107 protein-coding genes and 1 other RNA gene (1 of these 108 running past the window's edge) are annotated in these 115,343 nt (G+C 50.7%); 76 read left to right on the top strand and 32 right to left on the bottom strand.

Features of this window, described 5'->3' with window-relative positions; translation table 11 throughout:
* From DX130_RS18915 to DX130_RS18885, 7 genes are all read left to right on the top strand, one after another.
* A protein-coding gene (locus DX130_RS18915; RefSeq protein ID WP_116048039.1) for a GerAB/ArcD/ProY family transporter crosses the window boundary here: on the top strand, positions 1-799 show its 3' portion. Its footprint begins 332 nt before the window's first position; only the last 799 of its 1,131 coding nucleotides appear in the window; its start codon lies off the left edge, out of view; it ends in the stop codon at positions 797-799.
* Positions 777-1,868 carry a GerAB/ArcD/ProY family transporter gene (locus tag DX130_RS18910; RefSeq protein ID WP_116048037.1) on the top strand — a complete coding sequence of 364 codons (1,092 nt, stop codon included), beginning with the start codon at positions 777-779 and terminating at the stop codon, positions 1,866-1,868. The genes DX130_RS18915 and DX130_RS18910 overlap by 23 nt, the downstream gene beginning before the upstream one ends.
* A 105-nt stretch (positions 1,869-1,973) precedes the next feature.
* A complete protein-coding gene (locus tag DX130_RS18905; protein ID WP_420818543.1) occupies positions 1,974-3,401 on the top strand; it encodes an MATE family efflux transporter in 1,428 nt (475 codons plus the stop codon).
* 255 nt (positions 3,402-3,656) lie between these two features.
* A complete protein-coding gene (locus DX130_RS18900) occupies positions 3,657-4,103 on the top strand; it encodes a MarR family winged helix-turn-helix transcriptional regulator (protein ID WP_116048036.1) in 447 nt (148 codons plus the stop codon).
* A 93-nt stretch (positions 4,104-4,196) separates the two neighbouring features.
* Complete coding sequence (locus DX130_RS18895; protein WP_116048034.1) at positions 4,197-5,147, top strand: VOC family protein; 951 nt, start codon at positions 4,197-4,199, stop codon at positions 5,145-5,147.
* Positions 5,144-5,749 carry an alpha/beta hydrolase gene (locus DX130_RS18890; RefSeq protein ID WP_116048033.1) on the top strand — a complete coding sequence of 202 codons (606 nt, stop codon included), beginning with the start codon at positions 5,144-5,146 and terminating at the stop codon, positions 5,747-5,749. Before DX130_RS18895 ends, DX130_RS18890 begins: the two co-directional genes overlap by 4 nt.
* Positions 5,750-5,761: 12 nt before the next feature.
* Complete coding sequence (locus DX130_RS18885) at positions 5,762-6,373, top strand: flavin reductase family protein (RefSeq protein WP_116048031.1); 612 nt, start codon at positions 5,762-5,764, stop codon at positions 6,371-6,373.
* A gap of 125 nt (positions 6,374-6,498) precedes the next feature.
* On the opposite strand, the gene DX130_RS18880 is transcribed toward DX130_RS18885, so the two are convergent.
* The gene (locus DX130_RS18880) at positions 6,499-7,260 is read right to left on the bottom strand and encodes a helix-turn-helix transcriptional regulator (protein ID WP_165861363.1); all 762 of its coding nucleotides are present in this window, start codon (positions 7,258-7,260) and stop codon (positions 6,499-6,501) included.
* 180 nt (positions 7,261-7,440) lie between these two features.
* Between DX130_RS18880 and DX130_RS18875 the strand changes: the two genes are divergently transcribed.
* From DX130_RS18875 to DX130_RS26550, 9 genes are all read left to right on the top strand, one after another.
* Positions 7,441-8,565 carry a BMP family ABC transporter substrate-binding protein gene (locus DX130_RS18875; protein WP_240644588.1) on the top strand — a complete coding sequence of 375 codons (1,125 nt, stop codon included), beginning with the start codon at positions 7,441-7,443 and terminating at the stop codon, positions 8,563-8,565.
* Between the two features lie 51 nt (positions 8,566-8,616).
* Positions 8,617-10,260 carry an ABC transporter ATP-binding protein gene (locus DX130_RS18870; RefSeq protein WP_240644587.1) on the top strand — a complete coding sequence of 548 codons (1,644 nt, stop codon included), beginning with the start codon at positions 8,617-8,619 and terminating at the stop codon, positions 10,258-10,260.
* The gene (locus tag DX130_RS18865) at positions 10,244-11,287 is read left to right on the top strand and encodes an ABC transporter permease (protein ID WP_116048024.1); all 1,044 of its coding nucleotides are present in this window, start codon (positions 10,244-10,246) and stop codon (positions 11,285-11,287) included. Before DX130_RS18870 ends, DX130_RS18865 begins: the two co-directional genes overlap by 17 nt.
* Positions 11,280-12,206: an ABC transporter permease gene (locus DX130_RS18860; protein ID WP_116048022.1), complete on the top strand. Its 927-nt coding sequence runs from the start codon at positions 11,280-11,282 to the stop codon at positions 12,204-12,206. Before DX130_RS18865 ends, DX130_RS18860 begins: the two co-directional genes overlap by 8 nt.
* 21 nt (positions 12,207-12,227) lie before the next feature.
* The gene (locus DX130_RS18855; RefSeq protein ID WP_116048020.1) at positions 12,228-13,145 is read left to right on the top strand and encodes a nucleoside hydrolase; all 918 of its coding nucleotides are present in this window, start codon (positions 12,228-12,230) and stop codon (positions 13,143-13,145) included.
* Entirely contained in the window at positions 13,142-14,059 is a 918-nt protein-coding gene (gene rbsK, locus DX130_RS18850) for a ribokinase (protein WP_116048018.1), read from the top strand. The genes DX130_RS18855 and rbsK overlap by 4 nt, the downstream gene beginning before the upstream one ends.
* A gap of 25 nt (positions 14,060-14,084) precedes the next feature.
* The gene (locus DX130_RS18845; protein WP_116048491.1) at positions 14,085-15,029 is read left to right on the top strand and encodes a nucleoside hydrolase; all 945 of its coding nucleotides are present in this window, start codon (positions 14,085-14,087) and stop codon (positions 15,027-15,029) included.
* A gap of 174 nt (positions 15,030-15,203) precedes the next feature.
* Complete coding sequence (locus tag DX130_RS18840; RefSeq protein WP_116048017.1) at positions 15,204-16,106, top strand: NAD(P)/FAD-dependent oxidoreductase; 903 nt, start codon at positions 15,204-15,206, stop codon at positions 16,104-16,106.
* Between the two features lie 147 nt (positions 16,107-16,253).
* Entirely contained in the window at positions 16,254-16,430 is a 177-nt protein-coding gene (locus DX130_RS26550; RefSeq protein ID WP_165861362.1) for a hypothetical protein, read from the top strand.
* Between the two features lie 34 nt (positions 16,431-16,464).
* Here the strand turns inward: DX130_RS26550 and DX130_RS18835 are convergent, their stop codons facing one another.
* The 3 genes from DX130_RS18835 to DX130_RS18825 form a co-directional block, all read right to left on the bottom strand.
* A complete protein-coding gene (locus DX130_RS18835; RefSeq protein ID WP_116048015.1) occupies positions 16,465-17,214 on the bottom strand; it encodes a uracil-DNA glycosylase family protein in 750 nt (249 codons plus the stop codon).
* Between the two features lie 231 nt (positions 17,215-17,445).
* The gene (locus DX130_RS18830; RefSeq protein ID WP_116048014.1) at positions 17,446-18,444 is read right to left on the bottom strand and encodes an N-acetylglucosamine kinase; all 999 of its coding nucleotides are present in this window, start codon (positions 18,442-18,444) and stop codon (positions 17,446-17,448) included.
* Positions 18,445-18,474: 30 nt separating this feature from the next.
* The gene (locus DX130_RS18825) at positions 18,475-19,758 is read right to left on the bottom strand and encodes a 6-phospho-beta-glucosidase (RefSeq protein WP_116048012.1); all 1,284 of its coding nucleotides are present in this window, start codon (positions 19,756-19,758) and stop codon (positions 18,475-18,477) included.
* Positions 19,759-19,966: 208 nt separating this feature from the next.
* Between DX130_RS18825 and DX130_RS18820 the strand changes: the two genes are divergently transcribed.
* The 11 genes from DX130_RS18820 (at position 19,967) to DX130_RS18775 (ending at position 30,777) form a co-directional block, all read left to right on the top strand.
* Complete coding sequence (locus DX130_RS18820; protein WP_116048010.1) at positions 19,967-20,830, top strand: MurR/RpiR family transcriptional regulator; 864 nt, start codon at positions 19,967-19,969, stop codon at positions 20,828-20,830.
* 322 nt (positions 20,831-21,152) lie between these two features.
* Positions 21,153-22,067, top strand: a complete 915-nt coding sequence (murQ, locus tag DX130_RS18815; protein WP_116048008.1) for an N-acetylmuramic acid 6-phosphate etherase — start codon at positions 21,153-21,155, stop codon at positions 22,065-22,067.
* A gap of 57 nt (positions 22,068-22,124) precedes the next feature.
* Positions 22,125-23,576, top strand: a complete 1,452-nt coding sequence (locus DX130_RS18810) for an ABC transporter substrate-binding protein (RefSeq protein WP_116048006.1) — start codon at positions 22,125-22,127, stop codon at positions 23,574-23,576.
* Positions 23,577-23,742: 166 nt separating this feature from the next.
* Positions 23,743-24,642, top strand: coding sequence for a carbohydrate ABC transporter permease (locus tag DX130_RS18805; RefSeq protein ID WP_116048005.1), 900 nt, complete (start codon positions 23,743-23,745; stop codon positions 24,640-24,642).
* 18 nt (positions 24,643-24,660) lie between these two features.
* Positions 24,661-25,521 (top strand): carbohydrate ABC transporter permease, encoded by an 861-nt coding sequence (locus tag DX130_RS18800; RefSeq protein ID WP_116048003.1) that lies wholly within the window; start codon positions 24,661-24,663, stop codon positions 25,519-25,521.
* A gap of 75 nt (positions 25,522-25,596) precedes the next feature.
* Entirely contained in the window at positions 25,597-26,571 is a 975-nt protein-coding gene (locus tag DX130_RS18795) for a GNAT family N-acetyltransferase (RefSeq protein ID WP_116048001.1), read from the top strand.
* Between the two features lie 2 nt (positions 26,572-26,573).
* Positions 26,574-27,281 carry a PIG-L deacetylase family protein gene (locus DX130_RS18790; RefSeq protein WP_116047999.1) on the top strand — a complete coding sequence of 236 codons (708 nt, stop codon included), beginning with the start codon at positions 26,574-26,576 and terminating at the stop codon, positions 27,279-27,281.
* 24 nt (positions 27,282-27,305) lie between these two features.
* A complete protein-coding gene (locus DX130_RS18785) occupies positions 27,306-28,448 on the top strand; it encodes an exo-beta-N-acetylmuramidase NamZ family protein (protein ID WP_116047997.1) in 1,143 nt (380 codons plus the stop codon).
* A 24-nt stretch (positions 28,449-28,472) separates the two neighbouring features.
* Complete coding sequence (locus tag DX130_RS18780; protein WP_116047995.1) at positions 28,473-29,402, top strand: N-acetylglucosamine kinase; 930 nt, start codon at positions 28,473-28,475, stop codon at positions 29,400-29,402.
* 6 nt (positions 29,403-29,408) lie between these two features.
* Positions 29,409-29,567, top strand: a complete 159-nt coding sequence (locus tag DX130_RS26545; protein ID WP_165861361.1) for a hypothetical protein — start codon at positions 29,409-29,411, stop codon at positions 29,565-29,567.
* 22 nt (positions 29,568-29,589) lie between these two features.
* Positions 29,590-30,777 carry an anhydro-N-acetylmuramic acid kinase gene (locus tag DX130_RS18775; protein WP_116047994.1) on the top strand — a complete coding sequence of 396 codons (1,188 nt, stop codon included), beginning with the start codon at positions 29,590-29,592 and terminating at the stop codon, positions 30,775-30,777.
* A gap of 198 nt (positions 30,778-30,975) precedes the next feature.
* On the opposite strand, the gene DX130_RS18770 is transcribed toward DX130_RS18775, so the two are convergent.
* Both DX130_RS18770 and DX130_RS18765 read right to left on the bottom strand, forming a co-directional pair.
* Positions 30,976-31,755 carry a hypothetical protein gene (locus DX130_RS18770; protein WP_116047992.1) on the bottom strand — a complete coding sequence of 260 codons (780 nt, stop codon included), beginning with the start codon at positions 31,753-31,755 and terminating at the stop codon, positions 30,976-30,978.
* A 139-nt stretch (positions 31,756-31,894) separates the two neighbouring features.
* Complete coding sequence (locus DX130_RS18765) at positions 31,895-32,461, bottom strand: beta-class carbonic anhydrase (RefSeq protein ID WP_116047990.1); 567 nt, start codon at positions 32,459-32,461, stop codon at positions 31,895-31,897.
* 265 nt (positions 32,462-32,726) lie between these two features.
* Between DX130_RS18765 and DX130_RS18760 the strand changes: the two genes are divergently transcribed.
* Entirely contained in the window at positions 32,727-33,152 is a 426-nt protein-coding gene (locus tag DX130_RS18760) for an SRPBCC family protein (protein WP_116047988.1), read from the top strand.
* A 1-nt stretch (position 33,153) separates the two neighbouring features.
* Positions 33,154-33,480: an ArsR/SmtB family transcription factor gene (locus DX130_RS18755; RefSeq protein WP_116047987.1), complete on the top strand. Its 327-nt coding sequence runs from the start codon at positions 33,154-33,156 to the stop codon at positions 33,478-33,480.
* Between the two features lie 77 nt (positions 33,481-33,557).
* Here the strand turns inward: DX130_RS18755 and DX130_RS18750 are convergent, their stop codons facing one another.
* From DX130_RS18750 to DX130_RS18730, 5 genes are all read right to left on the bottom strand, one after another.
* Positions 33,558-34,409, bottom strand: coding sequence for a 1,4-dihydroxy-6-naphtoate synthase (locus DX130_RS18750; RefSeq protein WP_116047985.1), 852 nt, complete (start codon positions 34,407-34,409; stop codon positions 33,558-33,560).
* 58 nt (positions 34,410-34,467) lie between these two features.
* Positions 34,468-35,154: a futalosine hydrolase gene (locus tag DX130_RS18745; protein ID WP_116047983.1), complete on the bottom strand. Its 687-nt coding sequence runs from the start codon at positions 35,152-35,154 to the stop codon at positions 34,468-34,470.
* A gap of 25 nt (positions 35,155-35,179) precedes the next feature.
* Entirely contained in the window at positions 35,180-37,468 is a 2,289-nt protein-coding gene (locus tag DX130_RS18740; protein ID WP_240644586.1) for an ATP-binding protein, read from the bottom strand.
* A 63-nt stretch (positions 37,469-37,531) separates the two neighbouring features.
* A complete protein-coding gene (locus DX130_RS18735) occupies positions 37,532-38,017 on the bottom strand; it encodes a hypothetical protein (protein ID WP_116047982.1) in 486 nt (161 codons plus the stop codon).
* A 50-nt stretch (positions 38,018-38,067) separates the two neighbouring features.
* Complete coding sequence (locus DX130_RS18730; protein ID WP_116047980.1) at positions 38,068-38,571, bottom strand: hypothetical protein; 504 nt, start codon at positions 38,569-38,571, stop codon at positions 38,068-38,070.
* 379 nt (positions 38,572-38,950) lie between these two features.
* Between DX130_RS18730 and DX130_RS18725 the strand changes: the two genes are divergently transcribed.
* The 3 genes from DX130_RS18725 (at position 38,951) to serS (ending at position 41,511) form a co-directional block, all read left to right on the top strand.
* Complete coding sequence (locus DX130_RS18725; RefSeq protein ID WP_116047979.1) at positions 38,951-39,184, top strand: hypothetical protein; 234 nt, start codon at positions 38,951-38,953, stop codon at positions 39,182-39,184.
* A gap of 195 nt (positions 39,185-39,379) precedes the next feature.
* The gene (locus DX130_RS18720) at positions 39,380-39,913 is read left to right on the top strand and encodes a YceI family protein (RefSeq protein ID WP_116047977.1); all 534 of its coding nucleotides are present in this window, start codon (positions 39,380-39,382) and stop codon (positions 39,911-39,913) included.
* 293 nt (positions 39,914-40,206) lie between these two features.
* Entirely contained in the window at positions 40,207-41,511 is a 1,305-nt protein-coding gene (gene serS / locus DX130_RS18715; RefSeq protein ID WP_116047975.1) for a serine--tRNA ligase, read from the top strand.
* Positions 41,512-41,583: 72 nt separating this feature from the next.
* Here the strand turns inward: serS and DX130_RS18710 are convergent, their stop codons facing one another.
* Together DX130_RS18710 and DX130_RS18705 are read right to left on the bottom strand one after the other, a co-directional pair.
* Positions 41,584-42,306 (bottom strand): amino acid ABC transporter ATP-binding protein, encoded by a 723-nt coding sequence (locus DX130_RS18710; RefSeq protein WP_116047974.1) that lies wholly within the window; start codon positions 42,304-42,306, stop codon positions 41,584-41,586.
* Positions 42,299-43,807, bottom strand: a complete 1,509-nt coding sequence (locus DX130_RS18705; protein ID WP_116047972.1) for an ABC transporter substrate-binding protein/permease — start codon at positions 43,805-43,807, stop codon at positions 42,299-42,301. The genes DX130_RS18710 and DX130_RS18705 overlap by 8 nt, the downstream gene beginning before the upstream one ends.
* Positions 43,808-43,904: 97 nt before the next feature.
* On the opposite strand from DX130_RS18705, the gene DX130_RS18700 reads away from it, so the two are divergent.
* Together DX130_RS18700 and yidC are read left to right on the top strand one after the other, a co-directional pair.
* Entirely contained in the window at positions 43,905-44,243 is a 339-nt protein-coding gene (locus DX130_RS18700) for a hypothetical protein (protein WP_116047971.1), read from the top strand.
* The gene (yidC, locus tag DX130_RS18695; RefSeq protein WP_116047969.1) at positions 44,198-45,049 is read left to right on the top strand and encodes a membrane protein insertase YidC; all 852 of its coding nucleotides are present in this window, start codon (positions 44,198-44,200) and stop codon (positions 45,047-45,049) included. The genes DX130_RS18700 and yidC overlap by 46 nt, the downstream gene beginning before the upstream one ends.
* Before the next feature lie 126 nt (positions 45,050-45,175).
* On the opposite strand, the gene DX130_RS18690 is transcribed toward yidC, so the two are convergent.
* Positions 45,176-45,307: a DUF4023 family protein gene (locus tag DX130_RS18690; RefSeq protein ID WP_116047968.1), complete on the bottom strand. Its 132-nt coding sequence runs from the start codon at positions 45,305-45,307 to the stop codon at positions 45,176-45,178.
* Positions 45,308-45,650: 343 nt separating this feature from the next.
* On the opposite strand from DX130_RS18690, the gene DX130_RS18685 reads away from it, so the two are divergent.
* From DX130_RS18685 to DX130_RS18670, 4 genes are all read left to right on the top strand, one after another.
* On the top strand, positions 45,651-45,857 hold the full coding sequence (locus tag DX130_RS18685; protein WP_116047966.1) for a cold-shock protein: 207 nt from the start codon (positions 45,651-45,653) through the stop codon (positions 45,855-45,857).
* Positions 45,858-46,028: 171 nt separating this feature from the next.
* Positions 46,029-48,362 carry an ATP-dependent DNA helicase gene (locus tag DX130_RS18680; RefSeq protein WP_116047964.1) on the top strand — a complete coding sequence of 778 codons (2,334 nt, stop codon included), beginning with the start codon at positions 46,029-46,031 and terminating at the stop codon, positions 48,360-48,362.
* A gap of 393 nt (positions 48,363-48,755) precedes the next feature.
* Positions 48,756-50,504, top strand: coding sequence for an ABC transporter ATP-binding protein (locus tag DX130_RS18675; RefSeq protein ID WP_116047962.1), 1,749 nt, complete (start codon positions 48,756-48,758; stop codon positions 50,502-50,504).
* Between the two features lie 19 nt (positions 50,505-50,523).
* Entirely contained in the window at positions 50,524-52,557 is a 2,034-nt protein-coding gene (locus DX130_RS18670) for an ABC transporter ATP-binding protein (protein WP_116047960.1), read from the top strand.
* Between the two features lie 110 nt (positions 52,558-52,667).
* Here the strand turns inward: DX130_RS18670 and DX130_RS18665 are convergent, their stop codons facing one another.
* Both DX130_RS18665 and DX130_RS18660 read right to left on the bottom strand, forming a co-directional pair.
* Positions 52,668-54,413: a methyl-accepting chemotaxis protein gene (locus DX130_RS18665; protein ID WP_116047958.1), complete on the bottom strand. Its 1,746-nt coding sequence runs from the start codon at positions 54,411-54,413 to the stop codon at positions 52,668-52,670.
* Between the two features lie 169 nt (positions 54,414-54,582).
* A complete protein-coding gene (locus tag DX130_RS18660) occupies positions 54,583-57,231 on the bottom strand; it encodes an EAL domain-containing protein (protein WP_116047957.1) in 2,649 nt (882 codons plus the stop codon).
* 237 nt (positions 57,232-57,468) lie between these two features.
* On the opposite strand from DX130_RS18660, the gene DX130_RS18655 reads away from it, so the two are divergent.
* The 5 genes from DX130_RS18655 (at position 57,469) to bcp (ending at position 63,673) form a co-directional block, all read left to right on the top strand.
* On the top strand, positions 57,469-57,915 hold the full coding sequence (locus DX130_RS18655; protein ID WP_116047955.1) for a MarR family winged helix-turn-helix transcriptional regulator: 447 nt from the start codon (positions 57,469-57,471) through the stop codon (positions 57,913-57,915).
* A 41-nt stretch (positions 57,916-57,956) separates the two neighbouring features.
* Entirely contained in the window at positions 57,957-61,154 is a 3,198-nt protein-coding gene (locus tag DX130_RS18650) for an MMPL family transporter (protein ID WP_116047953.1), read from the top strand.
* 268 nt (positions 61,155-61,422) lie between these two features.
* Entirely contained in the window at positions 61,423-62,487 is a 1,065-nt protein-coding gene (locus DX130_RS18645; RefSeq protein WP_165861360.1) for an asparaginase, read from the top strand.
* Positions 62,484-63,176, top strand: a complete 693-nt coding sequence (locus DX130_RS18640; RefSeq protein WP_116047949.1) for a ring-cleaving dioxygenase — start codon at positions 62,484-62,486, stop codon at positions 63,174-63,176. The genes DX130_RS18645 and DX130_RS18640 overlap by 4 nt, the downstream gene beginning before the upstream one ends.
* Before the next feature lie 26 nt (positions 63,177-63,202).
* Positions 63,203-63,673 carry a thioredoxin-dependent thiol peroxidase gene (gene bcp / locus DX130_RS18635; RefSeq protein WP_116047947.1) on the top strand — a complete coding sequence of 157 codons (471 nt, stop codon included), beginning with the start codon at positions 63,203-63,205 and terminating at the stop codon, positions 63,671-63,673.
* Between the two features lie 172 nt (positions 63,674-63,845).
* On the opposite strand, the gene DX130_RS18630 is transcribed toward bcp, so the two are convergent.
* On the bottom strand, positions 63,846-65,717 hold the full coding sequence (locus tag DX130_RS18630) for an LTA synthase family protein (protein WP_420818542.1): 1,872 nt from the start codon (positions 65,715-65,717) through the stop codon (positions 63,846-63,848).
* A 244-nt stretch (positions 65,718-65,961) separates the two neighbouring features.
* Between DX130_RS18630 and DX130_RS18625 the strand changes: the two genes are divergently transcribed.
* Positions 65,962-66,942, top strand: a complete 981-nt coding sequence (locus tag DX130_RS18625) for a M15 family metallopeptidase (RefSeq protein WP_240644585.1) — start codon at positions 65,962-65,964, stop codon at positions 66,940-66,942.
* Positions 66,943-67,058: 116 nt separating this feature from the next.
* Here DX130_RS18625 and DX130_RS18620 read toward each other — a convergent pair whose 3' ends face one another.
* Positions 67,059-67,214, bottom strand: coding sequence for a DUF1540 domain-containing protein (locus tag DX130_RS18620; RefSeq protein WP_116047943.1), 156 nt, complete (start codon positions 67,212-67,214; stop codon positions 67,059-67,061).
* Positions 67,215-67,307: 93 nt separating this feature from the next.
* On the opposite strand from DX130_RS18620, the gene cls reads away from it, so the two are divergent.
* The 4 genes from cls to DX130_RS18600 all read left to right on the top strand — a co-directional run bounded on the left by cls (position 67,308) and on the right by DX130_RS18600 (position 71,938).
* Entirely contained in the window at positions 67,308-68,762 is a 1,455-nt protein-coding gene (gene cls / locus DX130_RS18615) for a cardiolipin synthase (RefSeq protein ID WP_338068649.1), read from the top strand.
* 442 nt (positions 68,763-69,204) lie between these two features.
* A complete protein-coding gene (locus DX130_RS18610; protein ID WP_116047941.1) occupies positions 69,205-69,597 on the top strand; it encodes a Fur family transcriptional regulator in 393 nt (130 codons plus the stop codon).
* The gene (locus tag DX130_RS18605; protein WP_116047940.1) at positions 69,576-70,343 is read left to right on the top strand and encodes a winged helix-turn-helix transcriptional regulator; all 768 of its coding nucleotides are present in this window, start codon (positions 69,576-69,578) and stop codon (positions 70,341-70,343) included. The genes DX130_RS18610 and DX130_RS18605 overlap by 22 nt, the downstream gene beginning before the upstream one ends.
* A gap of 140 nt (positions 70,344-70,483) precedes the next feature.
* Positions 70,484-71,938 (top strand): catalase, encoded by a 1,455-nt coding sequence (locus DX130_RS18600; protein ID WP_116047938.1) that lies wholly within the window; start codon positions 70,484-70,486, stop codon positions 71,936-71,938.
* A gap of 148 nt (positions 71,939-72,086) precedes the next feature.
* Here the strand turns inward: DX130_RS18600 and DX130_RS18595 are convergent, their stop codons facing one another.
* Positions 72,087-72,437: a hypothetical protein gene (locus DX130_RS18595; RefSeq protein ID WP_116047936.1), complete on the bottom strand. Its 351-nt coding sequence runs from the start codon at positions 72,435-72,437 to the stop codon at positions 72,087-72,089.
* Positions 72,438-72,621: 184 nt separating this feature from the next.
* Between DX130_RS18595 and DX130_RS18590 the strand changes: the two genes are divergently transcribed.
* The 3 genes from DX130_RS18590 (at position 72,622) to DX130_RS18580 (ending at position 75,154) form a co-directional block, all read left to right on the top strand.
* Positions 72,622-73,104, top strand: coding sequence for a CcdC family protein (locus tag DX130_RS18590; protein WP_116047935.1), 483 nt, complete (start codon positions 72,622-72,624; stop codon positions 73,102-73,104).
* Between the two features lie 212 nt (positions 73,105-73,316).
* Positions 73,317-73,751 carry an Rrf2 family transcriptional regulator gene (locus tag DX130_RS18585; protein WP_116047933.1) on the top strand — a complete coding sequence of 145 codons (435 nt, stop codon included), beginning with the start codon at positions 73,317-73,319 and terminating at the stop codon, positions 73,749-73,751.
* A 131-nt stretch (positions 73,752-73,882) separates the two neighbouring features.
* Entirely contained in the window at positions 73,883-75,154 is a 1,272-nt protein-coding gene (locus DX130_RS18580; RefSeq protein WP_116047931.1) for an MFS transporter, read from the top strand.
* A 98-nt stretch (positions 75,155-75,252) separates the two neighbouring features.
* Here the strand turns inward: DX130_RS18580 and DX130_RS18575 are convergent, their stop codons facing one another.
* Positions 75,253-76,065 (bottom strand): hypothetical protein, encoded by an 813-nt coding sequence (locus DX130_RS18575; protein WP_116047929.1) that lies wholly within the window; start codon positions 76,063-76,065, stop codon positions 75,253-75,255.
* A gap of 49 nt (positions 76,066-76,114) precedes the next feature.
* Positions 76,115-78,130 (bottom strand): M1 family metallopeptidase, encoded by a 2,016-nt coding sequence (locus DX130_RS18570; RefSeq protein WP_116047927.1) that lies wholly within the window; start codon positions 78,128-78,130, stop codon positions 76,115-76,117.
* A gap of 103 nt (positions 78,131-78,233) precedes the next feature.
* On the opposite strand from DX130_RS18570, the gene DX130_RS18565 reads away from it, so the two are divergent.
* Complete coding sequence (locus tag DX130_RS18565) at positions 78,234-78,758, top strand: YwhD family protein (protein ID WP_116047925.1); 525 nt, start codon at positions 78,234-78,236, stop codon at positions 78,756-78,758.
* A gap of 85 nt (positions 78,759-78,843) precedes the next feature.
* Here DX130_RS18565 and DX130_RS18560 read toward each other — a convergent pair whose 3' ends face one another.
* On the bottom strand, positions 78,844-79,860 hold the full coding sequence (locus tag DX130_RS18560; RefSeq protein ID WP_116047923.1) for a S66 family peptidase: 1,017 nt from the start codon (positions 79,858-79,860) through the stop codon (positions 78,844-78,846).
* A gap of 203 nt (positions 79,861-80,063) precedes the next feature.
* Here DX130_RS18560 and DX130_RS18555 point away from each other — a divergent pair, with 203 nt between their 5' ends.
* Genes DX130_RS18555 through DX130_RS18540 form a run of 4 tightly spaced genes read left to right on the top strand, consistent with a single transcriptional unit; the run spans position 80,064 to position 83,374 of the window.
* Complete coding sequence (locus DX130_RS18555) at positions 80,064-80,684, top strand: RNA polymerase sigma factor (protein WP_240644584.1); 621 nt, start codon at positions 80,064-80,066, stop codon at positions 80,682-80,684.
* Positions 80,681-81,367: a hypothetical protein gene (locus DX130_RS18550; RefSeq protein ID WP_116047919.1), complete on the top strand. Its 687-nt coding sequence runs from the start codon at positions 80,681-80,683 to the stop codon at positions 81,365-81,367. The genes DX130_RS18555 and DX130_RS18550 overlap by 4 nt, the downstream gene beginning before the upstream one ends.
* A gap of 25 nt (positions 81,368-81,392) precedes the next feature.
* Positions 81,393-82,658 carry a hypothetical protein gene (locus DX130_RS18545; RefSeq protein WP_116047917.1) on the top strand — a complete coding sequence of 422 codons (1,266 nt, stop codon included), beginning with the start codon at positions 81,393-81,395 and terminating at the stop codon, positions 82,656-82,658.
* On the top strand, positions 82,655-83,374 hold the full coding sequence (locus tag DX130_RS18540; RefSeq protein WP_116047914.1) for a hypothetical protein: 720 nt from the start codon (positions 82,655-82,657) through the stop codon (positions 83,372-83,374). Before DX130_RS18545 ends, DX130_RS18540 begins: the two co-directional genes overlap by 4 nt.
* A gap of 63 nt (positions 83,375-83,437) precedes the next feature.
* On the opposite strand, the gene DX130_RS18535 is transcribed toward DX130_RS18540, so the two are convergent.
* The 8 genes from DX130_RS18535 to DX130_RS18500 all read right to left on the bottom strand — a co-directional run bounded on the left by DX130_RS18535 (position 83,438) and on the right by DX130_RS18500 (position 93,756).
* Positions 83,438-84,691 carry an ABC transporter substrate-binding protein gene (locus DX130_RS18535; RefSeq protein ID WP_116047912.1) on the bottom strand — a complete coding sequence of 418 codons (1,254 nt, stop codon included), beginning with the start codon at positions 84,689-84,691 and terminating at the stop codon, positions 83,438-83,440.
* Between the two features lie 310 nt (positions 84,692-85,001).
* On the bottom strand, positions 85,002-86,003 hold the full coding sequence (locus DX130_RS18530; RefSeq protein WP_165861359.1) for a GNAT family N-acetyltransferase: 1,002 nt from the start codon (positions 86,001-86,003) through the stop codon (positions 85,002-85,004).
* Positions 86,004-86,183: 180 nt separating this feature from the next.
* Positions 86,184-86,528: a cytochrome o ubiquinol oxidase subunit IV gene (cyoD, locus tag DX130_RS18525; RefSeq protein WP_116047908.1), complete on the bottom strand. Its 345-nt coding sequence runs from the start codon at positions 86,526-86,528 to the stop codon at positions 86,184-86,186.
* Between the two features lies 1 nt (position 86,529).
* Positions 86,530-87,180 (bottom strand): cytochrome o ubiquinol oxidase subunit III, encoded by a 651-nt coding sequence (gene cyoC, locus DX130_RS18520; protein WP_116047906.1) that lies wholly within the window; start codon positions 87,178-87,180, stop codon positions 86,530-86,532.
* Positions 87,180-89,168: a cbb3-type cytochrome c oxidase subunit I gene (locus tag DX130_RS18515; protein ID WP_116047905.1), complete on the bottom strand. Its 1,989-nt coding sequence runs from the start codon at positions 89,166-89,168 to the stop codon at positions 87,180-87,182. The genes cyoC and DX130_RS18515 overlap by 1 nt, the downstream gene beginning before the upstream one ends.
* A 29-nt stretch (positions 89,169-89,197) precedes the next feature.
* Complete coding sequence (gene cyoA, locus DX130_RS18510; protein ID WP_116047904.1) at positions 89,198-90,178, bottom strand: ubiquinol oxidase subunit II; 981 nt, start codon at positions 90,176-90,178, stop codon at positions 89,198-89,200.
* Between the two features lie 627 nt (positions 90,179-90,805).
* Positions 90,806-91,111, bottom strand: coding sequence for a hypothetical protein (locus tag DX130_RS18505; protein ID WP_116047902.1), 306 nt, complete (start codon positions 91,109-91,111; stop codon positions 90,806-90,808).
* A gap of 503 nt (positions 91,112-91,614) precedes the next feature.
* Positions 91,615-93,756, bottom strand: a complete 2,142-nt coding sequence (locus DX130_RS18500; RefSeq protein WP_206098855.1) for a transglycosylase domain-containing protein — start codon at positions 93,754-93,756, stop codon at positions 91,615-91,617.
* 322 nt (positions 93,757-94,078) lie between these two features.
* On the opposite strand from DX130_RS18500, the gene DX130_RS18495 reads away from it, so the two are divergent.
* Positions 94,079-95,323 (top strand): sugar efflux transporter, encoded by a 1,245-nt coding sequence (locus tag DX130_RS18495; protein ID WP_165861358.1) that lies wholly within the window; start codon positions 94,079-94,081, stop codon positions 95,321-95,323.
* 108 nt (positions 95,324-95,431) lie between these two features.
* Complete coding sequence (gene speE / locus DX130_RS18490; RefSeq protein WP_116047899.1) at positions 95,432-96,259, top strand: polyamine aminopropyltransferase; 828 nt, start codon at positions 95,432-95,434, stop codon at positions 96,257-96,259.
* A gap of 111 nt (positions 96,260-96,370) precedes the next feature.
* Here the strand turns inward: speE and DX130_RS18485 are convergent, their stop codons facing one another.
* Positions 96,371-97,297: a copper amine oxidase N-terminal domain-containing protein gene (locus DX130_RS18485; protein ID WP_165861357.1), complete on the bottom strand. Its 927-nt coding sequence runs from the start codon at positions 97,295-97,297 to the stop codon at positions 96,371-96,373.
* 364 nt (positions 97,298-97,661) lie between these two features.
* Here DX130_RS18485 and DX130_RS18480 point away from each other — a divergent pair, with 364 nt between their 5' ends.
* The 3 genes from DX130_RS18480 (at position 97,662) to argS (ending at position 100,405) form a co-directional block, all read left to right on the top strand.
* Positions 97,662-98,201, top strand: coding sequence for a DNA-deoxyinosine glycosylase (locus tag DX130_RS18480; protein WP_116047895.1), 540 nt, complete (start codon positions 97,662-97,664; stop codon positions 98,199-98,201).
* Positions 98,202-98,285: 84 nt separating this feature from the next.
* Positions 98,286-98,729, top strand: coding sequence for a YwiB family protein (locus tag DX130_RS18475; protein ID WP_116047893.1), 444 nt, complete (start codon positions 98,286-98,288; stop codon positions 98,727-98,729).
* A complete protein-coding gene (gene argS, locus DX130_RS18470) occupies positions 98,726-100,405 on the top strand; it encodes an arginine--tRNA ligase (protein ID WP_116047892.1) in 1,680 nt (559 codons plus the stop codon). Before DX130_RS18475 ends, argS begins: the two co-directional genes overlap by 4 nt.
* A gap of 33 nt (positions 100,406-100,438) precedes the next feature.
* On the opposite strand, the gene DX130_RS18465 is transcribed toward argS, so the two are convergent.
* Positions 100,439-101,536 (bottom strand): S8 family peptidase, encoded by a 1,098-nt coding sequence (locus DX130_RS18465; protein WP_116048483.1) that lies wholly within the window; start codon positions 101,534-101,536, stop codon positions 100,439-100,441.
* 398 nt (positions 101,537-101,934) lie between these two features.
* Between DX130_RS18465 and rpoE the strand changes: the two genes are divergently transcribed.
* From rpoE to DX130_RS18390, 15 genes are all read left to right on the top strand, one after another.
* Positions 101,935-102,507, top strand: a complete 573-nt coding sequence (gene rpoE / locus DX130_RS18460; protein ID WP_116047890.1) for a DNA-directed RNA polymerase subunit delta — start codon at positions 101,935-101,937, stop codon at positions 102,505-102,507.
* 286 nt (positions 102,508-102,793) lie between these two features.
* Positions 102,794-104,398, top strand: a complete 1,605-nt coding sequence (locus DX130_RS18455; protein WP_116047888.1) for a CTP synthase — start codon at positions 102,794-102,796, stop codon at positions 104,396-104,398.
* 162 nt (positions 104,399-104,560) lie between these two features.
* Positions 104,561-104,959 (top strand): response regulator, encoded by a 399-nt coding sequence (locus DX130_RS18450; RefSeq protein ID WP_116047886.1) that lies wholly within the window; start codon positions 104,561-104,563, stop codon positions 104,957-104,959.
* A 249-nt stretch (positions 104,960-105,208) separates the two neighbouring features.
* On the top strand, positions 105,209-106,063 hold the full coding sequence (gene fba, locus DX130_RS18445; RefSeq protein ID WP_116047884.1) for a class II fructose-1,6-bisphosphate aldolase: 855 nt from the start codon (positions 105,209-105,211) through the stop codon (positions 106,061-106,063).
* 114 nt (positions 106,064-106,177) lie between these two features.
* The gene (locus DX130_RS18440; protein ID WP_116047882.1) at positions 106,178-107,434 is read left to right on the top strand and encodes a UDP-N-acetylglucosamine 1-carboxyvinyltransferase; all 1,257 of its coding nucleotides are present in this window, start codon (positions 106,178-106,180) and stop codon (positions 107,432-107,434) included.
* Positions 107,435-107,531: 97 nt separating this feature from the next.
* Positions 107,532-108,872 carry a transcription termination factor Rho gene (gene rho / locus DX130_RS18435; protein ID WP_116047880.1) on the top strand — a complete coding sequence of 447 codons (1,341 nt, stop codon included), beginning with the start codon at positions 107,532-107,534 and terminating at the stop codon, positions 108,870-108,872.
* 23 nt (positions 108,873-108,895) lie between these two features.
* A complete protein-coding gene (locus DX130_RS18430; protein ID WP_116047878.1) occupies positions 108,896-110,164 on the top strand; it encodes a radical SAM family protein in 1,269 nt (422 codons plus the stop codon).
* Between the two features lie 129 nt (positions 110,165-110,293).
* Positions 110,294-110,491, top strand: coding sequence for a 50S ribosomal protein L31 (gene rpmE / locus DX130_RS18425; RefSeq protein WP_116047876.1), 198 nt, complete (start codon positions 110,294-110,296; stop codon positions 110,489-110,491).
* Between the two features lie 118 nt (positions 110,492-110,609).
* The gene (locus tag DX130_RS18420) at positions 110,610-110,981 is read left to right on the top strand and encodes a hypothetical protein (protein ID WP_116047875.1); all 372 of its coding nucleotides are present in this window, start codon (positions 110,610-110,612) and stop codon (positions 110,979-110,981) included.
* Positions 110,982-111,103: 122 nt separating this feature from the next.
* Positions 111,104-111,371, top strand: an RNA gene (gene ffs, locus DX130_RS18415) — signal recognition particle sRNA large type.
* 216 nt (positions 111,372-111,587) lie between these two features.
* Positions 111,588-113,381: a DNA polymerase III subunit gamma/tau gene (gene dnaX, locus DX130_RS18410; protein ID WP_116048481.1), complete on the top strand. Its 1,794-nt coding sequence runs from the start codon at positions 111,588-111,590 to the stop codon at positions 113,379-113,381.
* Between the two features lie 26 nt (positions 113,382-113,407).
* A complete protein-coding gene (locus DX130_RS18405; RefSeq protein ID WP_116047873.1) occupies positions 113,408-113,719 on the top strand; it encodes a YbaB/EbfC family nucleoid-associated protein in 312 nt (103 codons plus the stop codon).
* A gap of 46 nt (positions 113,720-113,765) precedes the next feature.
* Positions 113,766-114,365 carry a recombination mediator RecR gene (gene recR / locus DX130_RS18400; protein ID WP_116047871.1) on the top strand — a complete coding sequence of 200 codons (600 nt, stop codon included), beginning with the start codon at positions 113,766-113,768 and terminating at the stop codon, positions 114,363-114,365.
* A 162-nt stretch (positions 114,366-114,527) separates the two neighbouring features.
* On the top strand, positions 114,528-114,770 hold the full coding sequence (locus tag DX130_RS18395; protein ID WP_116047870.1) for a DUF2508 family protein: 243 nt from the start codon (positions 114,528-114,530) through the stop codon (positions 114,768-114,770).
* Positions 114,767-115,030, top strand: a complete 264-nt coding sequence (locus tag DX130_RS18390; protein ID WP_116047868.1) for a pro-sigmaK processing inhibitor BofA family protein — start codon at positions 114,767-114,769, stop codon at positions 115,028-115,030. Before DX130_RS18395 ends, DX130_RS18390 begins: the two co-directional genes overlap by 4 nt.
* Positions 115,031-115,343: the final 313 nt, after the last annotated feature.

Here is a 115,343-nt window from a genome sequence, read left to right as displayed (position 1 = left end):
GCAGATGATGCCGGAAACCCCTATTCAAGCGATTCATATTATGTACGCGGGCATTATGGCGATGGCGGCACGTTTGGGGTTAGAAACCATTGCGCGAACGGGGGAGTTTTTGTTCTCGTTTTTCCTTTTGTTTCTTATTGTGTTCATTTTGTTCCTGATTCCTGAGATCAAGCTGAACAACTTGCTCCCCGTATGGGACGGGGGTTTGAAGCCGATCTTGCGGGGCTCCATTACAATGACGGCCTATCCTTTCATGGAGCTGGCAGTGCTGTTTATGGTTATTCCTGGCGTGCGGAAGCCGGAAGTGATGCGCTCTAATATGGTGAAGGGAGCCTTGTTTGGGGGGATTGTGCTGCTCTCCATCATTTTATTATCCATACTGGTGCTTGGCCCTGATTATGCGTCAAGAAGCATCTATCCCAGCTACGCGCTTGCCAAAAAAATCAGTATTGGCAAATTTTTTCAACGGTTGGAAGTGATATTGGCCTTCATGTGGCTACTGTCCTCCTTTATCAAATCAGCTGTTTTCTTTAAGGTGCTCCAGACTGCTTTTGCCCAGACGACTGGAATGCGCACCGATAAGGGAATGGAGCTCCCGTTCAGTATGCTGCTTGTTTTTTTCGCCTTGCTCATTTCGTCGAATATTCTCGATTTTCATGAAGTGGATCAATACTGGCCATATATGGATATGACGTTCAGCGTCATCCTGTCGTTGGCGCTGCTTGCTGCATACGCTATGCGTCGTTCCGCTGCGGGCAGAAGGGAGGAGCTTGGACATGAGAACAAAGGAAAAGATTAGTGCTAGGCAATTCACCATTCTCGTTATTCTCTATACCATTGGTACGCCCATACTTATCATTCCTGCAGCTCTCGCCTCTATTGCCAAGCAGGATGGTTGGATTGCTTCAGCTCTTGGACTCCTGATTGGACTTGCACTGACCAAGCTGTATGTCTCGGTAGGACGTTTGCCTGGCCAAAGACCGTTGTTTGCAACCATTGAGCATGTATTGGGAAAATGGCTGGGGAAGGTAGTCATCGCAGCTCTTGTTTTCTTTTGCCTGGTGACGGCTTCTGAGGTTTTATTTTATGTTGGTAATTTCATGACCACCCAGATTATGCAATCAACACCGGTACAGGCTTTCAATATTATGTTTGCCCTTGTTGTCGTGATGGCGATTTATATGGGCATTGAGACATTGGCGCGCTCCGCAGAACTGTTGTTTCCCGTGTTCGTGTTATTAATCGTCATTTTGGCGCTATTCGTAACTCCGCAGATTCATATTGAACGTCTTCAGCCTGTTATGGAGACAAGTATGAAGAGCTTGGTCTGGGCAACCATGTATTACACCAGTGTATTTTCAATGACTTCATTTTTGCTGCTTTCCGTCTTTCCTTCAGATATTGATCAACCGCAAGCCGCAGTTAAAGGGTTTTATCAAGGCATCACGATAGCAGGGATAGCTCTGTTGCTAATTATTGTGCTGTGCATTACGGTTCTAGGTCCCGATATGACCGCCAGACAAACCTATCCCAGCTATGCGCTTGCCAAAAAAATCAACGTCGGCCACTTTCTGCAGCGAATCGAGATCGTCATGGCTATTATGTGGTTTATCACTATTTTTTACCGGTTGTGCTTTTACTTTTATGGTGCCGTATTAGGTCTGCAGCAGCTCTTTAATCTAAAGGAATATCGTCCTGTGGTGCTCCCTTTGGGCATGCTTTTCGTTGCTTTGTCACTCGTGGTACACCCTAATGTGATGCATAGCAGTGAATATGAGGAAAATGCGTGGGTGCCATTTATTGCGACGTTTTGTTTTTTCCTTCCCCTTGTTTTACTCGGAGTTCATGCTATTCGCAAGAAAAAATAGAGCAACACAAAATCACATTCTTTTTTACCAATAATCACTGATGTAACTTTTTCGTTTGTGTGCTACGATACGATACGGCAGAGCCTCTAGCAGGCATAGCGCATGATGAAGAGTGAAGGTGATGACATGGAAGGGCATGCTGGAGAGACAGCAACAGGCAAAGGCAAGGGTACGAAAGATTTAAAGCTGTTCTACCTGACATGGCCTATATTTTTAGAAATCTCGTTATTTATGATGATGGGTATTGCAGATACGTTCATGCTAAGCTCGATTTCCGACAATGCGGTATCAGGTGTCGGCGCGGCGAATCAGTTTTTGCATATTTCCATACTGCTGCTGGAGGTCATTGGCAACGGAGCATCTATCGTAGTGGCGCAATACATTGGATCGCGGAAGTTTTTTGAAGCGGCCAAAATATCGGCATTAGCCGTTACGCTCAACCTCTTGGTCGGCATTGTAATGAGCGTACTGTTCGTTGTGTTCAACGGATATTTACTCCGCTCGCTGAACTTGCAAGGAGAAGTCTATGAGTTCGCGCACAGCTATCTGGCCATCGTAGGGGGAGCGATTTTCCTGCAAGCGATCATTAACTCGCTTGCTGCCATTATTCGCGTACATGGTTTTACGAAGGAAGCGATGCTCGTATCGCTTGGCATGAACGTTATTCACATTATCGGCAACTATGCGCTTATCTTCGGCAACTTCGGCATGCCGGCGCTGGGTGTGGAGGGCGCGGCAATCTCGACAGTGGCGAGCCGTTTGCTGGCTATTGTGGTGTTCTTCTGGCTGTTGTACCGCATTATGGAGGTACGGATCCAGATCAGTTATTACTTTAATCTATCTAAGGAATATATCAGCAAGATATTGAAGATCGGTGTTCCGTCCGCACTGGAGCAGGTAATGTATCAAAGTTGCCAGATTATCTTCATTTTCTATACGACATTCCTGGGTGAGGCGGCTCTCGCAGCCAAGCAATACGCAACAAGTATCTCGATGTTCATCTATCTGTTCGCGCTTGCGATCGGGATGGGAACCTCCATTATCGTGGGTCGTCTGGTTGGTGAAGGACGTCCCAAAGACGCTTACCAGCGTGTCTGGCTGAGCGTCCGATCGGCAAGCATCGGTACATTGATTGTCGTAGCACTCGTTATGCTGTTCCGGGAACAGCTTGTCGGTATGTTCACGGAGGATGCCGATGTCCTGCGTATCGGAGCGCAAGTGCTGCTGTACAGCTTGCTGCTGGAGACTGGCCGTACCATAAATCTTGTTCTTGTCAATGCGCTGCGCGCATCCGGCGATGCCAAATATCCGCTATTCATCGGTATGTTCTCGATGGTGGGGATGAGCTTATCGCTTGGTTATTTGTTCGTTTTCCATTTCAATATGGGACTCGTCGGTATTTGGCTGGCTATTGCGGCCGATGAATGGCTCAGAGCCTTCATCTTCTATTTCCGCTGGAAGAGCCGGGCATGGGAGAAGCATGCACTTGTGCTGCCAGATAAGGAACCTGAACGACCAGCCGTACACATGTAATCGGAAGACTACAAGCGTGCTGTCTGCCTCGACTGTAATCATTGTCGCGGTAGACAGCACGTTTTTTTGTTGTAGGGCATCACACTTATTTGTGGTGCACAAGTTGGGTTAGGTGGAGAATAGAGGGACTATCTTAAGGAATGCTAGTAACAAGAGGTTGAATAGCAGGCTGCTGAGGCACAGGTTGACATAAGGCTTATGTTCTGATATCTTTAAATTAAGATAACACAAACTGAAATAAGGGAGTTAATCCATATGTCGAACAAAGATACGAATGACGCGTTGGATATGTACATCGCCTTATCTCGTGCAAGCCAGTGGATGAATGCACACGCTGATCGCGATATACGCCGACATGGACTGAACCGGACTGAATTCGGCGTACTGGAGCTGCTTTACCATAAAGGACCGCAGCCCTTGCAGCAAATCGGAGGCAAGGTGCTGATGAGCAGCGGCAACATCACGTATGTGGTGGATAAGCTTGAGAAGAAGGGGTTTGTGGTCAGACGTGCTTCCACGGAAGACCGCCGCTTGATCTATGCGGAAGTTACCGATGCAGGCTGCAAGTTTATCGATGAGATATTCCCGGCGCATACGACCGTGATAGAGCAAGCCTCCAGCGGATTGTCCAACGAAGAGAAGGGGATAGTCAGCGAGCTGTTGAAGAAACTAGGGAAATACGCACAGCAGTCCTTTCAATAGAGCTTGTCGATCCGTTATTCGATGGGCTATGAGAAGATGGACTGCTTTTGCAGGACATATATCTTAATTTAAAGATAATAAGGAGAGATGGACATGACTACAAAAACGGCAGGCATTCACCATATTACAGCATTCGTGCGCAACCCGCAGCAAACCACCGACTTTTATGCGGGAGTACTGGGACTGCGGCTGGTGAAAAAAACGATCAACTTTGACGCTCCTGAGGTGTACCATCTGTACTTCGGCGACCGGATGGGGAGTCCGGGGACCATTATTACGTTCTTCCCTTGGGCGGATTCGCGAAAAGGCCGGATCGGCGGCGGACAAGTGGGCATCACGAGCTACGTTGTACCGGCTGACGCGTATGAATTCTGGAGGGAGCGCCTGACCAGACTTGGCGTAGAGACCCAGGAGGTGGAACGTTTTGGTGAGCGTTACCTCCAATTCGCTGATCCGGACGGCTTGCGCGGCGAAATTGTAGCGCGGGAGGAAGGACTAGGCAGCGACTGGGCGTTCGGCGGCATTCCGGCTGACAAGGCGATTAAAGGATTTGGTGGCGCAGTACTGTTCAGCACAGCGCCGGAATCGACAGGCAAGCTGCTAGAAGACGTCATGGGCTTGACGAGAGTAGGCGAGGATGCCGGCTTCGTGCGCTACCGTGCGTTCGGCGATCTGGGCAATGTCATTGAAGTGAACGCTGCCCCGATGGCTCACGGCCATGGAGGCCACGGAACGGTCCATCATATCGCGATGAGAGCGGCCGATGATGCAGAGCATGCGATCTGGAGGCATCATGTGGCTGCACATGGCTATCAGCCGACGCCAATCGTAGACCGTCAATATTTCAACGCGCTCTATTTCCGTGAGGAAGGCGGTATTCTATTCGAGATTGCGACTGATCCACCGGGCTTCACACGGGATGAAGAGCCAGAGCATCTGGGTGAGCAATTGATGCTGCCGGAGTGGTATGAGAAACATCGGGACGAGATCGAGAAGCTGTTGTTGCCATTTGAAGTGAGAGAATTGGAGGAGCGTGAGTCATGAAGCATCTATTCACGAAAGGCACTGACCCGAAGGCGCCGGTATTGCTGCTGCTGCATGGGACAGGAGGAACGGAGCGTGATTTGCTGCCGCTCGCGCAGAGGCTTTCTCCTTCTTCCTCCGTCCTAAGCGTCAGAGGCAACGTATCGGAGAACGGCATGCCGCGATTTTTCCGCAGATTGGCGGAGGGCGTATTTGACATCGAAGATTTGATCTTCCGCACGCAAGAACTTTGTGAATTTTTGGGCAGCGCGGCAAAGGAATACGGTTTCGATCGCGGCAATATCGTGGCGGTAGGTTATTCCAACGGAGCGAATATCGCAGGCAGCTTACTCTTCCATTATAGGGATACGCTGAAGGGAGCTATTCTGCATCATCCGATGGTTCCTATACGAGGGATAGAACTGCCTTCCATGGTGCAACTGCCTGTCTTCATCGGAGCAGGGGAGAACGATCCGATCTGCCCGCCGGGAGAAACAAGAGATTTGGAGGCGCTGCTCATCGGTGCTGGAGCGCATGTAACGACGCATTGGGAGAGCTTCGGTCACCAGTTAACCGGAACAGAGGTAGCCGCCGCAGCGGAATGGTTCCATAGAACGTTTTGAGGAGGAAGCGGTATGATCGCCATTGATCCCGAGCTGCAGAGTGCACAGGACAATTACAAGCTGTTAATCGGCAGCATTATTCCCCGTCCCATTGCTTTGGTTACCACTTTATCGTCAGCCGGAGTTCTCAATGCAGCTCCGTTCAGCTTCTTCAATATCGTGTCCTCCAACCCGCCTATGGTGTCTCTATCCGTACAACGCAGAGATGGGATATGCAAGGACACGACGCGAAATGCGGAGGCACAAGGCGCGTTCGTTATTCATATCGTCGATGAGCATAACGTGGAGGCGGTCAATCAGACGGCAGCAGCGACGGCACCGGATGTCAGTGAGGTAGAGCTAGCAGGACTGACGCCGATAGCCAGCGATAGAATCGGGGTACCAGGCGTGCGTGAAGCGCGCATCCGCATGGAATGCGTTCTGGAGCATGCCTTGCCGCTCGGAGGAACGGATGGCTCCCCTGCGTGCGATCTTCTGATCGGCAGAGTCGTGCGCTTCCATATCGCAGACTCGTTGTACGAGAAGGGGCGAATTGATACCGATAGCTTGAACCCGGTCAGCCGGCTCGCGGGCGATGACTATGCCGCGCTCGGGGAGAAATTTACACTCATGCGTCCCTTGTAATGATCTCTCTGTACGTGGTATCTCCCAAGCAGCATCCCTAAATATGGGGGTGCTGCTTTTTTGGCTTGAGTGAGATGAGCATCATCCTCTGTTGCGAGCTGCCAGAAAAGAAGCTCATCCTGCCGTCAGTCGTTTTTCCAGGCTTTAGACAGTCTGTATTGCTTGGGAGAGATTCCGTTCTCTCGCTTGAACATGCTGCAGAATTGCGCGTCATTGACAAATCCGGCATCAAGCGCAACTTCCGAGATGAGCTTCTCTGGATGCAAAATAAGGGCGGACCTAGCGTAGTTAAGCCGCTTTACGTACAAATATTGAAGCGGGGCAACGCCATATTTTTCTTTGAACAGATGACGAAACCTTCCGTAGCTGTACCCCGCCAAGTCAGCGAGCGCTTGAATGGATATTTTTTGGCGAAAATGCTCATCCATAAAGTTAAGCACATAATGCATCCGATCCGATTGCTGCTTGGGTGCCCGGCGGGTTCCGATCACTCGCAGCAAATGAATAGATAACTCGCCAACAAGCAAATTAAGCATGTCCGAGAAATCATCCTGCTGCTGTATGAATTCTGTTTTCATGCGAAGCAATATATTTTCTATCGTGCAATCCTTATCGTCCTCGAATACGCCGTTCAAGTGAGAAAGACCCTCCCGCTCACTGTTGAAGCCGACAAACAACACATCCGCTTCATTGATATGCAGCTCGTCATGCTCGGTGTAGGGAGAGACGAGGGCGAAGGTGTTTTTGCGGAAGGTGTAGGAAGTGGTTCCGATCTTTGTATGGCCTTTGCCATAATAATAAACGAGCTCGAAGCACTCGTGAAAATGAGAAGGGATATACTTCTGCTCCTCGCGCTTGGAGAAGAACAGAAAATCCATATTGTTCATGCCCGTAGCTCCCATCGTTTGATTTAGCCAAATCCTATAAGAAATATGAGCGAATCAAGATAAAACATCAGGGCGTTGTTTGGTACAATCATATCATTGATAGAAGCATATCGTAAACTTCATAGCGGATAGAGAAGATGAGCTGTGGAGTGATAACCAAACCTACTTCTAGGGGGCATAATGATGAAAAGAAGTTTATTGGCTTTAGTGCTGGCTGCTGTTATGTTGATTGCGGCCTGTTCGGGCGGGGGCAAAAATGCCGGTCCGGCGAATGAAACACCAGGCAATTCCGGTTCCAAATCGGATAACCTGAAAGTTGTTTTGCTTGTACCGGGCACGCTTGGAGACAAATCGTTTTTCGATGCGGCGAACAGCGGACTTGAGCAAGTTGCGAACAGCTTGCAAGCAGAAACTAAAGTTATCGAGATGGGCGTCGACACGACGAAGTGGGAGCCGACATTCAATTCTGTAGCTGGACAAGACTGGGATGTAATCATCTCAGGCGGATCGCAAATTACGGAACTGCTGAACGCTACAGCTGAGAAGCACCCTGATAAAAAATTCATCAACTATGACACAGACATCCCAGAAGCAGCACCAAACGTATACGCGATTTCTTACGCAACCAATGAAGTATCCTTCCTCGCAGGCGCGACAGCAGCTTTGACAAGCGTGTCCGACATGACAAATGCGAACGAAGAGAAGAAGATCGGTTTCTTGGGCGGCATGGACATTCCTGCCATTAACGCTTTCCTGGTTGGTTACATCGAAGGCGCCAAGTATGCAGTACCAGACATCAAAGTAGCCGTATCTTACGCAGGCAACTTCGCCGATCCGGGCAAAGGCAAGGAATTGTCCTTGCTGCAATACAACTCCGGCGTTGACGTGATCTTCAACGTTGCAGGCGGAACAGGCCTAGGCGTGTTCGATGCAGCGAAAGAGAAGAGCCGCTACGCAATCGGTGTGGACTCCGATCAAGGCACGATGATCGCAGGCACGGATAAAGACAAAGCGAACCTGATCATTACCTCTTCCGTGAAAAAAATTGACCAAGCCATTGTTCATGCCGTACGCGGCATTAAAGCTGGAACGCTGGAGCTTGGCAAGCTGGATGTTGTAGGCCTTGAGCAAGACGGCGTAGGCATCGTACGCAACAGCATTTTCAACTCGGTTGTGTCCGAGGACATCAAGGCTCAATTGGTTGAAATCGAGAAGAAACTGATTGCCGGCGAGATCAAAGTCAGCAACGCGATGGGTATGGAAACATCTGAAGTTGATCAAATCCGCAATTCCGTTAAGCCATAACATACGGATTCATACGAGCTTTAGGCTAAAATAACCAAGGGAGTTCTTCGAATGCGAAGAATTCCCTTCAATTCTATCAGGCCACCATCGCTAGGCTGGCGAGGGGCTAAGGGGAGAACAGTGATGCGGCAGAATGTGCTGGAGATGCGCAATATCACCAAGGTCTATCAGAATGGCGTTACAGCCAACCGCAACGTCGACTTCTCGCTGAGGGAAGGCGAAATCCATGCTCTGGCCGGAGAGAACGGGGCCGGCAAATCGACTCTGATGAAAATTCTGTTCGGCATGGAAGCGCCAAGCGACGGAGAAATCCGGCTGCGAGGCGAGGGGATGCGCTTCCAGACGCCGCAGGATGCGATTGAGAAGGGCATCGGTATGGTTCACCAGCACTTTATGCTGGTGCCGTCCTTTACGGTTGCGGAAAATATGGTGCTTGGGATGGAGCCGAAGCGAGGTCTCGGCATTCATTACGAAGAAGCGGTGCGTATGACGCAGGAGCTGTCTGACAAGTATCAGCTGACGGTTGATCCACGGGCGAAGGTAGAGTCCCTGTCGGTCGGCATGAAGCAAAAGGTGGAAATTTTGAAAGCGCTCCTACGTGGAGCAAAGATTCTTATTCTGGATGAGCCGACAGCTGTACTGACTCCGCAGGAGACGGAAGAGCTGTTCAAGCAATTGCTTGTGCTGAAGCAGGAAGGCCATACGATCGTCTTCATCTCGCACAAATTGAAGGAAGTGAAGGCGATCTGCGACCGCATTACGATTATGCGCAGCGGCACAAGTGCTGGTGTATTCGATATGGCGGACGTCACCGAGCAGGAAATATCGCGGCTGATGGTCGGCCGGGATGTCGTGCTCAAGTATGACAAGGCCGAATCGTTCTATGGACCTCCGGTGCTGGATGTTCAAGGACTTACGTACGTGAATGCGCTGGACAAAAAAGCGCTGAACGATATTCGTCTCTCTATTCGCACAGGAGAGATTGTCGGCATAGCCGGTGTAGAGGGGAACGGACAAGCCGAGCTGGTCAAGGCGCTTACCGGCGGGCTTGGCGGCCGGGTGAAAGGATCGGCCAAGGTGAATGGGTCCGAGCTCATCAGCCTGGATATGCGTTCGATCCGGGAGCTTGGCATCTCGTATGTCCCGGAGGACCGTATGAGCCAAGGGGCGGCCAAGGAGGAGAGCATCTCCGACAATATTATTTCTACGCGTTACCGCAGCCGGGACTGGAATAAAGGGTTATTCCTGAAGGGCAAGTCGATTGTACGTCTGGCAGAGAAGCTGATTGAGGAGTTTAAGGTCAGATGCTCAGGCCCTGCACAGCCGATCGGGATGCTGTCCGGCGGCAACATGCAGAAGGTGATCGTAGCGAGAGAATGCTCCACCGATCCCATCCTGCTTATTGCCGAGCAGCCGACCCGGGGTGTCGATATTGGAGCCGCACAGCTGGTCCACAAGAAGCTGCTGGAGATGAGAGACCAGAATTGCGCGATATTGCTTATCTCGGCCGACTTGAATGAAATTATGGAGCTGAGCGATACGCTGTATGTGATGTACGGCGGTGAGTTGGTCGCTGCATTCGATAAACCGTCCGAAGTGACGGAAGAAGAGCTGGGACTGTATATGCTCGGATTGAAAAAACAGCAGGGTGAACACACAGGGAGGGGCGTAACGTCAGATGCTCAAGTACTTTGATGCCATAAGAACACTGATATCGGTTGCGATCGCGCTAGTTATCGCCTTCCTCATCATTGCTATGATCAGCGAACAGCCGCTGGAGACGATTTCGATTTTCTTGCTTGGACCGATCTCGACTACGGCACAGATCGGCAATGTGGTCGAGATGTCGATTCCGCTTATGTTCACAGGCCTGTCGGTCGTCCTGCTATTCCGCAGCGGATTGTTCAACTTGGGTGCGGAAGGATTGTTTTATATATCGGGTGTGATTGCCGCTATTATTGCGATCTACGCCAGCATGAACAGCTTTATCCATCCCGTTGTAGCGATACTTGGAGGCTCGACGGTTGGTGCTCTTCTATCGGCGATTCCCGGCATTATGAAAGCGAAGTGGAACGCGGAAGTGCTCGTTACATCTCTGATGTTCAACAGCATACTGTCCGGTATCGGCCTTTATATCTTGAATTATCATCTACGGGATGCAGCGGCCTTCGCCAATGTGTCCTACAAGTTCCAGGAGACGGCAAGGCTTGCGAATTTGATTCCGGGCACGCGAATCCATACGGGACTGATTCTGGTGCTCTGCTGCATTGTGGCTACGCATTACTTCATGTATCACACAAGATGGGGTTATGAGCTGCGCATGACGGGCTCCAACCGCGCTTTCGCCGAGTTTTCGGGCATTAAGACGGCACGGGTCATCATTACGGTGCATCTGATCGCCGGGTTCCTTGCGGGAATGGGCGGAGCGGTGGAAGTGCTGGGGATGTATTCCCGATTCCAATGGTCCAGTCTTCCTGGCTATGGCCTGGACGGCGCGTTGGTCGCTTTGCTGGCGAAAAACAACCCGCTGTCGGTCGTTGGTGCAGCGCTCTTCCTGGCCTATATTCGGATCGGTGCTGACCAGATGTCTATCATGTCGGATGTTCCGGCAGAGCTTATCTCGATCATTCAGGCGATTATTATATTGCTCATCTCAGCGGAGCAATTCCTGAAGATGTGGAAGAATAGACAGCTGCTGAAGGAGGCGGAGAAACTTGGATAGCTTCTGGAGCGTACTTTTTTCGACTGATTTTGCTTTCTCCGTCCTTCGGGTTACAACACCGATCTTGCTTGCTGCGTTAGGCGCGCTGATCTCCAACAAAGCCGGTATCGTCAATATCGGGATGGAGGGCACGATGCTCGTTGGCGCCTTGACGGGCGTTATCGTGAGCGCCTACACGGGCAGTGCCTGGATCGGACTGCTTGGAGCGGTCATGTCCGGTATTACGTTGTCGGCCATTCTGGCCTATTTCACACTGAAGATCAAGACGCATATTATTTTGGGCGGTATTGCGATTAATATGTTCGCCTCGGGCGGAACGGTCTTTATTCTTTATTTGGTAAGCGGGGACAAGGGTACATCGACTTCTCTGCAAAGCAAAGTGCTGCCGAACCTTCATATTCCGCTGCTGCAGGATATTCCGTTAATCGGACCGATTCTCTCCGGTCATAACGTATTGACGTATGTCTCATTGCTGGCTGTGGCGGGCGTGTACTATATGCTGAAGAGAACACCGCTGGGTCTGCAAATTCGTTCGGTCGGCGAAAATCCTCAAGCGGCTCAATCGGTCGGCATCAGCGTGGCCAAAATTCAATTTATCGCGCTATTGCTAAGCGGATTTTTTGCTTCCCTCGGCGGCGCGTTCATGTCTATGGGCTATCTGTCCCTCTTCTCAAGAGACATGACGGCCGGTCGGGGCTGGATCGCTATTGCGGCTGAAGCACTGGGCGGAGGCAGCACGATTGGAACGTTTGTTGCTTCGTTAATATTCGGGGCGACAAATGCCATGGCGAATGCGCTGCAAATTTTGAATATACCATCAGAGCTTATCTCGACGTTCCCGTATGTGGCGACGGTAGTGGGATTGCTCGTTTACGCAATGATTGAGAGCAAGCGAAAGAAACGGAAAAAGGGAATTTAAAGGCTAAGGAGACTGACAATTATGGCACGAATTATACTAGATACCGATATTGGGAGCGACGTGGATGACGCAATGGCGTTAGCCTTGGCGATGCATTCGGAAGAAATACAAATCGAAGGCGTGACAACGGTCTATGGAAACGTAGAGCTGCGTGCGCGCATGGCGAAAAAAATGCTGCAATACGGCGGACATCCGGAGGTTCGCGTCTATGCCGGCCTTAACCAGACCTTGCTGGGCAACCGCGAGATCTGGATGGCTGGCCATGAGGGTGACGGTCTTCTGGCTGAGGATGACAACCTGGCGTATGAGGATCGGCATGCAGTCGACTTCATGATTGATACGGTTATGAGCAATCCTGGCGAAATTACGCTTGTAGCGATCGGCCCGCTGACGAACATTGCGGCTTGTTTGATCCGCGAGCCTCGCGTGGCCCAGAATGTGAAGGAGATCGTCATTATGGGCGGCGTAACCCGTCTCGGTGACAACGGCATGCATATGCGAATTGTCGAGCACAACATCGTCTGCGATCCGGAAGCGGCTTCGCTCGTATTCCGCAGCGGCGCTCCTATTCTGATGGCTGGGCTGGATGTAACGCTTAAAGTTATTATTACGGAGGCGGAGCGAGCGAAGCTTCATGCTACAGGCGATCCGCTGAATATGGCGCTGGCTCGTATGATCAGCAAATGGTTTGATTTTGCGAAGGAAGAGAAGTCGTTCATGCACGATCCGCTCACAATCGCGTTATTGATTGATCGTACGCTTGTCCGGACGGAGCGCATGAACATCCGTGTAGATTATGACCATCGCCCGCAGACTGGTCAGACGATTGGCACACTAGACGAGAAGGGCAACGTCGAGGTTTGTCTGGATGTTGATCATACCCGTGCGGTAGCGCTGTTGATGGAGCGGTTGGTCGACAGGAAGGTTAACGGAGTATGAAGCAGCCCAATATCGTCGTCGTAGGCAGTATGAATATGGATATTGTCGTAAAGACTTCCCGATTCCCGGGGGGCGGAGAGACGATTCTGGGCGACGAGCTTCACTTCATATCCGGTGGCAAAGGCGCCAATCAGGCGGTTGCCCTGGCTCGCCTGGGCGCACAGGTAACTATGGTCGGCGCGGTGGGTCTCGATTCGTTCGGTCGTACACTTATGACGGCGATGGCCGATAATGGCGTGAACTGCGACTATATTAAAATTACAGAGCAAGCTTCTACTGGCACTGCCTCGATTACGCTGACACCGGACGAGAATAATATCGTTGTGGTGCCTGGGGCGAACACCAAGCTGGAGGCACGTGACGTCAAGCAGGTTGAAACGCTCATTCAAGCGGCGGATGCGGTATTGCTGCAGCTGGAGGTTCCGCTTGCAACGGTGGAATATGCTGCGGCGCTGGCAGAGAAGCACGGCAAATTCGTCATTCTGAATCCGGCGCCGGCGCGTCCGCTGCCGGAGAGTCTGCTGAGACGGGTTCATGTCATGACGCCGAATCGTACAGAGCTTGAAGCTCTGACCGGGATTGATCTCGATGAGCGCCCGCTGGAAGAGGCGGTCGACAAGCTGCTGGATAGCGGGGTTCACTGCGTCGTAACGACGTTAGGTTCGGAAGGGTCGCTGTGGAAGCGCAGAGACGGCTCGCTGCAGCGCCAGTCTGCTTATCGCATGGAAGTTGTCGATACAACCGGAGCAGGGGATGCATTTAACGCGGGATTGGCTTATGATATAAGCGCGGACCGTGGAATTGGAGACGCAGTTGCTTTTGCCGCCAAGGTGTCCGGACTCGCCGTTACGAAGTTCGGGGCGCAGGACGGAATGCCGACGATGGCGGATGTAGAGACATATTTTCATGAATGAATAGCGAGGGCTGCATGTGAGACAGATGAAAAAAATGATCATCGATGCGGATACAGGCATCGATGACGCGCTTGCCATTCTATACGCATTGAAATCGCCTTCCATTAAGGTTGAAGGCATAACGACGGTATTCGGCAATATTAACGTGGAGAAGGCAACAGACAATACGCTAAGAATGATTCAATTGGCTGCTCCATCTTACGAGGTGCCCGTAGCACAGGGAGCGGGTAAGCCGCTGAAGCGGGGCAACCCCCAATTCGGAACGCACGTTCACGGAGCGAACGGCATCGGCAATGTGGAGATTCCGGCTTCTGCACAGCAGGTACTGGACGAAGCGGCGGCAGACTTTATATTGCGTAAGTCGCATGAGCTGGAAGGCGAGTTGATTCTAGTGACGCTAGGTCGGATGACGAATCTGGCGCACGCGATAGAGAAGGATCCTGACGTATGCCAGCGCATCAAGCATGTGTACGTGATGGGTGGGGCTGTAGCCGTTCCCGGCAACGTTACACCGGTATCGGAGGCTAACATTTGGGGAGATCCCGAAGCGGCTGAGCTTGTATTTGATTCCGGCGTTCCGCTCACGATGGTCGGTCTCGACGTGACGATGAAGACGCTGCTGACGGGCGAGCATCTGGACAGGCTGCAGCAAGCATGCGGGGAAGAAAATGATGAGATGGTGAATTTCATTCGGGAATCGCACCGATTCTATTTTGATTTCTATCGTTCCAGCAATTACTTTATCGATGCAGCTCCGATTCATGATCCACTTACCATACTGATAGCGGAAGATCCATCGATCGTGACCACGCAACAGATGAATGTGAAGGTCGTATGCGATAGCGAACTGTGCTCGGGCATGACGGTAGCCGATTTGCGCCGCAAATCGCTGATTGGCTCACCGATTAACGTATGTACGAATGTGGATGCTGCGCTTGCGGTCGATCGCTTATTGCACGCTTTTATATAAGATTGTAGGTAGAGCTATTGTATATTCCTTGTTTTATGCCCGTGCTGATGCACGGGTTATTTTTTTGCTCTCAATTGCTGTTCATGAAAGCATGACGCGCCCCGGCCTTCGATATACATAATCAGATGGGAACTTTCGAAGAGTCAGGGCAAGGACATGAAGGGTGGTTGGAGCATGGCAGTGGATTGCGTCATTATCGGCGGCGGACCGGCGGGATTAAACGCGGCGCTGGTGCTCGGGAGAGCTAGAAGAAGCGTTATTGTATTGGACGATAATCAGCCGCGTCATGCAGTGACTCAGCATACACATGGCTTCCTGACCAGGGATGGCGTAACGCCTGGCAAGCTAAGAGGGCTGGCACAGAGGGAGCTTGCCGCCTATCCGACAGTTGCAATGGAGCATAGACGGGTGACGGAAATATGGCGCGCGGGTGCCGGATTCCATATAGGGACGGGGGATGGGAGCTGGTATGCTGCTCGGAAAGTGCTGCTGGCGACGGGACTTCGGGAGACACTGCCACAGGTGCCGGATATCGACAGCTTTTATGGCCGGAGCTTGTTCAATTGTCCGTATTGCGATGGCTGGGAGCTGCGCGACCGCCCATTAATCGTGATCGCTGACGGCATGAACGCATTCACGCTGACCAGGCTTGCGTATCAATGGAGCAAGGATTTGCTCCTATGTACGAACGGTGCAGAAGGCACGTTAAATGAAGAAGAGCTGAACCAGTTGAAGAGTCATGGTATTCGGATCACGAAACGGCGAGTCGCAGGGTTGGAGGGAAAGGATGGGGAGCTTCATTCTATTCGGCTTGAGGGCGGTGCGCAGGTGCGGCGCTCCGGCGGCTTTGTATCGCCAGTCTGGCGGCAGGCTGCTCCGTTCGGGGATTGGCTGGGTTGTGCAGCCAATGAGCAAGGCGGCATTCAGACTGACCGCCTTGGACGTACAAGTGTATACGGCGTTTACGCAGCCGGTGATTCCTCCGTCATCGCGCCTGCCCAAGCGGTCATTGCGGCGGGAGAAGGCAGCAAGGCCGCGATCGGGATTAACGCGGATTTAATCCAGGAGGATTTTTGAGAAGGATAGGTGGTTCGTATGATTTCAAAAACCCGGGATATTTAAGGATAGGCAGATATGGAAGAGTTGAATATAAAAGTTCTCAATGAGAGTCCCATCCGTCAGCTGTTTCAAGTAGGGTGAGCCATTTTCGGGGGGCGTGTTTTGGTGATTTATTTGGTATTTATTATCCCGATTTTAGGCATGATGCTGTATATCAATACCGTGAAGCTGCTGAAAAATATGAAAGAAGGAAAGAATACAGCAAACCAAACAGGCTGGGGATCGTTATTGACAGGGTTAATTCTATTGTTTACCTTGTTGCTGATCTTAAGTATGAACTGAACCGGCCATTATCCAGACTTTCTCAATACCTAAGTCATGAATTGTTCAGCTTGTGCCGTAAAATCTCACGGTGTTGGTCCTTCAGTAATTCAAATTGCTTCTTGCGATGACCATTCGCGCCGGAAGGATGGGGGAAGTCGAACAAGCAGCGTTTATGAAGCCGTTCCCCTGGGAGCGGCTGTTCGTCGTCAATGTAACGCAGCACATCCGAGACGGATTTTCCGAGCGGAATAATGACGGAGTCCTGCACGGCTGCAAGCTCGCTGGCAAAGTCGTTTAGAGCATACTTGCGAATCAGGCCGGATGACAACATCCGAGGCTGATGGCCTGTATAGTTGTCCCCTTTGCGGAATAGAGGGTAACGGATGACAGAGGTCGTATGAATGAACTCTCGGTGTGTATCGAACAATTCGCTGCTATCTGTGACATTCAGCAGCTCTGGCAAGCCAAGCTCATTCAGCATGTCCACCAGATGGCGGCGCATCGTTCCGGCGAAGCTGGCTACATATTTCGCTCGCCGATCGATGTCCGCAAGGCTTATGCCAGAAGCCAAGTCATCCTTTGCTTGGCGAAGCGACAGCGACATTTGCGTAAACCCTGGTGTAATGCCGACGATAGTGACCCTGGCGGAAGGATTCACGTAATCGTATGGCGCGTAGTAGAGGGATAGATCATTTTCTTGCTCCAGTAAAAGGTCATCGATTAGAAGGTCTTCGCGTTGCCAAGCTCGTTCTGGCAGGTGGGCAATTGGTTGCGCAAACGTTGAAATTCGAGAAGGAGACATTCATGTGCCAACTTTCTATCACTAGATTTTCATTGAAATAGATTGGGAGTAACAGGAGTCCAAACCGTACAACTCTTGCCGATTAGTTTGTGTCTATTATAAAGAAAAAATGAGCGATAGCTGTACAGAATGACGGGGATTAACTGGAAATCCCCTGGAAACAACGGAGTTCATTGGATGAACCTTTGTCGCTAGGGGATTTTCTCATGCTGCTCATAGGAGGTGTTTTAACTATTGAAGCGCATCTATAATCTTTTTACGCAGCTCCGCACTTAGCGGACCGCCGCCGTGCGCGAGTTCCAGTGCCCAGATGACTGCGCCTGCGGCTGGCGGCTCCTGGAGGAGAATGAAATGGCATGCGCGTTCGGTCAGTTCCAACACGAATTGCTTGTAGCGGTCGCGCATGATGGGAGATGCTGCTTTCACCCATACCGAGCCGGCCATGACGATATCGACAGGCTGCTCGTCAAAGTCCAGATGACTGATGCAGCCAACGGTGGAGTAAGCGAGCTGGCGCGCGGAATGCTCCACGATCACCGATGCGACAGGATCGCCGTTCTCCGCTGATTCGAATAGCAATGTAACGAGATCCGTGAAAGGAAGCTTGCGGGTCACCAACTGCTCCAGCGCATGATCCATGAAGTTTTCTTTGCCGCTAGCACCAATCAGCTTCATGGCGGGTTCTGTCATGCTTGTCTCGGGAGCGAGACGGTAGAAGCTATCATAGATCGCGCGAATAACGCGGCGAGTCAGATAGAAGCCGCCGCCTTCGTCGCCAGATAGCTCGCTGCCTACGCCGCCGACTTGCAGGCGCTGCCCAGTCGGTGAGATGCCGCCTGTGCAAACGCCGGAGCCGTTAATGGAGCAGATGCCGTAGCCCTTCTCGCTGCCGACTTTGATGCCAAGGAAGGAGTCATTGTCCAGTGCATAGGAGGTGAAGCCGATTCGCTCCACCACTTCATTCAGGTTGCGCTTCTGGACAGGGATGTCCGCACCGGCGAGGCCAAATGCTCCCGTTGCTACATCTTCCATCGATAGTCCGTTTCTTGATAGCAGCAGTGTAATTTGTTCATTCATCACGCGATAGGCCTCGGCATAGCTGTCCTTGAACTGCTCATGACTGCATGTGCCCGAGCGGATATGATCGACGAACGTGCCGTCTAGATGGAATAAGAAGTAGTCCGTCTTGCTGTTGCCGCCGTCAACGCCAATTACATAATTACCTTTCATAGCAGGTCATGCTCCTTATTCGTGCTGCATTTATTTGAATTGAGGCAAATAGTCCTTATGCGCTTCCTTCAGTTCATGGAAGCAATCATGCGCCGTCTGATAGTCGCCCACCAGCGGGTTCATCATCAAAGCGCGCATCGCCGCCGCTTCACTTCCTTCTACAGCCGCCGCGACCGTCTCGCGCTCGTAAGCTTTTACCATACGCATATAGTCGATGATATGCTTGTTGTCGAAGTCAGGCACGGCAATCGGCTTCGCGCCGTCCTTGCCGATTACAGCCGTTACTTCAATAGCATCGTTGTCTTCCATGAACGGAAGTGCGCCATGGTTCAGCAGGTTTACGACATGCTTTTCTTGCTTGTCATTGAAGATGGCGTCCACCAAGCTGATTGCGACTTCGGAATAGTTGGCGCCGCCACGGGAAGAGAGCAGCTCCGGCTTGGAATGCAGATTGGCGTTGGAGTAGATGTCCAGCAGTTCTTCTTCGATCTGCATGCACTTCTCGCCGCGAGACAGCTCCGCGTCCTTCAACAATTTCAGCTTCTTATCCTTGTAGTAATAATATTCAAGATAGGAGGAAGGAATGGCACCGACTAACTGAACAAGCTCTTTGCTGAAGCCAGTGGAAGGAATGTTCTTCATCGTCTCGCTGTTCAGACCCCTATCCAGCGCCGTCTTCAAATAGTCCTTGCCGTCTTGCTCAATCGCCGTGATCCAGCTCAGGTGATTCAGACCGACATACGTAAGCTCTGCATTCGGAAGCTCCATGCTTTCACGAATACTTTTGTTCATATTATACGGAACGTTGCACAAGCCCAGCATTTTCACCTTCGTATGATTCAGAATCGCTTCGGTAATGATACCCGCTGGATTAGAGAAGTTGATAAGCCAAGCGTCAGGACATAGCTCTTCCATTCTTTTTGCGATATCCAGCATAACCGGGATCGTACGCATCGCTTTGAAGAAGCCGCCAATGCCGCATGTTTCTTGTCCGATCAAGCCGTATTGGAGGGGAATCTGTTCGTCAAGGACGCGCGCAGGCAGCTTGCCAACACGGATCTGTCCGAGTACAAAGTCTGCGCCGCGCAGTGCTTCATCGAGATCCTGCGTCTGGATGACCCCGCAGTTCATGCCCGCTGCGGCGGTCATCCGCTCGCACAGTCCTCCGACAATTGATAGTTTTCTATCGTCGATATCCATCAGGGCAAGTTCGTGAAGAGGAAGAGCGCTTTTCCTCTTGATGATGCCTTCCATAAGTTCAGGCGTATACGTGCTGCCAGCGCCGATAATCGCGATTTTAAGCTTTCTCTCCATGTCACTCATCCTTTGCTGCATTAGTATGGCCAGTATAACACGAGGCACTATTTCCGACAATAAATATCAATATGATTGAAAAGTTTTGAAATAAAATTTTAAAAAATAGAGATGAGTGCAAACGTTTGAGCCGAAAAGTGCTTGTAATTTGTGTCTATTACGTATAGTATTTAGTTGCGAAAACATGACACGGAATAGGGAGCGGCACATGGCGATTAATGATAACGTCTTGATTAAAATCCGCGAACGCAAGGACAGTCTGACGCCTGTTGAACGGTTAGTCGCGGAGTATATATTAGCCAATAAAGAAGAGATCCCGCATCTGTCGATCAAAAGCCTGGCGCAAGCGAGCAAGACGAGCGATGCATCTGTCCTGCGCTTCTGCAAGACGATGGGATACAATGGCTACCGGAGCTTTATCGTGAGCATCTCGGCTTCTCTCGGTTCGATGGATGAAGATTCGGGCGATCAGTATACGGATATTCAGCCTGGCGATGAGCTTACAACGATCATCTCCAACATCAGTCGCAATAATATGCGTTCTATCGAGGATACACTGAGCGTGCTCGATCGGTCGGCCGTGGAGCGGGCTGTTCATGCGCTGCGTACGAGTAAGCGGATCATCTTCTTTGGGATCGGCGCTTCGGGACTTGTAGCGCAGGATGCAGAGCAGAAGTTCACGCGCATCAATATGATGTGCCATGCTTTTCTAGACGGGCATAGTCAGCTTACGGCGGCTGCGCTGCTGTCCAAAGAAGATGTAGCGATCTTTATCTCCAATTCGGGCGATACGATCGAAATTTTGGATGCGCTTGAAATTGCGAAGAAGAATGGCGCGCACATCGTGGCGATTACCAAATACGGCAAGAGCGAGCTGTCCAGCCGTGCGGATACACTGCTAAGCATCTCAACGCCGGAGATATCCATCCGAAGCGGAGCTATGGGTTCGCGCATCGCCATGCTGACGATTATTGATATGTTATTCGCCGGGGTGGCGAGCGCAGACTATCAGCAAGTGAAGAAGTATCTATCGAAGAGCCGGAGCATCATTGCGAACAAGCGGAGAAGATAAAGCGGCTGACAACCTGGTCATGAATGTTAACCACTGTCCTTTTGGATGGTGGTTTTTTATTTCATTCTACGAGAATGCGTGATCATCCAGCATGTTGCCGGGATCGCCGAGGGATATTGTCGACAAAGGCTGTGCAGGAAGCACAAATGATGATATAAAATGCCAAATATAATTTTCAATATAAAAATTTATTTCAAAATGTATTGACGAGGATGAAATAAAAGTTTTAATATAGAGTCAGAAATACAACAGAAATGAAACGATCATACGGGCTGACACAGGGAAACGAACCGTAGGCCATGATCACGTTAGGGGAATCACTATGAATGACTATCTTGCAAGCTTAACGACGGAGGGGATTAATGCCGAGACGGCTATGATTGACGAGTTGACGACGGAGCAAATGTTGAAACTTATCAATCAAGAAGACGCGACGGTACCTACGGCGGTTGCCGCGGAGCTGTCTCACATTGCAGCTGCTGTGGAAGCGCTTCATCGGGTGCTGGCAAGCGGTGGCCGAATGTTCTACATCGGCGCGGGAACATCAGGAAGACTTGGTGTGCTTGACGCTTCGGAATGTCCGCCGACCTTCGGAACCGATCCCTCACTGGTACAGGGTCATATCGCAGGCGGTGATATCGCACTGCGGGTCGCTGTGGAAGGCTGCGAGGACGATGGAGAAGAAGGCAAGGCACTCATGGATCGAATTGGTGTGACGAACAAAGACGCGGTAATCGGCATATCGGCAAGCGGAAGCGCCGAATTTGTAATCGAAGGATTGCGCAGAGCGGGTGAGATTGGCGCTTTGACCATCAGTGTCGTGAATAACAAAGGAACAAAGCTGGGAGAAGTGAGCTCGATTACGATTGCGCCAGTCGTTGGACCGGAGGTGATTGCAGGCTCGACCAGATTGAAAGCGGGTACAGCGCAGAAGCTGGTGCTGAACATGCTGACGACAGGTACGATGGTGAAGCTGGGCAAGACGTACAACAACTTGATGGTCGATATGCGGGCCAGCAATAAGAAGCTATATGATCGGGCCGTTCGTATGATCAGGACGACAACCGGAGCCAGCCATGATACTGCACAAGAAACGTTGCAACAGGCGTCCATGGACTGCAAGCTTGCGATTATGATGATCAAATCCGGGCTTGAAGCTGACGATGCTCGGAAGATGCTGTCACAATGCGGAGGCAGCCTGAAGAAAGCTATTCGCGTTTGCGCTAAAGTAATGTAGGTTGCTTGGCCGGATGTGGGTATATAGAATGAAATGATTAAAGGGAGGATCTTAGCAATGAAAAGAAAAACGAAATTTGCTGCAACTGTTTTGGCTCTCATGCTTTCTGTAAGCGCACTTTCCGCTTGCGGATCCAGTAACAACAACAATGCTGGTCCAAGCAACTCGCCTAGCCCGTCCGCTTCCACTGGAACGGAAGGCGAAGCTGCTAAAGACACCATTACGGCGCTTCTTCCGCCGGTGTCTCCAAAGTACCAAGAGAACTTCAAGCAAATGGAAGCCGACTTCAACAAGCTTTATCCTAACCTGACATTGAAAATCGAACCTGCAAGCTGGGAAGACATGACGCAAAAGCTGGATACGCAAGTGAATGCGGGCAGCCCTCCTGATCTTGCTTTCATCGGCTCCGACGGCATCTCCAAGTATGCGCAAATGGGCATGCTGCTGGATATTAAAGGCCTAGTTACACCAGAGATGGCAGCTGACTTCGACGAAGCTCCGCTGGAATACATGAAGAACGGCGACGGCCTGTACGGCATGCCGGCATACATGGAAGTTCATGCGATCGGCGGCAACAAGCAGATGCTTGAGCAAGCGAACATCGATTGGAAGAAAGTACAGCAACAAGGCTGGACGTATGAAGAATTCCGTGAAGCGATCAAAGCGGGCGTGGTTACGGAAAACGGCAAAACGCGCTATGGTTTCGTATTCGCAACAGCTGGCGTAGCATCCAAAGACTACCTGAGCATTTTGGTGAAAAACGCAGGTATGCCATCGCCGTTCACTAAGGACCATAAGTATTCCTATACAAGCAAAAACTACCTGGAAGTATTGAAAGCAATTCGTCAAATGATCGACGACGGCTCCATGCCGAAAGAGCTGAGCTCCGTTGATGCGGGCAAACGCTGGAACATGTTCCTGACAGGCCAAACGATGATCACGGGTAAAGGCCTGGCGGTATTCGAGAACTCCGCTAACCAAAACAACAAGAAAATCGAAGCCAATGATGGAAGCGCTGTAGCGGACAGCATCGCGGTAGATTACCTTGTATTGCCTGTGCCTTCCTTCGCGGGCCAAGAAGCCGTATCCCACGCTGTTGTAGACGGATATGTAGCCTTCCGCGGCAAGAAAGAACCAACAGAAGAGCATAAAGCAAACATTGTGAAAGCAGCGTACTTCCTGGCAAGCGGTCAAGTAGCAGCAACAACAAATGCGGACCTGTTCGCAGCTCACATTACAGACAGCGCTCGTGAAATTGCTAAAACGATGGAGTCCACACGCAATCCTGACAACATCGCAGCTGTAGAGAAAATGCTGGAGCATGCTGCACCGGCTCGTCCAGACATCCCGGTAGAGCTTGGCGCGAAAGCGATCAAAGTAGAAAATGAAGTCGTCATTCCGAAGCTTCAAGCTTTGCTTGCTGGCGAGATTTCGCCGGAAGACATGTACGCAGCGGTTAAGAAAGCTGCAATCGACGCCTTTGGCGCGGATGGAGTTGTACAAGAGTAAAACTTGCTTGGGTCGAAGTGATTCGAAGGTGAGTGTCCGCGTTTGAGCGGAGGTTTTGAACGCCGATAGAATTCGGCAAGATGAACGCTCGGATAGCCGCCCTGAGCGGGAGGCTATCCGATTATGTTTTCGGAGAAGTTAGCGGTAGTGAAAGGAGTCCTGCATGATGGCTCGAGCATCAAACATCAAGAATCGTCTTAATAAGGGCGACGGCGCCTGGGCATATGGATTTATTGCGATAGCGCTTGTCGTATATGCGCTATTCACAGCGTATCCCGTTATTAGTGCATTACTTATCAGCTTTCAAGAATACCGTCCTTTAGGCTCCAGCTTTAATGGAATTGACAATTACGCGAGTATCTTCAAAAGCGAGCTATTCGGCAAAGCTTTGTGGAACACGCTAGTCTATACGGTACTGACGGTTCCGGTTGCGCTGATTCTTTCATTCGGTGTAGCCATCATGATTATGCCGCTTAAAAAATGGGCGCAGACGACGTTCAAGGCAATCTATTACTTGCCTGCTGTTGCCTCCGGCGTAGCTCTGTCCGTTGTATGGCTATGGATCTATGATCCAATGCCAGGCGGCATACTCAATCAACTGATTGGACTTCTTGGCATAGAGAACCAGAACTGGCTGGGCTCCAGCTCCACATCCATGTTCTCTCTCGTACTGATGTCCTGGCTGTCGAGCCACGGAACAAGCATCATCATCTATGTAGCCGCGCTGCTCGGCATCGACGAAAGCTACTATGAAGCGGCGGAGATTGATGGTGCAACGTTCTGGCAGAAGATGTGGCATATCGTCATTCCATGCCTGAAGCCAACCACTTTGTTCTTGCTCGTAACCGGCGTTATCGGCTCCTTCCAGGTATTCCAGAATGCGTACCTGATGACGGGAGGCGGACCGGACCATTCTACCACAATGGTAGGCTTGCTTATCTTTGATACCGCGTTCAAATATTTCGAATTCGGCAAAGCGGCAGCTCAATCGCTTATTCTTGCCCTAATTATCGGCATCATCGCGTTTATCCAGTTCAAGTTCCTGGGCAAAGACGTGGAATACTAGTAGAAGGAGGGACCCGAATTGGCCCTGTTTAACAACCACTTGGGAAATCGCGCAGCCAGATACACACGCAACACGATCATTGTTGTCCTCCTTCTGCTGTTCGCGTTAGCAACTTTGTTCCCTATCTATTTCATGGTTATGTCATCCTTCGGGGATCCCGTTGAAGCCGGAGCAATCAGCTATTCCATCTGGCCCGGGAAGTTCTCGTTCGAATCGTATAAATTTTTCTTCAAATTTAGTGAGTACTCGTATCGCTGGTTACTGAACTCTTTGATCGTGGCTACTGTCGTTATGGTTTCTAACGTCATATTTGCCACGATGGCGGGTTATGCGTTCGGCAAGATCAACTTCAAAGGACGCAAGGTGCTGTTCGCCGTATTGCTGGCTGCGATGATGATTCCTTACCAAGTTACGCAAGTGCCGCTGTACATTCTGATTGTGAACATTTTCGAGATTCAGAATACGTATCAAGCTCTTATTCTGCCGTCGCTCGTTACGGTCTATAATATCTTCCTTGCGAAGCAGTTCATGAGCTCCATTCCAAATGAAATATTGGAAAGCGCCAAGGTAGAGGGTGCAAGTCAGTTCAAAATTCTGACTAAAATTATTATGCCCCTGTCCAAAACCGTCATGGCCGTTATGGCAATCCTGACGTTCATGGAAAATTGGAATACGTTCTTCTGGCCGTTCCTGGTTACGAACACGATGGATATGCAGACCATTCAGGTCGGTCTGAAAAACTTCCGTTTCGCCAACACAACGTACTTTGCTCCGATGATGGCGGGCGCGACCATCTCTGCGGTTCCGATGTTCATACTGTTCTTCAGCCTGCAGCGTTACTTCCTGGAGGGTGTAACAGTCGGCGCGGTCAAAGGTTAACATGCACACTGACAAGGCTGCGGCTCCTGCCGCAGCCTTGGTATTAGGTGCGGTTCAAGGAAGGGGAGAAGCAGCATGATTGAAACCTGGAATGAGCGATACTGCTCGGAAGTGATCGATTTGTGGAATAAGGAAGCCGTTAAGGACGGCTACAAGGAGATGACGGAAGAGGACTTTTCTCGTATTTTCACGGATCATGCCAGCTTCGATCCAACTTGCACGTTCGTATGGCTGGAGGCAGGCCGGGTAACGGGCTTTGCCTGCGGCTGTACAGGAGATGAACTTCCGCTAGGCGACATAGCCGGATATATTACCTGCATCGTGGTGAATTTGGGTTCAGCTTCAGCCAAGCAGGATCGATATACCGGGTTGCTGGAAGCTCTGGAAGTCCGCTTCTTGGAGCTGGGCAAGCGGCAGGCAGAGATGTTGTTTTTTAATCCCATGCCATTGCCGTGGTACATCCCCAATACGGAGCGCCATGAGCATAATAATGCGCCCGGCGTGCCTGTCGACAGCGGCCTGCATACCTTTTTGATTCAGGAGGGGTACGCTGAACGAGCGACACAATGCGCGATGTATTTGAAGCTAGGAGCCTTTGAGGTGCCGGAGAGCATGATCGCGAAGGAAGAGAAAGCGGCAGCCGACGGCTATACCGTAGAATTGCTGGATATGGCTAAGCATACGAGTGTTGCCGATATGCTGGAGACGCTTGGCAACCCGTTGTGGAAGAGAGAGATTGGAAGCAGCGCGGAGTCGGGGACGCCAGTTGTTATTGCAGCGCATGAAGGAAAGGCCGTCGGCTTTGCGGGACCGGTCATCAGGCAGCCTAACGGACGCGGCTATTTTGCCGGGATCGGGGTTATGCCTCAGCATGAGGGCCATGGGCTTGGCTCAAGCCTATTCTTCCGTCTATGCGAAGCCTTTCAGAATATGGGTACTGATTATATGTCCTTATATACGGGCAGCAGCAATCCTGCCATTCGCATTTATGAGAAAGCCGGATTCCAGACTGTGAAAACATTCGCTATCATGAGGAAGGAGCTTGCATAACCATGAGTGAAAGAGAACCGATTACGATTCTGGGCATTGGGGCCCATGTAGGTGACGTGGAATTAGTAGCTGGAGGCGTGCTTGCGAGCCATTGCTTGAAAGGCGACAAAATCGCGACGCTGGCTCTGACAGCTGGGGAGCGCGGCGTGCCGGACTGGCAGGACGTGAACGAATACCGGGAGCAAAAGGTGCGTGAAGCCCATACCTTCGCCAACATGCTGGGTGGCGAAGCACGCGTATTCGAGATTCCGGATGGCGAAGTTCCGGATGATCAAGAGATTCGTCTGCGTGTCTGTGACGTGATCCGTGAAGTGAAACCGAACATTATCATTACGCATCATTGCAACAGCATGCATAAGGATCATGCAACGACACATCGTATTGTCAACGATGCACGTTTCTTCGCCGGTCTGCGAGCCATGGAGCGTGAGCATCCGCCACACTTTGCAGCGAAGCTGTATTATGGCGAGAACTGGGAGGATGCGGTTGACTACGTGCCGTATGTCTATGTGGACTTCAACCAAGAAGCATTCGACCTATGGATCAAAGCGCTGTCCACACACTGGTTCGTGACGGGCAGCAAGTCTTTCAACTACATGGATTATTACAAGTCTCTTGCCCGCGTAAGAGGACTGGAAGCCAGGAAGGAATATGCGGAGACATTCATGATTCCAGCGGAGACGATGCGCTTGCGTCAATCCGAGCTGTAATACAGGGATCAAGAGGTGAAGCTGATGATACGAAACGGAATTGACAATATCGATGCATATGCGGATCTCTTCAGAGGCCGACGTCTTGGTCTCATCACAGCGCCGACAGGGCTGAATGCGGAGTTCCGCTCGACGATTGATATTTTGCATGAGAAATTTCATCTTGCAGCTATGTTCTCTCCTGAACACGGCGTTCGGGGCGATCTGGCTGCGGGTGCCTTGGTAGATACGTATGAGGATCCCGCGACTGGCGTGCCGGTGTACAGCTTGTACCGCAAGGATTCCAAACGACTGACGCCGGAGATGCTGGACGCTGTTGATATGGTCGTCTATGATATTCAAGATGTTGGCGCGCGCTATTATACGTTTATCTACACGATGCTCTATGCGTTGGAAGACTGTGCGAGGGCAGGCAAGCCGCTTGTCGTGCTGGATCGGATCAATCCGCTCAATGGGGTGACGGTAGAGGGGAATGTGCTGAAGGAAGGATTCACATCGTTTGTAGGCAATTATCCGCTCGCTGTGCGTTACGGGTTAACAGCCGGCGAGGTGGCTATAATGGCCAACAGCGAGATGAATCTGAACGCCGAGCTACATGTTGTGCCTTGCGAGGGGTGGAACCGCAAGATGACGTTCCCGGAGACGGGACGTGCATGGATACCGCCTTCCATGGGCATTCCTCGGTTCCATACGGCACTGCTCTATCCGGGCACTTGTCTGTTCGAGGGGACGAATCTGTCCGAAGGACGCGGCACGACAGCTCCATTCGAGCTGATCGGGGCTCCATTCGTAGATGCGGAGCTGCTCGCGAAGGAGATGAATGCCAAAGGCTTGCCGGGCGTCTATTTCCGCCCATCTTACTTCAAGCCGACCTTCTCGAAGCATGAGGGTGAGCTGTGCAGAGGCGTGTATGCGCATGTACTGGATGAGCGGGCGCTGAGGCCGGTGGAGCTGGGCGTCGAACTGCTGTTTACCGTGAAGAAGCTATTCGCGGAATTTGTCTTCCTGCCTCCTGTGAAGGAGAACGGAAGACCGTTCATCGATCTGCTGTGCGGGGATCAGGCATATCGTGCGGAATCGGTGGATGTTCCGGCACTGTTGGAGCAGTTCCGCGAGGAAAGTCGTTCCTTCGAGGTGCGCAAGGCTCAATTTCACTTATATGAATGATAACGAAGCCGGAGTGATTGGAACATGAGATACGTTGCGGGACTGGATGGCGGAGGCACGAAGACGGCGGTTGCGATAGCGGATGAGAGTGGATCGATTGTACACGAGTTTGCTGTAGGCGCCTTGAACTATAACGGTCAGGACGAGGCTAGCGTAAGAGCGGCGCTTGCCGAGATCTGCGCGGAGATTGGCCGGGCTTTGCCAGGCGGGCTTGCTGACTGCTCGGTCATCTGCCTGGGTGCGGCGGGCATCAGCAATCCGGTTGTAAGCGGTCTGATGACCTCGGGTCTGCGTGAAGGCGGCTATCCGGGCGAGCTGGTGCTGGTAGGCGATCATGAGACTGCTCTATGCGGCGCGCATGACGGGTTGTACGGTGCTGTTCTAATTGCGGGCACTGGTTCTATTGCTTACGGTCGCAGCCCAAGCGGTGATACCCATCGTGCTGGAGGCTTCGGCCATCTTATTGACGATGAGGGCAGCGGCTATAGCATTGGCCGCGACCTGTTGACGGCAGTGGTCCGCGCGTCTGATGGCCGCGCGGAGTCCTCTATCATCACGGAACTGGTATACAATCGACTGGGAATAAGCTCCGTTCGTGAGATCGTAGGGTTTGTCTATGACAAAAATCGGAATAAGAAAGAGATCGCCGCTATAGCGCCTCTCTTATCGGAAGCTTGCGAGAGCGGCGACAGAACAGCTCTGCGCATCGCGCAGAAGAACGCTGATGATCTCGCGGAGACAGCATCGGCTGTCATCGAGCGACTTGCCTTGCATGACGGGGAGCTGGCGTTGCTGGGCAGCGTACTGACGCGCAACCGTCCTATTAGGGGGATGCTCGTGGAGACGATGGGTCGCCTGCAGCCGAAGCTGAGCTGTATCGAGCCGAAGCGGGACGCCTCCTACGGCGCCGTATTGCTCGCGCTTGAGAAGCTGCAGGGCAATAGGGAAGTATAGACGGCATTGGCTGCAGTGTACCGTGCGGACGCAGGGTTCCGTCCGCACGGACAGTTCCGGCATAAGCTGAAGCATGAAGAGGCCGGCAGAACGATCTGTCGGCCTCTTGCTGTACGGAATGGGGCGCTCGGAACCAAAATAAAGGGCAGACAGCGCTGGAGATGAACGAAGAGGAGCGTGGCGAAGCATGTTGACGGGGTTGGCGGAGAAATCTTCTGTTATTGGCATCGGGTTAATGTCTGGTACATCGCTGGACGGGGTGGATGCCGCTGTGGTCGAGATCGAAGGAAGCGGACTGCAATCCAAGGTTCGCCTATTGCATTATTATACAAAGCCCTATTCTGAGCAATTGCGTGGGAGGATCAAAGAACTATGCGATCCTGCTACATCCAATGTCATGAACATATGCGGAATGAACGTCTATATGGGCGAATTATTCGCTGAAGCGGCGATGGAAGCAGCGCGCGAGGCGGGACTGGCGAAGGAGGAGATTGATTTCGTCAGCTCGCATGGACAGACGATCTGGCATATGCCGGAAGAGACAGGGCAGGATGATTACCTGCGTAGATCCACCTTGCAGATCGGCGACTTATCGGTTATTGCGAAGCGGACGGGATGGCTCACAACAGGCGACTTCAGACCAGCGGATATGGCTGTCGGCGGCCAAGGAGCCCCTCTAGTGCCGTACGGCGACTTGATCCTGTTCGGAGCTCCGGACAAGGGAAGGCTGCTGCAGAACATCGGCGGCATTGGCAACTGTACGGCACTGCCTCCAGGGGCGGGGCTGGATGAGGTATTTGCCTTCGATACCGGGCCAGGCAATATGATTATCGACCAGACGGTTCTCACGCTCACCGACGGACGATTAAGCTACGACAAGGGCGGCGCATGGGGGGCTCTTGGCACGCCGGATGAGGAGCTGCTCGCTGAGCTGCTGTCGCATCCTTACTTCCGCCAGCTCCCGCCGAAGTCGACGGGAAGGGAGCTGTTCGGCGCTGCGTATACTGAGGCATTCTTGCACAGAGCGGAAGAGCGCGGATTGGATGGCGCGGATACGGTAGCGACTGCAACGGCATTCACGGCTCATTCCATCGCCAATGCGTGCAAGGAGCTTGTTGTGCCGCGCTGCCGGATTGATGAAGTGATCGTCAGCGGTGGCGGGGCTCATAACCGCACGCTTATGGCTACACTGGCCCAGCTGCTGCCGGAGCAGGCCATTATGAATGCCGGATCGCTGGGACTTGCGGACGATGCCAAGGAAGCTGTGATTTTCGCCTTGCTTGGTCATAGCTTCCTGCGCGGCGAGCCGAACAATGTGCCGGCCGCTACCGGGGCGGCTTATCCGACGGTAATGGGCAAGCTGGCTTTGCCGTAACTGATTCTGCTCCCCTTACTCCAGCACAAAAAGAAAAGAACGTTCGAGCTTCCCGAGTGATGCGCTCCTTGAGCAGCAACGGCATAAACCTGTGGTTTAGCCAAAGGCTGATCAGGGAGACTTGCCTCATCTGAACGGGTAAAGTCGAAGGTTCTTTTTGCTGTGGAAAAGTATCGGTCGTCGGTCGTGCGAGAGGCTTCAAGGATCCTTCACATAAGGTGGGACGCTGCCTTCGCTATTCTTTAAGGTGATGCCGCCGCGAGTGACAGAATAGATCATCGAGCGACTTTCTTCCTCATCGTCTTTGCTCCATTGTTCTCGGAAGGTTACCTCATATTGTTCATCGCCGATTCGAGCAACGGATGTTTCACGAGTCACTTTATAGCCGTTCAGCTCCAATTGGGTGGCTCCTATTTGCTTCGGGAACACATCCAGCTCAGTTCCGCTAGTGCCGGATGTAGCGGTTCGAACAGCAGCTTCTTTCGTGAACGGCTGCTGCACGGGCGTTTTGTCGTTCCAGAGAGAGAGAAGGCCGATGATCGCGATGAAGACGAGCGGCAGAGCGAGGGCGAGCAGTATGCCCTTTCTTCTCCATCCCCGTTCGTCACTCCAGGCAAAGAGCCGATCTGTCAGCCAGTATAGAAAGGCAGCCGAAAGGCAAAGCCAGGTAAAGCTGGCCGACCGGAATGGAATACTGAGCAGGGTGCCGAACAGCAGATGTCCGGCAATCGGAAGCACGATCTCCAGCGTGCGGCTATGCACGCGCCGGTTCGTGACCACCTCCATCGCCATCGATATGAGCGAGCCGTATATGAGTACGATAGGAAATACATATAAGCTAATAAAGGTTGTCCATGTCATGAATTGATCGAAACGAGGGAAAGTTGCATGCGCCTCTACTCCGGTAAGAACCAAGGACATGTAGATGACGACAGCAAATGAGGTCAAATAAGATGCAATAGCTTTTCTGATGAGCATATGCCGGCCTCCTTTCCGTATATCTAGTCTTATCCGGTGTTCTCTAACGAATCAGATGCGATTGCGCACCATAAAAAAAGCTGCCTGGCAAACGGGACGTAATGTCCGGTTATTAGGCAGCTTTTTTGCAGCCAATAGCTTACTCTGCTCTGTAGTCCTCGACGATAACTTCCAGTTCACCCGTACCCGGATCGATAACGAATCCGTGAACGGGGATCGCTTTCGGGAATAGAGGATGGTTGCGAATCATGCGGACGCTGTGCATCACGCCTTCTTCTGCGCTGCTGAAGCCGCGAAGGAACTTCTCCATACGGATGCCGGAGTTCTCCAGCGTCTCTAGTGCGAGCGGATCAATGCCATGCTGGCTGAACTTCTCGATCATGCCCTTGGTATCCAGGTTCGTCATGCCGCAGCCATGATGACCGATAACGAGCACCTCGCGTGCGCCAAGCTCGTACACCGCGACCAGAATGCTTCGCATGGCGCTCCCGAAAGGCTGCGTCAGGATAGCGCCAGCGTTTTTAATAAACTTGGCGTCTCCGTTGCGAAGATTAAGCGCTTTGGGAAGGAGCTCAACGAGTCTGGTGTCCATACAGGTAAGGATGGCGATTTTTTTCTCCGGGAACTTGTCCGTCAAGTAAGCCTCGTATTGCTTTTCCTCGACGAATGTTTTGTTGAATGCCATCAATTGTGAAACGATAGACATGGGTGATCCTCCTTTTAGCAATGGAAACTCGTACAGATCGTGCTTTTTATCTATTATTCATACAATGACGCCGCTCGTCAATGAAAGACTGTTGACAGGAAACCTTAGGGTGTCATATAGTTGTGAAACGAAACCAAAAGGTTTCGTAATTATTCATTTAGTTGGCGAAACATAGTTTTACAGCATAAAACCGGCGATGAAACAGATGAGTCAGGTTAATCGTGCAATACTAGCTTCATATTTATCATTTCAGGAGGGAAAATGTATGTCGCATCAACAACAGGACGCCCTGACCGATGTAGTCAAGGAAGTGATGATAAAAGCTCCTATTGCGAAAGTATGGAAAGCAGTCGCTACAGCGGAAGGTATCGCCGTCTGGTTCATGCCGAACAACTTCGAACCGATTCTGGGGCACGAGTTTCATTTAAACGCGGGGCCATTCGGGCAATCGCTATGCAAGGTGCTGGAGCTTGATCCGCCCAACCGTTTAGTATTCTCCTGGGACAAGGATTGGACGGTGACCTTTCAACTGGAGGAGATGGGCGAGGACACCAGGTTTACGCTTATTCATGGTGGCTGGAATGAGGATACGGCTACCGCTTTCGGAGAGAAGCACACTGTTGTCCGGGAGAGAATGGCTGGCGGCTGGGTAGGCATCTTGCAGAAGCTTGTCCAGACTGTGGAGGGCTGATATGGGAGAGACATTGCCAAAGTATGATGTCTTCCAAGCCATTGCTGATCCCACGAGACGGAAGCTGCTGCATCTCCTTGGTGACGGTGAACTGCCTGTCACGGTTATAAGCGTACAGTTCCCCATGAGCCGGACAGCTGTGTCCAAGCATTTGCGTGTTTTGGCGGAGGCCGGCTTGGTCAAGGATCGCAAGGTAGGCAGAGAGACGAGGTATAGGCTGGAGGCCGAGCCGCTGCGCGAGCTGCAGCAATGGCTTGCTTACTTCGAGAGATATTGGGACAACAAGCTGGCTGCCCTCAAGCAATATGTGGAGGAAGAGAATAACTAGTCTTGCATCAAGGATGCAGAAAGGTCCCGTCAGCTTCGCAGCCGACGGGACCCTATTCATGATATAAAGCGAACTGCCTATTCTCTTAATAGCCGCAGATCGAACTCCGGCACAAGCCCAAGCTTGGCTGCGCGACCCAGCAATGCTTCAATGGCTCCGTAGCCGTCTTCACCCAGATCATGGCTGAAGGAATTGACATATAACTCGATATGCGATTGTGCAACGTCAGGCGATAATTCCTGTGCGTGAGCCATCACATATGCTGTAGAGGCAGAGGGATCGTTCCAGGCATGCTGGAGCGATGAGCGAATCCACCCGCTAATTGCATCTGCGTCTAGCGAGCGGCGAGCGATAATGGCGCCAAGCGGAATCGGCAGACCTGTATCTTCTTCCCACCAGCTGCCCAGATCGGCGAGCTTATGAAGTCCATAACGGCCATACGTGAAGCGGGCTTCATGGATGACAAGGCCAGCGTCAATCTTGCCGTCACGGACGGCCGGCATAATTTCGTGGAAGGGCATAATGACGATCTCGCCTACACCGCCTGGAACTTGCTGGGCTGCCCATAGCCGGAACAGCAGATAAGCAGTTGAGCGTTCGCTTGGAACGGCGATGCGCTTGCCGGTTAGAGTCGTTCCATCTATTGAATCGCTGCCGCCTTGTGTTAATACAAGGGGTCCGCAGCCTCTGCCAAGCGCGCCTCCGCATGGAAGCAGACGGTAATCCGAAAGCACCCAAGGCAAAGCGGCATAGGAGATTTTCATGACTTCCGGTCCCTCGCGACGGGCAGCCAGATGGTTCGTAATATCGATGTCCGCATAGGTTACGTCAAGCAGGGGCGCGTCCGGCAGCAATCCATTGGCCCAAGCGTGGAATATAAATGTATCATTGGGACAAGGCGAATAGGCAATCTGAAGTTGTTGATTCACATCATTTCCCTCCCTCTGCAACTCTTTGATGTATAAATCTGATCATGGGGAAGCTCCCTCATGGTGTGATGGAAGCGAAGGCGCCAAAGGCGTTCTCCAGCGCCTTGAGCGCTTCGCCGATTCGCCACGCGGATCGGTCCCGTGGTCCCACCGCATTAGAGATGGCGCGCAGCTCCGTAGCGGCCAGGCCATGCTGTGCCGCAGCAATTGCTACGCCGAAGCCCTCCATGCCTTCTGCGGCGGCTCCAGGCACGAGTCGCTCACGGAGCTTGGCTGTCGCCGCCGTACCCGTCGCCGAAGAGACGGTTAGAATGGGAGCAAGCGTACATGTCAGAGCGGCGTTCGATAGTTGGGCCAAGAGCCTCTGATTCCATTCCATGTCGGAGGAGATTCGGGATGAGCCGAAGCCAAGCTCGTCCACGCTCAGGAAGCCGTCAGGCGTCTCCGCGCCTAGATCGGCCGACACCATCACATCGGCCAACACCAACTCTCCGATTCCGGCTCGGCCAGGGAATCCACCGCCGATTCCGGCACTGACAACTAGGTTATAGGTTCCTTTGGAGCTTGCTAGCAACGTTGCTGTTCGTGCCGCTACTGCAGCAGGCCCGACGCCGCCTGCGATCACATCAAACCTCGCAGTGGAGGCTGCTGACAGGCCGCGAAGAACAGCTTCCCGCTCGGCTTCTACAGCAGTAACGACTAAAATGCGCGTTTCCATACTATCGCTCGTGAGAAGTTGAGACATGTTGATTACTCCTTTGCAGTTAAGCTTAAATCTCCGCCGCCTTGTTCATAGGCAGACGAATTTCCACGCAAGTTCCTTCGCCGACCAGACTCCGATAGCTCAATTTGCCATTATGATTGCGAATGATCTGCTGGCAGATCATAACGCCAAGACCATTGCCGCCTTCTTTCCGCGTGAAGAAAGGTTCTCCGAGACGCGCCATGTCTTCCTCCGTAATGCCGAGGCCCTGGTCGGTGAAGCGGATCACCATCTCGTGGCTATCCTCGGCAGCGGACAGCTCGATTGTCAGCTCGCCGCCATCAGGCATAGCTTCTACGCCGTTTTTGATCATATTGACGAATACTTGTTTTAATTGGCTTCCTACGCCACTGATGACGGGAATATCCGTAATTTGATGAATGGTCAAATTAACCTTGTTCATCCGCGCCTCCGAATCCATCAGCATGACGATATCCTTAAGCAGATCGCCTACATTCAAGTAATCATGCCGGATCGCCTGCGGCTTAGCGAGAACAAGGAACTCGCTCACAATCATATTGATTTGATCCAGCTCGGATAACATGAGGTCCAGATGCGACATGGATAGCGAACCGGTCTGCTTCTGAAGCTGGACGAACCCGCGCAGCGTTGTGAGCGGATTGCGCACCTCATGGGCGACTCCGGCGGCCAACTGGCCAACAACGGCAAGCTTGTCAGACCGCCTTATCATCTCTTCGGATTGCTTACGCGATGTTATATTCCGGGATATCGTTGCAATGGCCATAATTTCATCCAGTTCATCCCGAATAGCCGATATCGTAATGGATACGTCGATGAGTCCGCCGTCCTTCGTATAACGAACCGTCTCGAAGTCGGTGACTGAGCCGCCCTCCATAATCGTGGCAATCAGGATTTCATGCGATTCAAACTGGCTATTGGGCAAGTTAGGCAGCAACTGACCCGTTACTTCTTCGCTGCTCCAGCCATAGATCGCCTCAAAAGCATGATTGACCTGGATAATATGGCCGTCCAGATCGACAACATGAATGGCATCCGATGTATGGTTGACAAAGGATTCCAAATATTGTTTGGTGCTTTGCAGCTCCCGGGCGGTTTCCTTCAATTGTGTCGTATAGTTCAACAACCGAACGCCCATGGAGTTGACGCGTGAAGCAAGCAAGCCTAGCTCATCCTTGTTCTGGATGGAGATGCTTACGTCAAACTTTCCGTCAGCGATCGCATTTACTTTGTGTATGATCTGATTCAGCGAGCGGAGCATATAACCCGCGATAAAATAACTGGCAAGCATCGCAAACATGAGAAGACATAAAGAAATCAATACATGGGCAAGCAGTTGCCTGTGGATAGGCTCCTTCAGCTCCGCTTTGTCGAAGGCGACGCCGATGACATAGGTTTTGTCAGCGTTGATCTTAAGCGGAATGAAGCTGCGCAGCACCTCTTTGCCATTGATCGTATACTTCCCGGTCTGCATGCCGCCGTCCTTCAGCACCGTTTGAATAAACAGCGTATCGTCTTGGGTGTTGCGGTATTCGTATTGGCCAAAAGGGATGTCCCGAACGTCCAAATTGTAGACGGGAATCCCTTTCTTCATCTTAATAATCGGCTTTGTTCCAAAAAACTGCGGGTCGAACCCGGTTACCTCCAGCAAGCTTGGCTGCTGGGTCTTGAGCTTGGCGATCACATCAGTAGTGCCGCCAACTAGATCGAATGAAAAATTTTCATCCGTATTGATGATCGTATTGATCATGTAATTGGTTGTTCCGTCAAAGAAATAGCCCCATTTGTTAATCTGAGTAGGATCAGACACCGCGTAATTGATAGGCCCGGACCAGTAATGTTGGAGAGCATCTCCTTTGCCTACGGATACGTCCTTCAGATCAAAAAGCTGGTGGAAGGCTCTGTCCCAATAATCCCAGGTCTTGGAGCTTAGATTAATCTCCTCCGGGTTGGAGGAGAGGACGGAGACGACTTCGCCGTCGATTCTTTGCCATAGCGTAATATCGTCCAGATTCAGTTCTTTGCTCAGAGAGACTAATTGTTCATTGCTCACAAATTTAATATTAGGATGGAGCTTCTCTTTCACAACGATAGCTGCCATGCGAAGCTTCTGACCGAGCTCGGCGTCCATGGCTTCACGAGTCGTCTCTATCACTTCGAGTGTAACACCCAGCTGTTCGACGATCGACTGAATCTGCTGCTCTAGGGCGGCTTCTTGCGCCACCTTGGTGCTAATATAGGAAAACATAATATTTAAAGCAAGAATCGCAGCTACGATTGCAGAGATGGACACGGATAGCTTGGCTTTGATGGACACGGATGTTCCTCCCGAAATCTAGTTGTCTTCATACAATTAGACAACGGGAGGGCAAATTCCTGTCTACTCGCGTCGAAACCCTTCATCTGCCAAATACTGCGTCGCTTCGTCATACGTCTCGAATGCCATATCCAGCTCTTTGCCGGCATAGACGTACCATAGATCGTCCTGGAATAGCAGCGTGAGGCGGGTGCCGCCGGCTCCGCGCCAGAATTCGGCTTGTGAAGGGCGATAGCCAGCTTCCTCCGCTGGCTGGGCTTCCTCTGTGTCCGTTGCAGACAGTGAGGCAATAGAACGGGCAATCAATTGTTTAAGCTCTTCCTCGTCATAGTCGCGAATGTTGACGAGTCCTTTCGCGTCGGCATCAACGCCATCCAGCAGACCGGCGAAGACGAAACCGTTCCCGTTCGGATGAAGGTGGTAGACGACGGTTTTTTTCTCATGGACACTTTCTTCATAATGAAAGTTTACGCGCCCAAGCGAAACGTCCTTTCGCTGAAGCTCAGGAAAGGACGTGATAATAGCAAGCTTTTGATCAAAGTTAAGCATAATGTAGGTTAATCCTCCTTGGATGGTCGGGCTATTATCAGTGCCGTCTCTCAGTCAGATTTCTTGCGCAGCGTCAGAATGGCCGCACCGCCGATAATAAGCAGGATGGCGAAGTACGGTTGTTTCGTCAGCAGCACGTCAAAGAGCGAGCTGAAGGAGAAGACGATAAAGAATAGCAGCGACAGTACGGTCAAAATATTAATCGGGATAAGCAGCCACTTGTTGCGGTTGCCGAACCAGTAGAACTCGAACAGCCCGACTGCCGGCGCCAGAATGAACCCCGGCCACATGTATGCCCAGTTGCCGAACAGCATGGCGATCTGGCAGACAAAACCTGCAGTAAGCAGCACGCCGCCTGGAATAAGCAGTCCAGAGGCCCGGCGTTCCGTTACGCTGAAATACAGCCAGTGGAAAAACAATCCGAGCGGGATGACGAACAGGGACGGCCAGAAGTACGTAAAGATTTTGCCCGGACCAAAGGTCTCGCCTTGATTCAGAAGCAAAATAATGCCAAGCAGCAGCAGGAGAACCCCGCCAATCGTTTTGATTTTCATACTGATGAACACTCCGTTCTTCATTATAATTATATAGGATAAGAGGGCCCGTTCAAAGCTAAGCTGCCCTATTTCGGATGATTATGCGTCATTACGCCGTCTTAAGGAATATAATTCCATTAATTGTATCATACAGCGCTGGCCTGCAAATAATCCTCCTGTTCAATTGCTTTCGTTAATATCGTATCCCTTGAGCGATTTGCTTGGAACCTGCGTGAGTCTCATCCTTTACCTAGACCTCAGACGGGGGAGGCGGACAAGCGGCAAAAACCGCATGGAAAAGCGGAAAAACTTCCTATGAAACGACATTTTACACCTCTATCCCAGTACCTATGAAAACGCTACAATTAAGGTACAAAATGGTAGGGAGGTGAGAGATATGAGCCAAGAGCAAGAAATTGTTCAAGAGAGCGCTGAAGAAGTCGTGGAATTGATTTCTGAAGATGCCCCTGCTGCAGAAGAAGCGGCAGAAGAGGCTGAAGCCGAGGAATCAGTAGAAGCAGAAGCCGTGGAAGCGGTGGAAGTGGAACTGGAAGAAGAATTGGAAGAGGCGGCTGCATCGGTGGAAGAAGAAGCCGAAGCCGAGGAAGTATCCCAAGAAGAAGCGGAATAATTTTTTATTATTTACAAATAGAATGGAAGCTGTCCTTGTCGCCTTGCAGCGATCGGGGCAGCTTTTTTTAGTTGAACAGCCAACAATGAAAAAAGAGTTGACAGGATTATATCTTTGTTTTAAGATAACCTCATAATCATAAGTTAGTTAATTATTAAATGTTAGTAAATAAAATCACATATGGAGGTTATACCAATGACAAAAGCGCAATGGGTTGTAGATGCTTCGCACAGCGAGGTAGGATTTTCTGTGAGACACTTGATGATCGCCAAGGTAAAGGGCACGTTCCATACATTCGATGCCAGCATCGCTGCTGATCCTAATGATTTGACCTCCGCAGACATTGCCTTCACCATTGAGCTGAGCAGCGTTGATACGCGCAATGGTGATCGGGATGCGCATTTGAAATCTGCTGACTTCTTCGATACGGAGCAGTTTCCTGCGCTGAGCTTCAAAGCGACAGCCATCTCGAAAAAGGGTGAAGGTGAATATATCGTATCCGGAGACGTAAGCTTGCACGGTGTTACGCGTTCCGAATCATTCGATGTGACGTTCGAAGGAACGAGCCGTGATCCATGGGGCAACACCAAAGCGGGCTTCAGCGCGACAGGCGCAATCAAGCGCAGCGACTACGGCCTGACTTACAATGCGGCTCTGGAAACAGGCGGCGTGATGATTGGCGATGAAGTGAAAATTACGCTGGAGATTGAAGCTTTGCAACAAGCTTAATCTTGAGAGCGAATAGGGCTTGCATTACGAGGCAATCCTATTTATAATACAAAAAAACGATACGGACACTATGCCATTGAAGAGAATCCAACTCGGAGGCGTACTCGTCAAGGGGAAGCATGACATTCATCATCCCCCTAAGTTTGCCGGAATCCGCCCGTTACCGCGGAACAAAGAGAATCGGACCCTCTGCCTGGTCCGGTTAATTTGGGTGGCACCGCGAGATAAGCGCTCCTCGTCCCATTGGGATGAGGGCGCTTTTTGTATTTCTATGCGAAAAGGAGCGCGGTGTCATGTTGGACATGAAGTGGATTAGAGAACATGCGGAAGAGGTAAGGGTGACCGTAAGGCATAAGGGTATCGAGCTGTCGGTGGACGAATTGCTGATTGAAGATGAGGAGCGTCGCAGGCTGAAGCGGGAGACGGATGTGCTGCGAGAGCGACGCAATCGTCTATCGGCCGAAGTGGGCCGGCTTATGCAAGAAAAGCGGCGAGAGCAGGCTGAAGCGAGTCGGTTGGAGACGAAAACTGTGAATGCCCGGCTAGCGGAGTTGGAGACAGAGCTTAGAGCGGCGGAAGAGCGATTCGGCGTGTTGTATGAGCTTGTTCCTAACGTCGTTTCGCCCGATTCGCCTGTAGGCCGCTCGGATGAAGACAATGTAGAAGTGAAGCGGGTTGGCGAGACTCCGATATTTCCATTCCAGCCAAGGGACCATATTGAGCTGGGAGAACTGCATGGCTTGATCGACGTGCCGAGAGGCGTGAAGACGGGCGGCAGCCGTCATTACTATTTGAAGGGTGCGGGAGCGCAGCTTCATCGGGCCGTTCAGCAGCTCGCGCTGGATATGCTGCTGGAACAGGATTTCTTGCTGCTTGATGTGCCGCTGATGGTGAAGGAAGAAGCGATGCAGCACACGGGTTACTTCCCGCTTGGCCGTGATCAGGCTTACAAGTTGAACGAGGTTGATGGTTATCTGGCAGGCACATCGGAAGTGCCCCTGATTATGTATTATGCCGGTGAGGTAGTAGAGGTTGAGGCGCCGATTCGGCTAGCGGCAGCTTCGATGTGCTTCCGCAGCGAAGTCGGCTCGGCAGGCAGGGATGTACGAGGACTCTATCGCGTTCATCAATTCGCCAAAGTGGAACAGGTCGTCATCTGCAAGGCTGATCCAGCTCTGTCGAATACGATGCTGCAGGAGATTACCGCTAATGCGGAGATGCTGCTGCAGAAGCTCGAGCTGCCGTACCGACAGATGGCTGTTTGTACCGGGGATATGTCGCAGAAGACGTATAAGCAATATGATCTGGAGACATGGATGCCGAGCCGCGACGCGTACGGAGAGACGCATTCGTCGTCCAACCTGCACGACTTCCAGGCACGCCGCGCCAACATTCGCTATCGGGATGAGCAAGGTGCGCTTCGCTATTGCCATACGCTGAATAATACGGCGGTGGCCAGTCCACGCATCCTGATCCCGCTGCTGGAGAATCATCAGCGGGAGGACGGATCGATTCACATACCGCTGGCTCTCAGACCTTATATGAACGGGCTGACCGAGCTTCGTTCTCCTGAAGAGCGTCCGCGAGAGCATGTTTGATAGCTCAATAAAGCTCAAAGAACCTTGCCGGGGAATCCTGACAAGGTTCTTTGAATCATACAGTTCCTTCGCTCACAGCACCTTCTCCAAAAATCGCTTGGCACGCTCGCTTTGGGGGTTGTCGAAAAATTGGGCGGGAGGGGTCTTCTCGATCAGTCTGCCGTCATCCATGAAGTAGATCGTATCGGCGGCTTCACGGGCGAACTTCATTTCATGCGTAACGATGAGCATAGTCATGCCCGTGCTGGCCAATCCTTGGATGACGGCCAGCACCTCCTTGACCATCTCGGGGTCCAATGCCGAGGTCGGCTCGTCGAACAACATAATATCCGGCTCCATAGCGAGGCTGCGAGCGATGGCGACACGTTGTTTCTGGCCGCCGGACAGTCGGGAGGGATAGCTGTCTGCCTTGTCGGCCAAGCCTACGCGTTCCAGTAATGCGATTGCCTTCTCTCTTGCTGCTGATGCAGATTGTCCCTTCACCCTTCGTGGTGCGAACGTAATATTCTCCATCACCGTCATGTGCGGGAACAAGTGAAAGTGCTGGAAGACCATGCCGATGCGTTGTCTCACCTTGCCAATGTTCGTATGTCGATTCGTTAGCTCGGCATCATTAATGGTTATAATGCCAGAGGTGGGCGTCTCCAGCAGATTCAGGCAGCGCAGGAAGGTAGACTTGCCGGAGCCGGACGGACCGATTAATGCCACGACTTCTCCTTTTCGAACAGATGTCGTGATTCCCTTCAGCACCTGATGCTTACCGAATGTTTTGGTCAGTTCCGTTACGTTAATCACTGCGGCGGAGCCTCCTTTCCAGCAGATGGGCAAGCGACGTAAGCACTAGCACAAGGACATAATAGATAACTCCGGCGAAGAGGAGTGCTTCCAGTGCTCGAAATTCCGTTGCTTGTACAACATTGGCTCTGCGCATAATGTCCTGCACGCCAATGACGGAAACAAGCGACGATTCTTTCAGCAAGGCGACACATTCGTTCACAAGTGCGGGAAGGATAGTCCGCACGGCTTGCGGCAGGATGATGCTGATCATCATCATCCGATACGGGATGCCGAGAGACAGGGCGGCTTCCCGCTGTCCCTTGTCGACAGCCATAATGCCGCCGCGAATCGTCTCCGAGAGATAGGCTGCCGAGTTGAGGCCGAATGCCAGTCCCGCTGCCATTAACGGCGATATGTCATACTGAAACAATTGCGGTGTTGCGTAATAGATCAGGAAAAGCTGGAGGAGCAGCGGCGTTCCGCGCAAAACGGAGGTATAGGCGGTTGCGAACCATTCCAGCGGCTTGATGCCGGATATTTTGAATAGGGACAGGATGGTGCCCCATAGGAAGCCAAATGCAGCGGATACGAGTGTGAAGAGCAGCGTCACGTAGACGCCCTTCAACATGTACGGAATGTATCCCTTTAGTATGCCAAAATTCAGATTGAGCACGTTACTTGCTTGAGGTTCTCGTTCGGAAGCAAACCATTTGTCTATGATTGCGTCGATCCTTCCGCTCTCCTTCATCTCTTTCAGGACGTCATTAAAGGGTTCAACTAACGCAGACCCTTTGGGGAATGCGATTGCATACCCGTTCTCCGTGCTTCCGGGCGGAAGAAAGCTCAACAAGAGATCAGAATTCGCTGCAGTCATCTCTACCGCCACGGCATCCTCTACAATAGCTGCCTGAATGCGTCCCGTCTTCAGCTCCTGGATGAGATCCGGTATCCGGTTCAGCTTCTTTAGCTGAATCCCATCCAGCGTCTGGGCATAGAGATCCTGTGTTGAACCAAGCTGGGTGCCGACGATTTTTCCTCCCAGTGATTCACTTGACTCATAGGGCTCTTTCTTTCTGGACACAATGGTGTTCCGCGCTACATAATAGGTAGAAGAGAAATCGACGTTCCTCTTGCGTTCTTCGGTGACTGACATCGCGGACATGACGAAGTCGACGCGCCCTGTCTGCAAGGCGGCGATCAGCCCATTGAAGTCCATCGCGGCGATCTCCAGCTTATAACCCAGCTGTGCCGCAATAAACTTGGCGATATCCATGTCCATGCCCACAATGTCACCGTTGTTCTTGGCATCTACATTCTCATAGGGCGGATAGTCGGGCGATGTGCCCAGCACGATTGTACCTTTCTCACCGACACTAAGGGCTGAAGGCGCATCAGCTGTCGATGCATAACGATGGTGCTCTGGACGAGCATCTTCGGGAAGGCCTGGCCATAGCGCGCCAACAGCGACGAAGATAATAAGAAAGAGATAGATCATTCGCATTAAGGTTGTTCGTCGCATGGTTCCTCTCCCAATCATTGTGAATTACTGTTACTATAACCAGTTAGCATTCGTATAATGAAAAACGATTCGTATTTCGGAGAAGGGAGGAAATGAAATGTTCGAGTTGGAACTCCATGATTGGCTGCCGTATTTATTAACGATCGGTTGGATATGCGCGGTAGCCGGCTTGTATTCCGTCCATGCGCATACCGAAGCCGCATTCATTCTCCATAGCGATGATGAAAGCAGCATGCTTATGGCTACAGAAAGGCATACCGTGGCAATTGCCGCAGTGGTGCGGAAGCGGCTGGTCCGGCATGTGAAACGCAAAGACGCGCCGGAAGAAGATGATCCAGAGTGCAGCTCCTCGTTGATTCGCGCAACATCCAATCAACGAGGAGGGGCTATATGTCCAACAATTCATCATTCCTTTCTTCCCGGAACAGCCGGATAAGAAAGTACACATTAGTGCTGGCCGTGCTGGCACTGCTTGTTATTTTGCCTGGCTGCGGCTCGGCAACTGGAACGATCACTGAGGATACGCCGGGCGTATTCAATCATTATGTCATTTACCCTTTATCGGAGTTGATCAGCGGAATAGCGGGAGCGTTGGGCGATAATTACGGTCTCGCGATTATGGCTATTACGATCCTCATCCGACTTGTCCTGTTCCCTCTGATGTTGAGGCAGTACAAGTCGCAGCAAAGCATGAAGGTGAAGATGGCTGCGCTTCAGCCCGAGCTAAAGGTCTTGGAGGCGAAATATAAGGACAAAAAGGACCAGGATACGCTTGCGAAGAAGCAGCAGGAGACGATGGAGCTTTATCAGAAGCACAACGTCAATCCGCTTGCGATTGGCTGCCTGCCGATGCTTATTCAACTCCCGATATTGACGGGACTGTATTCGGCTATCCGGATGACACCGGAGATGTCTACGCATGCCTTCCTTTGGTTCAAGCTGGGAGAGCCGGATCTGCTGCTGCCTCTCATTGCGGCATTTGTCTATTTCCTGCAATTTAAGGTATCTCAGAGAGGGGTAGACAACACGGCGAACAAACAGCTGGCGTTCATGGGCTATCTCTCTCCGGTGCTAATGGGAGTTTTTGCTCTGTGGGCTCCGGCGGCCATATCGCTTTATTGGGTAACGGGAGGATTGTTTATGATCGGACAGTCCTTCCTGCTCGCAAAGTTATATCCGGTGGCGCCTGCACCAGACAACAGCGTAGTGCCCAGTCCCAAGACCCGCAAGAGCAGAGCCTGAACATTGATTGCTACTCCATACCGAATTTCCACAAGTATGGCTGGCTATGGATGCTATGTACCTATTCCATTGCACAAAAGAGGCTTCCCCGCATAGTCGGGGGAGCCTCTTTCACTTCTTAATGTGTTACTTATTGGTGCCGTGCTGTTTGTTGGAGAGTTGCTCTCCTGGGGATCCCTGTCCGTTGCTGTGTTTGTTCCGCTCGGCTTTTTTCTGCGTGTTCTTTACCTTGTCGATGAATGAATCAGCCCGGCTCATTGGCTCACCTCCTCCCCTCCACTTTCCCCTGAGTCATGAAATTCCATTCTCATGAATAAAAATGAATAAATAGGTCGGTAAAAACAAGCGAGGAAGGAATTTGCCTTATTCCGGTGAACATGGTACAATGACGGAAATTTAATACTTATCTTCCTGTTGTCACCTTGAACGACGACAGAGACACATAGATGAAAACTGCCCGCTGACCTAGTGTTTGAGGCAGTTTTCCGTTTTGTCCAGGGATGTCGGGATGACAAGGTGACGGGAACGAACATTACACATATCTGCGAGGCGGACGCGACCGGGATCGGTTGCGTTGGCGCTGGCGCGAAGGAGGCTGGCCATGTACAATCGTAAAAAACCGCTAGAAGAAATTCCGCTTGAAAACACGAAAGTATGGACATGCGAGACTGAGGGCTGCAACAGCTGGATGAGGGATAATTTTTCATTCGAGAATGTGCCAAGCTGTATTATGTGCAACGCGCCAATGGTAAGCGGCGAAAAAATGCTGCCAATGCTGGTGAATTCGACGGCAGAATTGAAGAGCTAGGTTATTGCAACATCGAACACCGCTGCATGAACGGGATTCCCGTCATGCAGCGGTGTTCTTTTTTTCTACAGCGGGCTTGGCCAATGAATCGTTGGGATCGTTGGACAACATCGGGATATATGCTAAACTTAGGGAACAAGTGTTCTTTTGGGCGGACCTTAAGGAGAGAGTATGGCAGAGACGTATGTAGTATCCCTATCAGTTAGACAACTAGTTGAATATGTCTACTCCAGCGGCAGTATAGATATCCGGCTGCAGAGCGCGGACGCCATGCTGGAGGGAACAAAGGCGCATCAGCGCGTACAGGGAGAATATGGCGAGGACGATCAGAAGGAAGTGTATCTGAAAGCGGATATTCCTTGGTCGGACGATATGCAATTTGCCATTGATGGACGATGCGACGGGCTGCTAGCCTCCGGACCTGTGCCGATGATTGACGAGATCAAGTCGACGAGAGGCGACCTTGCTCGTGTGAAGGAAGTGGGCGGCTTGCCTGTTCACTGGGCTCAGGCTTGGTTCTACGCCTACATGCATGCGAGAGAAATGGGCGCACCAAGGATGAGCGTACAGCTCACGTATGTTCATACGGTGACAGAAGAGGTGATTCGCTTTCATCGGGAAGCAAGCTTCGAGGAGCTGGAGCTGGATATTCTGAGCATGATCGAACAGTATGCTCCGTATGCTCGGCTTCGCAGAGAGCATGGTCTGCGCCGCGATGCCAGCATCGAGCAGCTTCCGTTCCCATTCCATACCTACCGGACCGGGCAGCGGAAGCTGGCTGGGGCCGTGTTCAAGTCGATTGAGGAAGGCGTGTCCTTGTTCGCAAGGGCGCCTACAGGCATTGGCAAGACGATCTCCACCACCTACCCGGCGATCAAAGCGATAGGCCGGGGTTTGCTGCAGCGGTTGTATTATTTGACAGCCAGAACGACGACGAGAGCGGCGGCTGAGGATGCCTTGCGGCTAATGGAGTCGCAGGGTCTTCGGCTTCATGCTGTGACGATTACGGCGAAGGATAAGATATGCTTCCAAGAGGAGACCCGCTGCGAGAAGGAGCATTGTCCTTACGCAGACGGCTACTATGATCGCATCAATGAGGCTGTTATGGATATTCTGAGGGAGGAGACACTGCTCACTCGGCCCGTTATTGAGCGCTATGCGCGCAAGCATCGGGTATGTCCGTTCGAATATTCACTGGATCTGGCGTATGCCGCCGATATGGTTATTTGCGATTACAATTACGTCTTCGATCCGCGGATATCGTTCAAGCGACTGCATGGCGAGGTGAAGAAGCGGACGGCGCTTCTTGTAGACGAGGCGCATCACCTTCCCGATCGCGGCAGGGAGATGTTCTCCGGCATGCTGACGAAAGCGCCTTTCCTTGCTATGCAGCGCGAGCTGAAGGGCAAGCATTCGGGCGCCCATAGCGCGGCGAAAGCGGTGAATGATTACTTCATCGCGAAGCGCAAGCTCCTAGGTGACGGGAGACCGTCAGCTTTGGAGAGGGATAAGCCGGAGGAGCTTATTGCGCTCGTGGAGCGTTTCGCAGAGAAGCTAGAGCCTCTGCTTGAGGGTGCCGGCTCCGAATGGCTGGATCTATACTTCCAGTCCCAGCAATTCCTGCGGGCTGCGAAGCTGTATGATGACCGTTATGCAACATTGACGGAAGTTATGCGCAACGATGTCAGCATGAAGCTCTATTGCCTGGACCCTTCGGAGTTGCTGAAGGGCATGATGAAAGGCTATCGTTCGGCTATTTATTTCTCGGCAACGCTAACGCCGCTCGGGTATTACATGGACATGCTTGGCGGTGCGGAGAACGATTATACGATTTCACTGGCCTCTCCCTTTGACAGCAAGCAGTTGGACGTCTCGATTCAAGCGGTCTCCACCCGCTATCAGAATCGTGAACAATCCTATCGGCCTATCGCTGGCATTATACACAGCACGGTATCATCCCAGACAGGCAATTATTTTGTGTTTTTCCCGTCCTATGCTTACATGAATGCAGTTCATGAAGCATATATAGAGTGGATGGACAGTGCCGGGATAGCGCCTGAGGCACGTCCTATCGTTCAAGCACAGCGAAGCGACATGACAGAAGAGGAGCGAGACGCCTTCCTGGGAGCGTTCCGGGCGGGAGGAGAACGTTCGCTTGTTGGCTTTGCCGTTATGGGCGGCGTGTTCTCAGAAGGCGTTGATTTGCCTGGGGATCGGCTGATAGGCGTCGTCGTTGTAGGTGTGGGCATGCCCCAGCTGGGATCGGAACGAGATGCGTTGAGAGCGTACTATCAGCAGCGGGGCAATAGAGGGTTTCATTATGCTTATGTTATTCCCGGCATGAACAAGGTGTTGCAGGCAGGCGGGAGGTTGATCCGGTCTGAGACGGACCATGGACGGCTTGTGTTGGTCGACGATCGTTACCTGGAGCCTGATTATCGTCAGCTTTTGCCGGAGGAATGGCTGCAAGCGGTAAAGAATGGCTATAGCGAATTTTTGGATTGACAGTTTCTTAATTGAGATGATAAAGTGACAAATAGATTTCAAGAAATTTCTAGAAAAGAGGGAGGATTACGAAGATGCGGAATAACGATTTGAACGGTCACTTTAATAACGGATTCCACAACGTAATCCAACTGCGCGAACAATAGCTTTGTATGTCAGGGGTTTCCCGATATCAAAGGCGCAGGATTACGTGACCGTAATCATGCGCCTTTATTGTATCCTGAAGGGCTTCCGCGCGCCGCGCGGGAAATTCTCAGGTCTAATAAAGAGCGTGTCGTTGCGGCGACAGGCTCTTTTTGTTTCGGTAAAAAGCGAGAAGAGCGGGCAAGGATCAGTGGCAGAAAGAGAAGCATCCCACTTATGGATGCGAGACGGAAGGTGTGGTAATAAGCGATGTTTGGCGTATTGAAAAAATTAGGTTGGTTCTTTCGCAAGGAATGGAAGCGATACACGCTGGCAATCACGCTGCTTGTATTAACCGGAATCATTGATATTATTCCGCCTTGGCTGCTCGGTTACTTGGTAGACGGAATTAGTCAGAATGTGCTCGGTACAGCCGAGTTCAACCGCATTATGTATCTGTGGATCGGATTGACGATAGTCGGCTATCTGATCACTTATGTATGGCACTATAAGCTGTTCGGCGGCGCGTTTGTGCTGGAGAGGCTGCTTCGCTCCAGTATGATGGGTCACTTCCTGCGCATGACGCCGACTTTCTATGAACGGAATCGGACGGGTGACTTGATGGCTCGTTCGACGAACGACTTGGGGGCTGTGGCGACGACTGCAGGCTTCGGCATTCTGACGCTGGTCGATTCGACCCTGTTCATGATCACCATCCTGATCGTGATGGCTGCCGCGATTAGCTTGAAGCTGACGCTGGCTGCGCTTCTGCCATTGCCGCTTATGGCCATTGCGATGTCCTATTATGGCAAGAAGATTCATGAACGCTTCACAGAAGCACAGGATGCTTTCGGCGAGATGAACGATCAGGTGCTGGAATCGGTAGCAGGCGTGCGAGTCATTCGTGCATTCGTGCAGGAGGAAGCAAGCGAAGGGCGATTCAACGCCAAGACGAATGAGGTATTGGGCAAAAATATTGCCGTAGCCAAAATCGATGCGCTCTTCGAGCCAACGATGAAAATTCTCGTCGGCAGCAGCTATTTGATTGGACTGGGTTATGGGGGTTTTCTCGTATTCCATAACGAGATTACGCTGGGCGAGCTCGTCTCGTTCAATATCTTCCTTGGTATGCTGATCTGGCCGATGTTCGCCATCGGCGAGTTGATTAATATTATGCAACGCGGCAATGCTTCATTGGATCGGGTGAACGAGACATTGGGCTACAAGCAAGATGTGAAGGAGTCGGAGAAGCCGGCTGTTGTCAGTGAGCCGGCACTGCTGGAATTCGATAAGGTGACGTTCCGCTATCCTTCCTCGGAGGTCGACAATCTGGTGGGCGTGTCTCTCAAGCTCCGCCAGGGTGGGACGCTGGGTATTGTCGGCCGCACAGGCAGCGGCAAGACGACGCTGCTCAAGCAGTTGCTGCGCGAATACCCACTGGGGAAAGGCCATATCCGGATCTCAGGCGAGCCGATTGGCAACGTGAAGATTGATCAAGTGTTGGGCTGGATCGGCTATGTGCCGCAGCAGCCGATTCTCTTCTCCAAGACGATTCGCGAGAACATTTTCTTCGGCCGCATCGATGCGTCGGATGACGATCTCCAGCGTGCGCTGGAGCGTGCTTCCTTCGCGAAGGACATCGTCTTCCTGCCGGATGGGCTGGATACGATGGTCGGCGAAAAAGGAGTGGCGCTGTCCGGCGGACAGAAGCAAAGGGTGAGCATCGCGCGTGCGCTGATAGCCGATCCGGAAATTCTGATGCTAGACGATGCATTATCCGCCGTTGATGCCAAGACGGAGGCGGAGATTATTGATGGCATTCGTACAGAGCGTGCAGGCAAAACGACATTGATTACAACGCATAGGCTGTCTGCCGTGCAGCATGCCGATTGGATTATCGTGATGGAAGACGGCAAGATCGTAGAGGAAGGCACGCATGATCGTCTGCTCGCAGGCGGCGGCTGGTATCGCGAGCAATACGACCGTCAGCAACTGGAAGCATCAATCGAGACTGAATAGATAGGAGGCGTGAAGAGCAATGGGTACAACAGGCAAACGATTGTTTCAATACGCCATGCTGTATAAGAAAACGATTCTGATCGCCTTGGCGCTTCTCGTGCTGGCGGTATGCGCGGAGCTTACGGGACCGCTGATTGCGAAGCGAATGATCGATCAGAACATTCTTGGCATTGAGAAGAAATGGCATCAGATAGAAGGCGATCAGCCTTACGCCGTTCACTATCAAGATAGCTGGTACAAACGGACGGACCGCTTCTCCGGCGAGGAGAACGGAGAGAAGGGGCAGGAGGTTCGCGTGCTGCAAGTAGGCAGAAGCTTCTACTTCCTGGCCGGTACGCTGGAGAATGAGACAGGAAAGCGTGAAGTGACGGGCAATGAGCTGACGGTGACGAATGGCATCACTGGTGAGCAGAGCATCTATCCCGTTACGAAACTGACCTCGAAAGAACTGTATAGCTTCTATGAACCTGAGGTGCCGGGGCTTCTCGTGCTGGCAGCCATTTATTTCGGATTGTTGCTGGTCGTGGCAGGCTTGACTTACGGTCAGCGGCTTATGCTGCAGACGTCGGCCAACCGTATCGTTCAGAAGATGCGTAATGACGTATACGCACATACGCAGCGGCTGCCGGTCAATTATTATGATAATTTGGCCGCTGGCCAGGTCGTATCCCGCATTACGAACGATACGGAAGCGATTCGCGAGCTGTATGTAGGGGTATTGGCGAACTTTTTTACAGGCACGATCTACATGGTCGCTATATTCGGAGCATTATTCTTTCTGGACCCACGACTTGCGCTTATTACGCTGCCGCTCATCCCGCTGCTGATCGTGTGGATTATCGTGTACCGGAAGTTCGCAGCCAAGTATAACCGCATCATCCGTGCCAAGCTTAGCGAGATTAACGCGATGATCAATGAATCAATTCAGGGCATGACGATTATTCAAGCATTCCGTCGCCAGAAGGAGACGTCCAAGGAATTCGCTGAGATGAACGATCATTACTTCAAATATCAGAACAAATTGCTGAATTTGAATTCGTTGACGTCCCATAACCTAGTCAATGTCGTAAGGAATATTCTGTTCCTCATTGTTCTCTGGATGTTCTGGGGCGGTACGCTCGGGACGTTGGTAACGGTTGGCGTTCTGTTTGCTTATATCGACTACATGAACCGGATGTTTTCGCCGATTGTCGGTATCGTGAACCAGCTCTCCAATCTGGAGACGGCTCGCGTCTCAGCCGAGCGTGTATTCAAGCTGATGGATGAGGAAGGCATCGATGTAACCAAAGGAAAGATGGAGCGTTACAAAGGGAATGTCACGTTCGAGGACGTATCGTTCGCTTATAAGAAGGAAGAATACGTGCTGAAGAACATTGACTTCCATGCGAGCCAAGGAGAGACGGTTGCGCTGGTTGGACATACGGGATCAGGCAAAAGCTCGATTCTGAACCTGCTGTTCCGCTTCTACGATATTAAGGATGGGAAAGGCCGCATCGTCGTAGACGGCCGAGATGTGCGGGATATTCCGAAGCAGATGCTTCGTCAGCATATGGGCATCGTCCTGCAGGACCCGTTCCTGTTCACGGGAACGATCGCATCCAATGTCAGCCTGGATGATCCGTCGATCACAAGGGAGAAAGTAGTTCAAGCGCTGAAGGATGTTGGTGCGTACGAGATGTTCAGTCAATTGCCAGGCGGTATTGATGCTGAAGTGATCGAGAAGGGAAGTACGCTCTCCGCTGGCCAGCGTCAGTTGATCTCATTCGCTCGTGCGCTAGCCTTCGATCCAGCAATCCTCATTCTGGATGAAGCGACGGCAAGCATCGATACGGAGACAGAGGCGATTATTCAGGAAGCGCTGAGCGTCTTGAAGAAAGGTCGTACGACCTTTGTTATTGCTCACCGGTTGTCGACCATCCGTCAGGCCGATCAGATTCTGGTGCTCGACCGCGGCGTCATTGTGGAGAGAGGCAATCACGATCAATTAATGGACCACCGCGGGAAGTACTACGCGATGTACCAGCTACAGCAAGGCTCGGTACAGACGGCTTAATGCCTCTGGCTGCTAGAATTGAATAGTAACTAGCCAATAACTCGGGAAAGAAAGGCCCGCAATATGCCGTTACGGCGTATTGCGGGCCTTTTATCTATATAAGAGTTTGGTTAGGTTTTGAAGCGACCTACCACTTGGTTCAAGCTTGTGGCCAGGCTTCGGAGCTGGACAGAGCCGCTTGCTACTTCTTGCATGGAGGCCAGCTGCTCTTCCGATGCGGCTGCTACTCGCTGTGCATTCGATGCAGTAGACTGTGCGATATACGACAACTGATCGAGCGATGCTGCAATTTCTTCGCTGCCTGCCGACATCTGCTCGGCTGCAGCGGAAACTTCTTGCACCTGGGCGGATACTTGCTTGATGGAATCAACGATGGAGCGGAAGGATTCGCCCGCTTGCGTAGCCACAGCAGAACCTTCTCTGGCCGAGATGGATGAGCGTTCCATCGAACTTGCAGCTTCTCTGGTACGGCTGCCAATCGTGTTCAAAATCTCGTTGATCTGCTCCGACGAATCTTTTGTTCTCTCGGCCAGCTTGCGAATTTCGACGGCGACCACCGCAAAGCCTTTGCCATGCTCACCAGCGCGTGCAGCTTCGATTGAAGCATTCAGTGCTAGCAGATTTGTCTGATCGGCAACTTCTCCGATGAGGCTAAGAATCCCTTCAATCTTTTCGCTATGGTCTCTGAGCTCGCGAAGCGTGACAACCGTCTGCTCCATATTTCGTTCCAGCTCTTTCATTTGGCTTTGGGTTTGTTCCATCACGCTTTCGCCATCCGTAGCTAGATGAGTAGCATCCGATGCCATCTCCGATACGATAGCCGATGACTCGGCGATTCGTCCGATGCCGACCGCCATCTCTCCCATCGCGCGCTGACATTCCTGGAAGCTCTGCAGCTGCGACTCCGAGCCGGATGCTACTTCCTGAATAGCTTCGGTTACTTCCTCGGTTGCTTTTGAGGTCATCTCCGCGCTTTGCTGCATATTTTCCGCTGAACCGGCTACTTCCGACGTGCTGCTGCGGATATCGCCCGTCAGGTTGCGCAGGCTTGCAATCATCGCATTAAACGATTTGGACAGCTGTCCAATTTCGTTGTTGTTTTTCGCATTAACGGCAATGGTGAGGTCTCCGGCAGCGGCTAACTCGGATACTTCGGCCAGACGGCGAAGCGGCCTAATGACAAGGCGCACGAGTATCGTGATGATTAGAATAGCCCCGGCTGACAAGATCAAGGCTATAAGCATACTCTTCAGTAGCATAGAGCCTAGCTCATCATCCATTTTATCGTAATCAAAGTCGATACCGAAGAGGCCAACGGGTTTGCCGCTCGTATCCTCGATTCGTTTTATGTACGTCATCCATTCGCCATTATCATCTTCATAGACGTCGGTCCAAGCCGATTCTTGGGCCAGCGCCTTCCGAAACGCCTCCTCAAAGCTACCCGACAATGGATACGTGCTACCTGGACCAATGCCTGAATTCGTAAGCTCCTGGTTGCCTTGAAGCATAGTGACAAATCGTTGCTCGCCCTCTTCTTTAATTTCAGGCATATAGATATAGGCATTAGCTACCCGATCGTTGCGTACCATGGCGTCAAATTTATTTTTCAGGATGGAGAAGGAAGCGGATTCGCTTGTTCCATTCTGCTGCAATTCATCATGACCGACTGTGACATGATCGTATTCGAATTCAAGCTGATAGCCTAGCGTCACGCCCAAGTTTTCTATCTCTTCCATGAAAGCTGCTTTCTGGGAGTTGTAAGATAGCCATTGCATCGCGTTAATAAGCACGAGCAGAATCATGGCTAATACCAGAGAGCTTGTCACAACCAAACTGCGATCTTTCCATTTGAACATGAATGCCACACCTCTCGATTGTTGTAAAGGCTGGCAAGACTGTTGGCTGTCCGTGGTGATAGGTAAGGTTAGGACAGACCGGTCCCGCCTAGTATCTTACACTATCACGCAATTATTAGAAAAGTTAAGCAGCTAATGTTAGGAAAGTATCAGATCAATCCGGTTGCAGCTAGCGTTCTGGATCTGCTTGGGCCAGCATAACCTCCAGTTCGTCTGCGGGAAGCGGACGGCTGAACAAATAACCTTGCAGCTCATCGCACTTGAGCTCTTTGCAGAAGCGTGATTCATCTAGCGTCTCGACGCCTTCCGCTACCACCTTCATGTTCATGCTATGGACAAGCTCGATGATGGCTCGCACAATCGATGACTTTTTGTCATCGCTCGTAATGCCCTGGATGAAGGAGCGGTCAAGCTTCACATCGGAGATCGGAAGTCGCTGCAACTGATTCAGTGACGAATAGCCTGTGCCGAAATCGTCGATCGAAATCTGAATACCGAGGTTGCGCAAGTACAGAATTGTATCGATCACTTGATCGATATTGCGCATGAAGACGCCCTCCGTAATTTCAAGGCTTACATAATGCGGATCAAGCCCTGTCGCCTTTAACTCGCTTAAAATCATTTCCTTTAAATTGCCTTGATAGAAGTGCCGCGCTGAAATGTTGACCGAAACGCTGATCTGCTTCAGTCCGGCATCTTGCCAAACCTTGTTCTGGCGGCAAGCCTCGCGGAAGACCCAACGGTCGATTTCCAGAATGAAGCCGGATTCCTCCGCCAGCGGAATGAACTTATCCGGCGGCACAAGCCCCAGGTCGGGATGCTTCCAGCGAATCAAAGCCTCAATGCCGCATAGCTCGCCAGTGGCAGCGTTAATCTTCGGTTGGTAATAGAGCGAGAATTGATTCTCTTGCAGCGCTTTATACAGACCGTTCTCGAGTCGCATCTTCTCTTCAATAAGAGGCAGCAGATTCGGCTTGAAGAAGCGGTAGCATCCGTCGCCTTCTTCCTTCGCGTTGTACATCGCAATATCCGCGTTGCGTACAATTGTATCCATATCTTCGCCATCCTGCGGATGGGAGCTGATCCCGATGCTGACCGTCAGGAATAGCGGCATCCCATCGATGAGGAAAGGCTCTATGAAGCATTTAAGGATGGGCTCCGCGTAGCTTGACAGCTCCTCCTCGCGATAACGGACGAGAAATACGAACTCGTCTCCGCCGAACCGGAAGACGTCGCAGGACTTGCATGCGATAGACTGGAATCTTTGTGCTACCAACTGAAGCAGCTTGTCGCCGAAGGCATGGCCAAGCGTATCGTTGATTTGCTTGAAACGGTTGATGTCCGCGAACAGTACGCCGATCTTCAGGTGCTGAGCCGTGCCCGTATTCATGACAATCAGCTCCTGGAAATGCCGGGTAAACTGATGACGATTGGGCAGTCCGGTCAACATATCGTAATAGGCCAACTGATGCAGTCTTTCTTCAGACTCTTGCAGAAGCTGTGCTTGCATTTCTAGTCGTTCGTTGTTGCTCTGCGTTTCACGGAACAGATAAAGCAGGCTGCTCGACATATGTTTGATGTTCATGATGAGCGAGTGAATTTCGACGGTATTGCTTTTAGGCAGCTCTAGTGAATTATTATGCTTGAGCTTAAGCGGGAGATTCGTGGTCGCGACGGCGAGTCTTTGCAAGCTGCGGGTAAACGAGCGGTTAATGAGCAGCGAGACGAAAGCGGCAACCAGCGCAAATCCGATTAAGTAGAAAATATGTATGAAATATTTGCTGAACAAATAGTTTTGGTAGTACTCCAGCGGGAATGTAATGATAATATGTCCCGTCCCGTTGCCGAGCTTGGATTGATAAAGAAACTGTTCATCATTCCAAGTGTGAAGCTTTAACTGGCTAAAGCTATTATAGTTGGAGGAGAAATAGAGATACTCACTAATCGGACGATAGTTCTTTTCCCCGAAGGCATCCAGATGCGTACCGATTAGTCCGTGATGATTCGATGCGACGACGCGATGCTGATCGTCGATCAGGCTGAATGCATACGTATCCGTCGTATAGCGGTCAATGAGGAACTGCAGTGTGCGAGTTGACACATCATCCATGGGGATGGTGTACGGAACGTTGGATGCTCCCCATTCTTTTGTGATGGTATTGGTAGCTTGTTGTGCGATATCCTCTACGTAGTAGGTAACTTCCTTGAAGGAGTTGATGCTGTTCACCAGCATATTCAGCAAGAAGCTGACGAGTACAATGCCAAGCGACAAATGCAGCAGCAATTGGCTCATGGAACGGGGCAGTCGCTTGATGCTGGAGAGACCGCTCCAGCGGCTTAACGGCAAGTATTGGTGGAGAATTTCTGCGAACAACGCATTAAATAAGCCATTAATTGCGATTAGGCAAGCAATAAGCTTAATATCGACTCCTGTATTTGAATAATGTTGATTATAGAAGAAATAAGTAAGTGGCATACCGACAAACAGCCAGAAGCAGAGATCCGTCATAAACAGTCGACCGCGATACCGGAGCATCATCAGACCGACCACGAATGCCTCCAGCAGACCAATGGCCTGGAACATGAGATGGTCCGCAGCGGCGGCGCTTGCCAGAAAAGCGGCGAAGGCTGTCAGGAGCCCTCCCCCGATGCCGAACAGCCGGACAGAGAGAAGGACAAATAAGCTTGTGAGCGAAAAGCTAATTCCGTATATGAAATGGAACTGACCCATTTCTCCCACTACGGCCAGCAAGGCGCAAAGGGTGAGAGATACAGCAATCATCCATTTGTTGCGAGGTTGATGAGTTGGATTGCTCAAGTGCGTCCTCCTGTTGCTGTAAGAAGCGATGTATTGAATGATAGATACGGTAGGTATAGCTGCGTATTTTAGATCCGTGTTTATCGTGTTAATTCCCTAATATTCGACAAAATTTTCTTAATTCCTCCTTTCAAAAAGAGGGGGGTAATGACGAAAATTTGCATGCTTGTATAGGCCGTGATATAGTTCTATTATCGAATAGTTCAATAATAGAATTAATTTGGGAGAGGTAGAGATATGAAACAAGACCCAAACTTGCTGAAAGCTTTGATTCACCGTTATGAGGTGGCTAACTTTGTCGTGGAGCGTGGGCTCCATGTCAGGGTAAAGGACTTGATGCCCGAGGAATTGACCGTCGATCAGTTCAAGACGCTGCGATTTCTTAGACATAACGAAAATAGTACGGCGTCGGAGCTATCACAATACTTTTGCGTGGGCAAAAGCTCAATTACGGCCATTATTACCCGTTTGTCGGATAAAGGGCTGATTGAGCGTGTGCCGGACGACGATGATCGCAGAGTCACTCATTTGATGCTGACAGAGGAGGGAGAACGGATAAGCGGTTTGTTGGAGGAACGTGTTCATAGAGTTCTTTCGGATATTATCGAGCATTTCGATGAGAAGGAAGCAATTATGTTTATTGAGACCTTCGAGAAGCTGGCTGAAGTGGTGAAGGCTCTGTAGTGCCTAGAGAGATCTACATGGAGAAGAGAGGAAGATCGTGAATGAGGGTAGTATTGAAGTTGAAATGGCTGGTCCTTGCCCTTTGGGTTCTTGGAGCGGTAGGTCTTATGCTGAGTGCGCCAGCGATGGAGGAGCTTGTGCGCGACAAGGGCCAGATTACGGTGCCGGAGGGTTATTCCTCTTCGGTAGCGGGACAACTGGAGAAGGCGATTGGCGCCACAGGGACTGAAGGGGGAGGCGACTCGGGGATGTCGACGGTCCTTGTCTTTCATCGGGATGGCGGATTAAGCGAGCCAGACCTGAAGGAGGTCGAGCAGGCGCTTGGAAAGCTGGACTCTGATGGGAAGAAGCTCGGTGTAACCTCCGTCATGACTCACTTTGACATACCGGAGCTGAAGGAGCAGATGGTCTCGGAGGACGGCAGCACCATTCTGTCGCTGTTGACTGTCGAAGCGGGCGACCGTGAATTAAAAGATGTGCAAAATGAATTGTATCAAGCGCTGGAAGGCGTGCCGGTAGACCATTACTACACAGGCAATTGGATTATTAATGAAGATGTCATTCAGAGCTCTCAGGATGGCCTGAAGAAGACAGAATTTATAACCGTAGGGTTTATTCTTGTTATTTTGTTCTTAGTGTTCCGCTCGGCGGCAGCGCCTCTAGTACCGTTGCTGGCAGTCGGCTTTACGTATCTGGTATCACAATCGATTGTGGCGTACCTGGTGAAGTATGCGGACTTCCCGCTATCGAATTTTACGCAAATTTTCCTGGTAGCTGTCTTGTTCGGCATCGGAACCGATTATTGCATTTTGCTGATCAGTCGTTATAAGGAAGAGCTTGCACATCGGGGCGAACGTACGGAAGCTATCGTGCATACGTATCGTACAGCAGGAAAAACGGTTTTATTCTCCGGTCTGGCGGTACTGGTCGGCTTTGCCTCAATCGGATTCTCCACCTTCGTACTGTATCGTTCGGCGGTAGCAGTAGCTGTAGGCATACTCATCTTGCTGCTTGCTCTGTACACGCTGGTGCCAGTATTCTTGAGCCTCCTTGGCAATGCGCTGTTCTGGCCGTCCAAGGGCTCGCTGGAGCATAAGCCAAGTCGGCTCTGGGATGTGGTGGGCCGCTTCTCGCTCAAGCGTCCGATCTGGGCACTACTCATATTAGCGGTTATTATCGTACCGTTCCTAACGGCTTATAAAGGTACAATCTCCTTCAACTCGCTAGATGAGATCGGAGAAAAATACGATTCGGTCAAAGGATTTAATATCATTGCCGACAGTTTCGGTCCTGGTGAATCGCTGCCGACTGGCGTCATTGTGAGGTCGAAAGAGCCGCTGGATACGCCGGAAGGCCTTGCGGCAATTGAGCAGGCGAGCCGCGAGCTATCCAAGGTCGAGGGCGTGAAGACGATCCGAAGCGCGACACGTCCAACGGGCGCCATTCTGGAGGACTTCCTCGTAGCAGATCAAGTGCTGACCCTTGATGAGGGATTAGGCAAGAGCGGCGAAGGTCTCGGCGAGATCAGCAGCGGATTGGCGAGTGCCAGCAGCGCACTGAACGAAAACGCACCGAAGCTTGCGGAAGCGGCGGATGGCGCTGGCCAGCTTGTCAGTGGAACGCAAGAGCTGAAAACCGGTATTACAGCATTGTCGGCGGGTCTAAAAGCCATTCAGAAGGGCATGGACGACGGAACCGTCGGAGCAGAAAAACTGCTGAGCGGTCTGACGCAAGCACAGGAAAGCGCGGAGAAGCTTGCCGCCGGCAGCGCTGAATTGCTGGCAGGTTATCAGGGCCTTGGCGGCGGATTATCACAGCTCAGCGCCGGTTACGATACGATTGCTACCGAGCAAGCGAAGCTGGCTGAAGGTCTGGCTGGCGTAACAGCAGGCTTAGATGGTCTTCAAGAGAGCTACCCTGAACTGAAGCAAGACGAAGCGTTCCAGCAAGCGCTGGGCGCGTTGAATGGCATGCAGCAGGGCGCTGCTGCGCTGGGTGCACAGCTTGCAGAGATGAACAAAGGTCTCACCGGTATTTCTGCCGGTGTCGATCAAGCCAACAAAGGATTCACGGAAGCGTCTGCTGGTCAATCCGCATTGGCGGAAGGTTTGGCGCAATTAGCGAAAGGGCTTGGGGAGCTAAAGAATGGCATCGGCCAGGCAGCCGCTGGTCAAGGCCAGATCGTAGGTCAGCTTCCGGGCGTCACGCAAGGGCTTGGAGAGCTTGCCAAAGGGCAGGAAGAGCTCAAGGTGGGATTTGCTTCCTTAGGCGACCAGCTAGGCGAATTGACAAGCGGTTTGGATCAAAGTGTAGACGGACTGACGCAAGTCACAGACGGTCTTGCCTCTGCAGGGGGCTACCTGCAAGGTTTGGCAGGTGCGCCTAATAAGAACATGACCGGCTGGCACATCCCGCAAGAAGCGATTGAGAATGAGCAGTTCCAAACCTCACTCGATGTCTATATGTCCTCAGACCGTAAGACGGCGAAGCTCGATGTCATCTTCGAGAGCAATCCGTATGCGCAGGATACTATGGCTGAGATTGAATCGCTGAATGCTGCGGTTCAGCGGGCATTCCAAGGCACATCGCTGTCCGGCGCAGAAGTGGCAATTGGCGGCGTCACGAGTATGAACCATGATTTGAGCACAATCTCGAAAAGCGACTATGCGAGAACGGTCATGCTTATGCTGATTGGCATCTCCATTATATTGATCGTGCTGTTCCGTTCCATTATTATTCCTCTGTATATCGTAGCATCGCTGCTCGTTACGTTCTTCACATCGCTTGCGATGACAGAGGTCATCTTCGTCCGCATGCTGGGATTGTCCGGCATTAGCTGGGCGGTGCCGTTCTTCGGCTTCGTCTTGCTGATCGCGCTTGGCGTCGACTACAGTATCTTCTTGATGGACCGCTTCAAGGAATACAAGGATCTGGATCCGAAGAAGGCCATCTTGGAGGCGATGAAGAATATGGGAGCGGTTATTATGTCCGCAGCCGTTATTCTGGGCGGTACGTTCGCAGCCATGCTGCCGTCGGGCGTTATGTCGCTGCTGCAGATTGCGACTGTCGTCTTGTGCGGACTGTTCCTTTATGCACTCGTGATTTTGCCGCTATTCATTCCGGTCATGGTGCGGACCTTTGGCCAGGCCAATTGGTGGCCGTTCATGCCAAGGCAAGAGCAATCAAGCAGAGAATTGAAGCAGTATGCATTCATTAGTTCCAATAAAGAAGGAAAGTAGCTAGGATATTAGCTTGGAAACTCGAGCCTCAATACTGGGGCTCGGGTTCTTTTTTATGAGAAAGGCGAATTCGGTCCCGACCTGGCGAATAGCGTTGTGAGAAAACACTAAATCGCTCAGCCGGTCCGAAATGCGGAAATAGTGTTGTGTGGCAAAGCTAAAATGCATTTAGACATTCGTCTTTGCAGGTAGTAAGATGGACGTATTGCGTTGCCCGAAGAGGGCAAGCTTGAACAATGACAGCATGATGAGTGGAGGGAGGCTGCTTATGAAGCGGCTTTTGGTAATTTTCACGGGAGGCACAATTGGAAGCAAGGCGGAAGGGCTGGCGATCAACGTAAGCGACAGCGGCTCTTATACACTGCTGGAGGAGTATCGCAAGCAACCTTTCTATAGAAATGATGTACAGCTGGATACGATTCAGCCGCTGAATCTGCTCAGCGAGAACTTAACCCCGCAGGATTGGCTTGTCCTGGCGAAAGCCATTCGGGAGGTCGATTGGAGCCTTTACGAGGGTCTGATCGTCACGCACGGCTCGGACACACTGGCTTATACGGCTGCGATGATGAGTTATTTGTTCGCAGACGTTCCGATTCCGCTCGTATTGACGGCAAGCAACTATCCGATTGCCGATGTACGAAGCAATGGCTTGCGCAATCTGTCGAGCTCGATTGATTTTATCGTAAATGCTTCTTTGCCAGGCACGTTCGTCGTCTACGAAAACAACAAAGGCGAGCCGCTTGTGTACTTGGGCACAAGAATATTTCAGAACGAGTCCTTCACGGATCAATTCCTTAGCCCTTATGAGCTTGTATACGGCATGATGGCTAGTGACAGGACGTTTCAACTGGTGGAGGATCGGCGCAATCCGGATCCGGCGAGCTTAAGTCCGCGCGCCAGTACATTGTCATGGGAGCCGTTGACGCTGCAGCTTGAGGATGCCGTGTTATACATAAAGCCATATCCCGGCTTGAACTATGACCTATATGACTTTAGCAAACAGAAGCCGAGAGTGATCCTTCATGATCTCCATCATTCGGGTACGGCTAACGCGCTGGAAGCGGGTCCTTATTCGTTGACCGCTTTTATCGAGAAAATTCGGGAGCTAGAGATCGATTGCTACTTATGCCCCATCACCAATGCATCTGATGCGTTGTACGATTCCTCACATCGGCTGATTGACGCTGGCGCTCGTTTCATAGAAAATATATCCATCGAGGCTGCTTTAACCAAGTTGATGCTGGCCTACGGCATGATCGAGGAGGACGGAGCGCGAGATGCATTCATTCGAAGCGCGTCCATTTATTACGAGAAGCTTGAGGTGTTGTCATGATTATGGAGTCGGTCACGCTGTTCTCGAATAAGCGTCCCGAGGAGCTACTACCATTCTATAGGGATATTCTGGGCTTGCCTGTATTGGAGTTTGTGGAACATCGATTCACCATACAAGTAGGATATACCCGTTTAACCTTTCTTCATCAATCAGTGGAGGCGGCAGAGGCGCCTTATTACCACTTTGCCATTAATATTCCGGAGAATAAGCTGGATGAGGCGAAACAGTGGGTCGAGAGTCGGATTCAGCTTGGTACGGAGGATGGAGAGGATATTTCCTATAGCGAGCTGTGGAATTCTCATTCCGTCTATTTCATTGACACGGGAGGCAATATCCTAGAGTTGATCGCTCGTCATACGATGAGCAATGCGGTAGACCGGCCGTTTGATCCGGAGCGGGATTTGCTCGGTATTAGCGAGATGGGGCTGCCAACGAAGGATGTGCCGCGCGCAGTAGATGAGTTAGAGGCTATAGGCATCCCTACCTACAAAAGGCGGGATTCCGTCTTTAATCCGGTTGGCGACGAGGAAGGGATCTTGATCGTCGTGAAGCCGGGACGCAGATGGCACTTCACGAATTTGAATGCAGCATGTTTTCCATTCCAGATGCATGTACGGGGAATAGGCAAGCTGATGTTTGAAGAAGACAAGACAGGACTTGTAATACGCAGAGAATTAGTTGCGGAATAAATGAGGATTGAGGAGGAGCGAATAGGATGAGCAATGGAACAGTTAGCTTGGGAGAGAAAGTACCGAATTTCACTCTACATGCGTCGAACGGCAAGGATGTATCGCTTAGTGATTACGAGGGCAAGAAGCTGGTCATTTATTTCTACCCAAGGGACATGACGCCAGGTTGTACGGCGGAATCATGCGACTTCCGTGATTTTAATGGGGAATTTGCGGCGAACAATACGGAAGTTATCGGCATTAGCCCGGATGATCTTGCTTCCCATGAGCAGTTCGTCAATGAATACAAGCTTCCGTTCCTGCTTCTGTCGGATACGGATCATCAAGTGGCGGAGCTGTTCGGCGTGTGGAAAGAGCTGAGCTGGGGTGGCAAAACATTCCTAGGCGTGGAGCGCTCGACCTTTATCATCGATGAAGAGGGCAATTTGGCGCGCGAATGGCGCAGCGTGAGCGTAGACGGCCATGCAGCAGAGGTGCTGGAAGCGGTAAAGGCTTAATCGTACGAATACGGTCAAGTCGGCGCAATGTAGCTAATGCCGTCCAACTGGCCCAAGAAAGCGAGTGCTGTTAAACGGTAGCATTAAGCTACTCCTTGCTTTGCCGATACCTAATTAAAAAGGTCCTCCTCTCAAAGCTGCAGTTACCAGCCTTGAGGGGAGGACCTTTTTGTTATTTCTGTTCTGTTTTCCAATTAGGCAGGTGATTCACAAAGCTGTCGGACAAATTCAGCAGCTCAAGTGCGCGATCGAATTCGTCTTCAGTCGTCTTGCTCTCATCGTTGCCGTCACCGGCAAGCGGATAATGCCTTCCGTCCTCGAAGCCGCTGCCTGACATGAATAGCTCTTGGCTGCTCAAGAACGATCCGCTAGGCAGATAGTAGCGCTGTGGCAAGATGTTATACGTTTGATTGAACAAATCTTGGCCAAAATGGACTTGGTCGTCCAAAGGCGCACCAAGCAGATTAGCGACAGTTGGCAGCAGATCAACCTGTCCGCCGAGTTGGTCATATTGTGCGGGCTGAACGTTCTTATCCGGATTGACGATGACTAGCGGGATATTGATCATATCCGTGTACGTATATTCACGGGAATAAATCTCCGCCATCAGATCCTTTTCGTGACGATCCAGCGAGTAGATAGGCAGTCCCAGATGGTCGCCATATAATACGATCAAGCTATTATCCCATATGCCGCGTGCTTTCAAATCTTCGATGAACGTGCCAAGCGCGTGGTCGGCATAGTTCTGCGAGACCATATAATCGCCAACAAGCGTGTTGTTGAACCGCTCAGGGAGAGTGATCAAGCGCTTCTCATCCGGAATCGTGTAGGGATGATGAGCTGTCATGGAGATCACTTGAGCATAGAACGGATTGTCGTTCTGATCCATACGCTCCAGCTCATCTATCGTTTTCTTGTACAACATGTCATCGGAAGCACCGAAAAATACAGTATCTTCTTCGCCGAAAAATTCAGCATCGTAAAAACGGTCAAAACCAATCGCTTTGTACAATTCGCCGCGATTCCAGAATTCGACGACGTTAGTATGGAACGTAGCCGAATCATAGCCGTGCGACTTTAGCAGCTTGGGCAAGCTCGGCAGCTCTTTGCCTGCATACATCTGGGTCGCTGCGCCGCGAGGCGGGATGTACAGCGATGTATTGACGACGAATTCCGCGTCGGATGTATTGCCTTGGCCTACCTGTTGATAGAAGTGCTTGAAGTAGCTGTTTTCCTTCACCAGCTTATTCAGATTCGGTGTAATTTCCTGTCCTTCAATCTCTAAACCTACTAAGAAGTTTTGCATGGATTCCATCTGCAATACTATCAGGTTTTTGCCCTTGGCGGTTGCCTGCAACAGCGGTTCTGCAGGAGTCTGAGTCTTCTTGACGGAGTTGATTTTCTCTTGCGAGATTTGATCTGAATCGACGTATTCGATCTCTTTGTTGGAGAAGATGGTGTAGGCTTCATAATTAAGAATGCCCATTTGCTCCGCTTTGACAATTTCGTTCATGCTCGCGCGATTCGGTAATACGTTGAACAGACAGATGACAAGCGAGACGGTTAGCAAGCCGACAACAAATCTTGTATTCTCTTTGCGTTTAAACGAATTTTTCCACTCTACCGCCCTATTCTTGCGGAACATGAGGAACATGAGGACGACGACGTCTGTGTAGATGAAGAGAAAATAAGGGTCCATCAGGGAAAATACGCTGTTTTTGACCGCTGTAACCTGATTGACCTGCGCTAGTGCGAAATAGGTGACAATCACACCGTAATACTTGTAATACATGATGACTGCAAATAGAATAGATGTCATGGTCACGTTCGCTATGAGATAATAGAGAAGCTTTCTCTTGCTTGCGAACCATTCAATGAGACAATAGACGATGAGTACGAATGGGATTTCCTTGAGCAAGGTCGTCCAGGACGGGCCGCCTTCGAAAATGACCATCCAAGCCAAGTAGCTTTTCAGAAGCATAATGAGCGAAAAAAACAAAATGGGACGAGTGCTCAATAGCCGTTTCGATGATATGATTGACACTTTGACCCTACCTTTCACAGCAAAAACCGGCCATCTCTCCGAGTGAGCCGCCTGCGCCTTTTTTCTATAATTATAATCGTATTGTAAATCCACTTTCATTATGCTCCTTCTGGGAGGTAAATGTCAAAAGGCAAAAGGGCCCTTAGTTATGTTGTCGAAATTTAATAAGCATTTGTCGCATCATCCTGATGCTTGCCAACGTCAATAGATTGGATATGCCAAGTTACGATCAGGAGGGACTAGAATGGGCAGAGGAAAGTTTTTAATGTTAGTTGCGCTGGCGGCTGCAGTCGTGTTGGGCTCATATGCGGTATTGGAGAGGAAAGGAGCGGTCACGGAGACACCCCCCATGCTGGCAGAAGGCGCGGAAGATGGCGGCGGTGAAAGCGGCGGGCAAGTAGTCGGACAAACACCGGATGAACCGAACGGCGAGCAGGGAGAAGAGCCGACTGGAAGCCAGACGCCAGAAGACGGCACGGATTCTTCCAATGAGAGCGAAGTGACAACACCACCTTCGACGGACAAGCCTGCCGGGGGCGAAGCGACAACACCTCCTGCAACGGAAAAACCGAGTGATTCTAAAGGCGGACAAGCAGGGGGCGCCAAGGGTGATGATGAAGCGATTGCGGTTATTGGCCAGCCGGAAAGCTTAGCAGCGCTTGTGAATCCATTAAATAGGCTGCCGGATGAGTATGTGCCAAGTGATCTGGTCTATCCGGAGGTCCGATTTATTTTCAAAGAGAAGATTGAGAAACGGATGATGCGGAAGGAAGCGGCAGAGGCGCTTGAGAATCTGTTCGCCGGTGCCGAGAAAGACGACATCTATCTAGCTGGCGTATCCGCATACCGTTCCCACAAAACGCAGAAGGCGTTGTTCGAGCGTTATGTCAAGCGGGATGGCTATGAAAAAGCCAGAACGTACAGCGCATTGCCTGGTACCAGCGAACATGAGACAGGGCTTGCGGTAGATGTTACGAGCAGCGATGGGAAATGTGCTGCGGCAGATTGCTTCGGCGATACGAAGGAAGCGGCTTGGCTAAAGAAGAATGCCGCGGACTACGGATTTATTATTCGTTACCCGGAAGGGAAGCAGGATATTACCGGCTATCAGTATGAGCCTTGGCATTTGCGTTATGTAGGTGCAGATATCGCTGTTGAGATTGCGGCCGATGATTCGACGCTGGAGGAGTACTACAATGCCGTTCCGGTTAGCGGAGCGAATTAGAAGAATGATAACGTGAAGGCAGACGCACAATAGAGAAACGGCGCAGCTGTGGGGATAAGCAGTACGTTCAAGGGAAATAGACGCTTGTCCCTGAGCTGCGCCAATGAGGCGGTTCTTTAAATCTTTGATTCAAATGTTTTGCAGTCGGTTTCTTCGGAATGGCTTGCCTGTTTGCCGCGATTGCTGACTACATAGATTCTGCTCGCACCGCAATTGTTCCCTGCCGCCCAAAACTTGCATGAGTTCACTTCACACAATACGTCTTTTGCCATCGTCCACTCACCTCCTATGAATAGGATGGTCAAGGACAAGCCTCTTTTATACTTAGTACAAATCGGATTTGTGGCGACACGGGGGTGCCGAGCGTGCACATTACTATGCTTCAAAATATATATTTGATCATTATGCTGCTCAATATTTTTCTGGCGATTACAGTCATCTTCCTGGAGCGGCGCAATGCCAGCTCGACATGGGCGTGGCTCATGGTCTTGTTTTTCATTCCGGTCCTGGGATTTATTATGTATCTGGTGCTTGGACAGAAGGTTCGGAAACGGCAGCTCAACAAGCTGCTTGGAGATAGCCAGCGAATACTGGAGGATACGTTAGAGAAGCAACGGCTTGATCTGCTGGAGCAAAGACTGCTTCCGGCTTCCAACGTTCTGTCTGAATATCAGGATATGATCTATATGAACCTAATTACGAGCTATGCTCTGTATACGAGCAATAACTCCATCGAGATCTTTACCGAAGGCAATCAAAAGTTCGATGCTTTGATCGCAGATATCGAGGCGGCACAGCATCATATCCATCTGGTGTACTATATCGTTCGCGATGATGTGCTTGGCAGGAAGCTGGTCGGGGCGCTGACGAAGAAGGCGGCGCAGGGCGTCGAGGTCCGATTCTTGTATGATCATATTGGCAGCTCCAACTTGCCAAGGCGGTTCTTCCATGAGCTCCGCGAGGCTGGAGGGATGGAAGCGGCATTTTTCCCTTCCCGCATCCCTTACGTGAACTTGAAGATCAACTATCGCAACCACAGAAAATTAGCCATCATTGATGGCGAGGCCGGTTATATAGGCGGCTTCAATATCGGTGACGAATATTTGGGCCTGAATAAACATTTTGGAGAATGGCGGGATACGCACTTGAAAGTTACGGGCGGCGCTGTTCTGCAGATGCAGGCGCAATTCCTCATGGACTGGAACCTCGCATCCTCCGGGCGAATCAATTTGAGCGAGTCGTATTTCCCCGTTGTTCCTTTTGTGGACGGGAGGATTGGTATGCAGTTGGTAGCGAGCGGTCCGGATACGGAATATCAGGAAATCAAAAACGCCTATATTAAAATGATCTATTCCGCTAAAAATAACATCAAGCTGCAGACGCCTTACTTTGTACCGGACGAAAGTCTGATGACGGCTCTGCGCATCGCGGCGCTGTCTGGCGTGAAGGTCAGCATCATGCTTCCGAGCAAACAGGATCATTTCTTCGTCTACTGGGCTACACATTCGTATTTGGGGGAATTGCTGAAGAGCGGGGTTCACGTATATTTGTACGAAAAGGGCTTCCTGCATGCCAAGACGCTAGTGGTGGATGGCAAGATTGCGTCGGTAGGCACGGCTAATCTGGATATACGCAGCTTCAAGCTCAATTTCGAGATGAATGCCTTCATCTATGACCGGGAAACGGCATCGCGGTTAAATGACATCTTCAAGCAAGATGTCCATCATTCAAGAGCGCTAACCCAGGAGGACTACGACAAGCGTCCGCTGTTCAACCGGTTCAAAGAATCGATCTCCCGGCTGCTTAGCCCGATTCTGTAGATCTCTATATAACATAAAAAGGGATTTCGCTTATCGATGATAACCGAAATCCCTTATGTTTCTGCACAACAACTATTCAATTTCTTCAGACTCTCCATTCTACTGCTTGCACAGCCTCTTGAATTATTGTTACATAGTCCTTTCAAGTATGTCATCCACTGCTCACTGTTCTATACCCGCCGAGTTCCCGCATGTCCCTGTGCACGGTCAACTCCTTCCCGAGTTAGTGGAACACGCATCGCTAACTTACTTCAATGGACTATCCCCTCTCGTTGGTTATGTCATCATTATAGCCCATTATTTTAATTTTGTAAATATTCAGACAACCATTGAGTGTGTCAAATCCGTTACGATGGTGTTAAGAAGTGGGGACGGTTGACGGTTGTTAGATATGAATTTATACTTAGTCTAAAGTCAGGTATAAAGGCGGCATGAAGAAGTGATGAACAAAATAAACTTAACTATACAGAGGAAAGCCGTGTATGAAGTTGTACAACAGGCGTTCGATCACCCGACAGCGGCGGATGTTATTGAGAGATTACGGGGACAGGGTCACAACTTCGCGTATGGCACGGTCTACAATTCTCTTCGCTACTTGACGGACGCAGGATTGATTCGTGAGCTGAAGCTAGGGGAGGCGGTAAGCCGCTACGACGCCCGAATGGAAGATCATCAGCATATCGTGTGCGCGAAGTGCGGGCGAGTGGATGAGGTATTGGTCGACGTACCACAGGACTGGATATCGAGTGTAGCGAAGGAAACCCATTACCGAATCGAGCATGCCCATGTCGTTCTCGAAGGAGTGTGCGAGACATGCGCGAGCAAAACTTCGTGACGGAGCCGTCGTCGCAAGAAGGCGTTCTCTGCTCATTGACGCAGAGAGTTATGATTATTAGTCCGCTGCCTGATCGTGTACGCAGTCTGTTGGTGGCGTTATCGACGGACTGCTTCGATGTGTTCTCTCTGCATGAATTCAATAGGGGCATGTTGCCTGCACTGCAGCCGGAGCTGCTCGTCTATGACGCATTGCCGCTGCCATTGCCATCCGTAGGCCATACGCTGGAGGGTGGCGCTGAACTGCTGGAAGCTGCTGGCGACTACAGTGTACCGGTGCTGGTGCTTCTGGATGCTGCTTCATTCGAGGAGCATAAAGACCGTGTGCAGACTGGCTTAGAATTGCTGCAATGGCCCGCTATGTCGGAGCAAGCGCTTGCCCGCATTCATCATATGCTTGAGAATCGACCTGTTAAGCCAGCAGGAAGCGGGGAAGAGGTGCGCATCTTCAAGGATATTCGCATCGATCTTCGTAAGATGAAGGTAGAGCGGGGAGGGGCACGGGTCGAGCTGACCAAGACGGAATATGATTTGCTTCTCTACTTCCTCCATTCGGACGGCTCTGTGCTTACAAGGGAGATGCTGCTGGACAGTGTCTGGGGATCACAGTTCTACGGCGGCAGCAACGTAGTGGATGTGCATATCAAGACGCTGCGCAAGAAGCTGAAGGATAGCGCGGTATCGCCTCGCTATATCGTCACGGTCCGTGGAGCCGGCTATAGGCTTGCGGATGATGTCAGACACTAGTCCGTTGACGCACTCGTACCGTTTTCATCTAATGTTCATGCACCGTTCATCATGATTTCATGACAACCGGACACCGTATCGTTACAATTAGTTTAAAGATTTAGATCAAGTCTAAATATACAACTAATGAGGTGGAAATAATGAACAATCGATTGACGACTAATCAAGGCGCGCCTGTAGGCGATAATCAGAATTCAAGAACGGCAGGGCAGCGCGGCCCGACATTATTGGAAGATTATCATTTGCTGGAGAAGATTGCGCATTTCGATCGTGAGCGTATTCCGGAGCGCGTTGTGCATGCGCGCGGCGCTGGGGCGCATGGCCTATTCCGGTTGGAGAATGGTATGGAGGAGCATACGAAAGCGCATTTCCTTGGAGCTGTCGGTACCGAGACGCCGGTATTCGTCAGATTCTCTACCGTTATTCATGGTACAGGTTCTCCCGAGACGGCACGGGACCCGCGCGGCTTCGCCGTGAAGTTCTATACGCAGGAAGGCAACTATGACCTGGTGGGTAACCATCTTCCCGTATTCTTTATCCGTGATGCGCTCAAGTTCCCGGATATGGTGCACTCCCTGAAGCCGGCTCCGAACACGAATATTCAGGAACCGGCGCGCTACTGGGATTTCATGACGCTCTCTCCGGAATCGACACATATGCTGACCTGGCTGTTCTCCGATGATGGAACGCCTGCGTCCTATCGCGAGATGGACGGCTTTGGCGTTCATGCATACAAGTGGATCAACGCAGCAGGGAAGCAAACGTATGTAAAGTACACATGGAAGTCGCTCCAGGGCGTACGGAACTTCACCGCGAAGGAAGCGGCGGAGATGCAGGCGAAGGACTTCAATCACGCAACACGTGATTTGTATGAAGCGATCGAGCTTGGCCATTATCCGGAGTGGGAGCTGCATGTGCAGTTGATGCCGATCGAGCATGTCGATCGTTATGCCTTCGATCCGCTGGATCCGACCAAAGTATGGCCGGAGGATATGTACCCACTGCGGAAGGTTGGCACAATGTCCCTAAACCGCAATCCGGTTAATTATTTCTCCGAAGTGGAGCAGTCGGCCTTCGCGCCTAGCGTATTGGTGCCCGGCATTGAGCCTTCGGAGGATAAGCTGCTGCAAGGACGCTTGTTCTCTTACCCGGACACGCAGCGTTACCGCCTTGGAGCCAACTATTTGAACATTCCGGTCAACTGCCCGTATGCGCCGGTACGCAACTATCAGCGTGACGGAGCAATGACGATGAAGGCTGATCCGTCGCCGGTCAATTACGAGCCGAATAGCGATTCCGGCAGTCCCAGTGAGGACGCTGCATACCAGGATTCTTATATCCCGCTTCAAGGCAATGCCGGTCGCCAGAAGATTGACAAGACGGATGATTTCACACAGGCGGGTGAGCGTTACCGCGGATTGCCTGGGGGGCAGCAACAAAATCTCATTGCCAATCTGGTAAACGATCTGCAAGCGACGACTGATGACATCCGCTTGCGTGCGATCTGCAACTTCTTCCGTGCCGATCGGGTACTAGGGACGAAGCTGTCTGAGGAGCTTGGCGTTGATATCAAGAAGTTTATTCCGCAGGGGTAGTCGCGGGACGAGATACCAAAGGTGGATGTGAAATACCGCTCCGATGGCGATAGTCGCTGTCGGAGCGGTTTGTTGTATGATCCGCTAAATCAGAATGGGTGTACATGTTATGGAATGGAAGCTGCTTCTCTAGCGAGTAGACGTATCCTTATGGCTCATCATGCTCAGCTTGAAAGAAGACTCCGTTCCACTCCACCGCAAGCGTTTGTTTCAGGTTCAGTCCTTGTATCTGGAATAACCCGCTTCCTACTGGCGCTGAAGTAGAATCCTCGTCTCGCTCCGGAAAGTTTTTCGCAGGATCTATATATCGTTTGACCGCCCCTATTTGATCCCCCACGTTCTCGCTCAATACGATCTTGTCTGTCACTACATAAGCTTTATTGTCCCATACTACAACTGGAGGATAAGGAAGTAAGGCTTTTTCGGCAGGAGCAGTATTCCCGCATCCCGCTAATAGAGGGAGTAGGAACAACAAGACTGAATAGATGCAGCGTTTCATTGAATCACCAACTTTCTTGAGAAATCATCGAATATGAAGATCGTGTTTGCCTGTGAGCGTCGCTGGAGGTTAAACTAAGGGAGAAGTATATGTGACCGATATCAGATAGAGTTGGCGAAGATGTTAAGCAAATGATTAGGGAAATAGATAAACTTTTACATAGAAGCAATGGAGGTTACAAAGGATGCTGTGGTCCAATCCAATCGTACAGACAGGTGCGATCGTCTTCTCGGTCCTGGCGGGGCTTAGCTTGATCGTATTGAGATTGCGAGCAGGCAAGCGGCCGACGACGCTGAAGAAGATCGTCATCCCTCCTCTCGGCATGGCTACGGGTTTTATTATGTTTGCGGTTCCCGTTACACATATTCCATGGTTATGGGGGCTGTCTGCTTTTGGTACGGGCATGCTGCTCTTTTCGTTCCCGTTAATCGTCACCACCAGCATGGAGAAGGTGGACTCCAATATATTCGTTCGCCGCTCGAAAGCATTTATTGCGATCATGTTAGTGCTCTTCTTGCTGCGTCTTATGCTTCATAGTGTGGTGGAGCAATATTTGTCGATTCCTCAGACGGGAGCCATCTTTTACTTGCTTGCTTTCGGAATGATTGTACCATGGCGACTGGCGATGGTGGGCGATTATTTGCGTCTTCAAAAATTGGAGGCCTAAACGATTGCTCGGTCATACTGCCTATTAGCGAATCTTTATTGCGATGGGTGTTTTTTATGATTAATAGTCGCTCGGCACGGCGACGCCAACTGTCGGTGTTGGCAATGTTTTGCTTGAGCTGCTGGCTGATCACGCATTTGGCTGTTTGATCCAAGATAGGATTGACAGTGGCTTGAAATGTAACTATGATAGTTCTATTAAGGGGGGAGAGTATGAGCGCCAATAGTCAATCAACGATTGCGTTGCATATATTGTCCCGCATTCGATATGAACTAGATAGAAGCGATATTTATATTTCTTCAGAGGTCATTGCTCGGAGCGTAAATACGAACCCGGTATTTATCAGACGTATTTTGTCTGCATTGAACAAAGCGGGCTTGGTTCAGGTTCGTCGTGGCAGTGTGAATGGCGGATGGAAGCTGGCGAAGGAAGCCGGGGACATCACGCTTCTGGATGTATATGATGCCGTCAACGGAGGGCCGCTTCAGGAACTCCATCATAGTGAGCCGAATGACAACTGTCCGGTGGGCAGGGGGATAAAACCAACCTTGAAATTGTATTACGACCAGGCTGAGCAGGCCTTTCGCAATCAACTCGCCACTACAACGCTGGAGACGGTTTATCAGGATATCATGGAGCGTGCATAAGGGGACTAAGTTTTTTTGGTCATTAATGTAACTATAGTAGTTACATTAATGAGAGATTAGATTAGGATGAGATGATGGTCAAGCGAGGAATAAGTATTGAATAGAACCATAAGGGCAGGGTGAGGACAGGAATGAATATAGGTCAGCGCACATCGCGTTTTTATTATGGCTGGGTTGTTGTAGGGGTCGTCTTTATTACGCTTCTTGTATCAGCGGCAATCAACTCCTTACCGAGCGTGCTTATGCTATCGTTGGAGGATGAATTCGGCTGGGACCGCGGCTCCGTCTCTGCAGCAGCGTCGATTCGAATATTGCTTTATGGCTTAATGGGTCCGTTCTCTGCGGCTTTCATGCTGAGGTTTGGTATAAAAAGAATCATGATCCTTTCTATTGCATTGTTAGTGGTAAGCATACTATTTACTCCTTTAATGTCGGAGGTGTGGCATTATATTGTGTTGTGGGGCGTGCTGGTTGGGCTAGGGACCGGTTCACTCGCCAATGTGCTCGGTGTGTCCGTAGCGAATCGGTGGTTTGTCAAACATAAGGGAGTTGTTATTGGACTGCTGACAGCCAGTGCCGCAACGGGGCAGCTCCTGTTCCTTCCGCTGCTGGCTCAAGCTACGGAAGCTATGGGATGGCGCTTCTCCATCTACCTGATTACAGGCGCTCTGTTGCTGCTCATTCCATTGGTTGGCTTCGGCATGAAGAATCATCCCTCTGATGTAGGAAAGCCGGCACTCGGCGAGGAGCATGTGGAGAAGCCGGTTCCATTCACAGGCAATTTGTTTACTACTCCGATCAAAGCGCTTGGTTCCGCCGCGAAGAGCGGAACGTTCTGGCTGCTTGCCGGGACCTTCTTCCTCTGCGGGTTTTCTACAAATGGCCTGATTGGCACGCATCTGATTCCGGCTTGCGGAGACTTCGGCATCCCGATCGTCATCGCTGCAGGGCTTCTATCACTGATGGGCTTATTCGATCTGATCGGCACGACCTTCTCAGGCTGGCTGACGGATCGATTCGACAGCCGTTGGCTGCTGTTCTGGTATTACGGGCTTCGGGGGCTATCGTTGATCTTCTTGCCATACGCTTTGGGAATGGGCTATACGCAGCTGCTGATCTTCTCCGTATTCTACGGGCTGGACTGGATCGCGACTGTACCGCCTACAGCGAAGCTTGCTTCGGATGCATTCGGCAAGGAAAAGGCAGGCATGGTATTCGGATGGATTATTGTGGCGCATCAGCTGGGCGCATCCCTTGCGGCGTACGGGGCGGGCGTAGTGAGAGAAGCACTTGGCAGCTATACTGTTCCTTTTGTGGTAGCAGGCTTCCTATGCTTGTTCGCTTCCTTGATGTCCATACGGATCCAAAAAGCTCGAAAGCTAAGCGCGGGTGTCGCAGCATAAGCAAGCTGGCTGTCCGATACGATAACAACATGAAGAAGCTGCTACCTTCGGCATTGTGCCAAAGGAAGCAGCTTTTCTGTTATACGAAGGGCTGACGATCAGGAATCAGACTTCAAGCAATTGTATTGCGCCGCAATGGTCCATACCCGAAGCAGCGTCTGAATGAGCGGATAGCCTTGATGAACGATAAGGGCGAACAGGCCCGTCCAGATCATAGACATGCTCGTAAAAGCGAGACCAAGCAGCGCTACAATGCCCCACATGAGAAGGGAAATAGCGGCATAAGGCAGGAAACGTCTGACGGAGCGCCAGAGTGCCGGAAAGACGCCTTCGCCCGACACTGCGCCGAATTGCATGGAAAGGAACAGGAGGTGGATAATAGCAACCCATACCGCCCAGAGGGCAGCTCCTGGAGCAACAGCCGCCAGGAAGGCTGGCGACAGACCGTGACGGAGCGCGTCCAGCGCCTTCGGCACGAGCCACCATGCCGGTGCAAGCATCAACGCAGAGCTGATCCAATACAGCAGCATAATTGGCTTCCACGTTTTACGGATACCTTCCAGAATGCGGGTCCCTTCTCCTCTATCATATTGATGATGGAGCGAGTAGAATAAACCGGCGTTGAAGAGAGGCGTGATTAGCATGCGTGCCAGAAACAGACCGCCAAGCAGCCATAGATAAGGCGTAATCAGATCCGTCTTGAATAGCTGGAATTGCGCTTCCGCAAGGAATGACTGCACCGCTTGTTCGGTTGGAATAGAGGCGGGGAAACGTCTGAGCAACGGCGAGACGGTATCGTCAATCGTGCGATAGACGAGAAATCCCCATAGCAGCTGGTACAGAAACAGCAGGATAACCAGATTCATATGTTTGAATGTCAGCTGCCAGCCTTGCAACATGTTTTGTTTCATCTCGATCTCTCCTTGGAAAGCGAATATGTAGCGCGGACAGGCAAAGCCGCTACCAGCCGAACATACTCAATACACCCTGAATGAACTTGGATACACCAACGTTCCATCGCGTGCGCGTCTCGCCTGGGAGCTCGGCCAGCATAAAGTTATTGATAAGCTTATTATCCAGTACATTGGTATGATCGGGGTCGACCATGACCCATTCCAAAGGCACGGTCGTCACTTCGGTATATTGAATATGGGATTCGTCTCCTGCCCATTCCTTCGTGATGGTCGATCCGTCAATGAACTTGAATAAAATGGGGATCGGGCCGGATGTTCCGCCATTCTTCTTGATGAGCACGGTAGACTCGTATAGCTGGCCTTCTTCACGTTCAATCGACTTGACCTCGATCGCATCCACAGAAAAGTCGGCCATACGGTTGCTGTAGACAAACTGATTGAAATATTCCGTCCAGTCGGCTTTCGTTACTTGCTCCACGACACGCTGGAAGTCTACTGTGGCCGGGTGCTTGAACTTGTACTTCTGGAAGTAGGTCCGCATGATGCGGTTCATCATCTTCTCTCCGACCTTGTTCTCGATATCCACCAGCACCAGCTTGGCACGCATGTACACATTTTCGGCATACTGAAGATGATTGCCATATGCCCAAGACGGCTGTTTCAGTGGAGCGGGATGCGTCATATAGCTGGCTTCAAGCCGCAGGTTAGACGTTATGCCGTAAGCTGCTTCCATCACTTTGTCCTCGGCATAGGAGGTGAAGCCTTCATCCAGCCAAGCTTCCTCGAATTCGTTGGAGGCGACCATGCCGTACCAGAACTGATGGCCGATCTCATGCACGACAGTACGCTCCAGCTCATACCCAGGATCACTGTTCTCGGCGGCAAAAGCGGTGATTAGCGTCGGATACTCCATACCGCCAGCGCCAGCTGCTCCCTTCGGGGGGACGACGACGGATAGCGTATTGTATGGATAGGTGCCGTACCATCTGGAGTAATTGGCCAGCGCGGACTTGGCCGCGTGCATGTAGCGGTCCTTCAGCTCCGCGTGCGCGGGATCCAGGTAGAGCTTGATCCTTACGCCCGGAATGCCCTTGTCCGAGAAAGCAACCTCCTCGTAGATGAAATTCGGCGATGCAGCCCAGGCGAAGTCGTGAACATCCTCGGCATAGAACTGGAATATCTTAGTCCCGTCTTGTTGCACAATCGGTTTGGTCTGGAATCCGGTAGCCGCAACCGTGTAGGTTTCCGGCACTTGAATGCGCACGCTATAGATGCCGAAGTCGCTATAAAACTCCGAGTTTCCATGATATTGGTGAACATTCCAGCCTTCGGACGTTCGACCTCTTGTCCCCTGCGTTTCATACACGGCCAGCTTCGGGAACCATTGCCCTGCCATGATGAAGTCCCCGGAATAACCCATTCTGGCAAAGACCTCTGGCAATTTCACTTCATAACTCATGCGCAGTGTCACCGATTTGCCTGGAGGAACAGGCTCCGGCAGACGCAGTCTCGCGAGCGTATAATCGCTTGGATTGCCGTCATCGGGCTGCGTGTATTGCAGTCGCGGAAGCAGGCTCTCGCCCTCAAGCGTCTGCAGCGCAAGCAGCTTTATATGGCTTCTGCTGTTCGGAGTCGCCTTATCCTTGCGCAGCATGCCGTGGGATTCGGTCATGAACGTCGTCTTGGGAGATTGGAAGGCGTTCGGGTACAAGTGGAAGTAGAGCTCGGACACTGTTTTTTTGCCAGGATTCGTCCAGGTGACATCCTGCGCTCCGTCGAGATGTTGGCCATCGTCGCGAAGCGAGACGTTAATGTGGTATTCCACTACCCGCTTGCTCAGCGGCTGCGGCTTAGGCGGCAGGGCTGTGTCCGGCTGCTGGACAACTTGCGGCTTGGCCGAATTTGGAGCAGGTGAAGCTGGCTGCATGACATCGGCGGCAGGGGCAAGCGCATACGTATATTGGGATAGCCATGCTTCTCCGAAGCCGTACTTCATCGAGGTGACGAGGAAGACGACTGCGAGCGAACCGAATAGAATTTGTTTGATATAGCGTGGAGTCATTGAACGTTTCCCTCCCGTTGACAAGCATCTAAAGCATGTATATGTTTGCAATTCCAAGATTATTAGCTAAAATGGAATTATTGTATGGGAAGGTGGGATAAGCATGACGGAGCAAGAAAATACGCCGGTTCAGCCGGAGGTTAAAGAGAAGAAATCCTTGTCGCTCAACGTAGTGAGCAGCAAGAAACATAGAGGCTTTGGCGCAGGCTCTATCGATCTTAGCGATGTGGCCTGTGTAATGATTGACGAGGGCGTCGCCTATATCGATGTAGGTGCAATGCATGCGAAGAGCAAGATTGAGCGAGGCATCAAGTTCACGCCGAACAAGGAAGATACGCCGAACGGACGCCAATGCTGGATCGTCTGGGTAGCGGTCGATCGCAATGAGGAAGGCTCTTACTATGCCGGAGCAACGGCATGTGAGATGTTGATCGATACGGAGGCGCGCCGTGGATGGAAGCTTCTTGCCGACCATGTGAATCGTCTAGACTATGCGATCAAGCGCCGTTATATGGTAGATAACCTTGGTGATGGGGATAAGGCAGCGCTTCGCAAGCTGCTGGTAGAACATAATGCGGAATGGTGGGAGCGTACGCCGGCTGAGCTGAAGGATGTTCTGGGCGGATAATAATGCTTTTGCATAAAGAAACGACCTGGTTCCTAGGAGCCGGGTCGTTTTTGGTGAAGCGCTGCTTTCTTCATTTATGCCTATACTAAGGCTTGAAGTATTGTGTAACGGTTCCTTTGCCATCCGATACAGCGATTTCTCCATAAGCTCCATTGATGAACGTCATCTGGGGCGGAACATGTCCGCAATCGATATCGTAGATGATCGGCACATCAAGTTCCTCCGCAAGATCCCGGTACACGTCCTCGATCTCATAGTCCTCTACAGGCGCGTTCGCTGCGCTTCTGCCAAACATAAGGCCCGAACAATGGTCAAACCATCCGGCAAGCTTTAGCTGCACCAATGATCGTTTAAGATCCGTCGTGCGCAATTCGCAGTTCTCGAAATACCATACGATCCGCTCGCCCGGAATATGCTTCTTCCGGAATCCATGAATATCTCCAAACGGTGTCCCCGCCAGATGGCGAATGATATCGATACAACCGCCAAGCAAGCGTCCTTCCATATGAACGGATTTACCGGAGACGGTCTTCCAGCTCGTAGGTTCCGTCAAGTGAAAGACACAGGGAGACGGTTCCTCGAAGTTCCATTCCTTCTGATAGAAGGGAGACGATTGCTGTACGATGGACTTCCCCGTCTTCGTGCGCAGAGCCTGGAGCCATGCTGCGGTGGTGTCGTCCCAAAACTCTCCGCGCAAATCCACCAGATTCGTGCCATGTGCCGTTGCGATCCCTGTAGCAAGTGTTACGGCGAGCAACAGAAGGCTCGTATCAGAGTAGCCCAGCAGCCACTTTGCTGAGTAATTGGCGAAATCCAAATGCTCCAATAGCTCAATAAGCAGTTCTCCGCCCCAAGGTGGAATAATGATATCGATGTTCTTGTCAGCCATCATGGCGTTTAATTCCGTCGCTCTCTCCATAGCAGGAGAGGACTTGGCTTTAAGCTGTTTCCATGGCGTCTCTCCAATAACGACGGCGAATCCTTCCTTATTCATCTTGGCAACAGCTTCTGTCAGAATGAACTGAATTTCTTTTTGCACGCCGGATGACGGCGCAGTAACCCCAATCGTAGCGTTTTGTCTCAAAGTCGGATACGTAATCATGGTAGTCCTCCCCTTTTTCCTTTTTTGGGAATTATACAAGGGTAAGCGAGTTGTGTCTATCAGTATTTTAGTGGTGCCGAGATCCTGTTCCGCTGTGAATAATTTCCTTGACCAAGTTGCAGTTTCTAGTGGCTGCGCTGTAGAATGAACCAGATGTTTGTTTGGCTAAAAAAGCTTTTTAGGGAATGTGCAGGGTTCCGAGGTTGTTCGAACGTCTATCTATATCGGGAAGGGAGGAGAGCGCAATTCAAGACGAAGCTTGGCTCATAGCAGTGCAGGGCGGCGGGCCCGAGCAGTATCGACCGTTCGTACAAGCCTATGGACCTTATATCTACAAAACCGTCTACGCCGTGCTGCATTCGCCGCATGATGCGGAAGATGTGACCCAGGAAGTGCTTCTCCTCATCTATCGCTCTCTCCCGAATTACCGAATGGATGGGCTGAAAACCTGGATTACCCGAATTGCCGTTAATCGGGCCATTGATTTCAAGCGAAGCAAAGCAAGAAGGCCTGAGCAGCTGATGGAACAGGAAGGCGTCGATCGGCAGAAGACGGAATTTCTAGCGGATGGTATGCTGAGCGCCATGCCTGCACCGGCTGCGGAATCCATTGCGATACGCCAAGAGGAGCTTAGCTACATACAAGCTAAAGTAGATGAACTGCCGGATCGTTATCGCGAAGTTATACATGCCTTTTATATAGAGGAAAAAAGCTATGAGCAAATAGCGGCCGAAACGGGGCTGGAACGCAAAAGTGTTGAATCCAGGCTCTATCGTGCCCGGAATTGGATGAGGCGGCATTGGCGAGAGGAGGACTTTGAATGAACGGAATGGAAGCAGGACATCTGACAGATGAGCAATTACAGCGATATATTCGCAATGAGCTGTCTCCACAGGACCGGGATCAAGTGGACTCGGAGCTGGAACTATGCGAGGGCTGCCTGTGGCGGTTCATGGCCATGATGGAGGAAGTGGATCAAGCAGATGATCCGTTATGGATGGAAGCCGGACTGCCAGACATGGTGCGAATGGAAGAAGAAGTAATGGCTGCTCTAATGCGTACTGATGTAATAGAAACGATGCATACTGCCCAATCGTTAGAAGTCGCTCTTGAGCCAGTGCCGGACCCCAACCCTCTAGTCTTGATTGAAGGGGCGACTCAGGAGAAGAAACCGCTTGAGCTTGCAGGAGATGCAACACATTCGCCGCTGGAGAAGAAGCAAGAAGAGCAGAAGCAAGTGCAGAAGCCTGCGGCAAGACGCGGTTCATGGCTGCAGCACCCTGTCACGCATTATACTATTGCAGCTTCCATTACTCTTATGCTGTTGGCCACAGGCGCATTGTCCAGCTTCTCTCAATCGCTGCAGGAGCTTAATGAGCAACATCGGAACAACATCCCGCCCTATAACGTTGGAGCGGAGTGGCTGGGGGAGCCGTCCTGGTCGGATCGGTTGGTTAATCAAGCGGGGAACTGGCTCGACGGTATTCAATCATGGCGGTTCAAATAATGAGGAATGAAAGGAAGGATGAGATATGATGGACAAAAGCCCGCTAGTTGCGTTTTTTCTATCTTTTATTCCCGGCGTGGGGCATCTGTATCTGAGAAGGCCGATCCGGGGTTTGCTCTATGGGGGAGGTTTCTTTGGTTCTATTGCCTTGGCTCTATTTATTTGGTTTGTAAGCGGAGGCTATCGCAACGAGGAATTTGTGATCTTATTCATGTTCGTTGCAGCTGTATTCGGGTTTGTAAATATGTTGGACATGATTATAACGTTGCTATCGGGTAAGGTGTTCATGCCGCCGGTGCCGCATGGTTATATGCCGCAAGGCGATTATGCCGGCAGCAGCGCATCCAGCGTCGGCCCTCCGCCGCCATACGGATCTGCAGCTTTTCAAGGCGCTGCAAGCAATCAGCAAGCAGCAGGATCAGGACAGGACTATGGCCAGCGACCCCATTACGAGCTCGAACATTTGAAAAATAAAACAATCATGATGTCTATTATTCCTGGACTTGGCCATATGAATCTGGGTTTGATGCAACGAGGCATTACATTTATGGTTTCGTTTGTAGGCTTGTTCGCGATTACACTATTTTTAACCTTTATTATGAATTCGGGTTCGTTGCTTGTATTTCTGCTGGCGCTGCCCGTCATTTGGATCTACAGCATGTCTGATGCATCCAGTCTGGTGCAGCGGAAGATGCGTGGCGAGACGCTGGAGGACAAATCGCTATTCGAGGGAATCGAAACACATATTGCTTCTGGTCAAAAGAATCGGGTGCTAACGATCGCGCTGGCGATCTTCCCGGGAGCGGGGCATCTTTATCTCGGCTTGCAAAAAAGAGGCCTGCAGCTGATGGGGGGATTCCTTCTAGCGATCTACATTATGGATAATTTGCGGCTCTCGTTATTTCTGTTCCTACTGCCGTTATTTTGGTTCTTCGCCTTCTTCGATGCTTTAGCGCAGCTTTCCCGCTATGGGCGCCAGCAAATGAAAGACGAGCCGCTGTTGCCTGCATTTGTTCCATACCAACGTTGGCTTGGTATAGGTCTGTTCGTCTTCGGCTTCTATTTTATCTTTGATCGTATTCTGCTTGATGTCATTTCCAGAATTCGGCCGGAGCTGTACCATCAGTTTAAACAATTCACCTATATGATTCCAACAGCCATTATCTCATTTGTAATGATCGTCATCGGCTTGCGTCTAGCGTTTGGCCGCCGCAGCTTAGTTGGCAACAGAACACCATCCCCCAGCGAGCCGCCGCCGCGGTATGAAGACAGGGGAGGGGACACGAGATGAATATGGATAGACCTATAAACCCGTACCCTGCCGAGTCTTATTCCTCTGCAGCTGTGAAGGAGCCGTATCCGGCCGCAAAGCCGGTCAGGGAGTGGCGGGTAGGATCGTTGTCGATGGGTATTACGCTCATTCTAATCGGCACAGCCTTTGCCGTATCGATCTGGCAGGATGCGAAGGCTTATGAGTTGCTGCTATGGGTAGCACCTGTTGTATTTATTTTGCTTGGCGTGGAGCTCTTGATTTATTTGATAACGGTAGGCAAATCTAATGCGATTATTCGATATGATTGGCTCAGCGTGTTTTTTGTAGGTGTGCTTGGTACGGGGAGCTTGATGCTTTCACTGTTAATGTCGTCAGGTATCTACGGCGAGATACAGCGTGAGATCGATATGACTTACAGGACGGCTTACATTGAAAGCGGAAAACTTGAAGTGCCTGAGGAGATTAGTACCATTATTGTGCAGGCTGCTCTGTATGTAAGCGTGGAGGAAGCAGAGACAAATGAACTGCAGCTCATGGGGCAGATCCGTTATCGTTCAACGGAACCGCTGTCGAACCTGAATGAACTCATTCATACGAACAGAGTAGGCTCTTCGTTGTATGTATTCGTAGATGCACCGGACAGAAGGGGCGGTTTCCTGACCTCTGATTCGATAAATTCCGGCTTGATTGTAACCATACCGAGTGGCCTGGAAGTGGAACGGCGCCCTTATTAGCCAGGAGATGACGAAGAATAGCGGTCTCGTCACATGCTAAAGGATTTTAGATAAAGCAAGGAGTTATTCCGATAGGAATAACTCCTTGCTTTTATGCTCTAACAAACTCCATAGTTCTTCGAATGTTTGCTGTTCCGCAACAACTGCAGCCATGCCCGATTGCAGATCCCCCGCAAATTCGGAGAGTTTGTCTGAGTCGGGGTTCGTCCCATAAAGTCTAGGTGATCCGGGATTATCGAGAAACGCATCGATTGCAAATGGTTTTAGCGGAATGTATTCCTTATACACAGAAAGTCCAGAGCTGGATGCTGAAATCAATTTGGCCGCTGCTGGACTGTTTATATATTTTATGACTTCCCATGCTTGATCTTCATAGGGACTGGCCTGGTTGATGTAGAGATTCCCTGTCATATAGTACGGATAGGGCTGAGGGTTCCTTGTATCCATTGGATATGAAATGATGCTCCAATCGTCCGGCGATTCATTGTTGCTTGCCAACCAGGATAATGGCATAGAGTTGCCAATGAACATTGCTGTTTGCTTCATTGTTTCATAATTCACTTCTTGAGAGGTTAACATAGCACCTGATAAGGCATCCTGTGCAAGTTGCTCTAACAACTTGCGCCATGGCTCCAGGTCATTGGTTATATTGCCGCCACGATCAAACAATCGCATACTATTCATAGCCCCAACATCAGACCATATTTGGTACCAATAGTTCCCTATATAGTAGCCGTACACAGGCTTATCATTATATTCTTGTCCGGCAAAAAGTTGTGCGGTGTGATGAAGTTGCTCCCAGTTGACAGATGTCTGCGGAATATCCACGCTAGCTTGCTTAAAAACGTTATGATTTAAATACAATGCGTACCGATCGAAGGTCGGGGACAACTGAGTGATCGGCATTTCATTCGCCTTCAGATTATTAATATGATAGTTATGAACTTCGCTCAGTTCAAATTTATCCCGCGAAATCAGAGGCTCTAGATTCACAAGCCTAGTTCCGTATTGGGCGGGATTTAGATTATAGAAGATATCCGGGTTCTCGGAGTTGATGAGATCGCGCACACGTTTTTCTACGATTTCAGGCGTGTCTCCTGACCGAAAGGTTCTTGCTTGCGACACATCTATAATTTCTAGGGTGATATGTGGAAATTGTCCGATAATAAGCGGCTCATACGGAAAAGAGTAAAGGTTATCGACCATCAACTTAAGGATAGCCTCTTGCGGCGGCGGTTCGGTTTTGGTGCATCCTGACAATAAGCCTATCATGATTGATGATACTAACATGATGGTAATCGACTTGATGCTATACATGAAACTCCCCCTTTTACACGCCTACACATTGTACATGGCGACTTACTTGTTTATTGCAAGACCCCCCTTTCATCGAGGAGTCGGAATGTATGTCTATATGTAAATTTTGATAATATATGTATGTAAATCTAGTATCATACTAATTCATTCGTATTCAATTTTCAACCTTTGAATATACGCTCACATATTGACCTGGCTGAAATCGGCGATCTCGCGGCTGTCCTCCGGCAATAGGTAGATTGAAGCAATTACGGAAGTGATTGCAATCACAGTAATCCGCAACAATTTGTGACTATGAGGGTGACTTGAATTACGGATGCAACTTGTTCATGTTTAAAGCTTCCTCCACCTTCTCCATGGACGCAATAATGCGATAGTTGCCCCTTAGCGGAACGTATCCTAACTCGCGGTTAATGGATAGAATCGGATCATTCATAGAATCATTGTCCGTACGAATATAATCTGCCCCTCGGTTTTTACCGGCGCGGATCGCCTCCAGCTTAAGGGCACGCGCAACTTTCTTGCCGTGGTACGCTCGATCTACGCCCGTGTACTCATGATAAAGCCCGTTAGTAGCGGAGTTATGGAGCACATTAGTCATCCCGACGAAACGGTCGCCATCAGCGGCAATCAGGACAAGCTCAGGTGTAAAACCGTCTACTTGCAAATACCACTTTCTCCATTCTACAAAGTCAGGCACATCTCCGAGGAAACTTGGAATATCCCTCATCGTCTCACATGCCAGTTGGTACAACTTACGCTCGCTGTCTTCTCCAGGCTCATCGGCCAAGGACAGAAGACGCAGGCCGTTATGAGCCAGTATAGCCTCAGGTTCCATCTCCATTACTTCCATTGTCGTATCCTTTAGTTGAAGGACCGATTGATAGGCATGACGTTCGACCAGAAAGCCTCTTCGATGGGCAAATTCTAATGAGCGGGGTTGGTCATCCCATACTTCAGAGATTAGAGAGGAGGCGCCGAGTTGCTCCGCCCATTCATAAGCGTGACGCAGCAGAGCTTCCCCGACTCCATGCCCGCGCGAATCAGGAGTAACCACCAGCGTTATGCATATATAGCCCGGTTCCGTCCAAGGCGCCCGCCAGGCCCACACGTACCCGATGATATCGTCGTTCACGTTAACAGCCACACGGCGTGTACGGTCATAACCGACCAGCAGCCCGTTCTCATCCTTCCAGGTTTCGCCTACTTCAAATAGCTTGCGGTCATCTTCTTCCAGTCGTTCTGCGGAGGTTGGCTCCGACCAATGGCCGCTGAGCAGTCCGGCAAGCTGTTCATAATCTTGGGGTAGCATTAATTCTCTTGTACGAAATAACATGGATCCACCATCTTTCCCTTTATATAGCTCAAAGTATGAGGCAACGAAGGAGAGGAAGGTAGGGAAAGATTGCTTTTGAACCAATTGTTACTGGCATAAAAAGAAGCTTCACGGATTTCAATATCCGCAAAGCTTCTATACGTAAAGGCTATTGATTTAAGTTGCTACCGCATTGTATGTCATGATCCAGATCGAACCTGCGACGATCGTCAGCATAATGACAAGGCCGAAGATCAGGGAGATCAGGTTGTAGCGAGGTTTCTTCTCGTCTCGGATATGCATGAAGAACAAGAGCTGGACGGCGAATTGCAGAATAGCCATGATGAGAATAATGACTGTCGTCACTTGCTTGCTGAACATGTCGTTCATAACAGCCACAAGCGGGATGATCGTCAGTACGATCGAGAGCAGGAAGCCGATGACATACGACTTCATGGAGCCGTGGCCGCCTTCATGACCGCCGTGATCTCCATGCTCTGTGTGAGCATTATGGTTCGCCATCCTACATCACCCCCATCAGATACACGATTGTGAAGACAAAGATCCATACGACGTCAAGGAAATGCCAGTACAAGCTGACGATGTTGACTTTACGCTTTGTGACCGGAGTAATACCGCGTCGTCTGATCTGAACAATAAGCACCGTCATCCACACAAGACCAAGCGATACATGAAGTCCATGCGTTCCGACAAGCGTGAAGAATGCGGACCAGTACGCGCTTGTACCGATATTCGCGCCTTCATGTACAAGGTGAATAAATTCGTTCACTTCCAGATAGATAAAGGAAGCGCCTAGCAATGCGGTGATGATCAGCCAAGTGATCAGTCCCTTTTTGTTGCCTTTGTTCATCTCCAGCAGCGCGATGCCGCTGGTGAAGCTGCTTGTGAGCAAGATAAACGTAGATGCGATAATGCCTGGCATTTCGATCAGCTCGCTGCCAAGCGGGCCGCCTGCGGTGTTGTTCCGCAGGACGACATAAGTGGCGAATAATACGCCGAACAGAATAACGTCGGTAATCAGGAAGAGCCAGAAGCCAAAGGTCTTCATCTCTTCCTGGTCATGATGGTCATGACCGTGACCGTGGTCGCCACTATCGTGGCTACCGTGACCGGCATGGGCAAGGTGCCCCTTTTGTTTTATTGCTTCTGCCATTAGTGAGCCCCCCTTGCAGCGGCTTCGGTCCGCTCAATTTCTTCGACCGGAATATAGTAATCCGTATTATAGGTAAAGGATCGAACTAGCATAGTTACGATAACGCCGCCGAGTCCAAGTACAATCATCCATTTCCAATCCCAGACAAAGCCGAAGCCGGCAGTGAACCAGAAAGCAGACATGACGAACGGTACACCGGAGTTGCGCGGCATGTGGATTGGCTCCAGCGGCGCTTGCTCTGCTTGGACAACCTCAGGAGCATCGGCTTCGCCTCTCAAGCGGCGCTGCTTCTTCTCCCACCAATCATCTTGCTCTGTAACGATAGGCGTACGAGCGAAGTTGTACATTGGCGCAGGCGATGGAATTGACCATTCCAGTGTACGGCCATCCCAAGTATCTCCCGTTTTCTCTTTCTTGTAGAACTTGATGCTATGCGCAATCTGCCATACCTGGAACAGGAACGCGATACCCATCAGGAATCCGCCTACCGTCGATACGACGTTGAGCGGCTGCCAGCCCATATCGAAGTTGTATTCGTTGAAGCGGCGAGTCATACCCATTAGGCCAAGCGCGTATTGCGGCATGAAGCAGACATAGAAGCCAATATTCCAGAACCAGAATGCCCATTTGCCCAAACCTTCATGAAGCTTGAAGCCGAACATTTTTGGCCACCAGTAGTATAGACCTGCGAAGTAACCGAATACGACGCCGCCGATCAACACTTGGTGGAAGTGAGCGATCAAGAAGTAACTGTTGTGGAACTGGAAGTCCGCAGGCGCTACGGATAGCAGCACCCCGGTCATGCCCCCAATGACGAAACATGGGATAAAGGCAACCGTCCACATCATCGGTGTAGGGAAGCTAAGCTTGCCTCGATACATGGTGAACAGCCAGTTGAACACTTTGACACCGGTAGGTATCGCGATCAACATGGTCGTGACGGCGAAGAATGCATTGACATTCGCGCCGGTGCCCATCGTGAAGAAGTGATGCGCCCAAGTAAAGAAGGAGAAGAAGCTGATGGACATTAGAGCAAATACCATCGATTTGTAACCAAACAGTTTTTTCTTCGAGAATGCCGAGACGATCTCGGAGAAGATACCGAATGCCGGCAAAATAACAATATATACTTCAGGGTGTCCCCACATCCAGATGAGGTTAATATACATCATCGGGTTGCCGCCGCCGTCGAGGGTGAAGAAGTGTGCACCCATGTAGCGATCCAGGAATAGCAGGAACAGAGTAACCGTCAAGATTGGGAATGCGAAAATGATCGTTGTACAGGAAGACAGAACGGACCAGGTGAACATGGGCATTTTCATAAGCTTCATGCCTGGCGCGCGCATCTTCAGGATCGTGACGATAAAGTTAATGCCTGTTGCCAAGGAGCCGATACCGGATATCTGTATGCCCCATATATAGAAGTCCTGACCGACGCCCGGACTGCCTGACAATCCTGACAATGGCGGGTAAGCGAGCCAGCCTGCATCAGGCGAACCGCCGATAACGAATGACATGTTGAATAGCATTGCCCCGAAGAAGAACATCCAGAAGCTTAAGGAGTTCAGGAACGGGAATGCGACGTCGCGCGCGCCGATCTGGAGCGGTACGACAATGTTGAACAAGCCGAACATGAGCGGCATGGCCATGAACAAGATCATGATAACGCCATGCGTTGTGAATATCTGATTATAATGCTCCGCATTCAGGAATTCCAATTGCGGGGCAGCCAGTTGCATACGCATGAGCAGGGCGTCAACCCCGCCGCGGAACAACATCAGAATGGATGCGATGATATACATGATGCCGATTTTTTTATGATCGACGGAGGTTAGCCATTCCGTCCATAGCCAGCGCCATTTTTTGAAATACGTGAGTACGAAAACGATAGCTACCATCGTAATCGCAATCGATACTTGAGCTCCGAGAATGAGCGGGTCGCCCGTCACGAAAAACTCGGATGAAAAATCTTTGATCTTATCCCACATGAGCTAGTTCTCCTTTCGATAACGGTACGTTAATGGCCTGCGTGTCCGTTGTGTTGGTCTGATGCGTCGGCCTTGTCGGTTCCGCTATCGTTGTTCTTGCTAGTTGCTTCAGTCTTCGAAGTGTCCGAGCTGACGCCATGATGCGAGTGCGCGCCGCTGCTGCCTTTTTCGACATATTGCGTTACGATGTGCTCGAACAGTCCGTCCGGGAAGCTGGAGAATTGCTGTACGTCAGAGCGGCCCGGCCTTTGCAATTTCTTATAACCATCCATAGTTAGTGCTGGAGCGTCTTTCTTCACTTCCTGAACCCACGCATCGTATTCCTCTTGGGATACGGCATCGGCCTTGAAGGTCATTTGGGCAAAATCTTTGCCGTTAAAGTTGGCGCCCGAGCCATAGTAGCTTCCTAGTTCATCGGCTTGCAGATACAATGTCATCGCCATGCCGGACATGGAGTAGAGTTGGCCGCCAAGCTGTGGAATCCAGAAGGAGTTCATCGCTGTGTCGGATGTCAGTTGGAAGCGAACCGGCACGCCTTCCGGGAACTTCACATAGTTGACTGTTGCGATATCTTCATCCGGATATTTGAACAGCCACTTCCAATCCATTGAGGTTACCTGTATCGTAATCGGCGCCTTTTCAGACTCGATCGCCCGAGAAGGCTCCAGCTTATAAGTATAGTTGACCGTTATGGCTGCAAGGATAATGATGACCACGATCGGAACGCTCCACCATGTCACTTCCAGCTTCGTATTGTGTTCCCAGTTCGGCTTGTATTTCGCTTTGCTGCCTGGGCGGTCACGGTAGCGCCACACGATAACAGCCGTCATGACAAGCACCGGAATAATGATGACTGCGCACAGAACGGTTGATATGATAATCAAGTCTTTCTGGGATTGCCCAATCGGTCCTTTCGGATCGAGCACAATATACTGCTCGCTGCAGCCTGAGAGCAGGAAGACCATCGCTAGGAAGAGCCCTGCTGTCAGCATTCGATAATTACGTCTCATCACGGTTCCAACTCCTTAAAGGTTTGTGAAGCTAAAGCCAAGCAATGAAATGCTGGCTTATGAGCAAACCTAGCTACGGAAGCAATCGCTAAGGTTTGTGAAGCATAAAGCCAGGCAATGAAAGGCTGGCTTGTAAACAAACCTAGCTACGGAAGCATTCGCTTAGGTTTGTGAAGCAAAAGTCACTTTGATGACATGTGAACAAACCTAGCTACGAAAAGTATCGCTTAGGTTTGTGTAGCAAAGCTTATGCCGAGGCGTGAGAAGCATATACGCTTTGAGAGCATGTGTTAAGGTTTGTGAATCAAAGCACATGCTGGAATACTCACAGTCGTCTAGCTTCGTCCGCAAACACTTAAAAATAGCTTACGACTAACATAGCAGATTCGAAACGCTGTGACTGTAGGGTTAACAATTACGTAAACAATTTGACTTTTTTCCGCCATATATTAGTCACGAGTTAGACATATGGTTGAATATAGCCTGATAAACAGTCATATCTAGGAAATTTACGGGAACTATCCCTATGTAGTTATAAGGAAATGGACAATGGGAGGAAACGGAACAAGCCCTCCAACTTCTTCATGAGAAGTTGGAGGGCTTGTTTGTTAATAGTCATGAATGACTTTAGTGTTCCTTATCTGATACTTCAGAGGTGTTCGTCTCCGATTGGTTATGGTTGTTGCTGTTCAATCTGGCATGAACAAGACCGATGGCTGTGCCAATCACATAAATGTGAACGCTGCCGATCAGGAATCCGATTCCGACCATAAGGCCGATATTCTTATCGCTGAAATGACTTAAGTTAATGAGGCATAAGAGAAAGCCGATGCCGAGAACACCCCAAGCCATCGCAGTCATTACATTTACTAGACGTTTCACGTCGGATTTTGTTGGGCCAAGTTGGCTGATTGTTGCTGTTTTTGTAGTCATATCAAACACTCCTTAGATAATGAAAGTGCTTACTTAACCATACTATACCACATATTATGCAGTTTGTTCAAAGAAAATTCACTTTTTGCACATAAATTAGACAAAAAGCTTAGAAGAAGATGAAAAAGGCGACCGGCTTGGAAGCAACCGGGAGTAACTGTGAACGAACAATCACTGAAAGGGGCAAGTATCTGGGCGTTAGTGTTGTGAGGAAACGTTAAATGTGGGAATGAGACGAAAATGGGGAATTAGTGTCGCGAGGAAATGTTAAGTGTGAGGAGGCGCTGATCTTGGGCACAACATCATCCTGTCATAAGCGCGGCCTGCAGCAACATGCTGCAGGCCGCGCCGCGTTCACTTCCTAATATTGTTCATTCGCAAGCAAGATGCAATCGTACTCGCATGCAAGTTAGCTTCAAGAACCACTTCCTCCAAAAAAGCTCCTGGCAAACAAAGCTACAACCAACAAAGCTCCCACCAACAAAGCTCCAGCCAACAGAGTGTTAGTCCGTCCACCACCGCTTCAGGTCATTCCACCAAGAGCGTTGCTTCTGCGGCTTGCCGTTCTCAAACTTGCCTTGCCCGCTGCTGCTGTTCTCGCGGCCAGTTCCGTTGCCGGCGTCCGCAGGCGAGCCGCATACCTCTGTCGGCTCCGTGCCGGCGAGGAACGATTCCAGCCGTCGGCTTGGGCAAGTCGCCGCGGCTAACTTGCCGGATGCGGGATCGATGAAGATGTTCACGACGCCCTCCGGCACGGGGAAGTACTTCGGCGGCACAGCGGATAGCGTGCCTTCGATAAATCGGGCAAAGATCGGCGCCGCACGATGTGCCTCCGCGACGGTCAGCATCCGGTCCTTGTCGTAACCGACCCAGACAGCGGCCGCCAGCTCTGGCGTATAGCCAACGAGCCATGCGTCGGTGGCTGTTGTGCCCGTCTTGCCGGCGACGGGGCGCTTGATCGTCGCCGATACCCGGTGCGCCGTACCGCCATCGTCGAACACGCTCTCCAGCAGGCTCGTCATGACATAAGCCTCCGCAGCCGTAATGACCTGCTCCTCCGCAGACTTCGCTTCATATAATACGTTTCCCTTTCGGTCTTCAATACGCAGAATGGCGATCGGCTCCAATCGAAGCCCGGCATTGGCGAATACGCCGTATGCAGATGCCATCTCGAACGGACTGGCCGGGAATGTCCCCAGCGCAAGCGAAGGAACAGGCTGCATACGGCTGCGAATGCCGAGCTTACGTGCAGTCTCAATTACCTTGTCTGCGCCAACCGTCATAATCGTATTGACCGCATAGATATTGTCGGAGCCGCTGATGGCGGTGCGCATGTCGATATAATCCTCCGCGTACTTGTCACCATAATTATGCGGTTCATACGTCTTGCGGCCTTCATCATAGCTGAATACGGTTGGCTCGCTCTTGAAGCGCGTAACCGGAGACATGAAGCCGCTTTGCAGCGCCGACATATACAGGAACGGCTTGAAGGCGGAGCCTGGCTGGCGTGTACTGGCGAACACGCGGTTGTATTGATTTTTGGCATAATCTCTGCCGCCGACCATGGCTTTGATGTAGCCGGTACGAGGATCGATTGCGACTAACGCCGCTTGCTGCTCTGAGCCTGACGGCATAATCTGCTTAATGGATTCTTCCGCAGCCGCCTGCGCCGCCTGATCAAGCGTCGTATAGATGGTGATGCCGCCCTCATTCAGGAGCGATGAATCGATGCCGAGCTGCTCCACCGCAAGAAAACGGATATAGTCTCGGAAATAAGGGGCAAAGCCCTCCTGCTGCTGAGAGCCTTGCGGCTGAAAGGTCAGCATCTCGCCATATGCAGCTTGAGCCTGCTCTTCGGTAATAGAGCCGCCTTCCTTCATGGCTTCCAGGATGAGCGATTGCCGGTCCTTGGCGGCCTTCATATTTAAATAAGGAGAATAATATTTGGGCCCCTTCGGAATTCCGGCCAACATGGCGCTTTCGGCCAGCGAGAGCTCGGAGGCGTGCTTGTCGAAGTACATCATGGATGCCGCTTCGATGCCATAAGAGCCATGCCCGTAATAAATTTGGTTCAAATACATCCCAAGAATATCGTCTTTGCTATATTTCATCTCCAGTTGAGCGGTATACATGGCTTCCTTGAGCTTACGCTGCCAGGTTCGTTCATGGCTGAGATAGAGATTGCGCGCAAGCTGTTGAGTGAGTGTGCTGGCCCCTTGCCTGGCCGACATACTTTGCACGTTCACGACGACCGCACGGGCCATGCCCTTCAGATCGAAGCCGGAGTGACGATAGAATCTCCGATCTTCAATCGCAAGCGTCGCATCCACAACATAGTGGGAGATATCGCTCAAAGCGACTGAACGGCGGTTCTCCCCAGCATGGAAGGTATCAATAATGTGGCCCTGTATGTCGAGCATCTGGGAGGTTTGACTAATTTTCGAGAGGGGCAGCGCCTGCGTGCGCAAGTATAGGTAAAGTCCCGCCACGATGACAGCAGCTGCAAGCAGAGCCATGCTTATCCGTCTAAGCCACTTCTGCAGCCTCAGCATATAGGGAAGAAACCGCTCGGAGATATGAGGAAAGGCTGAGCGGCGTTTAGTCTTGCTTTTTCGTCTGAAGATCGGAGGTATCCTTTTGAACATGCTGCCGACTCCCTTCCGCGTGTTGCTGATCTATTCTTTAGTATGGAAAAATGCGGAATCAGCTATTCAATGATCAATAGATATCGAATAAATGTTTGATTCAGGATGGTTATAAACACATTATTATCTTGAACTCTGCGAAGGTTTATGCGAGTATGTTGAGAATAACGATCTGATCGGAATTGAGCGTTCGTAATAGGAGAGAGAGAAATACTGCGGCTAGCCTCACTGTACTGACGACAGCATGTCGTCATATTTTTTGACAAACGGTGAAAAAGGACTGGCTGTTCCTATAGATATAGAAAAATACGGGGATGGTAGGATGAGTAACTTTATCGCGTCAATGAAGCATCATGCTAAAACGGCATGGGGAATTCAAGGATTCCCGATCATTATGGTTATCAACATTTTTCTGGGCATATCTCATGCTTTCATCTTGCCCTTCAATTCTCTATTCGGCATCGATGAAGTAGGAATGAGCAATACGACCTTCGGCATCTTCATGCTGGTCTCGTCGTTATGCGGCATTGTGCTCAGCACGGCAATAGCGAAGCTGTCCGACCGCGTGTCGGATCGTAAGTTCATTTTGATTCTTTGCGCGGTAGCGGGAATAATCGGCTATATGGGCTTTGCCTACTCGCGCAACTACTATGTGTTGCTTGTATTTTCAGCAGTATTCCTCGGGATTGCGTCCTCGACGTTCTCCCAAATGTTCGCGATCGGCAGAGAAGCGCTGACTAGGTCCGAGGTGCCTGCTAAGCAGGTTCCTCTGTACATGAACATCTTGCGGACGATCTTTGCCCTGTCTTGGACAGTCGGTCCTGCCATTGCTTCTTATGTCCTGCTATTTATGGGCTTCACAGGACTGTTCGTCGTCGCCGCTACCTGTAATGCGATCGTAGCGATCATTGCGCTGTTGTTCCTGCATCGCCGTACAGAAGCCGCCGGGGCCAAGTCGGAGAAAGCCAATATTCCGCTCAAAAAAATCGTGTTCCAGCCGACCATCTTCATCAATCTGGTCGCCTTTACGTTTATCTCGGCGGCGACTACGCTCAGCTCGATGAATATGGCACAGTTTGTAACGAAGGTGCTCGGCGGCGGCAAGGAAGATATCGGAATCATTTTCAGCATTCCGCCGATTTTTGAAATTCCGTTCATGCTGGGCTTTGGCTATATGGCTACGAGAATGAAGAGCGACCGGCTAATACGTCTGGGTGCGGTGCTGGCTCTTATCTATTTCTGTCTATTATTTTTCGCCAATTCGACTTGGCATATCTTCTCGGTACAAATTCTAAGTGCGGCTTACATCTCAATCACATCAGGAATTGCGATCACGTATTTTCAGGACTTCTTGCCGGAGATGCCAGGGACTGCAACGAACTTATACTCCAATTCGAGCAAGGCAGGCAACATGCTTGGTTTTGTGCTGTTCGGTCTGATCGCGGACGCTTTCGGCTACCGCAATGTGTATCTGACTTGCGCCATCTTTACTTTGGGAGCAGTCGTGCTCTTGTTCGGGCTTAATCGGGCCAAAAGAGTATCAAACCAAGCGTCAGTCAGCGGATAATGGAGGATTTCATTAATTTTTTGTGCAGGACGGTCCAAAAGGTTGCATTTTCGGCTTGAAATACTATAATACAGGTTGAACCATTGATGGAAAGAAGGGATCAATCTCATGGAATTATGGTATACCGAGAAACAAACCGAAAACTTCGGCATTACGGCGAAGATTACTAAAAGCTATGTACATGAACAAACGGAGTTTCAACAATTGGATATGATCGAGACGGAAGAGTTCGGCACAATGCTCGTTCTCGACGGCATGGTCATGACAACGGTAAAGGATGAATTCGTCTACCATGAGATGGTGGCGCATCCGGTTCTCTTCACGCATCCAAACCCTGAGAACGTGCTTGTAGTAGGCGGCGGCGACGGCGGTGTTATCCGTGAAGTGATGAAGCACCCGAAGGTCAAAAAAGCGGTTCTGGTCGATATCGACGGCAAGGTTATTGAGTATTCGAAAAAATACCTGCCGACGATTGCAGGCGAGCTGGACAACCCTCGCGTAGAGGTGCTTGTCAATGACGGCTTCATGCATATCCATGATCATAAGAACACTTATGACGTTATCATGGTCGACTCTACCGAGCCGGTAGGGCCAGCGGCGAACCTGTTCACGCGCGGCTTCTATCAAGGCATCTACGAGGCGTTGAAGGAAGACGGCATCTTCGTCGCACAGACGGACAACCCTTGGTTTAAAGCTGACTTGATTCAAAGCGTAAACCGCGATGTGAAGGAAGTATTCCCGATCGTACGCGTATACGGCGCGAACATTCCGACTTACCCGTCCGGTCTATGGACATTCACAATGGGCAGCAAAAAACATGATCCGCTTCAAGTGGACGAGTCTTCCATTCCGGAGCTGGATACAAAATATTACACACCTCGCTTGCATAAGGCGGCGTTCATCCTTCCTAAATTCGTAGAGGATTTGGTGAAGTAAGAAGAAGCGAAGCCAACAGAATGCGGCCAAAAAAGAACGAAGCAGCGTGATATCGCTGCTTCGTTCTTTTTGGCTTGATCAAGACTTATGACTTTGAACGCCCAGATTGACCTATTGAAGCTTGAAGTAAATTTTACGATCGGAGTACTCTATCGTAGAATCGCTTTTGGTAATAACCAAATAATTCTCTTGCCCTTTAATAACAGGAAGAATGACATTTCCGTTTACTTCGTAGGAGCTGCCCTTGGTCGAAGGCGTCACCTTCGGGAAGTCCGGCAGGGCTTCATAGGCTGCTTCGCTCATAGAGCCATCGAAGCCATAGTCAGTAGCGCCGATGACATAATCCCCCTTCGCTGTCTCTGCTCCCATGATATAAGGTCTGTAGGTAGTCAGGTACCTATAGCCGCTGTCTTTTCCGCTGCTTTTCATGGTTGCGTTTTTGACCTTGAGGTTAAGGGTTACCATTCTGTACTCCAGATCCGGATTGTCTTCCGGACGCTTGAAGCCATAATCGACGATCTGCTCCTTCGTAATAGGGACAGACTTCGTGACCGTTACGGTGTAATCGGCGGAGCTGGTATCATACTCCTCCGGCTTGTAGTTGATCAGCTCTTTATAAGTGAATGCCGTATTGAATTTAATCGGGTCTTTCAATGAGCCTTTGTTGCTGGATGCTGAAGCAGAGCCGCTTGGAGACGTAGTCGTCGAAGAGCCGGTGTCGATTTTCGGTGGTGTCTGTCCTTCAGGTGTAAGAACAACGGTCTGGCGTTTCTCATCCCATTGAACATTTGCGCCGAGCGAGTCGGCTACGATCCGAGCTGGGACGTAAGTTCTGCCTTCGAACGTAATGGGATACAGCTTTTTGCCATCCATGCTGAGATCCACTTTTTTGCCGCCAACTTCAATGCCAATGGCATAGTTTTGATAGGCCGTAATTTTTTTGAGTGTCGTCGCTGAATAAGCGATCGAGCCTGCACTCAAAGCGAGCGAAAGCGCCGTCGTCATAACCAGCACTTTTTTGGTGAAAAACTTTTTCATAAAGCCATCTCCTCTGTGTGTGTATGAAATGATATATGTTGAAGTCCTGGGACTTAACAACGGCTTGCCATACGTCCGAGCTGCAATTATGAACGGAAGGGATTCATTATTAGATCGTGTAGAATAATCCATAACATGCATATGTAATAACAACTATGTATGATGAATTACATAGGTAAATATATATTTTACGACGATTGTGAATACTCGATCTAGTATAACTGAGAAATTTAACCATTGCTATTACAATTTTATAACATCCTATATAAAGTAAGTATGTTTGCCGCGTTGCATGGCAGTCCCCTTCTTTCGCATGGGCAGCGCCCTGCAGGATATAATGGATAGATGAAAGGAGGCGTCTCTCATGACGATGATTTATTCATTCCCGCCTGTTGTCGATGAACGTTCGCGGGTGCTCATTGCCGGTACGGCGCCAAGCGTAAAGTCGCTGGAGTACGGGCAGTTCTATGGACATCCGCAAAATTATTTTTGGCGTATTCTATATGGCTTGTTTCAAGAGAGCGCACCAGGCGATTCGGAATACCCGCCCCCTGACCCTATCTATGAGAATCGAATTGCCTTTCTCCGGGAACATCGGCTCGCGGTATGGGATGTCATTCACTCCTGCGAGAGGGAAGGGAGCCTGGATGCCAATATAAAAGAAGAGATTCCCAATGACTTCCCCGGACTGCTGGAGCGTTATCCTGGCATTCAGGCGATTGCATTCAACGGGAGTAAAGCGTATGACACCTTCCGCAAAACTTTCGGCGACCATCCTTCCCTTCAGCAGGTTGCAAAAATAAAACTGCCCTCCTCAAGTCCGATTCCAACTAAGCATATGCGGAGCCTGGAGGATCGGATCAACGTTTGGCGTGCCATCGTTCCTTTTGCCATGGATCGCTAGTTTTTCGCGGATTCAGGCGTTGAAATTGGAGGGCTTCCTGTATATAGTAGTAACATACGAAAGAACGATAGCGGGAGCGGGGCAATGAGGGATAGCGGCAAGGCCATCATTTTATTGGAAAGCAAAGCGGACGGAGAAAAAGGGACACATCGTTACAAGGGAGAATGGTTTCGCAAGGAGAAGTCGCTGTTCATCCGTTATGCGGAAGACGAAGCGACACGCGCGCTCATTCGGTATTCCCCGGGCGAGCTGTCACTTAAGCGGAGTGGCGCGGTGCAATCGGATCAGTTGTTCGTTTCTGGTCAAAGCCGGATCGGGCGTTATCAATCTGCGGTGACGATATTCGAGCTGGAGACGCGGACGAAGTCACTGACGCTGCATGCGAAGGCGACTCAGGATCAGCCGGGCGCGTTATTGCCGACTGCGCCGCCGTTCACCTTGGAATGGCGTTACGATCTATATGTAAGCGAGCAACTATCGGGACGGTTCCATATCCGTCTCCATATACAGGAGGATCACGAATCATGAGTGCGAACGTATTGGACAAATTGTATGAGCAAGTAAAATCAGCTATTGCGGATGCAGCAGTAGCAGCTGGACTGGCGGCGAGAGAAGACCTTCCGGTGTTCGTGCTTGAAGTGCCGAAGGACAAATCCCATGGCGATCTGGCGACGAATGCGGCTATGCAGCTAACCAAGCTGGCGAAGAAGAATCCTCGCGCAATTGCCGAAGCGATTATCGAGCATTTGGATCATAAGGGAGCTTCTATTCAATCGGCAGAGATTGCAGGACCGGGCTTCATTAACTTCCGTATGAACAAAAGCTATCTGTATCCGATCATTGCGGATGCGCTAAAGGCAGGAGAAGATTACGGTCGTGTGTCTGCTGGTCAAGGCTCGCGTGTACAAGTGGAGTTCGTCAGCGCCAACCCCACGGGCAGCCTACATCTAGGCCATGCGCGCGGCGCAGCAGTCGGCGATTCGCTGTGTAATGTACTAGACTTCGCGGGTTATGAAGTGACACGCGAATATTATATTAACGATGCCGGCAAACAGGTAGAGAATCTGGCATTGTCACTGGAGGCGCGTTATCGTCAAGCGCTCGGCCAAGAGGCGGAGATGCCGGAGGACGGCTATTACGGGGAAGACATTATCGTTTTTGCCAAAGGGCTGGCGGAGCAAGAAGGTGACAAGCTGCTTCAATTGTCCGATAAGGAGCGCTTCACGTACTTCCGCAGCTTCGGCCTGGAGAAGGAGCTGGATAAGATCAAGCGCGATCTCGGACGCTTCCGCGTCGGCTTCGATGTCTGGTACAGCGAGACTTCGCTCTATGAGAGCGGCCAGGTAGAACAGGGACTGGAAGCACTGAAGGCATCCGGACATGTCTATGAGGAAGAGGGCGCAACTTGGTTGTCAACCATGCCATTTGGTGACGACAAAAACCGCGTGCTTGTGAAAAATGACGGATCGTACACCTACCTGACGCCAGATATTGCGTACCACCGCAATAAGTACGGCCGAGGGTTTGACCAGATGATCAACATCTGGGGAGCGGATCATCATGGCTATATTCCGCGCGTGAAGGCTGCGATGGCGGCGTTAGGCAACGATCCGGAGAAACTGACGGTATTGATCGCCCAGATGGTTAGCTTATTCCAGAACGGCGAGAAGATGAAGATGTCGAAGCGGACTGGCAAAGCGGTGACGATGGAAGACTTGATGGATGAGGTTGGCGTGGATGCGATCCGCTATTTCTTCTCGATGAGAAGCATGGACTCTCATCTGGACTTTGATATGGATCTGGCGATTTCGACTTCGAACGAAAACCCGGTCTTCTACGTTCAGTATGCGCATGCCAGAATCTGCAGCATATTCAGACAGGCGGAAGAGCAGGGCATCGCTATTCCAGATGCAGGCAGCGTAAATTACGCCAAGCTGAACAGCGAAGCGGAATATGATTTGATTCGCAAAATCGGCGAGCTGCCGCAGGAAATAGCGGAAGCTGCTGCGCAATATGCGCCGCATCGCCTGATTCGTTATGTGTATGAGCTGGCTGCGGAATTACACAGCTACTACCGTGCAGAGCGCGTCATTACCGAAGACGCTGATCAGACAGCGGCTAGATTGGCGCTCCTTGGTGCTGTGCGCATCGCGATCGCGAATGTGCTTCGCTTAGTTGGAGTATCAACGCCGGAGCGGATGTAGGTCGTTTTCTTTGAAATAAAACAAACCGCAGAGCTATTTCCGCTCAGCGGCTTGCAGCATACGTATGACATCCAGCTCGCCGATGTTTCGGCGGGCTTTGCTGTTTTTGAGAGGCTGCATGGATCGCTTCATAATGGATTTGATCTCGCCTGGAGATAATCCTGGACGCAGCGACAGCAGGAGAGCTATTGCGCCGCTGACATGAGAGGTGGCCATCGAGGTGCCGCTCATCTCATTGTATTTGCCTCGGAGCCAGGCTGACGTTATTTTGTCGCCCGGAGCGTAGATGTCGATATAAGTGCCGCGGTTGCTGAAAGGTGCAACGCGCCGATGCCGGTTCGTTGCTCCCACGGAGATGGTTTGCGGATAACGTGCCGGGTAATCCACGGATCTGAGCTTTCCGTCATTGCCGGAGGAGGCAACGATAATAACGCCGGAATTGTAGGCGTTCGTTACGGCGCCAAGTAAAGCCTTGCTTCGAGTCTTCATGCCAAAGCTCATATTAATGACATTCATTCCGTTGCGAACACACCATTCGATGCCGAGAATAATGTCGGAGACAAAGGCGCTTCCGTTATGATCGAAGGCTTTCACAGGCGCGATAAGGGCTCTTGGAGCTACGCCGATCATGCCATGCATTTGGTTGGCTGCCGCAATGGTGCCTGCGATATGCGTACCGTGACCGTTGTCGTCATAAGGCATCTTGCTTCGATTTAATAAGTTAATACCTCGCAGCAGGGAGTGGTGTAGATCGGGGTGGTTGAAATCGACGCCGGTATCAATGACGCCAACTTTGACTCGGTGGCCGGTTGTGATGCCCCATGCTTGCGGGGCTCTTATTTGTTGAATGCCCCATGGAATACCGTTTTCTAGCGCGAGTCCTCGTTGGCCAGAAGGGCTGACGCTGATTTTGCAGTCCTGCTCCATCCATATCCTTCCGGAACAGGATTCCAGCAGTCTGGCATCGGGCGGCAGCCTGCAGGAGATGCCCCGAATGAAGGGCAGAGGTTTGATCGCTTTCAGACGGGCTGCCGATGAAGCAGCCTCGGATAGATGGCGAAGGAAGCGCCGATACTCGCTGCCATTCTGGAATCGTATAATTCTTTTGGTTGTGGCAATTTGGCTATTCATTGTCGATTGCTGTAACCAGCGTAATAATGCGGCGGTATCCAATTTTGGCTTCCCCTCCCGAAGGACGATGCTTCATCATCTTATGAATTCGCATGAGAAGCCGCATGAGCAACTTGCCTTTTTTCCGAGAAATAGGCCGAATACCGTGTCAATTTGCTCCAAAGGACATAGGATAAATGAAGAGCTTACCATGCTCTTGCATTTCCGATAATTCCGCTTGCGGCTTGTCGGATGGATACAGTCAAAGCGAAGGGTCGCTCCTTCGCTTTTTGTTGTTGGGGGGGTAAGATGGAAGCCTGCTTGATTTTTTGCATGAAATAGGTTTTACTATACTGTGACTAGCCTGTAAGCGACTAATGAATGTGTACATAATTTTTGGCAAGAGAGGATGTGTCGATATGAGCGGAAGCAACTATACATTGAAGCTGGATCCTGAGCGCGTGAAGGAAATGCCAATGGTCGACCTGGCGTTCGAGGTTCTGAAAGCAGCTAATAAACCTTATTATTATCGCGATCTGATGATGGAGATCGCTAAGATACGAGGTCTTTCCGAAGATGGCATCAATCAGTTCATCGCACAAGTGTATACGGAGATCAACATTGACGGACGATTCGCTTGCGTAGGCAGCAATATGTGGGGCCTGAAGCGTTGGTATCCGGTTGAACGTTCTGAAGATCCTGTAGGCAATGCGAAGCGTACTCGTATCATTAATGATGATGATGATCTGGAAGACGAGGATATCTTTGCGGATGAGGAAGACGACAGCTACGCATCGGATGATGAAGACTACGATGCATACGATGAAGACAGCGAAGACTTCGAGGAATCGGAAGAGGAATCGGAAGTTGATGAAGATGTCGAAATCGAAGACGAGGACCTCGAAGAAGCGGGTGAAGGCGAAGAGCTGGATGCCGGGGAAGAAGACGAGGATGAGGCATTAGAAGACGAGGAAGACGAGGAAGATCGATAGTCCGAGATGGAAGCTAGTTTTGCTTGACATGCCCCATGAGGGCAGAGTAAACTATTGCATGGGCTTTAAGATTAAGTTAACAAATAACGCATTTGATATGCAGATGAGAAAAGTGCCCCCGGTGCTACGGGTGTCACTTTTTTTGTTTGAAGGGACAAGTTGAAGAAGCAATGATTTGACCTGATAGTGTACGTTTAAAAAGAACTTGCTTTCATAAAACGCTTTTTAAACGGTCTCTGTAAGGGCAAACTGAAATTAACATAGGAGCATGGAGGGTATCATCACAGTGACCAAATATATATTTGTAACCGGCGGCGTAGTCTCATCCTTGGGCAAGGGAATAACAGCGGCTTCTCTCGGCAGATTGCTGAAGAATAGAGGCCTGAAAGTTACGATTCAAAAGTTCGATCCGTACATTAACGTGGACCCGGGAACGATGAGCCCTTATCAGCATGGTGAAGTATTCGTAACCGACGACGGAGCAGAAACTGACCTTGATCTTGGTCACTATGAACGCTTTATCGATATCAACCTATCGAAGAACAGCAACGTAACATCGGGCAAGATCTACTCCAATGTTATTACGAAAGAGCGCCGCGGGGATTACCTCGGTGGCACAGTCCAAGTCATTCCTCACATTACGAATGAAATCAAGGACCGTGTCTTCCGTGCAGGACGCGAAGCGGGCTCCGATGTTGTCATTACGGAGATTGGCGGTACGGTTGGCGATATTGAGAGCTTGCCGTTCCTGGAAGCGATTCGTCAGATCAAGAGTGATATCGGTCGCGACAATGTGATGTATATTCACGTAACACTTATTCCTTACATTAAAGCGGCAGGCGAAGTGAAGACAAAGCCTACGCAACATAGTGTAAAAGAATTGCGCAGCATCGGCATTCAGCCGAACGTTATCGTATGCCGGACGGAATATCCGCTTGCTGAGGATATGAAGCGCAAAATCGGCTTGTTCTGCGATATCGACGCTAATGCTGTTGTGGAATGCCGCGATGCATCGACCCTTTATGAAGTACCTCTTATGCTCAGAGAGCAAGGTCTTGATGAAATCGTGGTTAATCATCTGAAGCTGACGACAGATCAACCAGATATGCGCGAATGGGAAAGCATGGTTGCTCGTGTCAAGTCACTGCATAAGACGACTGAAATTGCTATTGTCGGCAAATACGTAGCTCTTCATGATGCGTACCTCAGTATCGTGGAATCGCTCGGACATGCAGGCATTGCGCTTGATTCCGAGATCAAGATCCGCTGGGTGGATGCGGAACTGCTGACAGATGCCAACGTAGCGGACAATCTGAAGGGCATTCACGGCATTCTCGTGCCAGGGGGCTTCGGCGACCGCGGCATCGAAGGCAAGATCAGCGCGATTCGTTATGCGCGTGAACAAGGCGTACCGTTCTTCGGTATTTGTCTAGGCATGCAAGTTGCGGTCATCGAGTACGCGCGCAACGTCGTAGGATTGGCTAACGCCAACAGCTCGGAGATTAATTCCGCTACGCCGTACCCGGTTATTGATCTGCTTCCGGATCAGAAGGACATCGAGGATCTGGGCGGAACGATGCGTCTTGGTCTGTACCCTTGTAAGATCGTCCCTGAGACGATCGCTGCTCGCGAATATTCGGATGAGCTTGTATACGAGCGTCATCGTCATCGTTATGAATTCAATAACGAATACCGCGAGGCTATTGAGGCGGCTGGACTTATCATCTCCGGTACTTCGCCGGACGGACGTTTGGTGGAGATGGTTGAGCTTGCGGATCATCCTTGGTTCCTTGCTGTTCAATTCCATCCGGAGTTTACATCAAGACCTAACCGTCCGCAACCGTTGTTCCAAGGCTTTGTCCAAGCATCCCTGGGTTATTCCGAGCGTTAATGGATCGGTGACTTGCGTTGATGTTCGACTTTCTATCAAAGACAGTAAGTTTTTGTATAGATTAGAAGGAAAATCCCTTAGCTTCACGAATATATAAAAAATGAGTATTTTCGAGGATGTCAATTTTTTATATGGAGTTTAGTCTCGGGGGGTAGATGAAGCTTGGATAAGAAGAAGGTACTTATTGTTGACGATCAGAACGGAATCCGCGTGCTGCTACTGGAAGTGTTCAGCAGCGAGGGCTATCATACATTTCAAGCGGCCAATGGCAAGCTTGCTTTGGAAATCGTGAGGCTGGAAGCGCCGGATTTGGTTTTATTGGATATGAAGATTCCTGGCATGGACGGACTGGAGATTCTGAAGCATATCAAGGCCATAGACCCTTCGATTAAAGTCATCATGATGACCGCATATGGCGAATTGGATATGATTAAGGAAGCGACCGACCTGGGAGCGCTCATGCACTTCACGAAGCCGTTCGACATCGACGAAATGAGAATGGAAGTGAACCGGCAGCTGCATGGAGGCAACTCTTCAGGCCGTTTCGCGGTAGGTTCATAACGAGATATGGAACGGTACCGATGCTGAATAGGCGTCGGTGCCGTTTTTTGCTTGGGAGGGAGAAGGCTTGTCCTGCTTCCGGCTCTATTTGATGATGAAAATAACTCATCCTGGATGAAGCGTCCCAACCCTTTTCCAGCCTTATAAAACAAGCTTTACTATTTGCAGCCGCAGTATGATATAATAGCTCAGAATGACAAGTCGGAACGGGCTTGAGACAGAAAGCTAACTATAGGAGGAAACAGAACTATGCCACTCGTGTCTATGAATGAGTTTTTGCCAAAAGCAAAAGCAAACAAATTCGCAGTAGGTCAATTCAACATGAACAACCTGGAGTTCGCGCAAGCGACTGTCGAGGCTGCTATGGAAGAGAATTCGCCATTTATTTACGGGGTCAGCGAAGGCGCTCTTAAATACATGGGTATCGAATTTACTGTAGCAATGGCTGAAGCGGCTGCTAAAAAATCCGGTCTGCCAATCGCGCTTCACCTTGACCACGGAAGCAGCTTTGAAGTTGCAATGAAGTGTATCCGTGCAGGCTTCTCGTCTGTTATGTTCGACGGCTCCCACTATGGCCTTGAAGAGAACATTGCATTGACGAAAGAAGTTGTAAAGGCAGCGCGCGCTATGGGCGTATCCGTAGAGGGCGAGCTTGGAACAATCGGCGGCGTAGAGGATGACCTGAGCGTTGATGAAGCTGATGCTACATTGGCTAACGCAGAAGAAGCAATTCGCTTCTACGAGGAGACTGGTGTAGACTGTCTGGCTATCGCTGTTGGTACAGCTCACGGCATGTATAAAGGCGAGCCAAAAATCCATTACGATATTATTCAAAAAGTAGCTGACGCTATTCCAGTACCGGTTGTACTTCACGGCGGTTCGGGCGTTCCAGACGAAGCGATTCGTCTGTCGGTCCAAGCTGGCGTTGGTAAAATCAACGTGAATACAGAAAACCAAGTGGCTTTCACAACGACGATCCGCGAAGTGCTGAGCGCTAACGGTGAAGTGTTCGATCCACGTAAATACCTAACGCCTGCACGCGCTGCGATGAAGGCTGTTATTCAAGAAAAAATCCGCTTGTTCGGAAGTAACAATCAAGCTTAAGCAACAGGAACAAGGGAGGACAAACCGCCTGAACAGGACTAGCGGCTTTACGGCCGCTAGCTTCGGCGGTTTTTCCTTTGTTATCTTCCAACTAACAGGAGGATTATTGATTTGATGGAGAAACTCATGATACGCGGCGGACGTCCGCTGCGCGGAACTGTCCAGATTAGCGGGGCCAAGAACAGTGCAGTGGCTCTTGTGCCAGCGGCCATCTTGGCAGAATCTGAAGTTGTGCTCGACAATTTGCCGCTTATTAGCGATGTGGCAGTGTATAGTGAAATATTGCAAGAGCTGGGTGCTGTTGTGAAACGGGATGGCGATACGATGCGAATCGATCCTTCCCAGCTGATCTCAAAGCCGATGCCTAATGGCAAGGTGAAGCTGCTTAGAGCTTCTTATTATATGATGGGGGCATTACTGGGGCGTTTCGGCGAAGCGACGATCGGACTTCCGGGCGGCTGCAACTTCGAACCGCGACCTATTGACCAGCATATAAAAGGATTTGAAGCACTGGGCGCTACCGTAACGAATGAACATGGTTCGATACGAATTGCCGCCAAGGAACTGCGCGGGGCAAAAATTTATCTGGACGTCGCAAGTGTAGGCGCGACGATTAATATTATGCTGGCGGCCTCAAGAGCCAAAGGCTCCACAATTATTGAAAACGCGGCAAAAGAGCCTGAAATTATAGATGTAGCTACTCTCCTGAACGCCATGGGCGCCACCATTAAAGGTGCCGGAACCGAAACGATCCGTATTGAAGGGGTCGAGCGGCTTCACGGCTGCCGTCACTCCATTATTCCCGACCGAATCCAGGCAGGCACTTATATGATTATGGCTGCGGCAACCCGCGGTGATGTTCTTATTGATAACGTTATCCCGAAACACTTGGAGGCACTGACCGCCAAGCTTGAAGAGATGGGCGTGCAAGTGGAAGAGATGGATGAAGCGATCCGTATTGTTGGAGCGCCTGAATATACGGCTATTGATGTCAAGGCATTGATTTATCCGGGATTCGCGACGGATCTGCAATCCCCGATGACGACCTTGTTGACCCAGGCAAAGGGTGTCAGCATTCTGTCGGACTATGTGTATGGAACAAGGTTCAAGCATGTGCCGGAGCTGTCGCGCATGGGAGCGAACATTCGAATGGAAGGCCGCTCCGCTATTATCGAGGGGACGAAGCTTAACGCTGCCAAGGTAAAAGCTGCAGACCTCAGAGCGGGAGCCGCGCTTGTCGTAGCTGCACTAACCGTAGAGGATGGCGTCACGGAAATTTCGAATGTGGAATACATTGATCGCGGATATGATCATCTCGTTGAGAATTTAACCAGACTGGGTGCGGAAGTATGGCGTGAGACGGAGTCCTAAAGGGACTCCGACTTTCCTCGCGGAATAGAACTGGCATAGAATGGTAAAGATGATTAATCAGTCATACTCTATATAATTTGAATAAAGTGGTGAGAATATGTCGGATCTACAGATCGCGGATCTGGAAGGATTGAAGCTGACGGAACTGTACAAGCTGGCGAAGCAGTACCAGATCGCCTATTACGGTCAGCTTAAGAAGAAAGAGCTCATCTTCGCTATTCTTCGTGCGCAAGCAGAGAAGAGCGGACTGATGTTCATGGAAGGCGTACTTGATATCCTGCAAGAAGGCTTCGGCTTCCTGCGCCCTATTAATTACTTGCCAAGCAAAGAAGACATTTATATCTCGGCTTCCCAGATCCGCAGATTCGATCTGAGGAGCGGCGATCTCGTATCCGGCAAGTGCCGGCCGCCGAAAGAAAACGAACGTTACTTCGGTCTGCTTCAAGTCAATGCTGTAAATGGAGAGAATCCTGACACAGCGTCTGAACGACTTCATTTTCCTGCCCTTACTCCTCTATATCCCGAGAAGAAATTAGTGCTCGAAACCTCGCAGTCGAAGCTATCCACCCGTATGATGGATCTACTGGCACCTGTTGGACTAGGTCAGAGGGGTCTGATCGTCGCGCCGCCCAAAGCGGGCAAAACCCTTTTGTTGAAGGAAATTGCCAATAGCATCTCGGAGAATCATCCGGACATTGAGCTTTTTGTGCTGCTAATTGATGAGCGTCCAGAGGAAGTGACAGATATGCAGCGCTCCGTAAAAGGAGAGGTTGTATCGTCGACTTTCGATGAGCTGCCGGAGAATCATATCAAGGTAGCGGAGCTTGTCCTGGAGAGAGCGCTTCGATTGGTGGAGCATAAGAAGGATGTCGTTATTTTGCTAGACAGCATTACACGTCTGGCGAGAGCATACAACTTGGTCATTCCTCCATCCGGACGGACCTTAAGCGGCGGTATTGATCCAGCAGCCTTCCATCGTCCGAAGCGTTTCTTCGGCTCGGCTCGTAATGTGGAAGAGGGCGGCAGCTTAACGATTCTTGCAACGGCATTGATCGAGACCGGCTCACGTATGGACGATATTATATATGAAGAATTTAAAGGCACCGGCAACATGGAGCTTCATCTGGATCGGAAGTTGGCTGAACGTCGCATCTTCCCTGCGCTGGATATGCGCAGATCGGGTACGCGTCGTGAAGAGTTGCTCCTGAGCAAGGAAGAGCTGGACAAGATCTGGGCTATTCGGAGAAGCTTGACGGATACGCCTGACTTCGTTGATAACTTCCTTAAGAAGCTGAAGGAATCGGATAATAATGAGCAGTTTCTTATGTCGCTCGACACTTCGGCCGAACCGCCTAAGAACGAGCGCCACGCCATGAAGAGCAATTCAGCGTCTTCGGCAAGCCGCAGACCGGTGAACAGAACGACGCATACCTCTTAAGGTTCCGTGGAAAGGAGAACATCATGAATCTCGTATATGCGGATGAACACGGCAATGTGTTCGACCATCCTGACTATATCGGACTTGGACGAAGCGGCGATATGATTGTAGAGCTGATGGAGGACGAGCTTATTCCGCTTCCGGAAGGAGCGACGCTCGTAAGTCTCCCATTCACGAGACCGATAGGACTAGATCCAGACTCGGGCCAAATGCAGGCGCTGCCCGGCGGGGCTCAAGCGGTAGGGGCGTTATTGCCGCAGGGCTACACTCGTTTATGTCTGCCTGGTTATGTGAAGTCAGATAAGAATGAGAAGCTGCCTCTGTTCGGTTACACGGCTGTTGTCTGGAAGAACGGGCAATTTTTTGTGACAGCCGAGCAGTGCGACGACCCTGAACGCTGGGATCCGCTTAATTGCGATCGGAACGAATTGAATGTGCAAGTGGAGAGGCTGCTTCAGAAGTATCCCGATAACCGGCTGTACAAGCACTTGTCCAACTGTGCGCTCGGTTATGAGTGCCTCACGGCATCCAACACGTTTCTAAGCCGCTGGGAAGGTGCGGTTCCCGTATCGTATTCCTGCAACGCAGGATGCTTCGGCTGTATCTCAGAGCAGCCGGATGACAGCGGCTTCGTAGCGCCGCAGACGCGCATGAATTTCAAGCCGACTGTGGATGAAGTAGTGGAGATTATGCTGGAGCAGCTGAAGGAGCCGGAATCGATTATCAGCTTCGGCCAAGGCTGCGAGGGAGAACCATCGACGCAGATGAAGATCATCGTGGAAGCGATGAATCGGGTAAGAGCGCAAACCTCACTCGGGTATATCAACATCAATACCAATGCGGGCCTGACCGATTTTATGAGAGCAATCGTAGATGCTGGTCTTGATCTGATGCGGGTAAGTACGATTAGTGCGCTTGACGACCATTATAATGCGTATTATAAGCCGCGTGCGTATACGCTGCAGAATGTGGAGCGATCGCTCAAGTATGCGACGGACCAAGGAGTATACACCTCCATCAACTACTTGATTTTCCCAGGCGTTACGGACCGGGAAGAAGAGATCGAGGCGATGATCGGCTTCGTCAAGCGAACGGGACTGAAACTTATCCAGATGCGCAATCTGAATATTGATCCGGAGAGTTATCTGGCTCTTATACCGAAGGCGCAAGGTGAGATCTACGGGATGAAACAGATGCTTGAAATTTACCGTCAGGAGCTTCCTGATGTCGTGATCGGCTCGTATACGCATGTTCCCCCAGTGGGAATGCGCAGGCCGATTGTGATGAGATAGCAGTTCGATCCAATATAGAAGGATTCGCACGGCGCACCATTGCGCCATCTTGCTTATCCATGCTATAATTCGCATGTGTGATTTAATTCTGGGCCCGCATGTGGCTCAGGGCAGAAAGAGGTGAACGAGATGAAACAAGGTATTCATCCGACATACCACGTCGTTACAGCAACTTGCGCTTGCGGCAATACGTTCGAGACAGGTTCGATCAAATCGACCCTTCGTGTTGAGGTTTGCTCCGCATGTCACCCATTCTTCACGGGTAAGCAGAAGTTCCTGGATGCCGGCGGCCGCGTCGACCGTTTCAAGAAGAAATACGGCATTTAATTTATTACAATCATTCAGCCTTTATTTGGCAGAATACAAGAGCCTCCCTCAGCCATCCTATGGTTATAAGGGAGGTTTTTTTATGGGTTATTTCAAGGGATATAGAAGAGGACGAAGGATGTGGAAGCTGCTTTGGATCGGCTTGTTCGGAGCGGCAATTATGCTTGGCGGCTGTGCCAAACAGGCGTCTGATAAAGCTCAGTCGTACCAGAATGACGGTTACCTCGGCTATTCGAACAGCAATCCGAACCTGCTTAATCGCAGCGGTACATTATATGAGAAGGATATTCAGTTTATGGGGCAATTGCTGGAGCCTGTGAAGGGCATACGCAAGACCGAGGTTGGATTTAACGGGGACGATGCCAATGTGACGTTGCGCATCAATCGGGGATTGTCGGACGCCGATCGGGAACGTATAAGGGCTGAAGCGCAGAGCATCCTCCAGTCCAACTTTCCACGTTACGACGTGCATGTGAAGGTTCGGAGCTAGGCAGAGGATTTTTTACAGCCTTACGACATGCAAAAAACTCCAGGGCGCTTTTTCACAGTCTACGACATGCAAAAAACTCCATAGGTTGCGCTTTGCTCTGGAATGTACTATACTTGTCTTTGCCGTGCTAGATGGGGAGGTAGCGGTGCCCTGTAACTCGCAATCCGCTGTAGCGAGGTTGAATTCCTGTCTGAGGTTATGCTGATGTGAGGCTTGGCGCTTGCAAGCAGTGTTGACAGTTGGGTCCTCCGCAATGGACGCTTGTGAACTCGGTCAGGTCCGGAAGGAAGCAGCCGTAAGCAAGTTAGTTCATGTGCCGGGGGAGTGCCTGGCTCGAGCTGTGCAGCAAGAATGCCGCTTGGATCGTATTTATCAGGGGCAGGTGCACGGTTCTAACCATAGATGTGAAGGGCAGCGGATGCCCATACCATGAAAGTCCCGCAGTTGCAGTTCATCGAGCTATTGATGCTTGAGAGAACGAAAGCTGCGGGACTTTTTGCTTCTATAAGCTTTTTAACATTTTGCTTGGTGCTGCGATGTAGTATAATAGAGGCATCAGAAAAAGCTGCTTTGAGAAGATCAGGCAAGCTGAAAGGGAAGGGTCGCGTGTCACATATCGCGTTATATCGTGCCTGGCGTCCTCAGACGTTTCAGGACATGGTTGGACAGCAGCATATTATACAGACGCTTCAAAATGCGATTCGGGAGAATCGTGTGTCTCATGCCTATCTATTCAATGGACCGCGGGGAACAGGTAAGACAACGACAGCCAAGGTGCTCGCTAAAGCAGTGAACTGTGAGCGTGGACCAACTGTGGAGCCCTGTAATGAATGCGCTGCCTGTCGAGGAATTACAGCAGGACACATTATGGACGTTATCGAGATTGACGCCGCATCCAATCGCGGCATTGATGAAATTAGGGAAATACGAGACAAGGTAAGGTATGCTCCGTCGGAAGTGCGCTTCAAAGTGTACATTATTGACGAGGTGCATATGCTCACTACCGAGGCGTTCAATGCGCTTCTCAAGACGCTTGAGGAGCCGCCCGGTCATGTTATCTTTATATTGGCGACAACAGAGCCGCATAAGCTTCCGGCAACGATTATATCCAGATGTCAGCGGTTCGACTTCAGGCAAGTTTCGCTGGAGGAACAATCGGGCAGGCTGATGCAAATCTGCCAAGATGAAGGCATAGTCGCGGATGAGGATGCGCTGGCTTATATTTCTCGGTTGTCCGAAGGCGGAATGCGGGATGCCATCAGTCTGCTGGAGCAAGTTGCGGCGTTCGGCGATCGGCGAATTACGTTAGATGCAGCAATAGATGTTACAGGAGGCATGGCTGCTGATCAATTCTACCAATTGGCTGAAGCCCTCCGGGATCGCAACGTAGCTGCCCTTATGCCGCTTGTAGAGGGCTTGATGCAAGCAGGCAAGGCTGCGGATAAGTGCATGGAGAATCTAATGTACTACTTCCGTGATTTGCTTGTTCTAAAGCTTGCTCCCTCAGGAGGCGCAGTAACGGAGCGAGTGGTGGATCGCGATCGGTTCGTGGCTATGGCGGAAGCCTACTCTTCCCAACGATTGTTTGCCATGATTGATGTTCTTAATCGTTATCAAGTAGAATTAAAGCATGCCTCACAGCCGCAGACGTTATTCGAAGTGGCGTTGATGAAGCTTTGTGCCATAGGAAATGAGCAGACTTCCAGTCAAGTTGCCCACGGATCGAGTGATTCCGGCAGCGCGGATAATGCCTCATCAGCTGAGGTGACACGGCTTCGCCAGCAAGTAAATGCTCTAGAACGCAAGCTTGAGGGCTTGTTGCAAGGCGGTGTTCAGCCTCAAGCGGGGCAAGACGCAGGAGCAGGAGCTTCCCGCAATTCGGGGCCAGGTTCCAGAGGCGCCATTCGAGGTGCTTTCGGCAGCGGTGGCGGCATTGCCCGTTCCAAAGTAAAGCTTGAGGGTTATATAGCAGCGGCAGGCAGTCCGGAGTCAGGCATAGCGCGTTCGCGTTGGGGCGATGTACTAGGCCGCGTGAAGGATGCCAAAGTGACGCTTCATGCGTGGCTGAAAGACGGGGAACTCGTGTCCGTCGACGGCGGCAATTTGCTTCTGGCATTCAAGAATGATATTCATAGGGAAACGACTGAAAAGCCGAACCATCGAGAAATTATCGAGCGCATAGCGCAAGAGGTACTTGGTACTGCGTATCATTTGGTCACGGTGATGCTGAAGGACTGGCAAACAGCCTTGGATGGGGCAGGTGAGGCGGCGAGTGAGCCGTTAGAGCTTGTGCCTGAAGGAGAAGGCGGTCCCGAGTCGGTAAGCAGGCGTCCTGAATGGGTGGAAGAAGCCGTTAAGCTATTCGGTGAAGAGCTTGTCGTTGTGAAGGACAATCTATAACTACTAAATCGATGGGGTGAATGAACATGAACAATATGAATCAGATGATGAAGCAAGTGAAGAAGATGCAGGAGCAAATGTTGAAAGCACAGGAGCAACTGGAAACCAAATCGGTTGAAGGAACGGCTGGCGGCGGCGTTGTTACAGTTGCTGTCAATGGACACAAGAAGCTTCTTAATATTATCATTAAGCCGGAAGCGGTAGATCCTGACGATGTAGAAATGCTGCAAGACCTAGTTATGACAGCTGTTAATGACGCTCTTACAAAAGCAGATGAGCTTGCAAACCAAGATATGGGCAAATTTACGGGCGGCATGAAAATCCCGGGTCTGTTCTAATAACAGGCTGAAGCTTTGCTGAAGGCCTGAGAGGAGCTGTACCCTTTTGCATTACCCGGAACCGATAGCGAAATTGATCGACTCATTCACGCGCTTGCCTGGTATTGGCCCCAAGACGGCTGCAAGGCTTGCTTTCCACGTGTTGCGGATGAAAGAAGATGATGTCATCGACTTTGCCAAAGCGTTGGTAAGCGTAAAGCGGAATTTATTTTATTGCTCCGTATGCTGCAATATTACGGATACGGACCCGTGCAGAATTTGCCAAGACAAGTCTCGCGATGGTTCTGTTATTTGTGTGGTACAGGAATCCAAGGATCTTGTGGCTCTGGAACGTATGAAGGAATTTGACGGCTACTATCATGTGCTGCAAGGAGCGATCTCTCCAATGGAGGGAATCGGGCCGGATGAAATTCGGATAGCTGAGCTTCTGAGAAGGCTTAGTGATGAGAAGGTACAGGAGCTTATTCTGGCCACGAATCCGAACATCGAAGGTGAAGCGACCGCGATGTATTTGTCTCGACTAGTCAAGCCGTTCGGTCTGAAAGTAACCAGAATCGCACACGGCTTGCCGGTCGGCGGCGATCTGGAGTATGCCGATGAGGTTACGCTATCCAAAGCGCTGGAAGGCAGACGTGAATTAATTTAACTTAAATGAATGGTTTCTACTATAAACCGAACTTCCTTCAATGGGGAGTTCGGTTTTTGTTTTATCCGAAGGAAGATCCTTTCATATTATCGTTCTAATCTTGTCCACTGGCTTATACACATATGAAGGAAGCCATTAAGGGATGGACAAGGAGGGACGGTTATGGAGTTAACGATCAAGACGGATGCAGAAGCAACGCACAAGCGCCGTATCAAGGAAGAGATAAGGGAGACATTGCGGGAATGGGAGAATGCAAAACGATTTTTCGAGCATGCATTAGGGCACGAACAAGTGGATTATGCTATTCATGCGATTATTACGGCAGAGAAGAGATATGCGATGCTCATTCATAAGGCCAAAAAAATGAAGGGGCCATGGCCCCAATGGGAGGTAGTTGGGCAATGAAAATCGTATGGCTTTCTATATTGATTGTTTCATCTTTATTGTTGATAGGGATCCTGCTGAGGCATAAGCTATCCTGGAGCTGGCTCCGGGGATTTGCCCTGCATCTGGTTGTGGCTGCGGGGCTGCTCTACATCGTTAATGAATTAGGAGTTATTGAGGGGCTGCATATTCCGCTTAATCCTATTACGATTAGTACAGCAGTTGTATTAGGTGTGCCGGGGGTCTTCATGTTGGCGGGTGTCCAATTGTTTATCGTTTGAGAAAAAGGATGGAATGATCACCCAACTCTGAATGTTCCGAATATGAATAAGGTGGTTGACGAGTCCTTATTGATTATGCTACATTAATGTTCGCGCCAAGGAATTATGCAAGAAAGCATGAAAAAAGAATTTAAAAAAATGCTTGCATTAACCTAGGCAGCTGTGATATATTATAAAAGTCGCCGCTGAGACAAACGGCTGACACGCAAGAAACGAAAGACAAGAGATTGTTCTTTGAAAACTGAACAACGAGCGAAACTGCCCGATACAATCGCAAGATTGAATCGATAACGAAGTTTACTTAATCAGCTTG

It is taken from the genome of Paenibacillus paeoniae (assembly GCF_003388735.1).
Lineage (GTDB): Bacteria > Bacillota > Bacilli > Paenibacillales > Paenibacillaceae > Pristimantibacillus > Pristimantibacillus paeoniae.
The sequence above is the reverse complement of the archived record's forward strand: the minus strand, read 5'-3'. Positions and strand labels throughout refer to the sequence as shown.

Coding starts and splice junctions, on each gene's coding strand:
- DX130_RS18865 (WP_116048024.1), top strand. CDS start 10,244: ATGCTCAAGTACTTTGATGCCATAAGAACACTGATATCGGTTGCGATC.
- DX130_RS18845 (WP_116048491.1), top strand. CDS start 14,085: ATGAAAAAAATGATCATCGATGCGGATACAGGCATCGATGACGCGCTT.
- DX130_RS18855 (WP_116048020.1), top strand. CDS start 12,228: ATGGCACGAATTATACTAGATACCGATATTGGGAGCGACGTGGATGAC.
- DX130_RS18430 (WP_116047878.1), top strand. CDS start 108,896: ATGAATCTCGTATATGCGGATGAACACGGCAATGTGTTCGACCATCCT.
- DX130_RS18625 (WP_240644585.1), top strand. CDS start 65,962: ATGGGCAGAGGAAAGTTTTTAATGTTAGTTGCGCTGGCGGCTGCAGTC.
- DX130_RS18780 (WP_116047995.1), top strand. CDS start 28,473: ATGAGATACGTTGCGGGACTGGATGGCGGAGGCACGAAGACGGCGGTT.
- DX130_RS18610 (WP_116047941.1), top strand. CDS start 69,205: ATGAACAAAATAAACTTAACTATACAGAGGAAAGCCGTGTATGAAGTT.
- DX130_RS18480 (WP_116047895.1), top strand. CDS start 97,662: ATGACGATGATTTATTCATTCCCGCCTGTTGTCGATGAACGTTCGCGG.
- yidC (WP_116047969.1), top strand. CDS start 44,198: ATGTCCAACAATTCATCATTCCTTTCTTCCCGGAACAGCCGGATAAGA.
- DX130_RS18795 (WP_116048001.1), top strand. CDS start 25,597: ATGATTGAAACCTGGAATGAGCGATACTGCTCGGAAGTGATCGATTTG.
- DX130_RS18785 (WP_116047997.1), top strand. CDS start 27,306: ATGATACGAAACGGAATTGACAATATCGATGCATATGCGGATCTCTTC.
- serS (WP_116047975.1), top strand. CDS start 40,207: ATGTTGGACATGAAGTGGATTAGAGAACATGCGGAAGAGGTAAGGGTG.
- DX130_RS18835 (WP_116048015.1), bottom strand. CDS start 17,214: ATGTCTCCTTCTCGAATTTCAACGTTTGCGCAACCAATTGCCCACCTG.
- DX130_RS18745 (WP_116047983.1), bottom strand. CDS start 35,154: ATGTCTCAACTTCTCACGAGCGATAGTATGGAAACGCGCATTTTAGTC.
- DX130_RS18755 (WP_116047987.1), top strand. CDS start 33,154: ATGGGAGAGACATTGCCAAAGTATGATGTCTTCCAAGCCATTGCTGAT.
- DX130_RS18495 (WP_165861358.1), top strand. CDS start 94,079: ATGAGTAACTTTATCGCGTCAATGAAGCATCATGCTAAAACGGCATGG.
- DX130_RS18640 (WP_116047949.1), top strand. CDS start 62,484: ATGATTATGGAGTCGGTCACGCTGTTCTCGAATAAGCGTCCCGAGGAG.
- DX130_RS18730 (WP_116047980.1), bottom strand. CDS start 38,571: ATGAAAATCAAAACGATTGGCGGGGTTCTCCTGCTGCTGCTTGGCATT.
- DX130_RS18910 (WP_116048037.1), top strand. CDS start 777: ATGAGAACAAAGGAAAAGATTAGTGCTAGGCAATTCACCATTCTCGTT.
- speE (WP_116047899.1), top strand. CDS start 95,432: ATGGAATTATGGTATACCGAGAAACAAACCGAAAACTTCGGCATTACG.
- DX130_RS18645 (WP_165861360.1), top strand. CDS start 61,423: ATGAAGCGGCTTTTGGTAATTTTCACGGGAGGCACAATTGGAAGCAAG.
- argS (WP_116047892.1), top strand. CDS start 98,726: ATGAGTGCGAACGTATTGGACAAATTGTATGAGCAAGTAAAATCAGCT.
- DX130_RS18505 (WP_116047902.1), bottom strand. CDS start 91,111: ATGACTACAAAAACAGCAACAATCAGCCAACTTGGCCCAACAAAATCC.
- DX130_RS18870 (WP_240644587.1), top strand. CDS start 8,617: ATGCGAAGAATTCCCTTCAATTCTATCAGGCCACCATCGCTAGGCTGG.
- DX130_RS18560 (WP_116047923.1), bottom strand. CDS start 79,860: ATGATTACGTATCCGACTTTGAGACAAAACGCTACGATTGGGGTTACT.
- DX130_RS18720 (WP_116047977.1), top strand. CDS start 39,380: ATGACAAAAGCGCAATGGGTTGTAGATGCTTCGCACAGCGAGGTAGGA.
- DX130_RS18675 (WP_116047962.1), top strand. CDS start 48,756: ATGTTTGGCGTATTGAAAAAATTAGGTTGGTTCTTTCGCAAGGAATGG.
- DX130_RS18690 (WP_116047968.1), bottom strand. CDS start 45,307: ATGAGCCGGGCTGATTCATTCATCGACAAGGTAAAGAACACGCAGAAA.
- bcp (WP_116047947.1), top strand. CDS start 63,203: ATGAGCAATGGAACAGTTAGCTTGGGAGAGAAAGTACCGAATTTCACT.
- DX130_RS18875 (WP_240644588.1), top strand. CDS start 7,441: ATGATGAAAAGAAGTTTATTGGCTTTAGTGCTGGCTGCTGTTATGTTG.
- DX130_RS18760 (WP_116047988.1), top strand. CDS start 32,727: ATGTCGCATCAACAACAGGACGCCCTGACCGATGTAGTCAAGGAAGTG.
- DX130_RS18620 (WP_116047943.1), bottom strand. CDS start 67,214: ATGGCAAAAGACGTATTGTGTGAAGTGAACTCATGCAAGTTTTGGGCG.
- DX130_RS18540 (WP_116047914.1), top strand. CDS start 82,655: ATGAATATGGATAGACCTATAAACCCGTACCCTGCCGAGTCTTATTCC.
- DX130_RS18880 (WP_165861363.1), bottom strand. CDS start 7,260: ATGAACAATATGGATTTTCTGTTCTTCTCCAAGCGCGAGGAGCAGAAG.
- DX130_RS18405 (WP_116047873.1), top strand. CDS start 113,408: ATGAACAATATGAATCAGATGATGAAGCAAGTGAAGAAGATGCAGGAG.
- DX130_RS18825 (WP_116048012.1), bottom strand. CDS start 19,758: ATGGAGAGAAAGCTTAAAATCGCGATTATCGGCGCTGGCAGCACGTAT.
- DX130_RS18830 (WP_116048014.1), bottom strand. CDS start 18,444: ATGAAAGGTAATTATGTAATTGGCGTTGACGGCGGCAACAGCAAGACG.
- DX130_RS18440 (WP_116047882.1), top strand. CDS start 106,178: ATGGAGAAACTCATGATACGCGGCGGACGTCCGCTGCGCGGAACTGTC.
- rbsK (WP_116048018.1), top strand. CDS start 13,142: ATGAAGCAGCCCAATATCGTCGTCGTAGGCAGTATGAATATGGATATT.
- DX130_RS18770 (WP_116047992.1), bottom strand. CDS start 31,755: ATGCTCATCAGAAAAGCTATTGCATCTTATTTGACCTCATTTGCTGTC.
- DX130_RS18395 (WP_116047870.1), top strand. CDS start 114,528: ATGGAGTTAACGATCAAGACGGATGCAGAAGCAACGCACAAGCGCCGT.
- DX130_RS18465 (WP_116048483.1), bottom strand. CDS start 101,536: ATGAATAGCCAAATTGCCACAACCAAAAGAATTATACGATTCCAGAAT.
- DX130_RS18650 (WP_116047953.1), top strand. CDS start 57,957: ATGAGGGTAGTATTGAAGTTGAAATGGCTGGTCCTTGCCCTTTGGGTT.
- DX130_RS18500 (WP_206098855.1), bottom strand. CDS start 93,756: ATGTTCAAAAGGATACCTCCGATCTTCAGACGAAAAAGCAAGACTAAA.
- murQ (WP_116048008.1), top strand. CDS start 21,153: ATGAATGACTATCTTGCAAGCTTAACGACGGAGGGGATTAATGCCGAG.
- fba (WP_116047884.1), top strand. CDS start 105,209: ATGCCACTCGTGTCTATGAATGAGTTTTTGCCAAAAGCAAAAGCAAAC.
- DX130_RS18765 (WP_116047990.1), bottom strand. CDS start 32,461: ATGTCTATCGTTTCACAATTGATGGCATTCAACAAAACATTCGTCGAG.
- DX130_RS18790 (WP_116047999.1), top strand. CDS start 26,574: ATGAGTGAAAGAGAACCGATTACGATTCTGGGCATTGGGGCCCATGTA.
- DX130_RS18685 (WP_116047966.1), top strand. CDS start 45,651: ATGTACAATCGTAAAAAACCGCTAGAAGAAATTCCGCTTGAAAACACG.
- DX130_RS18530 (WP_165861359.1), bottom strand. CDS start 86,003: ATGCTACCCCAAGATTATGAACAGCTTGCCGGACTGCTCAGCGGCCAT.
- DX130_RS18475 (WP_116047893.1), top strand. CDS start 98,286: ATGAGGGATAGCGGCAAGGCCATCATTTTATTGGAAAGCAAAGCGGAC.
- DX130_RS18485 (WP_165861357.1), bottom strand. CDS start 97,297: ATGAAAAAGTTTTTCACCAAAAAAGTGCTGGTTATGACGACGGCGCTT.
- DX130_RS18420 (WP_116047875.1), top strand. CDS start 110,610: ATGTGGAAGCTGCTTTGGATCGGCTTGTTCGGAGCGGCAATTATGCTT.
- DX130_RS18595 (WP_116047936.1), bottom strand. CDS start 72,437: ATGAAACGCTGCATCTATTCAGTCTTGTTGTTCCTACTCCCTCTATTA.
- rpmE (WP_116047876.1), top strand. CDS start 110,294: ATGAAACAAGGTATTCATCCGACATACCACGTCGTTACAGCAACTTGC.
- DX130_RS18725 (WP_116047979.1), top strand. CDS start 38,951: ATGAGCCAAGAGCAAGAAATTGTTCAAGAGAGCGCTGAAGAAGTCGTG.
- DX130_RS18700 (WP_116047971.1), top strand. CDS start 43,905: ATGTTCGAGTTGGAACTCCATGATTGGCTGCCGTATTTATTAACGATC.
- DX130_RS18390 (WP_116047868.1), top strand. CDS start 114,767: ATGAAAATCGTATGGCTTTCTATATTGATTGTTTCATCTTTATTGTTG.
- DX130_RS18600 (WP_116047938.1), top strand. CDS start 70,484: ATGAACAATCGATTGACGACTAATCAAGGCGCGCCTGTAGGCGATAAT.
- DX130_RS18575 (WP_116047929.1), bottom strand. CDS start 76,065: ATGAAACAAAACATGTTGCAAGGCTGGCAGCTGACATTCAAACATATG.
- DX130_RS18580 (WP_116047931.1), top strand. CDS start 73,883: ATGAATATAGGTCAGCGCACATCGCGTTTTTATTATGGCTGGGTTGTT.
- cyoC (WP_116047906.1), bottom strand. CDS start 87,180: ATGGCAGAAGCAATAAAACAAAAGGGGCACCTTGCCCATGCCGGTCAC.
- DX130_RS18810 (WP_116048006.1), top strand. CDS start 22,125: ATGAAAAGAAAAACGAAATTTGCTGCAACTGTTTTGGCTCTCATGCTT.
- DX130_RS18885 (WP_116048031.1), top strand. CDS start 5,762: ATGATCGCCATTGATCCCGAGCTGCAGAGTGCACAGGACAATTACAAG.
- DX130_RS18900 (WP_116048036.1), top strand. CDS start 3,657: ATGTCGAACAAAGATACGAATGACGCGTTGGATATGTACATCGCCTTA.
- cyoD (WP_116047908.1), bottom strand. CDS start 86,528: ATGGCGAACCATAATGCTCACACAGAGCATGGAGATCACGGCGGTCAT.
- DX130_RS18565 (WP_116047925.1), top strand. CDS start 78,234: ATGACGGAGCAAGAAAATACGCCGGTTCAGCCGGAGGTTAAAGAGAAG.
- DX130_RS18570 (WP_116047927.1), bottom strand. CDS start 78,130: ATGACTCCACGCTATATCAAACAAATTCTATTCGGTTCGCTCGCAGTC.
- DX130_RS18735 (WP_116047982.1), bottom strand. CDS start 38,017: ATGCTTAACTTTGATCAAAAGCTTGCTATTATCACGTCCTTTCCTGAG.
- DX130_RS18905 (WP_420818543.1), top strand. CDS start 1,974: ATGAAGAGTGAAGGTGATGACATGGAAGGGCATGCTGGAGAGACAGCA.
- DX130_RS18605 (WP_116047940.1), top strand. CDS start 69,576: ATGCGCGAGCAAAACTTCGTGACGGAGCCGTCGTCGCAAGAAGGCGTT.
- rho (WP_116047880.1), top strand. CDS start 107,532: ATGTCGGATCTACAGATCGCGGATCTGGAAGGATTGAAGCTGACGGAA.
- DX130_RS18890 (WP_116048033.1), top strand. CDS start 5,144: ATGAAGCATCTATTCACGAAAGGCACTGACCCGAAGGCGCCGGTATTG.
- DX130_RS18515 (WP_116047905.1), bottom strand. CDS start 89,168: ATGTGGGATAAGATCAAAGATTTTTCATCCGAGTTTTTCGTGACGGGC.
- rpoE (WP_116047890.1), top strand. CDS start 101,935: ATGAGCGGAAGCAACTATACATTGAAGCTGGATCCTGAGCGCGTGAAG.
- DX130_RS18535 (WP_116047912.1), bottom strand. CDS start 84,691: ATGTATAGCATCAAGTCGATTACCATCATGTTAGTATCATCAATCATG.
- DX130_RS18775 (WP_116047994.1), top strand. CDS start 29,590: ATGTTGACGGGGTTGGCGGAGAAATCTTCTGTTATTGGCATCGGGTTA.
- DX130_RS18670 (WP_116047960.1), top strand. CDS start 50,524: ATGGGTACAACAGGCAAACGATTGTTTCAATACGCCATGCTGTATAAG.
- DX130_RS18655 (WP_116047955.1), top strand. CDS start 57,469: ATGAAACAAGACCCAAACTTGCTGAAAGCTTTGATTCACCGTTATGAG.
- DX130_RS18665 (WP_116047958.1), bottom strand. CDS start 54,413: ATGTTCAAATGGAAAGATCGCAGTTTGGTTGTGACAAGCTCTCTGGTA.
- DX130_RS18545 (WP_116047917.1), top strand. CDS start 81,393: ATGATGGACAAAAGCCCGCTAGTTGCGTTTTTTCTATCTTTTATTCCC.
- DX130_RS18550 (WP_116047919.1), top strand. CDS start 80,681: ATGAACGGAATGGAAGCAGGACATCTGACAGATGAGCAATTACAGCGA.
- DX130_RS18820 (WP_116048010.1), top strand. CDS start 19,967: ATGGCGATTAATGATAACGTCTTGATTAAAATCCGCGAACGCAAGGAC.
- DX130_RS18805 (WP_116048005.1), top strand. CDS start 23,743: ATGGCTCGAGCATCAAACATCAAGAATCGTCTTAATAAGGGCGACGGC.
- DX130_RS18705 (WP_116047972.1), bottom strand. CDS start 43,807: ATGCGACGAACAACCTTAATGCGAATGATCTATCTCTTTCTTATTATC.
- DX130_RS18590 (WP_116047935.1), top strand. CDS start 72,622: ATGCTGTGGTCCAATCCAATCGTACAGACAGGTGCGATCGTCTTCTCG.
- DX130_RS18585 (WP_116047933.1), top strand. CDS start 73,317: ATGAGCGCCAATAGTCAATCAACGATTGCGTTGCATATATTGTCCCGC.
- DX130_RS18680 (WP_116047964.1), top strand. CDS start 46,029: ATGGCAGAGACGTATGTAGTATCCCTATCAGTTAGACAACTAGTTGAA.
- cyoA (WP_116047904.1), bottom strand. CDS start 90,178: ATGAGACGTAATTATCGAATGCTGACAGCAGGGCTCTTCCTAGCGATG.
- DX130_RS18840 (WP_116048017.1), top strand. CDS start 15,204: ATGGCAGTGGATTGCGTCATTATCGGCGGCGGACCGGCGGGATTAAAC.
- DX130_RS18895 (WP_116048034.1), top strand. CDS start 4,197: ATGACTACAAAAACGGCAGGCATTCACCATATTACAGCATTCGTGCGC.